We start from the raw sequence: 115,343 nt of genomic DNA, 5'->3' as shown, positions 1-115,343 counted from the left end.
CTGCTCGACCCGCTCGGCGAGGCTGGCGCGCAGCTCCTCGACGGTGTCGAACTCGCTGGCCATCTGGGCGAACTCATCGTCGACCTCGGGCAGCTCGCGCTCCTTGACCGACTGCACGGTCACCTTCACGAGGGCCTCCTCGCCCGCGTGATCGCCGGCGACGAGCTTGGTCGTGAACTCTTTGTCCTCGCCGGCCTTCAGGCCGATGAGCGCCTCGTCGAGTCCGTCGATGAGCTGGCCGGAGCCGACCTCATGGGACAGCCCCTCCGTGGTGGCCTCCTCGACGGCCTCGCCGTCGACGGTCGCGGCCAGGTCGATCGACACGAAGTCGCCGTTCTCCACGCCGCGCTCGACGCCCTTGAGGGTGCCGAAGCGGGCGCGCAGGCCTTCGAGCTGCTCGTCGACCGCCGCCTCGTCGACCTCGATCGCGTCGACCTCGACCGACAGGGTCGAGTAGTCGGGCAGGGTGATCTCGGGACGGACGTCGACCTCGGCCGTGAAGGTGACCGACTCGCCGTACTTCAGCTCGGACAGGTCGATCTCGGGCTGGCCGATGGCCTTGGTCTCGGTCTCGGCGACGGCCTCGGAGTACTTGGCCGGGATGGCGTCATTCACGACCTGCGCGAGGATCGAATCGCGGCCGACACGGGCCTCGATCAGCTTCGCGGGCGCCTTGCCCGGACGGAATCCGGGGATCCGGATCTGCTGGGCCAACGACCGGTAGGCCCGGTCGAAGTCTGCCGACAGCTCCTCGAACGGGACCTCGACGTTGAGCTTGACCCGGGTCGGGGTGAGTTGCTCGACAGTGCTCTTCACGCCTGAATACTCCTTATATCTACGGTGGTGGAAGTTCGGTCGTTCGCGGGCCGTGCACCGGGTGACCGGTCGGGCCACATCGATCAAGTCGGGATGACAGGATTTGAACCTGCGACCCTCCGCTCCCAAAGCGGATGCGCTACCAAGCTGCGCCACATCCCGGGGTCCGAACACGCGAGAGAACCCCGGAGGGCGACCGCGCATCAGGGCCAACAAGAGATAGTACGTGCCACCGCGGCCGGGCCCGCGCACGGGTGCCGCGGCGACGCCGGAACCGATGGTCGTCCGTCGGATGCCACCTCGTCGCATCCACCCCGATTTCGGTTCCGGCGCCGCTGCCGGTACAGTCACTCATCGCACGCGACGCCGGGATCTCGACGGTCACCGCGAGCAACGCGGGTGTAGCTCAATGGTAGAGCCCTAGTCTTCCAAACTAGCTACGCGGGTTCGATTCCCGTCACCCGCTCCACCGGCTCGGAGACATTGTCTCCGAGCCTTTTTCGTCGGTCCGGGCTACTCCGGGCGCCTAGTTGAGCGGCTCCGGCGGCTTGTTCCACGGCAACGGCAGGGGCGCGTACTCGTAGACGATCTCGGGAGTCGCCTTCTCCTCCGGGTGCCCGGGTGCCGACGAATCGCCGGGGCCGGTCGAGACGATCGGTGGTGGACAGGGCGCGAACTGGCCTGGCGTTTCCCTCACGTTCCTCCGCTGTCTGCGAACCACATGCGATTCGGGTCGGCGATGTCACAGATCCCCGCCCAAGTCACCCGACCGGACCACATCCCGCCGATCCGAACTCATCCTGTGATCCACGCCACACCAGGCGTACCGTTGACCCATGTCCTCCAGCCACACGAAAACCCAACGCCGGTGCGGATCCTGCGGCGCACCCCTGTACGTCCGCCGAGACGTGACCGAGTCCGAGGCCGGCATCGGTCGCGTCGACGTGATGCTCGTCTGCCGGGACGAGGCGTGTTCGCAACCTGCACAACACCTTCGCACCGAGCATCCACAACCCGCCTGAGCGGGAACACGGAGCCCCGAACGAGCAGTCCCCAGTGGGACAAACGATCCTGTTGCATACGAGGGTCCAGCGGCCACAATGAGTCCACGCCGGAACCCGCTGCGTATGCGCAACCTCGAATGTGACGACCGTCACACGCGGTGTCGACAACGACGCTACCTCGGGTTTTGCCACGTCGTACTGAGGGTTCGCGATGGCGGCGTCATTCGGCGTGACCCGCTCCTTGGACCCAAGGCAACGGTTGTGTAACGATGGTTCCGCGCTCAGGCCGATGCGCGAACGAACCATCGAACCGAAGGTACGACCTGTGTTGAACTCTCACCTGCCGACCCCGCGCGCCTCGCGCCGCCGTTCGGCTCGACGACTCGCGGCTGTCGTCTTCGGCGTCCTGGCCATGGCCCTCGCACTTCCCGGCGTCGCCAACGCCGTCCCGGTCACCGTGATCCCCGGCCTGCCGCCGGTCGAGATCCCCGCGGTCCCCGGTCTGCCGACCCCGCCGGCGCCGACCACCCCCGAAGCTCCGCAGCCGCCGCCGTCGACGACCGAGGAGAAGCCGGCCGGGCCGGTCATCCCTAACGTCAAGACCGAGACCGGTTACATCGCCCTGGCCGACGACAACACCCACACCATCACCTGGTGGCACAACGGCAAGGTCGTCCGGACGATGCCGATCTCGATGGGTTCGGACAAGAACCCCACCTCGAACGGCGTGTACTACACCAAGGAGAAGTACCGCGACATGTACATGGACTCGTCCACGTACGGCGTCCCGGTCGACTCCGCCGAGGGCTACCGCACCTACGTCGAGTACGCGACCCGGATGTCGTGGGACGGCATCTTCATCCACGGCGCCCCCTGGTCGGTCAATCAGCAGGGTCGCAGCAACGTGAGCCACGGCTGCATCAACGTCACCAACGATCACGCCAAGTGGGTCTACGACAACGTTCCCCGCAACACCCCGATCGTGGTGCGCAACACCATCGGTGGGAAGTATCAGAACACCTAGTCTCGAGCAGACTACGAGGGCCGGTCACCGTCAGGTGACCGGCCCTCTGTCGTGTGACCAGGTGGCGGCCTGGTCGGCGAACGTCGCCTGGACCTGAAGCCACTGGGCGATGACCTGACAACCGGTGGACGCCGGATCGGTGACCGAGGTCCGCCGATAGGGGTCGCTCCGATACGACGTGTGCCGGCCACCCACGGCGTTGGTCAGCCACACACCACCCACCCGGATGCGCGACGGGAGGTAGCACCTGACCTCACGCCACGCCGCCAGCATCCGCCCGGGGTCGCGCCGCCACTGCGCCGGCCGGACCGACGTCCGCCGTGCGTTCTGCAAGTCGTTGGCGCGCAACACATCCCACGCACTCCTCCCCCATCGGCCGAGCCCGGCCAGCGCCATAGAGCCGGTGAGGTCGGCGACGTCGCGGACAAGCGAGTCCGCGTCGGCGTTGCAGATCACGTCCTGGGACGCGCCCACCCAGTACACGGGCAGCCCGGTCGGCAGATCCGCTCCCGGGCCGGCGACTCCCCACCCGTCGCAACCGGGCACCACGCCCGGCGGCTGGTGCGGGTCGGCGACCAGCCCGACACCGAGTACCCGGTCCAGGTCGGATGCAGTCTCGGCGTCCCCGGTCGCCAGATCGGCGACCGCGGATCGGATGACCACGGCCCCCTGCGAGTAACCCACCAGCGCGACCGGTCCTGCCGTGGCGCGGATGGCCGCCCGCAGTCGGCCCGCACCGATCCCGACGCTCTCGACGAAACTCATCCCGCCCGGACGCGGGGCGGGACCATAGCTCGCGGGGTATCCGATCCACAGACAGTCGAAGCGGTCATCGAGTTCGTCGGCCACTCCGGTGAGGAGCCCGGACACCTCGGTCCGTGGGTCACCGGGGTACGACTCCCCCGTCCCGCCGACCACGAAGACGGTGATCGGCGGTGCCCCGCCGGGCCGTGGCGGGGTTCTGACATGCTGCACCTCACCCATGGTGGGTCCCGGACGTATGAACCGCCCGCAGAAGCGCTGAGGGCTTCCTGAGATTCCCACCTCGACCGTGTCACGGCGCCGCGGCCCGCACCTCGCAGCCGTGACCGATCAGGATGCTTGCGCGGTGGCGGTTTGGCGACGTAGTCGGCGGTCTCGATGATCGCCACGAAGAAACCGCTGCCCTCGATCACATTGGCGCTGTGCACCAGGCCGGCCGGTATGTAGATGCTCGCGGGCGCCTCGACCTCATAGACCTCGTCCCCGAGCGTGATCTCGTAGACCAGACGGTCGAGCGACAGCAGGATGTTGATCTCCGGGCAGTCGTGCACGTGCGGCTCGCAGTAGTCACGTGAAGCCGCCGAGACGGCCCGCATCTCATGTGCCACGACGCGCTTCTCCGCCTCCGGGAAAAGGTCCCCACCGGCCAGCACGCGACGGGTGATCGGCGCGTCGGCCGCGCCGTGGAAAGGTACGTCTCGGAGTGGGGACACCTCGCCCCGCGAGATCAGTCCGGCATGAGACCGGATGCTTTCGCTGATTGTCACACTGCCCCCTCTTGTCTCCCCGACCGTTCGCGTGAGTAAGAACCTCACGGCTCCGCACATGCTACTAAGGTTCGGCTATCCACACCGACCGGGCAGTAACCCGTCAGGTCTGGCAGACGGGGCACCAATACAGTTTTCGGGCCTCCAGATCGGCGATCAGGACGGGTGTCCCGCAGATCCGGCATGGCTCGCCCGCCCGCCGGTACACGTAGGTCCGCGGACGGTTCGGGGCGTAGGACGGCGCCCCGGAATCGTCTTCGGGCCGGATCACGTGAATGCGTCCACGACGCACGCCGATCTTCATGAGAATCACCAGGTCGGACCACAGAGCGTCGAATTCGTCTCGGAGAACACGCTTTCCGGGCCTCATCGGATCAATGCCGGCGCGGAAGAGGATCTCGGCGCGATACACGTTGCCGATCCCGGCGATGACCTTCTGGTCCATCAGCAGGGCGCCGACGGGCCGCGCGGACCGCGAGATCGCCGACCATGCCCGGTCGGGATCGGCGTCGCGTCGCAGCGGATCCGGACCGAGTCGGGCGACCAACGCCTCGAGATCGGCGGGGTGGTAGATCTCACACGCCGTCGGACCGCGAAGGTCCGTTCCGGCGGTCTCGGTCTCGATGCGGAGTCGAACCTGCCCGACCGGTTCCGGCACGGGCACCGCGAGTTCGGTGAACGAGCCGTACAGCCCGAGGTGGATGTGCACCATTCGTTCGGCACGCCCGTCCCGGTAACGATGGACGAGATGCTTGCCCCAGGCCTCGGCCGCGTGGAAGGTGAGTCCGTCCACCATCGCCGCACCGTCGGCGAACCGACCCTGCGGGCTGCTGACGCGAACCCGCTGCCCGCCGAACAGTCGCTGCTGCCGGCGGGCCAGTCGATGGAGAGTGTGGCCCTCGGGCACGGACTCGGCCGAGACCTACTGGGCCGGGGCCCCCGGCACCTCGGGAGCCTCGCCGGTGCGCTCGTACTCCGCGAGGATGTCGATGCGCCGCTGGTGCCGCGCCTCTTCCGACCACGGGGTGGCCAGGAACGCGTCGACGATGGCCAGCGCCTCGGCGGTGCTGTGCATCCGGCCGCCGATGCCGATGAGCTGTGCGTTGTTGTGCTGCCGGGCGAGCTGGGCGGTCTCGACGCTCCAGGCGAGTGCGCAGCGCGCGCCGGGGACCTTGTTCGCGGCGATCTGTTCGCCGTTGCCGCTGCCGCCGAGCACGATTCCCAGGCTGCCCGGGTCGGCGACGGTCTTGGCCGCGGCGGCGATGCAGAACGCCGGGTAGTCGTCGGCGGGGTCCATCTCGTGGGCACCGCAGTCCACGACCTCGTGGCCGGTGGCCTCGAGATGGTCTGCGATCTGGTTCTTGAGTTCGAATCCGGCATGGTCGGCACCGAGGTAGACACGCATGGCGTCACTATAGATTGAGGGCGTGGACACGCCCCTGCCCGTCCCCCGCGAGCCGGCCGCCGGCACACCCGCCTCCGGGGCACCGATCCCCAACGTGCCCGGCGTCGCCGACCCGCCGCCACCCGCGCCCGCCGACCCCGGTCGACGGTGGCTGCGCCCGGCGCACTACGCCGCGCGGCCGCGGCTGCACCCCTGGGAGATCCCCACCCTCGTGCTGGTGATCCTCGCGACGGTGGTCGGGTACGCGGCGATCATCGTCCTCGTCGCGCTGGGCACCCTCGACCAACTCCTGTTGGGCGCGTTGCTGTTTCCGCTCCTGCTGTTCGTGATCCGCGGCCTGACCTATGCATCACCGCGGGTCAACGGCGTACAGATGACGCCGACCCAGTTCCCCGACGGACACCGGATGGTCGTCGAAGCCGCAGCCCGCTTCGGACTGGAGTACGTGCCGGATGCCTACGTCGTCCTCGGCAACGGCGCGATCAACGCATTCGCCTCCGGGCACGGGTTCCGGCGATTCGTCGTCGTGTACTCCGACCTGTTCGAGGTGGGCGGCGCCGCCCGGGACCCGCAGGCGCTCGAGTTCATCATCGGCCACGAGGTCGGGCACATCGCCGCCGGGCACACCTCGTACTGGCGACAGCTCTCGACGATCGTCGGCATGAACATCCCCGTGCTCGGCGCCGCCCTGTCCCGCGCGCAGGAGTACAGCGCGGACAACTACGGGTACTACGCCAGACCCGGTGGGGCGCCCGGGGCGATGGGGGTCCTGGCCGCCGGCAAGTACATGCTCTCGGCGGTGGACTTCGACCAGTTCGCCGACCGGGCGACCCACGAGCGCGGGTTCTTCACCTTCCTGACCAACGCGATGTCGTCGCATCCGGTGCTGACCTGGCGGGCAGCCGCGCTTCGCGACCGGACCCGCGCGGGGGCGATGCTGCTGCGTCCCAGCCAGATCGTCCGGGGCGTCGGGAGCGGAAACGTGGTGGCGGTGCCGCCGCCTCCCCATCCGGCGACCCTCGGGCCCGACGGACTGCCCAACGGCATCGAACCGCCACCACGCTTCTGACGTACGGAACCGCAAACGCGCAACCGAACCCGATCAGTCGAACTGCGGATCCTCGTTGCGCGTGCGCTTGAGCTCGAAGAAGTGGGGGTAGGACGCGAGTGCGCGCGCACCGTCCCACACCGTCCCGGCGTCCTCACCACGCGGGATCCGCGACAACACGGGGCCGAAGAAGGCGACGTCGTTGACGTGGATGGTGGGCGTCCCGACATCGTCGCCCACCTTGTCCATCCCGGCGTGGTGGCTCTCGCGGATGACCTCGTCGAACTCGGTGCCGTCGGCGGCCTCGGCGAGCGAGGCGTCGAGGCCGACCTCCTCGAGCGCGCCCGCGATGACCTCGTCGAGATCCTTGATGCCCTGGTTGTGGATGCGGGTCCCCATCGCCGTGTACAGCGGCGCCAGGATCTCGTCACCCTTCTGCGCGGCGGCGGCGGCGATGACCCGGACCGGACGCCAGGCGTGCTTGAGGCCCTCGCGGTACTCCTCGGGGATGTCCTTGCCCTCGTTGAGGACGGCGAGGCTCATGATGTGGAAATTGACCTCGATCGGCCGGACCTTCTCGGCCTCGAGGATCCAGCGTGAGGTGATCCAGCACCACGGGCAGAGCGGGTCGAACCAGAAATCGACGCGATCGGTGGGCTGGGCCTGCTCTGACATGGAACATCCTCTCGAGAGTCGACATTGAACACGTGCCGCCGACGATCGGCCGATGGCGCCGTCGGACGGCTCAACACCCCGGCGGTTCGAACTGTTCCCGATGCGCGGAGCAGTCGCCGGCGCTGTGGATTCGCGGGGCCCGGTCCGGGCACGGTGTGAAATGGTGCAAGAACCGCCGAGGAAGAGGACCCGGGATGCCGTCGTCGCCACCGTCCGATCCGGACGAACCCGCCCGGGTGGTCGCGCGTCTCCGGCCGCTCGAACCCCGATCTCTCGGACAGCGCTCGGCACAGATCGTCCGGGCCGCCACAAGACTGTTCCAGGACGCGGGATTCCGAAACGTCAGCATCGAGCAGATCGGCGCCGCGGTCGGTCTCACCGGGCCGGCGGTGTACCGACATTTCCCCGGCAAACACGACATCCTCTCGCAAGCGCTGACGACGCAGGTGGAGCTCGTCGCGACACTCATGGCCGACGCCGAGGAGCACGGCCGCTCGCCGGTCGAGCAGCTCGCACTTCTGCTCGACGGGCTCGGTGACCTCACCGCCCATCGGGACGTGTCGACGCTGTGGCGTCGCGAGCAACGCCATCTGCAGCCGGCCGAACTCGATGTGATGAGAAGCTATTTCGGCCGGCTGAGCGAACACTTCGCCTCACTCATCGCCGCGGCGCGTCCCGACGTCGTGCCGTCGGAGGCGGCGATGCTGGGTGCCGCTGCACTCAGCGTGTACTCCAACACCTCCGAGATGCGGGGCTCGTTGTCGCCCGCCCGCCTCATGGAGGTCCAGCGCGCCGTGGCGGACTCCATCCTCGCGTGCCGGCTGCCGGGGCCACCGGAGCCGGACCCCGATGCCGAGCGCGCACCCGCGCACCGTCGCCCCGCCTCCCGTCGCGAGCGCATTCTCGACGCCGCCACCCAGTTGTTCTCCGAGCGGGGCTTCACCGACGTCCGCATCGACGAGATCGCCCGTACCGCCGATGTCTCGATCGCGACGCTCTATCAGGAGGTCTCTGGCAAATCCGATCTCCTGCGGGCGGTGCTGTGGCGCGGTGTGCAGGGCATCCTCTACGTCACCGCCCATGCGTTGAGCCGCGCCGGTTCCGACGACCCGCTCGACGTGCTCATCCGCGTCTTCGTCGAGTACGCACTCGACGTCCACGGCCGCATCATGTCCGTCTTCACCAGCGACCTCATGTATCTCCCGGACACCGAGCAGACGCAGCTCCGGAACGCGCAGCTGGATTTCCGGGCCGAATGGATCGACGCGATCCGGTCCCGTAGCCCACTGCTGACCGCGGCCGACGCGAATGCGCTCGCCCAGGCGTTGTTCGGCTACACGTGCGAGATCATCGAGTCGCCGCAGCTGCGGTCCCGGCCCGGGGTCGCCGCCGAACTCGAGGCGATCGCACGGGCGATCCTGAACCCCGCCGGACTGCGTGGAGCACCGCCGGAGTCCTGACCTGGATAAGCTGGCCTGCGTGACTGCTCCGAACCTCACCAGAGACCAGGCCCGCGACCGCGCAGCGATTCTCGACGTGTCGAACTACCAGATCGACCTCGACCTCACCGACGGTTCCGGGGCGCCCGGGACCGAGACCTTCCGCTCGACGACGACGGTGCGGTTCACCGCGACGGAGGCCAGCGAGACGTTCGTCGATCTCGTGGCACCCACCCTGATCTCGGCCACCCTCAACGGAGCCGACCTCGACGTCTCCGGTTTCGACGAATCAGTGGGTATCCCGCTGTCGGGCCTCGCCGCCGAGAACACGCTCACCGTGGTCGCCGACTGCGCGTACTCCAACACCGGCGAAGGTCTGCACCGGTTCGTCGACCAGTCCGACGATTCGGTGTACCTGTACTCACAGTTCGAGACGGCCGACGCCAAGCGGATGTTCGCCTGCTTCGATCAGCCCGATCTCAAGGCGACCTACACGGTGACCGTCACCGCTCCCGCGGACTGGAAGGTCATCTCCAACGCCGCGCACGCGGAGGCTCCTGGCGAACCGGACGGCTCCACATCCGCTGTGGTGCACCGCTTCCGGGAAACAGTACCGATGAGCACCTATCTGGTCGCGCTCATCGCGGGGCCGTATGCGGAGTGGACCGACGTCTACTCCGACGAGCACGGCGACATCCCGCTCGGCATCTACTGCCGCGCATCGCTCGCCGAGCACATGGACGCCGAGCGCCTGTTCACCGAGACCAAACAGGGCTTCGGCTTCTACCACCAGAACTTCGGGATCCCTTACGCCTTCGGCAAATACGACCAGCTGTTCGTCCCCGAGTTCAACGCCGGCGCGATGGAGAACGCCGGCGCCGTGACCTTCCTCGAGGACTACGTCTTCCGGTCCCGCGTGACCAAGTACCTCTACGAGCGCCGCGCCGAGACCGTCCTGCACGAGATGGCCCACATGTGGTTCGGCGACCTGGTCACCATGCAGTGGTGGGATGATCTGTGGCTCAACGAGTCGTTCGCGACCTTCGCGTCCGTGCTGTGCCAGGCCGAGGCGACCGAATACGCCAGCGCCTGGACGACATTCGCCAACGTCGAGAAGTCCTGGGCCTACCGGCAGGACCAGCTGCCCTCGACCCACCCGGTCGCGGCCGACATCCCCGACATCGCGGCCGTCGAGGTCAACTTCGACGGCATCACCTACGCCAAGGGCGCGTCGGTCCTCAAGCAGCTCGTCGCGTACGTGGGTCTCGAGGACTTCCTCGCCGGGTTGCGCAGCTACTTCGCCGCGCACCAGTTCGGCAACGCCACCTTCGCCGATCTCCTCGGCGCATTGGAGAAGTCGTCGGGCCGGGACCTGTCGGACTGGGGCGACCAGTGGTTGCGCACCACGGGCATCAACGTCATCCGGCCCGACTTCGAGGTCGACGACTCCGGCGCCTTCACGCGGTTCACCATCGTCCAGGACGGCGCCGCCCCGGGCGCCGGCGAGACCCGGGTACACCGGCTGCGCGTCGGTGTCTACGCCGACAACGGATCCGGTGCCATCGAGCAGACGCACAGTGTGGAACTCGACATCGAGGGCGAGCGCACCGACGTCGCCGACCTCGTCGGTGTGCATCGTGGAGATCTGGTGCTGCTCAACGACGGTGACCTCACCTACGCCTCGGTTCGGCTCGATCCGGAGTCGCTGGCGACGGCGACCGCCCGGATCGGCGACATCAGCGATCCGATGCCGCGCACCCTGGTCTGGTCGGCGGCGTGGGAGATGACCCGTCAGGCCGAGATGCGTGCCCGTGACTTCGTCGAACTCGTTCGGCAGGGCATCGCCGGAGAGTCGGAAATCGGTGTGGTGCAACGAGTTCTGCTGCAGGCGACGACCGCCATCGAATCCTACGCCGACCCGGAGTGGGCGGCCACCACGGGCCGTCCCGGATTCAGCTCGCGCATGCTCGAACTCGCCCGCGCGGCCGAGCCGGGTTCCGACCATCAGCTGGCGTTCGTCAACACCTGGCTCGGCGGCCGGATCAACGACGACCAGACCGAGGTGGCCCGGGCGCTGCTCGAGGGCGCGGATCCCGCCGACCACGGGCTCGAGGGTCTCGCCGTCGACACGGACCTGCGGTGGAAGCTGGTGACCGCGCTGGCCACCGCCGGGGCGATCGACACCGATCCGGAGTCGACCCCGGTCATCGACGCCGAGGCCGAGCGGGACAACACCGCCACCGGCACGCGTTCGGCGGCGCTGGCGCGGGCGGCGCGTCCGCTGGCAGAGGCCAAGGCGGACACCTGGACTCGCGCCATCGAGGACGACTCATTGTCGAATGTGTACACCCGCACCATGATCGGCGGATTCGCCCGTCCCGGCCAGGGCGAACTACTCGAGCCCTACGTGGAGAAGTACTTCGAGGCGGTTCCGAAGGTGTGGGCACGCCGGTCGAGCGAGGTCGCGCAGACCGTCGTCATCGGCCTGTACCCGAGTTGGGCGATGTCGCAGCATGCCCTCGACCTCGCCGAGGACTTCCTGTCCGGGGACCACCCGTCCGCGCTGAAGCGGCTGATCTCCGAGGGCCGCGACGGCGTCGCCCGCTCGCTGCGGGCGCGCGCCTACGACGCGCAGGAGAGCTGAACCCCGCGGACGCCGGGTTCAGCGCCGTCGCCACCGGTAGCGCACCTGCGGGCGGCCCGCCGAGCCGTACTCGGTATCGCGTTCGAGTACGTGGTCGTCGGCGAGCCGCTCGAGGTAGCGCCAGGCGGTGACCCGCGACGATCCGAGGGCGCGCGCCACTTCCGAGGCGGTCAGCCCGTCGGGGCTGTCACGGACCGCCCGGCTGACCGCGTCCTCGGTCTGCGGCGCCGCGCCCTTCTTCGCCGATCGACGGGTGTCGCTCGTGCGCAGCTCGGCGAGCGCCCGGTCGACGTCGCGCTGACTGACCGCGTCGGCGTCGCCGGTGAGGGCTTCGCGGTAGCGCAGGTACTGCTCGATCTTCTCCCGGAACGCGGCGAAGGTGAAGGGTTTCAGCAGGTAGAGCAGCACCCCGCGCGACATCGCGCTCCGGACGGTGGCGAGGTCGCGCTGGGCGGTGATCGCGATGACGTCGGGCGCCGGGCGGACACCCGACAGCGCCGAGGCGAGGTCTACGCCACGTGCGTCGGGCAGACCCAGGTCGAGCAGCACCAGATCCACCGGTCCGGCGGTGGCCATCCGCAGCGCCTCCTGCGCGGTGGACACGGCACCGACGACCTCGAATCCGCCCAGCCGGACGAGATAATCGCGATGCGCCTCGGCGATCACGGGTTCGTCCTCGACGATCAGGACGCGGATCATCGTCCGCGCTCCCCCGCGTCGGCGCGCACGCGTACCGAGATGACCGAGCCGTAGGTGTTCTCGGCGCTCATCGTCCCGTGCCGGCGGGCGACGACCTGGGCGACGAGGGCGAGACCGAGTCCGCGCCCGGCGGCGTCACCTCCCGGCTTCGTCGAGTAACCCCGGGTGGTCGCCAGGGCGAGCAGGTCGGCATCCATGCCGCTGCCGCTGTCGGCGACGACGATGTCGAGCACGCGGTCGTCCCCGACGACCGTCACCTCCACCCACGGGTCCGCGGGGTCGCAGGCGTCCAGGGCGTTGTCGATCAGGTTGCCCACGACCGTGATCATCTCACCGGGCGTGAGGAGCCCGGTGGCGGCGTCACTCACCTGCGATTCCTCGGTCAGGGACAGCGGAATCCCGCGTTCGGCCGCCTGCGCGGTCTTCCCCAGCAGGAGGGCGACCAGCGCGGGCTCGGCCACCGCTTGGGTCATCCGGTCGATGAGGTGCTGGGACAGCTCGAACTCGGTCGTCGCCAGCCGGATCGCCTCGTCGGGCCGGCCCATCTCCACGAGGGCGACGATCGTGTGCAACCGGTTGGCGGCCTCGTGCGCCTGCGATCGGAGGGCCTCGGCGAACCGCGTCATCGAGTCGAGCTCGCCCATAGCATCCGAGAGTTCGGTGCGGTCGCGGATGGTGACCACCGACGACGCGCGTCGACCGGCCACCGGGGAACGACTCACCAGCAGCACCCGGCCGCGGTCGGCGTAGGTCACGTCCGTCTCCTCGTCGCCGTCGGTGAGGAAGGCGGGCAGGTCCGCGGGGTCCGTGTCTGGTCCGATCTCGAGCAGGCGCTGCGCCTCGGAGTTGACGAGTGCCGGTCGCCCGTCCTCCACAACGACCAATCCTTCGCGCACGGAACGCAACACGGCGTCGTGGTGGTCGTACATCAGCCGTAACTCGTCGGGCGCGAGTCCACCGGTCTGCCGCAGCAACCGGCGCCGGATCCACCACACGCCGCCGACGGCGGTGAGCAGTGCCGCGAACGCGGCTAGGGCGATCATCGGCAGCTGGCCACGCCACGCCGACGTCAGCGAGCGCTGGGTGATCCCGGCGGCGACCATCCCCACCACCCGGCCGTCGCCATCACGGACGGGGACGATCGTCCGGATCGACGGGCCCAGCGTGCCGGTGTAGTTCTCGGTCATGGTCTGCCCGCGCAGGGCCGCGTCGATGCTCCCCAGATACGGTTCGCCGATTCGCGCCGGGTCGGTGTGGGTGTAGCGGGTCCGGTCGGGCGCCAGCACGGTGATGAACGCGATCCCGGTTGCCGCGCGCACCCGCTCGGTGACCGGCTGCAGCACCGCGCTGGGATCCGGAGATGTGAGGGCGGCGACGGTCGACGGCGACTCCGCCAGGCTGACCGCCACCGCTGTCACCTCGGCCCTCGCCGCGCGGTTCGCGTCGATGCGGGCGTCGACGGCCGCCAGAACGCTCTCGGCGACGACGACCACCGCGAAGACCGCCAATGCGAGCGCGGCGACCTGTCCGGCGAGCGTGCGCGGGTACCACCGCATCCCTGCCGACCTCGTTCCTGTCCGAAGTGATGACTCCGGACGTGCTGGGGGTGAACGTAATGAACACAATCGTGACCCGCGTCACCACATCGGCCCACAATCCTAATCACTGTTGTCCGAGGTGTACGAGGAGAGAATCACCGATGAACATTCGAGGCAGGTCCGGCGACTCACCGGCCGGGGACGGTTCCGATCCCATCGTGACCACGCCTGACGATATGGCCGACACGCCATCGAAGGCCAAGCGCGACCGCACCCATTGGCTGTACATCGGTGTCATCATCGCGGTGATCGCGGGCGTCGTGGTCGGGCTCGTCGCGCCGGGCGTCGGCAAAGACCTCGGAGTGCTGGGGACCATGTTCGTCAGCCTCATCAAGATGATGATCGCCCCGGTCATCTTCTGCACGATCGTGTTGGGCATCGGCTCGGTTCGCAAGGCGGCGACGGTCGGCAAGGTCGGCGGACTCGCGTTCGTCTACTTCCTGGCGATGTCGACGGTTGCGCTGGCGATCGGCCTGGTCGTCGGCAACATCATCCAGCCGGGCGACGGACTGAACATCGATTCGGTGTCGGGCAAGGGCCAGGAACTCGCCGAGGACGCACACGAGTCCGGCGGAACCCTCGACTTTATCCAGGGCATCATCCCGGAATCGATGTTGTCCGCGCTGACCGCGGGCAGCGTCCTGCAGGCGTTGTTCGTCGCGCTGCTCGTGGGGTTCGCGATCCAGGCGATGGGCCGCACCGGCGAACCGATCCTCACCGCGGTCTCCTACTTCCAGAAACTCGTCTTCAAGGTGCTCACCATGGTGCTCTGGGTGGCCCCGATCGGCGCGTTCGGCGCCATCGCCAGCGTCGTGGGACAGACAGGCTGGGCCGCGGTCCAGCAGCTGCTGACGCTGATGCTCGCGTTCTATCTGACCTGCCTGGTGTTCGTGTTCGGCGTGCTCGGAGTGCTGCTGCGCACCGTGTCGGGCGTCTCGATCTTCAAACTCGTCAAGTACCTCACCCGCGAGTACATCCTGATCTTCGCGACGTCGTCCTCGGAGTCCGCGCTGCCTCGCCTGATCGCGAAGATGGAGCACCTCGGCGTGGAGAAGACCACTGTCGGCGTCGTGGTGCCGACCGGGTACTCGTTCAACCTCGACGGCACCGCCATCTACCTCACGATGGCGTCGATCTTCATCGCCGACGCGATGGGCGACCCGCTGTCGATCGGTGAGCAGATCGGCCTGCTCGCGTTCATGATCATCGCGTCCAAGGGCGCCGCCGGCGTCAGCGGTGCGGGATTGGCCACCCTCGCCGGCGGACTCCAGGCCCATCGTCCCGACATGCTCGACGGCGTCGGCCTCATCGTCGGCATCGACCGGTTCATGTCGGAGGCCCGCGCGGTCACCAACTTCTCCGGCAACGCGGTCGCGACGCTGCTCGTCGGCTCGTGGACCAGCACCATCGACAAGCAGCGCGTCGACGACGTGCTGTCCGGCCGGGATCCGTTCGTCGAGAGCAACATGGTCGACGACGAGCTCGACGACGTCACCACCGCTCGCGGAGCCCACGAGAAGGTCCTCACCCACTGACGACCGGCGACGAAGGCCGCCCCACCGGAATGGTGGGGCGGCCTTCGTGTATCTGGGTGTGCGAGCGATCAGCCGCCGGCGGCGGCGGTGGCCATCACGCGCAGCGAGGCGATCAGCCCGTCGATCAGGTTGCCCTGACGGAAGCCGGTGACCGCGGCGGTGACACCGAGAGCCGCGACGCGATCGTTCACGCGGGTGGACACCTTGTTGCCGGAGACGATGACCACGTCACGCGAGTTCGGAGAGACGGCGATGAGGGTGCCGTACGCGGGCTCGGGCGATTTCGCGAGGATCGCACGGGCGCTGGTCTCCAGCTCACCGTCGAGGTCGCCGATGTAGACCGAGAAGCGCACGAGGGCCTTCTCGCTGGCGGCCTTGAGCGTCTCGTCGAGCGCGATCAGATCCTTCTTGCTGAACGGCGGCGTCGTCGGAGCGTCGGCCGGGTAGCGTGCCGCGGAAATGCGACCGCTGTTGGTGAAGACGGCGCCCAGCGGCAGTTCGGCGGCCGACCGGGCCGCGACCTCGGCGCTCACATTTGCGTGCGTAACCTCACCATTTGCCACTGGCCGAGCTCCCATCGACGTCGCCGGGTTCCGCATGCCGCGGAAGTGCCATCGGTTCGATGTCGGTGGCACTGAAGAGAAGCGGTGCGTGTTCCCACTGCTGGTCGAGGGTGTATTCCTCGACCTTCGGGTACTTGACCCCGGAGGAGAACACCATCGCGACAACACAGAGCAGAACAGCAAGCACCGTGAGAATCGTGACTGGCACTCCGATGGGGACGATCAGGCTGTCGACGTCCATGTCACCCTTTCGATGGTCGCGCCGGACCCGCCCGGTTGTCGGCGCAGGTCATCGTTGATCAATCTAACCCACTGGCCGCCGCCCGGCCCACGGGGGCCTACAGCGCGTCGTAGACGTGTGAGGCGACCCCGTGCGACCGGATCATGCCCCTCACGCGGCGCCGGCATCGAGGTACTGCAGCCACGCCGGATCGATGTCCTTGATGGTGGCCAGCACACGCCAGTGCCTGCCCTTCGGCACGGTCGGAACCGTCCGCAGCGTCCACCCCAGCTCCCCGAGCAGACGATCCGCCTTCCGGTGATTGCACGAGGCACAGCACGCCACGCAGTTCTCCCAGGTGTGCGTCCCGCCCCGACTCCGCGGGACCACGTGGTCGATCGTCGTCGCCCGTGCACCGCAGTAGCCGCACCCGTTCAGGTCACGACGCATCAGAGCGGCCCGGGTCATCGGCACGGTCGCCCGGTACGGCACGTGGACGTATCTGCGGAGGCGGATCACGGTCGGAACCGGGACCGCACCACCCACGGAGTGCACCGCCTCGCCCTGTTCGTCGGCGTGCACCAGATCGGCGCGATCACGGAGGATGAGGACGACCGCACGCCGGACCGTCACGGCCGTCAGCGGCTCGTACGTGGCGTTGAGGAGCAGCACCCGGCGGCGTGTCCAGGCCCCGGCGCCGGGAGCGGGACGGATCTGCCCGCGTCCCGTCTTCGCGTGTGATCTGTGCGTCATCTCGCCTCCCGCCACCCCGCCGAGCACAAGTCCACCACGGTGGCGGTCCCCGCGACAGCTGTTTCACGGTGTCCGGCCAGCTCACGGGGCCGACCCGGCGTCGACGTTGAGACACCGCGCCCGGGTGAGGACAATGGCGAGGGTGACTGGCGAACCCAACACATCCCCTCCGACCGCACCGGCGCCGGCAACCCCCGCGCGGACCTTCTACGACGAGGTCGGCGGTGCCGAGACGTTCCGGCGACTCACGGCTGTGTTCTATCGCGAGGTGGCGCGCGACGAGGTGCTGCGCCCGCTGTATCCCGAGGAGGACCTGGGTCCGGCCGAGCGTCGGATGCGGATGTTCCTCGAACAGTACTGGGGCGGCCCGCGAACCTACTCCGATGAGCGCGGCCACCCCCGACTCCGCATGCGTCACAACCCCTTCCGCGTCGGGCCGATCGAGCGGGACGCGTGGCTGCGCTGTATGCACACCGCGATCGCCTCCATCGACGACGACACCCTCGACGCCCCGCACCGCCAGGCGCTGATCGACTACATGGAGATGGCGGCGCAATCGATGATGAATTCACCCATCTGAGAGCGTTTTCTCTCCCGACACGCCGCCCGACTCGCCGACTGACCTGGATTTCTCCGAGAAAACTCAGGTAGGGCACAATGACCACGGTGAGCGATGAGACACCAGAGGTCGTCCCCGCCGAGCCATCCGACGGGGGTCAGCCCGACGACGGCGCGATCGAGTCCGACGTCGATGCGGTCGAGGAGCCGGCTGCCGGCGAGGCCGTCGTCGCCGCCGACACATCCGTCGCACCACCCGTTGTCTCGCAGCTGGATCCGGCCGACACCACGTGGTGGAAGTCCGCGGTGTTCTATCAGATCTATCCGCGCTCGTTCTCCGATGTCAGCGGTGACGGCGTCGGCGATCTCGCCGGTGTCATCGACAAACTCGGCTATCTCGAACTCCTCGGGATCGATGCGATCTGGCTCAGTCCGATCATGGCCTCTCCCATGGCAGATCACGGTTACGACGTCTCCGATCCCCGGGACGTCGATCCCCTCTTCGGCGACCTCGACGTCTTCGACGAGCTCATCGCCGAGGCCCACGAACGCGACATCCGGGTGACGATGGACCTCGTCCCCAACCACACGAGTGATCAGCACGAGTGGTTCCAGGCCGCGCTGGCCGCGGCCCCCGGCAGTCCCGAACGCGAGCGGTACATCTTCCGGGACGGCCTCGGTGACGACGGCGACGAGCCGCCGAACAACTGGCACAGCATCTTCGGCGGACCCGCCTGGACCCGGGTCACCGAGGCCGACGGCTCGCCGGGACAGTGGTACCTGCACATCTTCGCCAAGGAGCAGCCGGACCTGAACTGGGAGAACCCGGACGTCTTCGCCGATCTCGAGAAGACGCTGCGTTTCTGGCTCGATCGGGGTGTGGACGGCTTCCGCATCGACGTCGCGCACGGCATGGCCAAACCCGCGGACCTGCCCGACATGGACCTGTCGGAGACCAAATTGCTGCAGAACTCCGACGACGACCCGCGGTTTAACAACTATGCGGTGCACGAGATCCACCGCAAGATCCGCAAGGTCCTCGACGAGTACCCCGGGGCCGCCAACGTCGGTGAGATCTGGGTCAGCGACAACGAGCGATTCGCCGAGTACCTGCGTCCCGACGAACTGCACCTCGGGTTCAACTTCCGGCTCGCCAAGGCGCCGTTCGAATCCGGTGCGATCAGGGAGGCCATCGAGAACTCACTCGACGCGGTGTTGTCGGTGTCGGGTACTCCGACGTGGACGCTGTCCAATCACGATGTCGCCCGCGAGGTCACGCGATACGCCGTCGCCGACCCGGAGACCGGGGCACTCGACCTCGAGCGCGGCACGAGGCGCGCACGAGCGATGCTCGTCGTCGAAATGGCCCTGCCCGGAACGGTTTTCCTCTACAACGGGAGCGAACTGGGACTGCCGAACGTCGACGACCTGCCCGACGACGCACTCCAGGACCCGGTGTGGGAACGGTCCGGACGCACCGAACGCGGGCGGGACGGCTGCCGCGTCCCGATCCCCTGGGAGGGGACCGAGCCGCCCTTCGGATTCAGTGCGACGTCCGAGACCTGGCTGCCGATCCCGGATTCGTGGCGCGCGCTCACTGTCGAAGCCCAGCTCGAGGACGTGGGGTCGATGCTGTCGCTGTACCGCGCAGCCATCGACCTGAGGGTGACCCGTCCGGAGTTCACCGGCGAGCACCTCGAGTGGTACGGCGCGCCGGAGGGATGCCTGGCGTTCCGTCGTTCCGAGGGTCAGCTGGTCTGTGCGCTGAACGCCGGCGATGAGCCGGTGCCCCTTCCGCCCGGCGAATTGCTGCTCGTCAGTTCACCTCTCGTCGACGGGATGCTGGCGCCGGACGCAGCTGCCTGGCTGGTGTGACCGGCTCACACCACTAGTTCAGGACGGTCACCGCGAGATCGCGGTGCCGGCGCTGGTACACCGAGCCGAAGCGTGCATCGATCCGAATCCACGCCGCCGACATCCGGATTCGTACCGGTTCGTCGGCTGCGATCGCCCCGGTGTCGGAGGTCTCGGTGACCGCTCGTCCGTCCGCGTCGCGGATGAATCCCATGCCGGTCAGGGCGAAGACCGATCGCATGCTCACCGCGGCCCGCAGCGCACCCTCCTCCGACGTGACCTCGAGGACATCCTGATCGAGCAGACCCGTTGCGGGACCGTGCCCGCTCCCCTCCTCGCGCGCCACCCGGGCGCCTTCCCGGGACAGTTCGACCACGCTGCGGGCGGGTACGTCGTCGATGTGCCGGAACCCGACCGCAGCGGGAAGCGCTCCGCGCCAGGCACTGTCGAGTGAGAAGCCGGGATCGACCGCGGTGCCCGGGCCGGCCGATTCGACGGTCGCACGCAGTGTCGAAGCGTCGCACACGATGTCGGTCGGCGCGATTCGTCCGGTCACCGACCGGGTGGCGAGGACGTCGAACCCGGTATGTGCCCACAAGGCCACCAGACCGTCCGAACGCGCGACCACCCGGACGACGGCGGCATCGTCGAGACGTACTGCGTGCGAGAGGAACGCGAGGGCGTTCGATCGGTCCGAGGACGCGAACTCGATGAACCGCTCCATCAACTCGGCCCGCCGCGTGTGGCCGATTCCCCCACAGGGCGGCGGAATCCGGCGAGGTAGACCTTCTGTTCCGGGGTGAGCCGGGCGATGCGCTGGGCCGCCACGTCGAAGGCGACGAGCTGTGTGCTGGCGACCACGGCGGGGCGAGAGGCGGGGTCGGCACCCGCCGCGCGCACTTCGTAGCCGACGGTGAAGTCGACGGCCCGCAGGCGTTCGACGAACATGGTGACCTCGATCGGTCCCTCGGAATGACGCAGCTGCGCTTGATATCTCACGTGTAGGTCGGCGACGAGGCAGCCGTCGCGCAGGGGCGCGGTCGGTCGGCCGTCGTAGAAGAGCCAGGGAATGCGCGCCTCTTCGAGCAACGTCACCATCCGGGCGTGGTTGATGTGCGCGTAGACATCCATGTCCGACCAGCGCACCGGCACCTTGACCAGGTATCCGTCAGCGGTCGTGGTCCCGGCGTCCTCGTTGAGCACGTGCGTCATCCCCTGTCAGATCGGTGTCGGCGGGCGGCCAGCGCGGCCACCCCGGCCCAACCCTACGCACTACCCGACCCGGTCAAGCAGGCGCGATCTCCACCGGCAGACCGTTGAGGACGACGGTCCCCGAGAGCGGGTCCAGCAGGGCGCCGTCGTTCAGGTCGTTCACGTTCACACCCGGCTCGGCGGCAGCGACGCCCAGTCTGATGCCGTCGACATCATGACCCCACCCGTGCGGCAGCGACGCGACCCCGGGCCGGATGTCGGTGGTGATCTCGACGGGAACGGTCAGCGAACCGCCCGCACCACGGACCTTGGCGACGTCGGAGATGCCGAGTCGGTCGGCATCGTCGGGATGCATGAGCAGGGTGCAGCGATTGGTACCGCCGGTGAGGGCCGGGAGATTGTGCATCCAGCTGTTGTTCGACCGCAGGTGGCGGCGGCCGACCAGCAGCAGGCTGCCGTCGGCGGCCGGCGCCGGGTCGCCCCCGGCGTCCACCGCTGCGCTCAGGCGTGCGAGGTCGCCGATGAGCGGGTCGGGAGCGAGTTCGATCTTGCCGGATGCCGTGCGGAGCACCCCGGGCAGGCGCGGCCGCATCGGCCCCAGTTCGATGCCGTGCGGCGCGGCCAGCACATCCGCGAACGTGAGGCCGTTGCGCGCGCCGAAGGCGTCGCCGTACGCCCCGAGGCGGAACAGCATGTCCAGCCGACGCTGGTGCCCGGGCGCGTCGGGCAACCTCGCGACGAGCGAGGCGACGTCACGGCCGGCGACGGGCGAATAGGGGTCGGTGACCTCCTTCGACAGAGTCGCCGCGATGACCTGTTCGTCGACGAGCCCCGGGTCGGCGTCGACCCCGGCCCCGGACAGGCCCATGATCAGCCGGCACACGATCTCGATCTCGTCGGGACGGCCTGCCGGCAGCGGTAACACGGGCGGCGAGTAGCGGGCGGTGGCCCGGACCGCCAGGTTGTTCAGGATGGCATCGAAATGCGGACTCTGCGACGGGCGCGGCGGCGGCAGCACGACGTGTGCGTGCCGCGTCGTCTCGTTCAGATAGGGGTCGACGCAGACCACGAACTGTGCGTCGTCGAGTGCGCGTCCCAGTCGTGCGCCGTTCGGCGCGGACAGGACGGGGTTACCCGACACCGTCACCAGCGCCCGCAACCGCCCCTCGCCGGGCGTCTCGAACTCCTCGGCCATCGCGACGGCGGGGAGCTCACCGCCGACCTCCGCGTGACCGGAAACCCGGCTGCGCCACCGCCCGGTACGGAACCCCCGGCCCGCACGGGCCGGGCGGGGCGACGGAGCGGTCGGTGCGCGCGGGAACATCACTCCCCCGGGCCGGTCGAAGTTGCCGGTGAGGATGTTCACCACGTCGATGAGCCAACTGCCGATGGTCCCGAATTGCACTGTGGTGGTGCCCATCCGGCCGTAGACGGCGGCCGATTCCGACGCGGCGATCGACCGGGCGAGAGCCCGGATGTCGGCGGCCGCCACACCACAGAACGAGGCGACCCGTTCGGGAGTGAAACCGCTCAGCTCGTCGCGCAGCGCCTCCACGCCGGTGACATGCGCGGCGATCCCGCCGAGGTCGTCGGCGACGAGATCCTCGTCGAACAGGCACTGCACCACCGCGCACAGCAGCGCCGCATCCGTCCCGGGCCGCGGCGCGATGTGGGTGTCCGCCAGCTTCGCCGTGCGGGTGCGAGCAGGGTCGATGACGGTCAGGCGACCGCCCCGGCGGCGCAGCGCGGTCAGTTTCCCGGGGAAGTCGGCGGCGGTGGTCACACTGCCGTTGGAGACCACCGGGTTCGCTCCGATGATCACGAGATGATCGGTGCGGTCGAGGTCCGGGACGGCGAAGGTCCCCGCATGACCGACGAGGTAACCGGTGGCCGCCTGCTTCGGCATCTGGTCGAGGGTGCTGGCGCTGAACACGTTGCGGGTACCGAGTGCCCGGATGAGCAAGGGCGCGTACATCGTGCCGGCGACGGTGTGCGCGGACGGATTGCCGAGGTAGAAACCGATCGACTCGCCGCCGGAGGTCGAGATCACCTCGCGCAGCCCGTCGACCGCAGCGGTCAATGCTGTGTCCCAATCGGTTTCGACGAGCCGACCATCGCGCCGGATGAGCGGACGGTCGAGACGATCGGGATCGTTGTCGAGCTGGGCGAAACTCGCACCCTTCGGACACAGGTAGCCGGCACTGAACACGTCGTCGGCGTCACCGCGCGCGGCGGTGACGATCTCGCCGCCGGTCGTGCGGTCCCGGCCGATGGTGAGGGTCAGACCGCAGGTGGCCTCGCAGAGCGGGCAGATGCGCGGTGCGGTTCGGGTCATGTGCTCAGGCTAGGCGCTCGGCACACCTGACTGCGACGGATTCGACGACGGCAGCCGTCGCCTGCGCATCAGCGGATCACGCTCCGCAGCTGCCGGGCCGCGACGGAGAGCGTGGCCAGGTCCGCGGTCCCGGTCTCCTCGATCTCCCGGAGCACGCTACGTACCCGGCTCAGCCGGTTCGACCGCGAGGACTCCCACTCGGCGATCTTGTCGGCCGTGCTCTCCCCTGGTTCGCTGACCTCCAGGATCCGCAGGGTCAGCGCACGGAGCGCACCGTGCATGTCGTCACGCACTGCCAACCGGGCCAGCGCATGCCATCGATCGCCGAATTCGAGTCCCGACACCGCCGTGAGCAGCTGTTCGAGACCGAAGTGCTCCATCACCCCGAAGTAGAGGTCGCCGACCTCGCCGGCGTCCCGGTCGGCGATCTCGGCCGCGTCGATGATGTCGAGCAGACAGAAGCGGTGCAGGCTAGCCGCGACGGTGTGGGCGAGGTCCTCGGGAACGCCGTGCTCGATGTAGGTGTCGGCGCGCTCGGCGACATCGCGTGCCGAACTCGGCCCGTACCAGTCGTCGATGACCTCGGACAGTGCTGCCACCCGCTCGCCGTAGCGGGTGATCTCGGCGGCCATGGCCAATGGTTGCGGCCGGAAGGCGAGCAGCCACCGCGAGGCGCGGAACAGCAGACGGCGCGCGTACAGCATCATCTCGTCGACGGCCTCGACCGGAGCCGGTGCATGCCGGATGCCCTCGAACACCTCATTCATGCCGAAGACCTTGTTGGACACCACATACGCGCGGACGCCCTCCTCGGTACTGCAGCTGCTCCCCTCGCTCAACCGGAACAGGTGGGTCATCCCGGCGTGGTCGATCACGTCGTTGACGAGGGTCGTCGCCACGATCTGACGCCGCAACCGGTGTCCGCTGATCGCGTCGGAATGCTCGGTGCGCACCGCGTCCGGGAAATAGCGCGCGACGCGGGGTGCGAACACGTCGTTGTCGGGGAGGTCGGTGGCGAGCAGGTCGGATTTGGACTCGAGCTTGACGTGCGCCATGAGCGTCGCGAACTCGGGCGACGTGAGACCGCGGTGGAGCTCGCCGCCGACCCGCTTGCGCAGCTCGCGCGGCTCGGGCAGCGCCTCCAGGCGTAGGTCGACGCCCCGTTTGGCGGCGAGGTGTTCGAGCATGCGGGCGTGCACCTCCACCCGCAGCAGCTCGAATGTGCGGCAGAATCCGAGCTCGGAGTTCTGCGAGATGTTGTCGGCGAGAACGAGTTCGGCGACCTCGTCGGTCATCGACTCCAGCAGGGGGTCGCGTTCGTCGGCGTCGAGGCCGCCCGCCGAGACCGCCGCGTCGAGCAGGATCTTGATGTTCACCTCGTGGTCGGAACAGTCGACCCCGGCCGAGTTGTCGAGGGCGTCGGTGTTGATCCGGCCCCCGGCGAGGTCGAACTCGATGCGCCCGCGTTCGGTGACCCCGAGGTTGCCGCCCTCTCCGATCACCTTGGCACGCAACTCGTTTCCGTCGACTCGGATCGCGTCGTTGGACTTGTCGCCGACACTCGCATGTGATTCGGTCGACGCCTTCACGTAGGTCCCGATGCCGCCGTTCCACAGGAGGTCGACCGGAGCGAGCAGGATCGCGCGTATCAATTCGGGTGGTGAGAGTTCTGTCGTGCCGCCCTCGATGCCCAGCGCGTCCACCATCTCGGGGGTGATCGGGATCGACTTGCGGTCGCGCTCCCACACCCCGCCGCCGGCACTGATGAGGTCGGTGTCGTAGTCCGCCCACGACGACCGCGGGAGGCCGAACAACCGCTTCCGTTCGGTGAACGACGCCGCCGCCTCCGGATCGGGGTCGACGAAGATGTGCCGGTGATCGAACGCGGCGACGAGCCGGATGTGCTCGCTGAGCAGCATCCCGTTGCCGAACACGTCGCCGCTCATGTCGCCGATCCCGACGACGGTGAAGTCCTGCGACTGCGTGTCGGTCCCCATCTCGCGGAAATGCCGCTTGACCGACTCCCACGCGCCCCGGGCAGTGATACCCATGGCCTTGTGGTCGTATCCGGCCGACCCGCCGGAGGCGAAGGCGTCGCCGAGCCAGAACCCGTACGACTTCGACACGTCGTTGGCGATGTCGGAGAACGAGGCGGTGCCCTTGTCGGCCGCCACCACCAGGTAGGTGTCGTCGGAGTCGAGCCGGACGACCCCGCGGGCGGGGATGACCTCCCCGGTCGCGAGGTCGATGTTGTCGGTCACGTCGAGCAGGCCGGCGATGAACTGCCGGTAGCACGCGATCCCTTCCTCCCGCTGCGCCTCCCGGTCCCGCGCGGCGTCACCGGTCGGCGGCGGCGGCCGTTTGACCACGAAACCGCCCTTGGCGCCGAGCGGCACGATCACCGCGTTCTTCACCGCCTGCGCCTTGACCAGGCCGAGGATCTCGGTGCGGAAATCCTCCCGGCGGTCCGACCATCGCAGACCGCCACGGGCGACCGAGCCGAATCGGAGGTGCACCCCCTCCACGCGCGGTGAGTAGACGAAGATCTCGTGCAGCGGACGGGGTTCAGGGGTCTGCGGGATGTCGCGCGGACGGAGTTTGAACGAGATGACCGGACAGTGATCGGAGTCCGACGACCCGCCGTCGACGAAGTAGTTCGTGCGGTCGGTCGCCGACAGCACCGCCGCGAACGCGGAGACGATGCGGTCGGCGTCGAGGCTCAAGACGAGTCCGATCTCCTCGTCGAGCTTGTCGCGTACCCGCTTTCGGCGCTCTTCGTCGGCGGTGTCGGGATCGAACGACGCGACGAACAGGTCGACGAGGCCGCGGGTGATGGCGAGGTGTTGGCCGAGGACGCTGGCGACGTGGGCCGAACTGTACGAGAACCCGCATTGGCGCAGGTACTGCCCGTAGGCGCGCAGCATCGCCGCCGACCGCCAGTCCAGGCCCGACCTGATGACGAGTTCGTTGTAGGCGTCGACGTCCGCACCGGCGAGCCAGATCCGGCGGAACGCCTCGGTGAACCGATCGGCGAGGTCGTCGGTGTGGTCGAGGTCGACGGTCATCCCGGCCGCGAGTTGGACGCTGAATTCGTAGGCCCAGCAGACGGTGTCGTCGAGCCGATGGATCTCGTACGGGTGCTCCTCGAGGACATCGAGACCGAGACTGTGCAACACCGGCAGGACATCGGTCAGTGTCGCCGACGCACCGCAGAGGTACAGCGTGAAGATCCACCGGTCCGGCTCGCGCCCGTCGGTCGCCGTCTCGGCGGCGTCGAGGGTCACGTCGATCTCACCCGGTTCCAGACCGACGACGCGGATGAGGTCGGCGAGGGCCGCATGCGGCTCGCGGAGCTCCTTGTAGTCCTCCGACAACGAGGACAACTGGCGCAGCAGCACGTCCGGGCCGCCGTCGAGTGCCGGGATGTCTTCTGCGACAGCCAGTTCGCGCACCCGCTCGTCCCAACCGCGGATGGCGGCGACCAGCGCCGCCTGCACGCGTGCGTGGGCCGGTGATCCGGTGTCGACCGAGCCGAGTTCGGCCGCCGTCGTCGGGTCGATACAGACCAGCACCTGCAACAGTGCCAACGGCATCTCGCTGACACGCGCCGTGTACTCCAGCCCGGTCCCGTCCACCTCGGCGACGAGCGCGCGCTCGAGGGCGAGACGGGTGGACGTGTTGTAGCGGTCCCGGGGCAGGTAGATGAGGGCGACGGCGGTGCGTCCGTCGAAGTTGGTGCGCAGGAACAGCCGCAGCGACCGCGTCGCCACCGCGTCCAGCATCTCGGTCAGGCGGCGTTCGAGCTCGTCCTCGGTGGACGAGAACATCTCCACCAGCGGATAGTTCTGCAGCAGCTCGATCATGGACTGACCGGCGAAGGAATCCTCCTCGACGCCCGCCTGCGCGAGGACGTCGTGCACCTTGGCGCGCAGGACCGGGACGTCGAGCACCGCCTGATGATTGCCGGCGGAGGTGAGGGTACCCAGGAAACGATGCTCGCCGTCGTGTTCGCCATTCGCATCGAACGTCGGAACCTGCACGAGCACAGGGAAATTGGTGCGCTGGATGCCGGTCGCCACGAACACCCGGCTGACCCGCGGGACCAGCGGACGATCAGTCACCGACGGGAAGTCGCGGCTGATGGAGTCGGTTCGCCACACACCGAGACGGTCGGCGTCCCCGGCGGGCCCGTCCCCGCCCACCCGCACATGGCCCAGCGGGTGGAAGTGGTTGCCGGCGAACCACTCGAGCAGTGCGGCGTACTCACCACGGTCGGCGTCGGAGACTCCGGCCCCCGGCAGCGGCGCCTCGGCCATCCCGGCGGCGCACTCGGCCATCCGAGAGCGCATCGCCGACGCATCGGCGTCGACGTCGATGACCCGCGAGACGACCTCGCGGAGGTCGTCGCGCAGCGGTTCAGGACCGATGCCCGGGTGACGTGCGAGGCCGCAGACCGCGATCCAGGACTCCGGGGTCGTCTCGCCGGAGTCGACGGCGACGAGTGTGCCGTCGGGGTCCCGCTGAACGGGTATCACCGGGTGGTCCATGCGATCGACGGTGAGGTCGTGCGCCTCGACCGTGGCCAGGACGGCTTCGACGAGCATCGGCATGTCGTCGTTGACGACGAGGATCTCGACGGTGCCGCCCTCGCCCGCGGTCACCCCGACGAGCGCCTCTCCGCGGCGGCGGACCCGCGCGTCATCGAGATGTCTGCGCACCCGGTCGGCGGCCGACTCACCTGCCGACCCGTCGGTCCGCGACCTGAAGTAGTGGTCCACCGCGTCCGGAACGAGTGACGTCACATCTGCCGATGCTAGTCACCCGCGCCGGGCGGAACCGGGATTAATCGCGAGTCAGTTTGCGGTGCGTGACCCGGTGCGGGCGGGCGGCGTCGGCGCCGAGGCGATCGACCTTGTTGGCCTCGTAGGCCTCGAAGTTGCCCTCGAACCAGAACCACTGCCCCTCTTCGACGTTGCCCTCCCACGCCAGGATGTGGGTACAGGTGCGGTCGAGGAACCAGCGGTCGTGGCTGATGACCACGGCACACCCGGGGAACTGCTCCAGCGCGTTCTCCAGCGAGCCCAGGGTCTCGACGTCGAGGTCGTTGGTCGGCTCGTCGAGAAGGATCAGGTTGCCGCCCTCTTTCAGGGTGAGCGCGAGGTTCAGGCGGTTGCGCTCACCACCGGAGAGCACCTCCGAGCGCTTCTGCTGGTCAGGGCCCTTGAACCCGAAGGCGCTGACGTAGGCGCGCGAGGGCATCTCGTTCTGGCCGACCTCGATGTAGTCGAGCCCGTCGGAGACGACCTCCCACACCGTCTTCTTGGGGTCGATGTTGGCGCGGCTCTGGTCGACGTAACTCAGCTTGACCGTCTCGCCGACCTTCACCGTGCCCGAATCGGGCTGCTCGAGGCCGACGATCGTCTTGAACAGGGTCGTCTTGCCGACGCCGTTCGGACCGATCACACCGACGATGCCGTTGCGCGGCAGGGTGAACGACAGGTCCTTGATGAGAACCCGGCCCTCGAAGCCCTTGTCCAGGTGCGAGACCTCGACCACGACGTCGCCCAGGCGCGGCGGCGTCGGGATCTGGATCTCCTCGAAGTCGAGCTTGCGGGTCTTCTCCGCTTCGGCCGCCATCTCCTCGTAGCGTGCGAGGCGGGCCTTGTTCTTGGTCTGGCGGGCCTTGGCGCCGGAGCGGACCCAGGCGAGCTCTTCCTTGAGCCGCTTCTGCAGCTTCTGGTCCTTCTTGCCCTGGACCTCGAGACGCTCGGCCTTCTTCTCCAGGTAGGTCGAGTAGTTGCCCTCGTAGGGGTGCAGCTTGCCGCGGTCGACCTCACAGATCCACTGCGCGACGTGATCGAGGAAGTACCGGTCGTGGGTCACGGCCAGCACTGCTCCCGAGTAGTTCGCGAGGAACTGCTCCAGCCACAGCACCGACTCGGCGTCGAGGTGGTTGGTCGGCTCGTCGAGCAGCAGGAGGTCGGGCTTCTGCAGCAGCAGTTTGCACAGTGCGACGCGGCGACGTTCACCACCGGACAGGTGGGTGACCGGCGAATCGGCCGGCGGGCAGCGCAGCGCATCCATCGCCTGCTCGAGCTGGGAGTCGAGGTCCCAGGCGTCGTTGTTGTCCAGGTCCTCCTGGAGCTTGCCCATCTCTTCCATCAGCTCGTCGGAGTAGTCCGTCGCGAGCTGTTCGGCGATCTCGTTGAAGCGGTCGAGCTTGACCTTGACCTCACCCATGCCCTCCTCGACGTTCTCCTTGACCGTCTTCTCCTCGTTGAGGGGCGGCTCCTGCAGGAGGATGCCGACGGTTGCGTCGGGGTCGAGGAACGCCTCGCCGTTCGACGGCTGGTCCAGGCCAGCCATGATCTTCAGGATCGACGACTTGCCCGCGCCGTTGGGTCCCACGACGCCGATCTTGGCGCCCGGGTAGAAGGACATGGTGACGTCGTCGAGGATGACCTTGTCGCCGTGCGCCTTGCGAACCTTCTTCATCGTGTAGATGAACTCAGCCACGTGAAAACTCCTTCGGACCTGCTCGATGCCGTGTGATCTGTCTGCCGCGGACGCGGGGGTGCGCGCGGGCGCACACACAATGGGGACCAGCCTAGTCGCCGTCGCATGCCGGGCGACGGTCCGGTGCGTCTGCGCCGGCTCGGTGAACCGTCTTTCCCGGGTTGACGCGCGGGTGGGCAGGTTTGCCGAGAGAATGGCGTGGGGACAGGAACGGGGGGAATGGGTGAGCGTCGTGCCGGTGCACGGCGGCGAGGCGATGGGAGCGGTCGATGGGTGCGGTACCCAGATGGACGATCATGTCCCTGGTCCTGGGTGTCGTGGTCGGGTCGATGGGCGTCGTCGCCTGCGAGCCGGCGCCGCGCGAGTGTCCGCCGACCATCTCACCCCTGCACGGCCCGGCCGGGGACTGCCTGCGGTTCGGTGTCAGCACCCCGAGCGGCCCGCTTCGCCAGGCCGAGGTCGCCGCGGTCACCGACCTCGTCGGGGTCCGGCCGACCGTCAACCTGTTCTTCGAGGACTTCACCGCAATCCCCCCGATCGCCGCACTCGACGCCGTGGTCGCCTCGGGTGCCGAACCGGTGGTCACCTGGGAGCCGTGGCGTCACCTCGGTGGTGACGATTACGACTGGGGCGCGTTCACGATGTCGTCGATCGTGGCCGGAGCCCACGACGACTACCTGTACCGCTGGGCCGACGAACTCGTCGCCTGGGGCGGGGTCGTCTACCTCCGGTTCGCGCATGAGCCGAACGGCGACTGGTACCCGTGGAGCCCGGCGGGCGGGACCTCCCCCGAGCTGTACATCGCCGCGTGGCGCCATGTCCACGACCTCTTCGCGTCCAAGAACGCGACCAACGTGAAGTGGGTGTGGGCCCCGAATATCCCCCTTTCCGACGACGCTCCGCTGTCGCGCTGGTACCCGGGTGACACCTACGTCGATGTCCTGGGGATCGACGGCTACAACTGGGGCGCGGTGCCCGGCCACCGATGGACTCCGCCGGCGGAGCTGTTCGCCGATTCGTTTGCACAGCTTCGTAACTTGTCCTCCGAGCAACCGATACTCGTCACAGAAGTCGGGTCGACAGAAGTCGGTGGTTCCAAAGCCGACTGGATCGCTGACCTGGTGACCTACCTCGACGACGCGGACGACGTCACCGGCTTCGTCTGGTTCGACCACGACAAAGAAGCGGACTGGAGACTGGGCAGCACGGCAACAGCGGGCGCCGCGATGGCGCGCGCACTCGAGAAAGCGGGACTGAGGTGACCCTGGTGGACGCGCACATCGATGCCGACATCGAAGAGGCACGACTGCATTCGATGCAGCAGTTGAACGTACTCGACTCGCCCCCGGAGGATCGGTTCGCGCAGATCACCCGGATGGCGAAAGCCGTGTTCGGCGTACCGATGTCGACGGTGTCGCTGCTCGACCGGGACCGGCAGTGGTTCAAGGCGGTCGACGGCATCGAGCTGCAGAACCTGCCGCGGGAACAGACGGTCTGCCAGGTGACGGTCGCGCGCGCCTATGACCACCCCGACGATCCGGCGCTGATCATCCCCGACGTGTCGAAGGTCCCGGCCTTCGCCGCGATCCCGCAGATCGCCGCCGACGACGGAATCCGCTTCTACGCGGGATATCCGCTGTACGGCCCCGGCGGACATCCCGTGGGGACCTTCTGTCTCTATGACACCCGGCCGCGGGAACTCACCACCGATCAGGAGGCGGCGTTCCGCGAGCTCGCCGCATGGGCGCAGCGGGAGATCGCGAACAGCGACGACCTGGAACGCGCGGCACTGGTGCAGCGTCAATTGCTGCCGCCGCCTCTCGGAGTCGTTCCCGGCTGGTCGATCGCGGCGATGTGCCTGCCCGCCTTCGCCGTCGGCGGCGATTTCTACGATCACTACCCATGGAGCGACGGCCTGGTGTTCACCGTCGCCGACGTCATGGGAAAGGGACTCGGCGCGGCGATCCTCACGGCGACGGTCCGGTCGGCGATCCGAGCCGCATCCCGCGCACTCGACGCCGCCGGACATGCCGCGGCCGACGCCGACCTCGCGAAGGTGGTCGAGACGGTGGCCGATCAGCTCGCCGACGACTTCGCCGGCACCGAGACGTTCGCGACCGCGTTCCATGCACGCCTGCACACCGACGAGGGTCAGCTCGAATACGTGGACGCCGGCCATGGCCTGTCGATCGTCCGCCGGGCCGCCGGAGATGTGGAATCGCTCCCCGGGGGCGGTCTGCCGATCGGCATCCTGCGCGACGACACCTGGGACGCTGCCCGGGTCCACCTCGGGCCCGGCGACATGGTCGTCATCACCTCCGACGGGCTGCTGGACCTCTTGCCGTCCGGTGACGAGTCGGACTTACGGGCACTCTTCGCCGACACCTCGACCCCGTCGGAGGTGTGCTCGATGGTGAGCGAACTGGTCGCCTCACGGCCGCCGATCGACGATGTGACCGTCGTGGCCATCCGTCGAGACGACGCGGGATGAGCGAGAGCGTCGAGGAGGCCACCCTCGCACGCACGGCCCCGTCGCCATGGCTGCGGCTGGTGATCGTCGCCGCCGCGATCCTGGGGATCAACTACATCGTGTGGCGCTGGCTGGCGTCGGTGAACTGGGACGCCTGGTGGATCGCGGTTCCCCTGGTCGTCGCCGAAACGTACAGCCTGATCGACTCATTGCTGTTCGGGCTGACGATGTGGCGACTGCAGCATCGCCCCGACCCGCCTCCCCCGCCCGAGGGCGCCACGGTCGACGTCTTCATCACCACCTACAACGAACCCCTGGATCTGGTCATGAAGACCGCCGTCGCGGCGAAGGCGATCACCTACCCGCACACCACCTGGATCCTCGACGACGGTGATCGAGCCGAGCTCGCCGAGGGCGCGGCCCAGGCAGGCATCGGGTACATCACGCGGTCGTCGAACTGGCTCGACAAGCCGCGGCACGCAAAGGCCGGCAACCTGAACAACGCCCTGATGCAGACCGACGGCGAGTTCCTCCTCATCCTCGACGCCGATCAGATCCCCGAACCGCAGATCCTCGACCGCACGCTCGGCTACTTCCACGACGACAAGATGGCCCTCGTCCAGACGCCGCAGTATTTCGTGAACGTGCCGCCCGGGGACCCGCTCGGCAGCCAGGCCCCGCTGTTCTACGGGCCGATCCAGCAGGGCAAGGACGGGTGGAACGCCGCCTTCTTCTGCGGGTCCAACGCCGTGCTCCGCAGGGAGGCGCTGATGCAGCTCGGCATCACCCAGTACGTCTCCGCCGTCTCCGACGGCATCGATCGCGCCCTGCGCACCGCACGTTCTGTCCTCAAGTCGACGCGTAAGCAGGTCGGCAAGGACAACCCCACCGCCTCGGCCGCGCTCGACGCCGTCGACGAGGCCGTCAAAGACGCCCGCGCGCAGCTGAAGAAGAAAGAGCCACTGGCCGAGATCACCTATCGCTTCCAGGCGCGCGTCGACGAGGCGGCACGCGGACTCGTCGACGCCGACGTCGAGGCCATGCGCGCCGACCTCGAGGCCATCGAGGCGCTCACCGAGCTGAGCGAGCAAGAAGCCGGTGCCGGCGCCGTCGACTACGACGCGCTCGCGGTCCTCGCCGAGCGCGAGTGGTCGCCGCTCGGTGCCATCGAGTCGATCCGCGCCATGGTCGCGGCGGTCGACGTCGGGCGATCCGACGAGGCCCAGCCCATGCTGCCCCTGGCCACCATCTCGGTGACCGAGGACATGGCGACCTGTATGCGGTTGCACGCCCTCGGCTGGAACTCCGCCTATCATCACGAGAATCTTGCCTTCGGCCTGGCGCCGGAGGACCTGAAAACCATGGTGACGCAACGGCTTAGGTGGGCGCAGGGCACGATCCAGGTGATGCTGCGGGAGAACCCGCTGGTACAGAAGGGCCTCACCCTCACCCAGCGACTCATGTACTGGGCGACGATGTGGAGCTACCTCGCCGGTTTCGCGGCCATCGCCTACATCGCGGCACCGGTGGTCTACCTGGTGCTGGGCATCCTGCCGGTCGAGGCCTACAGCTGGGACTTCTTCCTGCGGCTGATCCCGTTCCTGGTGGTCAACCAGATACTGTTCCTGGTGGTGGCACGAGGCACGCCGACGTGGCGCGGCCAGCAGTACAGCCTCGCTCTGTTCCCCGTCTGGATCAAGGCGTGCACCACCGCATTTCGCAACGTCTACATGAACCGTCCGCTCGGTTTCGCGGTGACCCCGAAGACCAAGCAGTCGCAGGATGCGTTGCCCTGGCACATCGTTCGGCCACAGCTGATCGCGATGGCGTTGCTCGTGGTGGCCTCGGTCATCGGTATCGTGCAGCTGTACCGGGGCGCCGTCTCCGTTCTCGGCGTCGGCGTGAACCTGTTCTGGGTAGTGTTCGATCTGGTGATCCTGAGCGTTGTCATCACCGCGGTGCGGTACCGCGGTCCCGATGAGGAAGGGCAGTGATGGCGAATTTCGCAACACGTAGCGTCGACGGCGGCGCCGTGGCGATCCGGCCCGAGGGCCGGCTCAACATGGTTGTCGCCCCGCGACTCCGAGACCAGTTGCACGAGTTGGTCGGGTCCGGTTCGGCCCGGATCGTCGTCGACTTGTCCGGCACCGACTTCATCGATTCCTCGGGCCTGGGCGCACTCGTCTCCGGGTTGAAGGTGGCACGCCAGGCCGGCGGCGACCTCCGGATCGCGGCCCCGACGCCGCAGGTGGTCACCGTCCTGGAGTTGACCAATCTCAATCGCGTTCTGCGCGTCCACCCGTCGGCCGACGACGCCTTCGACGGGGCCTGACGGGACCCGTCCCACTCACCCAGAGATCGAGGACCCGGCGATGACCGAGAACACCGCGACCCGCACCCTCGAGGAGATCACCTCGCTCGAGACCATGGACCACATCCACGCACTCCTCGCCGATCTCCTCGCGGAGTGCCCCATCGACGACATGGACGCGATGCAGTTCGAGCTCGCCGTGGCCGAGATCGGCGCCAACATCATCGAACACGCCGGGGACGGCGCAACCGTCACCCTGTGCCTCGAGCTGGAGGTCGCACCGGACCGGATCGAAGCCCGCTACTCCGACGACGGCAGTCCCGCCCGCGTCGATCTCGACGCCGTGAGCCTGCCCGACGACTTCGCCGAGCGTGGCCGCGGCCTGGCCATCGCGATCAACGTCCTCGACGAACTCGCCTATCGTCGTGCCGACGGCAAGAACCACTGGCGACTGGTCCGGAACCGTTCGGACTGAGTCGTAATCGGCTCAACCCCACGATCGTGCGTTCACGCCGCCGACTCGCGGGTCTCGGGCGCGGTTGCGACGACCGGCGCGTCGGCCGCGCGCCCCTGGGCGGGCGTGCCCCGATAAGTGACGACGCAGCGACTGAGGTCGAGTCCGACGGCCACGGCCGTCATCTCGAGATCGGAGCGACGTGAGCCGTCCGCCGACGGGTACTCGTTGGTCTTGATCTGACCGTGCGCGATCACCGGTCGACCCTTGGCGATCGCCAGGCCGACCCCGGTCAGCAGGCGCCGCCAGCAGCTGACCGTCAGGTACAACGTGGGTCCGTCCGACCACTCGCCGGTGTTCTTGTCGATCCGCCGCGAGGTGCACGCCACGCGGAAGGAGATCACGTCCTCCCCGGTGGTCGTCTGCCGCCGACGGGGATCGGACACTACGGTTCCGATGACGGTCGTGTACGTCTCAAACATGGTCGTCTCCTACGGTTGTCGGCCACGGGAAGGTGTGGCCGCACCAGCATCACCCGCAGCGGGGCCGTCAACCGTCGAGGCCGCACGACTGTGGAGAACTCGACGGGTTACCCACAGATCGCGATGCACCTGACGCTCGCCGCCCATACACTTCGCAGGGTGCGCATCCGAAGGCTCCTGGTAGGTCTCATCGCAGCGGCAACAATGCTGGTTGCCCCGCCCCTCGCAGGCGCTGCGCCGGTCGCTTCGCCGACATTGACCGGTCTGACCGAGGCGATCGCGGGCCGGCTCGCACTGGCCGACACCGTCGCCGCGACGAAATGGGCGTCCGGCGCGGCCATCGACGACCCAGCGCGCGAACAGGTGGTCCTCGACACCGTGTCGCAGCTGGCCACCGACCGCGGTCTCGACCCCGCCTACGTACGCGGTGTGTTCCGCGATCAGATCGAGGCTAGCAAGACCGTCCAACGCGGACTGTTTGCGCTGTGGCGGCTGCCCGGGCAGACTGCTCCACCTGCGACGTCCGATCTCGGTCCGGTCCGGACCGCGATCAACGAGTTCACCGTGGCCATCGTCGATGAGCTCGCCGCCGCAGGCGAACTCGTGACGAGCTTCCGGTGTCCCCCAGAGCTGATCACTGCGACCGGCCGCACCGCTGCCGATTTCGGCTTCGATCCCCTGCACACCGGCGCCTTGATCCAGGCCGGGTCGTCGGTCTGCACGGTGTCGACGGGGTCCGGCTGAGACCTGTTGCCGCTCAACCGCGCTTGTTGAGTTCCTTCAACATCTCGTTGTAGCTGCCGAGGTCCGCGTCGTGGTCGCGGTCCGCGTTGCGGTCGAAGCGTCGCGCCAGCTTCGTATCGCTGCGCTGCCACTGCACGAACAGCGCGAGCAGGACCACCACCAGGGGGATCTCGCCTGCGGCCCAGGCTATTCCGCCCCCGACACGTTGGTCGTCGAAGAGTCCGTAGTTCCACGGGAGATTGAGCCCGCGGTAGTAGGTCTCGGCGATGACCGCGGTCGTCATCATGAGGGCGATGCCGAAGAACGCGTGGAACGGAATCGAGGCCATCACGAGGCCCAGCTTTGCCACGGGTGACACCTGACGCGGGGCCGGGTCGATGCCGATCACCAGCCAGTAGAAGAGGTAGCCGCTGATCAGGAAGTGCAGATTCATCAACAGGTGCGCCGCGTGGTACTGGACCACGGACTCGTACAGACCGCCGAGATAGAGAACGTAGAAGCTGCCGACGAACATGACCGCGGCGATCAGCGGATGCGTCAGGATCCGGGACGGCGCCGAGTGCACGCCCAGCTGAATCCACTCGCGCGGGCCCGGCGGATTGCCCCGACCGGCCGGCGGCAGTGCCCGCAGGGCGAGCGTGACCGGGCCACCGAGCACCAGCAGGACCGGCACCATCATCGACAGCAGCATGTGCGCGATCATGTGGATGCTGAACATCGCCGGGGCGTAGCGGCCCAATCCCGATGACGTCGCCAGCAACAGCAGCAGACACCCGAGGAGCCACGCGACGGTGCGACCGACCGGCCAGGCATCACCCCGGCGCCTCAGGCGGATGACTCCCCGGAGATACACGACGGCGAGCACGATCGCCGCGAGCCCGAAGATCAGGTCGAAGCGCCACTCGGTGAGAAGGCGGACGAACGTCGGCGGCCCGTCGAGGTCGTAACCGATCGCGTTCTCGGTCGCCGAGATCTGGGTGGTGTCCACGAGTGGAGGCGGCGTACGGCTCAGGCCGACGGCCAGGCCGAAGGTCGCGGCGAACACGGCGAGTTCGACCAGTCCGAAGCGGACGAACAGCGACGGCTTGTCGTCGGCGTCCAGTTGGGCGATGGTGACACGACGATGCCACGCGCCGAGTCCGCCGAGCACAACCGGGGCCACCACCTTGGCCACGACCAGACGGCCGTAGGTGTCGGTGAACAGGTCGCCGAGCGGCACCCGCACCAGGGCGTTGACGACACCGCTGGCCCCCACGACGAGGATGCACCAGAACGCGACGCGCGAGAACCGGCGCACCGCCAGGGCACGCCATCGTCCGTCGGCGAGGGCGTAGACCACGACCGCGGCGAGACCGCCGAGCCACAGGGTCGCGCCGATGATGTGCAGAATCAGGCTGTTGGTGGCGACGTCGTGGTTGCCACCCGACGAGGAGTGGCCCGCGAGCGCGGACGGCATCAGGCTGAACACGGAGAACGCGATGACCGCGATGGTCGGACCCCAGTGCAGGGTCATCCGGGCGATGATGGCCGCGACCAGTGCGAACACCGCGGTCCAGAACCAGGTGCGCACCTCCGCGACCTGGCCGTAGGCGGTCAGCAGGTTCGCCGGGCGGATCGCCTCCGCCAGCGGCGCCCCACTGACCTCCGACGCCGAGAACGGCATCAACAGCAGAGCGGAGACCGACCACGTCAGCGCGCTCGCCGCCGCGATCCGGATGGCGCGGTAACCCCCGACGTCGAGGACGCCGCTCGCCTGGGGCGGCACGAAGAACGCGGCGAACACGGCCGACCCGAGCGCGATCGCCGCGGCGAACTCGCCGATCGCGGTCAGAGCAGGTGCGCCGTAGGTGGTCAGCGGCCCCGGATCGGGCACACCGGTCAACCGGAGCGCCGACGCCGCGGAGATCGCGGTGACGGCGACGGCGACGATCGCGGCGAGCCAACCCGATGCCCACAGGATCGCGGTGACGACGCCGCGCGGTTCGTTCATCGCGTCGCGATGCTGCTCCGCGGAGGCGGGCGTCGACGTGCGGGTCATCCTCCAACTGTAGGACCGGCCACTGACGTGATCCCAATTCGACGTGGCCCGCCGTGGCGCACGGCATAGCGATGACGGTGTCGTAGACTCTCTCTGCCCGGCCGCTCGTGCGCCACGTCACGCTCGCCGGTCAGCCTCCGTAGCTCAGGTGGATAGAGCAAGGGCCTTCTAATCCCTAGGTCGCAGGTTCGAGTCCTGCCGGGGGCACGTCATGTGCCTGTCGCCGACCGCTCGAAGTGGATCGGGAACCGTTCGGGGCACGCCGTGCGTCATAGTCCTGCCCCACACCTCGGTGGGTCGCGACTCCCTGGAGGATCATGACGCTCCCCCGCTCTCTGTCCGGTTTTCCGCCCCTCTCATCTGGTCGACGAGACCAGAAGGGTTCAGAAGCATCGCTGTTCGGTGTCGATCCCGCCGAGGTCGAGGGCATCGCGCGCACCTGGCGGGCCGCCGCGATCGCGATCCACGCCGCGGATGTCGAGGCCGTCGGAGCGGCGCTCGGACCCTCGAGTCGCGTCGTGCGTGCCCTCGCCGCCACGATCGGACCCGCACGGCTGGCGGTGGACTCCATCGGTGAACGCCTGATGACGATGAGCCAGATGCTGCGAGCGTTCGACGCGACGACGGCAGACGCCGACGCGCGGTCGGGCACCCGGTTCCGCTCGCTTCGGAACCGCTGATGCGACCCACCCTCTCGCAGTTGCGCGCGTGGGATCCGCAGTCGATCGCCGCCGCCGGGTCCGCTGCCTCGACGCTCGCCGAGCGCATCGACACCGGCATCGGTCGGGCGGTGCGTGCCTTCGACGACGCCTCGGGGTGGTCGGGCGGCACGCACGATGCTGCGCACCAAGCCATCTGGGCGGAACACGATCATGCCGGCGAGGTCCGCAACGTGGTGCAGATGATCGCCGACGAGGCCACCGATGCCGCCGCCGACCTCGGCTACGCCCGCGACTTCGCACTTGGTGTCGTCCGGGGCGCCGAGGGGCTGGGCTTCACCGTCTTCGACGACGGCGAGGTGACACATCCACAGCACGAATTCGACGGTCAGGCCGCCCTTCTCGCGGAATCCATCGCCGAGGCTCTCGACACCGTCGACGCCCTCGACGAGCGCTACGGTGCACGACTCGAGACCTTCGCGGCCGACCTCGCGTCGATGACGGCGGGTCAACCCGACGTCACACTGCCCGGGGGCGCCGAGATGGACGCGGATCAGGCCGTCCGCATGCTGGAGACGCTCACGCCGACCCAGGTCCGCGACATCATCCAACAGATGGATGCCGACGACGTCCGACGCCTGATGCAGGCGAACCCACACGTCGTCGGGAACCTACCGGGCGTCCCGTTCGCGATCCGCGCCCAGGCCAACGAGATCAACATCCGCAACGCGCTTCTCGACGAGATGGCGGCCGGTCGCGGGCACGGCCGAAGAGCTCGGACCCTGCGCGGACTCCTCGAGCCCAGCCCCGACCCGATCGCCGACGAGACACCCCGCGGCGACGACGGACTCGTCGAGCGGACCTTCATCACCTTCGTCAACACCCCGCGCGGACGCCTGGTCGAGATGATCGGATCGTTGCGGCCCGGTACCCCGAACACGGCGACCTACGTGCCCGGGACCGGCACGAACCTCGACACCGTGGTCGGCCACAACCGCACGGCCGCAGCCGAACTCGCGGCACGCACCGGCGGCCCGGTGTTCCTCTACCTCGACGGCGACCTCCCGCCCGACCTCCGCTCGGCGGCGAGTCCGAGCTTTGCCGCGGCCATGGCGCACCGCCTGGAGCTGTTCGGTCGTGAACTCGACGCCGAGATCGCGCATCTCGCACCCGGCGCGACCACCACCTACATCGGCCACAGCTACGGCGGGTCGGTCGTGGGCTCGGCCGAACAACTCGGTTTGTCCCCCGACCGCGTCATCTACGCGTCGTCGGCGGGCACCGGCATCTACGACACCCCGCATCCCGACGGCGTGGATCGATACTCGCTGACCTTCCCGGGCGACCCGATCCACTACGTCCAGTCCTTTCCCGGAAACCCCCATGGCCATGACCCCGACACCGCGCCCGGCGTGATCAGGCTCGACACCGGCACAGTCGACCTCGACGAGCGCACATTCGACGCAGATCGACGCAGGGTCGACGGTGGTCTGGTCACCCACGGTGCCTATTGGAACGACCCGGAATCCACGGCCTTCCAGAACATGGTGAAGGTCATCGTCGGCGCCGAACCCGACCTCTACGTCCCTCGCAAGCCCGACGTCGCCGAACTCCCGCCACCGGTCGGCGCACCCGCTCCCCTGTGGTGGCTCTATCTGTTCAACGATCGCGCCGACGGGGACATCGACCTGCCGGGGCCGATTCCCGACATCCCGCTACGGCTGCCGTGGTGAGCCGCGACTCGAACACACGCCAGGCTTTCGAGTAGTCGTCTGTTCAATCCCGGTCCCCTCGCGACCGTCCACCTGCGAACCTCAACTCGACTCCTGGACCTCGATCGAAGTCGATCAGTCGAGTTGGGGGTCGTCGGTCGGACACCTATGCGTCGCCGTGGTGAGTGCCCGTCCGGCCGACATCCACCGTCCCCCGCCACACGCCGATGAGGCGCATGGAGTGATAGATGACCAGTGCCGCGACCGAGCCCAGCGAGATGCCGGCGAACACGAGGTCGCCGACCTGCCAGGTGTAGTCGGCGATGCCGATGATGAGCGGGATCGCCGCGGTGAACTGATTGATCGGTTTGGAGAAATCGACCTTGTTCGCCACCCAGATCTGGACGCCGATGACACCGACCAGACCGTAGAGCGCGGTCGTGACACCGCCGAGCACGCCAGGCGGGATCGCGGCGATCACGGCGCCGACCTTGGGCGACAGTCCGAGCAGGATCGCCGCGCCGCCGGCCACCCAATAGGCTGCTGTCGAGTACACCTTGGTCGCCGACATCACGCCGATGTTCTCGGCGTAGGTCGTCGTGGCCGACCCGCCGCCGCTGCCGGCCAGCATGGTGGCCACTCCGTCCGCGGCCAGCGCCCGACCCATGGTCGCGTCGTAGTCCTTCCCGGTCATCATCGCGACCGACTTCACGTGGCCGATGTTCTCGACGACGAGCACCAGCACCACGGGGAGGAACAACGGCAGGACACCCAGGTCGAACGTTGGCGTCTGGAAGTCGGGCAGTCCGATCCAGGCGGCGTCGCCGATGGCGGAGGTGTCGATGTAGTCGTTGTCGCTGTCGATCCGGTCGAGGATCAGCGCGAGGACATAGCCGGCCACGACGCTCAAGAAGATCGCCAGGCGACCGAGCAGCCCGCGGAACAGCACCGCGGATGCCACCAGCAGCACCAGCACGATCGTCGCCAGGACGGGATCGGCGACGAAGTTGTTCTTGGCCGCCGGCGCCAGATTGAGCCCGATCAACGCGACGATCGCGCCGGTCACGACGGGTGGCATCAGGGTCTCGATCCACCGAACACCCGCGAAATGGCTGATGAGCCCGATGACGACGAGCAGAGCGCCGACCGCCACGAGTCCCCCGAGCGCCGACGACGCCCCGTCGGAGGCGACGGCGGCCGTCACCGGCGCGATGATGGCGAAACTCGAACCCAGGTAACTGGGCAGGCGGTTGCGGGTGATCAGCAGGAACAGGATCGTGCCGACGCCGGAGAAGAACAGCGTCGTCGACGGTGGGAATCCGGTCAGCACGGGGACGAGGAAGGTCGCGCCGAACATGGCGACCACGTGCTGCAGGCCGATGCTGACCGTCCGCGGCCAGGTCAGCCGTTCCTCCGGTGCCACGACCGCGTTGTCGGTCAGCTTCCAGGACAGCAGATTCCGAGACCTCGTCTCCGGTTCACCCATGCCGAACAGTGTGCGGCACGGATGCTGACGACGCCTCACTTCGGGTCCTCCTCGGTCGGCGTCGCCGCCGCCCGATATGCAACTCGACTCATATACACCTTGTTGCATAGTGCGTTGTTGCAGTGGTAGCTTGCTCTCATGGCGCTCGAACACGCGATTCTGGTGTCGCTGGCCGAGCGACCGGGAACGGGCTATGAGATCGGTCAACAATTCGACCGCAGCATCGGCTACTTCTGGTCAGCCACGCACCAGCAGATCTACCGGACGCTGAAGAAGCTCCTCGACGACGAACTGGTCAGCGTCGAGTCGATCAGTCAGGACGGCCGTCCGGACAAGAAGGTCTACACGATCTCCGATGCCGGGCGCGACGCCCTGGCCGACTGGGCGATGAGTCCGACCCCACTGCAACCGCTCCGCAGCGACATCGGCGTGAAGCTGCGGGCCGCGGAGTTCGGCGACCTCGCCGCCATCATCGGCGAACTCAAGGCCCACCGCGACGAGCACCTCGCGCAACTGAAGCTCTACACCGGCTTCCAGGCCGACTACTACCCCGATCCCGACACGCTCACCGGCCGCAAGCTGCACCAGTACCTCGTCCTCCGCGGCGGCATCCGCCAGGAGCAGGGATACATCGAATGGTGCGACGAGGTCATCCACGGACTCGAACGGGAATTGACCGAGAGCTGAGTTAGCCAGTCCCGCAACACCTTCGATACCGCCAATCCGTCCACCCAGGTTCACCGAGATGAAAGGTCGCGCCATGTCAGCCCCGACGGCACAACCGAACCAGCACTATCCGCACCTGTTCACGCCCCTGCAGATCGGCGGCATGACCATCGAGAACCGACTGGTCATGGGTTCGATGCACACCGGTCTCGAGGACCGGTTCTGGGACACCGACAAGCTGGCCGCGTACTTCGCCGAACGCGCCAAAGGCGGTGCGGGACTGATCATCACCGGCGGCTTCGGCACCAGCCGGACGGGTTTGCTCGCCTTCGCCGGCGGCAAGATGACCAACGTCGTCGACATGACCCGCCACAAGCGCGTGACCAAGGCCGTGCACGACGAGGGCGGCAAGATCGCGATGCAGCTGATCCACGCCGGCCGCTACGGATACACGCCGTTCAAGGTCGCTCCCGGCACCGATCCGTCGCCGATCCACCCCTTCAAGCATCTGAAGATGACCGAGCCGATCATCCGCCACGTCATCAGGTCGTTCGGGCAGTCCGCCAAGCTGGCACGCAAGGCCGGCTACGACGCCATCGAGATCATGGGCGGCGAGGGCTACCTCATCAACCAGTTCCTCTGCCCCCACACCAACGACCGCACCGACAAATGGGGCGGCAACACCGAGAACCGCCAGCGTTTCCTGGTCGAGGTCATCAAGGAGATCCGCCGTCAGGTCCCCCGCGACTACCCGGTGATCCTGCGTCAGTCGATCGCCGACCTGATCCGCAAGGGACAGACCTGGGACGAGGTCGCGCTGATGGCTCGCAAGGCCGAGCAGTACGGCGTCGACGCCATCAACACCGATATCGGCTGGCACGAGGCCCAGGTTCCCACCATCGTCACCTCGGTGCCGCGCGGCGCGTTCGTGAAGTTCACCGAACGGCTCCGCGACGAGGTCTCGATCCCGCTGATCGCGGCCAACCGCATCAACACCCCGGAACTCGGCGAGGAGATCCTCGCGAACGGACGCGTCGACGCCATCCAGATGGCCCGGCCGTTCCTCGCCGATCCCCACCTGGCGAACAAGGCCCGCGAGGGTCGCTCCGACGAGATCAACACCTGCATCGGCTGCAACCAGGCCTGCCTCGACCACGCCTTCGTCGGCAAACACGTGTCGTGCCTGGTGAACCCGATCGCGGGACGCGAGACCACGCTCATCCTGGGTCCGACACGAAAGGCCAAGCGCCTCGCCGTGATCGGCGCGGGCCCGGCCGGCCTGTCGGCAGCCGTCGCCGGCGCCAAGCGAGGCCACAAGGTCACCCTGTTCGAGGGCGGCGACTCCATCGGCGGCCAGTTCTCCATCGCCGCACGCATTCCAGGCAAGGAGGAGTTCAGCGAGACGATCCGCTACTTCACCCGTCAGATCGAGGTGCTCGGTATCGAGGTCCGGCTGAACACCCGCGCCGACGCCGAGCAGATCATCGCCGAGAAGTTCGACGACGTGATCGTCGCGACCGGCGTCGTGCCGCGCATCCCGAGCTTCCCCGGCGTCGATCACCCGATGGCGATGTCGTACGCCGACGCCGTGCTCGGACATCGGGAGATCGGCAAGCGTGTGGCCGTGATCGGTGCCGGCGGCATCGGTTTCGACGTCAGCGAGTTCCTCACCACCGACGAGTCGCCGACGGTGAATCTCAAAGAGTGGGAACAGGAATGGGGCGTGACGGAGGATCCGGAGAAGCCCGGCTTCGTCACCAAGCCGCGGCCGCTTCCGCCGGTGCGTCAAGTCTACCTGGTCCAGCGCAAGGTCGGTAAGCAGGGCAAGTCCCTCGGCAAGACCACCGGATGGGTCCATCGCGCGACGATGAAGATGAAGGGCGTCGAGCAGATCAGCGGCGCCACCTACGACAAGATCGACGACCAGGGGCTGCATCTGAGCTTCCGCGACGACGAGGGCAACGTCACCGACACCCGCGTGCTCGAGGTCGACAACGTGGTGATCTGCGCAGGCCAGGAGTCGGTACGCGATCTGGTCGATCCGTTGACGCTGGCCGGGGTCACGACGCATGTGATCGGCGGGGCCGATTACGCCGGCGAGCTCGACGCCAAGCGCGCGATCCGGCAGGGCACCGAGGTCGCCGCCGGCATCGACTGACGCTCGGTCTCGGCGCGAGAGGCGGCGGCTACCATTGCGACATGCCGGTACCGCCGCCCTCCGCCACCGCCCGTGCCGTCGTCACCGGGGCCTCGTCCGGAATCGGACGGGAACTCGCACGCGCGCTGGCCGCCCGGGGTCATTCGGTCATCCTCGTCGCCCGCCGGGGCGACCTTCTCGAGGAACTCGCCGGCGAACTCCGCACGGCACACGAGGTCTCGGTCGAGGTCCGCGCGGTCGACCTGTCGGACCCGACGAAGGTGGAAGTGCTCGCCGCCGAGTTCGCCGGCCGCGACATCTCGATCCTCTGCAACAACGCGGGCATCGCGACCTTCGGACCGGTCGCCGACCTCGACGCCGACTACGAACGCGCGCAGGTCCGCCTCAACGTCAACGCGGTCCACGACCTCACCCTGGCGGTGCTCCCGCAGATGGTCAGGCGCGGCTCGGGCGGCATCCTGATGGTCGGGTCAGCCGCCGGAAACATGCCGATTCCCAACAACGCGACGTACGCGGCATCGAAAGCCTTCGTGAACAGCTTCAGCGAGTCCCTGCGCGGCGAGGTGTCCGGGCAGGGCGTGCACGTCACCCTGCTCGCGCCCGGCCCGGTGCGCACGCACACTCCCACCCCGGACGAGGCGTCCATCGTCGACAAGGTCGTCCCGGACTTCCTGTGGCACTCCTCGGCCAAGGTCGCCGAAATGAGTCTGGACGCGTTGGCGCACAACAAGATGCGCGTCGTGCCCGGCACCCTGTCCAAGGCGATGTCGGTGGCCGGCGGGTACACACCGCGCGGGGTGGTGGCCCCGATCGTCGGCGGCTTCTACCGCAAGTTCAGCGCAGAGTAGGAGTCGTCTAGACCGCCGTTCAGCGCCGGCGGCGACGCCCCGTGCCGAAGATCGCGCGACTGAACTCACGTCCGGCTGCGCTGGCCGCCGATCGCAGGAAACTCTGCATCGGCTTGCTCGTGAGCACCTCGGTCAGCAGCCCCGGCTCCTCCGGCATCGGCTCCGGGGCCGGCGTCGGCGGCACGGGTGCCGGTGCGTCGGCGGGCTCCCCCGGTGCGAGGGTGTTGGCGGCCAGGATCTCGTACGCCGACTCGCGGTCGATGGGCGTGCCGTACTTCGCGTACAACGGCCCGGCTTTCGCCGCCGAGGTGACGGCGTCGGCGCCGATGGCCTCCATCGCCGACCGGGGCGCACGGACCACCGTCCACGCGACCGGGGTCGGCGCACCGCGCTCGGACAGCACGGTCACGATCGCCTCGCCCGTACCGAGGGAGGTCAGCACCTGCTCGAGGTCGTAGACCTCCGACACGGGGTAGGTCTTGACCGTCGTACGCAGCGCCTTCTGGTCGTCGGGGGTGAAGGCCCGCAGCGCGTGCTGGATCCGGGCACCCAGCTGGGACAACACTTCTTTCGGGATGTCCGTCGGCAGCTGGGAGCAGAAGAACACGCCGACGCCCTTCGACCGGATCAGTTTCACCGTCTGGACGACCTGGTCCTCAAAGGCTTTCGACGCGTCGTCGAACAGCAGATGCGATTCGTCGAAGATGAAGACCAGCTTCGGTTTGTCGAGGTCGCCCACCTCCGGCAGGAACTCGAACAGATCGGCCAGAATCCACATGAGGAAGGTGGAGAAGAGCGCGGGCCGTGCCGCCTGGGTACCGAGCTCGAACAACGTGATGATGCCGCGTCCGTCGGGCGCCGTCCGGATGAGGTCGGCGGGATCGATCTCGGGTTCGCCGAAAAACGTGTCACCGCCGTCGGCCTCGAGATTCGACAGCGCACGCAGGATCACGCCGGCGGTCTGCCGCGACACCCCGCCGATCCCCTTCAGTTCGGTCTTGCCCTCATCGCTGGTGAGGAAGGCGATGACCGACCGCAGATCCTTCAGATCGAGAAGCGGCAAGGCCTTCTTGTCCGCCCAGTGGAAGATGAGGCCCAGCGTCGACTCCTGGGTCGCGTTGAGCCCCAACACCTTACTGAGCAGGATCGGCCCGAACGAGGTGATGGTCGCACGGATCGGCACCCCGATCCCCGCCGAACCCAGTGAGACGAACTCGACCGGGTGCGCCGCCGGTTGCCAGTCGTCACCGGTCTGGTGGGATCGTTCGACGATCTTGTCGTTGCTCGCGCCCGCCCGGCTCAATCCCGACAGGTCGCCTTTGATGTCGGCCATGACGACAGGAACGCCGTTGCTCGACAGTTGCTCGGCGATGAGCTGCAGCGTCTTGGTCTTTCCCGTCCCGGTCGCACCGGCGACGAGACCGTGCCGGTTCATCATCGACAGCGGGATACGGACCTTCGCCTCGGGATCCACCTGCCCCGACACCGAGACGGCACCAAGTTCGAGTGCGGCGGCGCTGAACGCGTATCCGGCGGCGATGTGCTGCGCCGGACTGGAGGCTTCGGTCACGAGCACACGATAGACCTCGGGGCCGATGTCCCGCGGATTCGCGCGCGAGGTTGGCTAAGGTTGTCGGGTGCAGGACAAATTGGTGTGGATCGACTGCGAGATGACCGGACTCCGACTCGAGTCGGACAAACTCATCGAGATCGCGGCCCTGGTGACCGACGGCGACCTCAACATCCTCGGCGACGGTGTCGACGTCGTGATCCACGCCGACGACGAGGCGCTGGCGTCGATGCCCGACGTGGTGACCAAGATGCATGCGGCGTCGGGACTCACGGAGGAGGTACGGGCGTCCACGGTCACCCTCGCCGAGGCCGAGAAGCTGGTGCTCGACTACATCCGCAAGCATGTGACCACAGCCGGCGCGGTCCCCCTCGCGGGCAACTCGATCGCCACCGACCGCGGATTCATCACGCGAGACATGCCCGAACTCGACGCTTACCTGCACTACCGCATGGTCGACGTCAGCTCGATCAAGGAGCTGTGCCGGCGCTGGTACCCCAAGGTCTATTTCGGCCAGCCAGAGAAGGGGCTCGCGCACCGGGCCCTCGCGGACATCCGCGAGTCGATCCGGGAACTCCGCTACTACCGCGCCGCGGCGTTCGTGCCCGCCCCCGGCCCCGACACCGATGCCCTCGCCGAGATCGTCAACGACCTCGGCCCCGCTTGAACACGCAGGTCGGGTAACCGATTGGAGTTCTGCGGCACCGACCCGCTAGAGTGTTGATGGCTCTGAGACCCGGCGCTGACGCCCAGGTTTCCGACGCCGATGGTGGATGTAGTTCAGTTGGTAGAGCACCAGGTTGTGATCCTGGCTGTCGCGGGTTCGAGTCCCGTCATCCACCCCGACGAAGCCCCGTCTGCGATCCGCAGGCGGGGCTTTTTGGTGCTGCGGTCTCTTCCCCGGCTTGCTGTCGATATCCGGAATCGCCGTACGTCACCATGGTGTCGGACCGATCCGGTTCGGCATCATGGCCACATCAGTCGGCCGAGACTGGAGGAACGATGAAGTACGCATTGCTGCTCATGGGACATGTCAACGATCCGGCCTGTGGTGAGGACGGTGGCGCCAGCCCCGAAGAGTTCTTCGCCTTCGACGAGGAGATCACCAAGGCCGGTGTCGTCGTCAACTCCTTCGCGCTGGAGGACGAGCGCGCGGTGGTGCACACCGACGACAGCGGCGAGCGGGTGGTCGCGTCGTCCGGGCCGTTCGCCGAGGTGCGGGAGTTCGTCGGCGGGGTGTACGTCATCGACGTCGCGAACGTCGACGAGGCGATCGAGTGGGCCCGCCGCAGCCCCGGTTCGGCGCCCGGCGGCCATGTCGAGATCCGGCCGCTCGCACCGTACTGAGCGATGACGAACAATTCACACCGTTCGGCGGCCACGGATTCCGCAGGGTCCGTGGCCCGCCGGGCGGTGTCGGCCGTCGATCGCGACGTCCGTTCTCGTGTACTCGCCACGCTCACGAAGAAGTTCGGCGATCTCGACCTCGCGGAGGACGCGTTGCAGGACGCGATCGCGCAGGCCCTGATCACCTGGTCGCGTACCGGAGTCCCGGATTCACCGGAGGCATGGCTGACGACGACGGCCAAACGCAAGGCGCTCGACGTGGTGCGGCGTGAATCCGTCCTCGCCGGGAAACTGGCCCGCCTGCACACCGAGAGCGAACGTGCCTCCACCCCTGCGGAGTTCAGAGACCCGGCCGAGGCGCCGCCACCGGGGTTGCCGGACGAACGCCTCGGCATGTTCTTCGCCTGCGCCCATCCCGTGCTACGCGCCGAGGACCGGATCGCGCTCACCCTCCGGTTCGTCGCCGGGCTGACCACCGCGGAGGTCGCGCATGCGCTGCTGATCCCGGTACCGACGACCCAGCAGCGAATCGTGCGCGCCAAGAAGCGGATCGGCGCGCTGGGTGTTCCGTTCGCGCCGCCGCGCGAGGGCGATCTCCCGAGTCGGCTCGGCGGGGTCCTGCGGGTCATCTACCTGCTGTTCTCCGAGGGGTTCGCGCGCTCGACCGGTGACGCGCACATCCGCGACGACCTCACCGACGAGGCCGTCGGCCTCGCGCGCACCCTGCGCGCACTGCTCCCCAACGCCGAGACCACCGGACTGCTCGCCCTTCTGTTGCTCACCCAGTCCCGCCGGCCGGCTCGACTCGACTCCGACGGCCGACCGGTTCCGCTGGATGACCAGGATCGCCGGCTCTGGGACCGGGCGCTCGTCGCCGAGGGCGTCGCGCTCGCGGAACACGCTGCGGCACAAGCAGACGCCGGTCTGTACACGATCCAGGCGGCGATCGCGGCCGTGCACGCCGAGGCCGCCACCGCGGACGAGACCGACTGGACCCAGATCGCCGTCCTGTACCGACTACTCGAAGTGCACGATCCCGGACCCGTGGTGCGCGTCGGTCGCGCAGTCGCCGTCGGACGCGCGTACGGCCCGGCGCGCGGTATCGCGATGCTCGATCGATTGCAGCCGGACACACAACTCGACCGGTTCCGGCCCTTTCACATCGCCCGTGCCCTCACGCTGAGCGAACTGGGCGACGACCGCAGTGCGGCCGACGCGTACCGCCGCGCACTCGACCTGCCCGGCAACGAGGCCGAGGACGACTATCTGGCCGACGCACTGGCCGGACTCCAGTCGGGCACGCAGATGTAGTGCGTCGTTGCTCCTGGCGCAACGAAGAGCTACATCTGGCCCGTCGTTTCGGGGTCGCACCCGACCGGGGACCTTCGTCCCCGAAAGTCCCCGAAGCCGGGCGCATGGGCATGCCTCGCAGTAACGTTCACCACATGCCTTCCTACTGGGTCATGCCTGCCGTTGCCCTGATCTCGTGCATCATCATCGGGATCGGGTTCATCATCGGGATCCCGGGCGGCGACGACAACGACTGAGTTCGACGTCCTGAACTGATCTCGACCACACGGCCGCGCCGTCAGGGTGTGTGCCGCGATGACACCGCACGTCTGCCGGTGTCGTCCGACGCCCGGAAGGACGGCACGTGGACCTCACGCGCAGACAGTTGATGGCCGGTGCCGCCGCGACCGCCGCCGCGGCCGGGCTCGGGTCCGGCCTGTCCGCCGCCCCGGCCGGCGCGTCGCCCCCGGGGTCGACGAGTTACCTCGTCGGCTGCGGCATCGGAGATGTCACGGGCGCGGTCGCCGGCCAGGGCATGATGGGGTATTCGAATCCAGAGCAGGTCGCGGCCGGGCTCCTGCAGCGTTGCTGGGCGCGGGCCTACATCATCGTCGATCCCGCCACCGGGCAGCGCGTCGTCTTCCTGACCGCCGACCTCGCGTGCCTGTTCCAGTCGCACCACATGGGCCTGATGGTCAAGCTGCGCAACCGATTCGGCTCCTTGTACACCGAATCGAACGTGAATCTGAATGCACAGCACACGCACGCCTCCTGCGGCGGCACGTCCTGGGACTACGCGTATTCGCTCGCCGCGTTCGGGTTCAAGAAGAACTCCTACGACGCCGAGATCGACGGCATGTTCGCCGCGATCGTTCGCGCGCACGAGAATCTCGCGCCCGGCAGCGTCACGATCGGCCGCGAGGAACTGCACGACGCCAGCCGGAATCGATCCCGGGTCGCCTTCGACGCGAACCCGTCGGCAGACAAGCGGCACTTCCCCGATGCGATCGACCCTCAGGTGACGGTGCTACGACTGCGGCGGCACGACGCCTCCGGCGGCCGGGATGTCGGTGCCATCACCTGGTTCCCGACACACGGCACGTCCCTCACCGACCGCAACGTCCTCATCGCCGGCGACAACAAGGGTTACGCGAGCCACCTGTGGGAGCGCACCCTGCCCGGGTTCGTGGCCGCCTTCCCACAGACCAACTCCGGCGACATGACGCCGAACCTCGCACTCGCGCAGTTCGATCCGCGCGGACCGACATCGGACAACAGGCGCAACTGCGAACTCATCGGCGAGCGTCAGTACGTCGCCGGACGGCGAGGCTTCGAGGCGGCCCGTCCGATGACCCGGGGCGGCGTCGACTCCATCGTGCGGTACGTCGACATGTCGGCGGTCCGGATCTCCGGTACCTACACACCCGACGGCCGACCGGCGTCGACCACCCCCGCGATGATGGGTGCCGGCGCGGTCGCGACCAGCAGCGAGGACAACTACGAGCAACCGCTGCCCTTCCTCGTGGAGGGCATGACCAATCCCCTCGTCACCGCGCTCGGCGGAGACCGCGTCCCACCGATCGCACCGTGGATGCGAGACATGCAGGCGCCCAAACTGATCGCGTTCCCGCTCGGTCTGCTGCCGCCCTCGGGCTGGATCCCGGCGGTGGTGCCGCTGCAGCTCATGCGCATCGGCGAACTCGTGCTCGTCGCCGTACCCGCCGAGGTCACCGTCGTCGCGGGTCTGCGGCTGCGTCGAGTGGTCGCCGACGAACTGCGGACCGACGTCGACAACGTCCTCGTGCAGGGGTTCGCGAACGCCTACACCCAGTACGTCACGACGCCCGAGGAATACGACCTGCAGCACTACGAAGGCGGCGAGACCCAATTCGGGCGGTACACCCTGTCCGCCTACCTGCAGGAGTTCGCCGCGCTCGCCGCGGCCATGTCGTCCGGACGCCGGATCGGCCGTGGTCCGGCGCCGGTCGACAAATCCGCACTGCAACCCGACCTGGTGCCCCCAGTCCCCGCCGACCGTCCGATACCGGGCCGACGCTACGGCGACGTCCTGCGTGAACCCGACGCCACGTACCGCCCCGGTTCGACCGTGACCGTGCAGTTCGTCGGCGCGCATCCCAACAACGACTTCCGGCACGGCCGGACCTATCTCGAGGTGCAGCGGCGTACCGGCAGCGAGTGGACGACGGTCGCCGACGACAACGACTGGTCCACGGAGTTCCGGTGGGCGCGCCCGGCAGGCAGCACCGACACGTCGCGGATCACGATCACCTGGCGGTCGCCGACGGACGCCTCCGGGATGTACCGCATCCGCTACTTCGGGGACAGCCGCGATGCGAACGGGTCGACGAGGCCCGTCTCTGGGACGAGTCGCACGTTCCGCGTCGGGTCCCGCTGACGCACGGACGCCACCGACCGCGCTGCGGTTCGGTGGCGTCCGAAGGCGTGCTGAGCGTCAGGCGTTGTCGGCGTTGCCCTTGCGCCACACCGACCATGGGATGTTCCAGTCGCCGAGACCATCGGTGCCCGACAATGTTCCGCCCGTGGTGTTCTTCACGATGACCGGGTCGCCGCGGAGGGTGTTCTCCATGACCCAGAGAGCGTTCTCCGGACTCAGGTTCAGGCAGCCGTGACTCGTATTGGTGTTGCCCTGCGCCCACACCGACCATGGTGCGGAGTGGAAGAAGATGCCGCTGTAGGACATCCGGGTCGCGTAGTCGACCGGGGTGCGGTAACCGTTCGACGAATTGACCGGCACGCCGTAGGTCGACGAGTCCATGATGATGTGGTCGTGCTTGTCCGAGACCAGGTAGATGCCGTTGTCGGTCTCGTCGCCGGCCTTGCCCATCGACGTCGGCATGGTCCGGATGACCTTGCCGTCGCGTTCGAAGACGACCTGCTTGGTGTTGTCGTCGGCCGTGACGATCATCGAGCGTCCGACGGTGAAGTTGGTCCGCACGTTCTCCTGGCCGAAGAGTCCGTCACCCAGGTCGATGCCGTAGGTGTTGACCGCGACCCGCACCTTGGTGCCCGGCTTCCAGTACTCCGCCGGCCGCCACCGGACCTCGCTCGGGCTGATCCAGTAGAAGGCCCCTTCGACCGGAGGGTCGGTGGTGATCCGGATGGCGCGCTGCGCCGCACGACGATCCGCGATCGGCTCGTCGAACTTCACCGCGACCGGCTGTCCGATACCGACGGTCTCGCCGGGGCTCGGTGTCAGATACGCCTGCGTCAGGTTGTTGGGGCTGCTCGTGGTGAAGGTGACCTTCTTGGTGACCGCACCACCGATGCCCACCGCGTCGGTCTCCAGGGTGTAGGTGCGGTTGTAGCCGAGGGCCTCGTTGCTGACCCACACCGTGTCGTTGTCGGCGAGTGTGCCCTTGACGGGGGTGCCGTCGGACTTCTTGATCAGCACCCGGCTGATGGTGCCCTCACTGGTCTTCACCTTGATGGGCGCACCCGGCTGCACGCCGACGGCGTTGTCGTTCAGGGGACGTTCGGCCCACTCGGTGATCTCGAGACCCGGCTTGAGCAGATCGTCGAAGAGACTCGAACTGCTGACGTTGTCGGAGTACGACGCCTCCTGCGTGCACGACGTCACCAGCGCGACGATTGCCAACATCACACCGCTGATGATCAGCGGCATCCGCCGAGTACGACCGATCCCCATCTCACTCCCGCCTGTCGACGCCCCGACCCCGAACCGGTCGGTCACGCTGCCCCGCAACCTTGAGAACACTGCACACCCCGAATCCGAAACGGACATTCCGAACCCCGATGTCGCGGACCAGTGTACGAGAGATCGGACCGAACGCTTCGGCCGTCATCCATTCGAGCGGCGTGTTGCGCACCCGAAACGCCGAACGTTCATCTGCCGTTCATCGACCACCGGCCGCGGTCGAAACCGTCTGAGACGCCACAAGACGCCTCGCTCGATGCGAGGCGTCTTGAGTACTCTGTGCGCCATCAGGGACTCGAACCCCGAACCCGCTGATTAAGAGTCAGCTGCTCTGCCAATTGAGCTAATGGCGCTTGGCGGTGCGAGATGGAACCTTACAGGACCCCCGCGGCAGAAGTGAAATCGCCTGGTCGGAGTGGCTTCTGCCGTTCGACGGGCCCGTGCGGACGAGGTCGCGCCGCCGATTGCTGGATCAGCGGGTCATCGCGAGGCGACCTTGCGGACGACGACGAGCAGGACCAGGGCGCCGACCCCGGCGAGTGCGTACTTCACCGCAGGCGTCTGCAGTGTCGCGAGAGCCTTCGACTTGGCGTCGTCGGCGAGCCGCTGGGGGTTGGCGCGCTCGGCCAGCGCGTCGAGCGTGCTGGCGAGGTCCTCACGGGCCTTGGCGATGTCCTGCTCGATACGTTCGGTATCTCCGGCCACGTTGCATCCTTCCGGCGCTTCTCGTTGGTCTTCTCACTTCCCGGCCGCCGCACGACCTCTCGGCGCCGGGGACGAACCGCCAGATGGCAGCGACTCGATGCTACGACATCCCGGCATCCGGGCATGTCGCCATGCACTAGCCTGGCTCTCATGGCTGAGACCACCACCCGACTGTCCGTGGGCGACACGGCGCCGTCGTTCACGCTGCCCGACGCGAACGGCGACCCGGTCTCGTTGTCGGACTACGCCGGCCGCAAGGTCGTCGTCTACTTCTATCCCGCAGCGGCCACCCCGGGGTGCACCAAGCAGGCGTGCGATTTCCGCGACAACCTCGGCGAGCTGAACGAGGCCGGGATCGCGGTCCTCGGCATCTCCCCCGACAAGCCCGCGAAGCTGGCGAAGTTCGTCGAGGCCGAGGGCCTGACGTTCCCGTTGCTCAGCGACCCGGAGAAGAAGGTGCTCACCGAGTGGGGCGCATTCGGGGAGAAGAAGATGTACGGCAAGACCGTCACCGGCGTCATCCGGTCGACGTTCCTGGTCGACGCCGACGGCACGATCGAACTCGCGCAGTACAACGTCCGGGCCACCGGACACGTCGCCAAGCTGCGCCGCGACCTGTCCGTCTGAGCCGGCCCCGATGCCCGAGTCCGCCGAACCGCTGGTGCCGCGCAAGCGGCCCACTCAGGAACGCAGCAAGCGCAAGTTCCAGGCGATGCTCGAAGCAGCACGCGAGCTGTTGATCGACGTCGGGTTCGAATCGCTGACCTGTGAGGAGATCGCGACCCGGGCCGAGGTCCCCATCGGCACGCTCTATCAGTACTTCGCGAACAAGTACGTCATCGTGTGCGAGCTGGACCGCCAGGACACCGTCGACGTCCGCGAGGAACTCACGGCGTTTTCCTCGGAGGTGCCGTCCCTGGAGTGGCCCAGCCTGCTCGAGAAGTTCCTCGATCACCTGGCGGCCCTGTGGCGCACCGACCCGTCGCGGCGGGCGGTGTGGCTGGCCGTCCAGTCGACACCGGCGACCCGCGCCACGGCGTCGCTGAACGAACGGGTGCTCGCCGAACAGGTCGCGCGGATCATCGCGCCGCTCACGCCGTCGCAGCGCGAACGCCGCGAGATGATGTCCCAGGTGCTCGTCCACACGGCCTACTCGCTCCTGAGCTTCTCCGTACAGGACGGCCACGACCACGACGAGACCGTCGCCGAACTCAAGCGGATGCTCGCCGGCTATCTGCTGCTCGAGGAGTCGACGACGGTCTGAGAGCCGCGCGGGGCTACCTGCCCTCGAGGATGGCCACCGCCGCAGCGGTGTCCCCGTCGTGGGTCAGCGACACATGCACGGTCGTGTCGCGCAGATGCTCGCCGATCTCGCCCGACAGACGGATGGCCGGACGGCCCCACGTGTCGGTCACGACCTCGATGTCGCTGTGCCGGATCAGCGGCAACAGCGGCGACCGCGAGAAGCGGCTCACCGACCACGCCTTCACGACCGCCTCCTTGGCCGCCCAGCGGGCGGCCAGATGCCGGGCGTCGTCGCCGGTCCCGGCGGCCGAGTCCCGACGCTCGCCGACCGTGAACCGGTCGGCGAACGTCGTACCCGGCTGCCGGAGCTGCTCGCCGAACTCCGGGATCGACACGATGTCGATTCCCACACCGAGAACGCTCATCCCTTGGTAGTCGCTCGCGCCATTCGCCTCACCGGGTGTCACCGACCACCCGCCACCGGCTCACCGGCGACGTAGACGTCGGCGCCGTCCAGACGGGTCTGCGGATCGAGGAGCATGCCCGCCTCGGCGTCGTGCTCGTCGACCGACTCGTCGAAGCGACGGTTCGGCGGACGCTGGTAGGCAGGCTCGCCACCGCAGATCGACTGCAGGAAGCGCTGACTACCCTGGCGGGTCCGCTCGTCGGCGCGCTGACGGTAGGCGTCGCGCTCCTCCGGGTTCAGCGAGGCGATGAACGCCTCCGGGTGCACCACCGCGATCAGTCCGGACACGTGACCGAAGCCGAGGCTGGTCAACAGGCCCGCCTTGAGCGGGAACCGCTCGCCGAGCTGAAGGGTCTCCCGCGGCCAGACCAGGTGCGGGTACTCGGCCATCTTGTCGTCGACACAGTCGAGGCTGCGGTTGGGCGGGATCACGCCGTCACGCAGGATCTGGCACAGACCGATGAGCTGGAAGGCCGCCGCGCCACCCTTGGCATGACCGGTCAGCGACTTCTGCGACACCACGAACAGCGGTGCGCCCTTGCCGCGGCCGATGGCCGCCGCGAGCCGCTCGTGCAGTTCGGACTCGTTCGGATCGTTCGCCTTGGTGGAGGTGTCGTGCTTGGACACGACCGCCACGTCGTCGGCGCTGACGCCGAGCGAACCGAGCGCACGTGCCAGCGGCGAGGACAGTGACCCGCGAGCCGCGCCCAGGGCACCGAGACCCGGAGCCGGGATCGAGGTGTGCACACCGTCGCCGAAGCTCTGCGCCCACGCGACCACACCGAGCACCGGCAGACCCATCTCGGCCGCGACATCGCCGCGGGCGAGCAGGATCGTGCCGCCGCCGGCCGACTCGACGAACCCGCCGCGTCGGCGATCGTTGGCACGCGAGAACCGGCGATCGTCGATGCCGCGCGCGGTCATCTTCGCCGAGTCGGCGGTCGCCGACATCGCGCCGAAGCCGACGATGCCCTCGATACCCAGGTCGTCGAAGCCGCCCGCCACCGCGAACAGCGCCTTGCCGAGGCGGATCTTGTCGACGCCCTCCTCGACCGACACAGCTGCGGTCGCACATGCCGCCACCGGGTGGATCATCGCGCCGTAGCTACCGACATACGACTGGACCACGTGTGCCGCAACGATGTTCGGCAGGGCCTCCTGCAGGATGTCGTTGGCGTTGGCCTCGCCCAGCAGGGTGTTGACGTACAGGTCGCGCATGGAGGTCATGCCGCCCATACCGGTGCCCTGCGTGTTGGCGACCAGACCGGGGTGCACCCAGCGCATCAGTTCGCTCGGCGTGAAGCCCGACGACAGGAAGGCGTCGACCGTGGCCACCAGGTTCCACAGGGCGACCCGGTCGATCGACTCGACCATGTCGGGGCTGACGCCCCAGCGGGTCGGGTCGAAACCGGTCGGGATCTGACCGCCCACGGTCCGGGTCAGCGCGAACTGGCGCGGAACGCGGATCTCGGTGCCCGCCAACCGGGTGACCTGCCAGTCGCCGTCGGCGTTCTGCGTGACCCGGGTCTTCTCCGGGTTGGCACTGGCGAATGCTCGCGCCTCGGCCTCGGAGTTGACCGTGAAGGTCAGGTCCTCGTCGACGAAGACCGAGGTCAGCAGCGGCGAGGTGTTGTCGACCATCGCCCCGTCGTCGGCGTAGCGGCGGATACCGCAGCGGGCGACGACCTCGTCGTGGTACCGCTCGGCGATCTCGCTCTCCGGCACCGGGTCTCCGGACGCGGTGTCGTACCAGCCCGGCTTCGGCGCCGAATCCCAGTGCACCAGTCCGGTGTTCCAGGCGAGCTCGAGAACGCCTGCGGCCGACAGCTTCTCGTCGACCTCCATCTCGAAGCGGGTGCGGGCCGAACCGAACGGGCCGAGCTCGCCGGCACCCACGATGACCACGAGGTCCTCGGGTCGGGCGTCGATCGACGGCCACTGCGGACGCATCGCCTTCGGGGCGCGCGCCGGTGCCGGCAGCGCCGCGACGGTCGTCGCCGACTCCTCGTCGGTGTCCGCGGACTCCTCGGCGGCCGCCGCCGCGGTGGCCGCGAGCGCCTTGAGGTCGGTCGAGCTGTCCAGGCCGCCGGTGAAGTCGGCCAGGATCGGCGCACTCACCGCGGCCGACCGCTGCTCGGGGCTGCACAGGGTGAGCAGGTTCGCCGCCATCTCGTCGGTGCTCCAGGTGCGCACACCCGCCGCCTCGACCGCGTCGACCATCCCGTCGTTGTGACCCATCAGCCCGGTGCCGCGCACCCAGCCGATCAGTGCGTGGGCGAGCGTCGTCTTGGAACCCCAGGACTCCTCGGCCGACCAGCGCTGTACGAGTGCGTCGAGCGAGGCCTTGCTCTCGCCGTAGGCACCGTCGCCGCCGAACATGCCGCGGTTCGGCGAACCGGGCAACACGACGTGCACGCGGGCGGCGATGTCGTGATCGGAATGGACTTCGGCGAGACCGCCGATGAGCCGCTCCACCGACCAGAGGAGCACCTTCATCTCCAGCTCGGCGCGACCGCCGGCGTCGGTGAGATCACCGGCGACCCGCGGTGCGGCGAACGGGAACAGCAGCGTCGGCTTCATCGCCGGCTTCACCACTGCCGTTGTGCCACCGAGGTTCTCCGTCTGCTCCCCCGCGAGCCAGCCGACGAGGTCGTCGACATCGGCGTACGACGCCATGTTCGCGGGAGCGATCCACAGCGCGGCACCGGCCCGGGCGTTCTCGCGGTACAGCTTCTTGTAGAAGGCGAGACGGTCGGAGTTCAGGCGCGACGTCGTGGCGATCACGGTCGCGCCGCCGGCCAGCAACCCGGCGACCACGCCGGCGGCGATCGAACCCTTGCTGGCACCGGTCACCACGGCGATCTCGCGGCTGTAGGCACCCTTCTCGGGATTCTCCGCAGCGTGCGCGATCGCGCCGAAGATGCGGCCGTGCACGGCGTTTCCGTTCGCGAGGGCCTTGCCCTGCCACCAGGTGGCGTGGTCGGCGACGGTGTCACCGGCTCCGGCGAACCCGCCGACAATGGTGTCGAAGTCGGCGTCGAGGTCCTGCTCGTCGGTCAGCCAGAGTCGGACGAGATCCTCACGGGCGGTTGCCCACCGGTCGTCGATGAGGACGACCTTGGCCGCGTCGAAGGCCGGCGCCACGGTACGGGCCCAGTCCGACCCGAGTTCGGCGCTGACCAGCTCGGCGAGCTCGGCGTTCGGGTCGGCCACGGCCTCGGCGAGATCGGCGACCTCGGCGAGTCCGAGCTTGTCCAGCAGGGTGTACGCGGCCGAGGCCAGCGCGCCGGACCGGCCGGTGATCTGCTCGGTGAACTCTCCCAGCGCCGCGGCGTCGACCGTTGCGCCACCACCGGATTCGGCGGCCGGCTTGCCGACCGGGATGCCCTTGTCCGCACCCACCGCGGACACGGCCTTGTCGATGAGGGTGTCGAGTGAATCGGTGTCCGTCAGCGGGCCGTCGAGCAGATTGCCCAGCGCCTCGCCGCGGACGGACGCGCCGTCCCTGGTGCCCAACGCCAGCGCGACGGTGGTGTGCAGACCCCACCCCGGACCCAGCTGCCAGACACCCGACACGCGGTCGGTGATGTAGTTCTGGCGCTTGCCCAGCGGGCCGAGCACCTTGCGGACCTGGTCGCTGACCGCATCGGTGAGCACCGCACCCAGCGGCCGGTAGCCACGGGCGAGGGTCTCCACGGTCGACGACAGCGCGGTCATGTCGGCTTCGGCGGCACCGTCGATGGCGCCGAGTCCGAGCTCGCCGCCGATGTCGAGGAGCAGCTGGTTACGACGCGACGACACACCGTCGCAGAGCGCCTCGATTGTGTCCGCGGACCCGATCTGGTCGACGCGCATCTTGGTCCACAGCGCAATCACGGACTTCACCGCATCCGACGGCGTGAACGCGATGTCGTCGGGACGCGGGCCGCCGGCGGGTGCCGCCGGTGCCGCGGGAGCAGCAGGCGCGGGCGCCGCCGCGGCGGCCGGAGCCGCGTCCGCCGCCGACGTCTCGGCCGCTGCGGGAACGTCGAGCTCGTCCTCGTCGGGCTCGTGCCCGGCGTCCTTGGCCAGGATCGTGTCGGTGTCGCGCTCGACGTTGAGCACCTCGGTGGTGGCCGCGGCGTAGTCGTCGAGCTTGAGGGTGTTGGTGGCCAGACCCGACAGCGTCGGGGCGCCCTTCAGACCGATCTCGACGAAGCGCTGGACTCCCAGCCCGTTCCGCTCGGGACCGCTGAACAGCAGTTCCTGGGTCTCGATCCACCGCACCGGGCTGGCGAACTGCCAGGCGAGCAGCTCGATCAGGATCACCCGGGCCAGTTCGCTCGGGGTCGCCTCCCAGGCGTCCCAGTCGGCGAGGACCTCGTTCAGCGGATCCGACGGCACCAGCGCCGCGATCTCCTCGACGAAGTCGCGTCCGAGGTTGAACAGGCGCGGCACCAGGTTGGGGATGTAGCGGCCGATCAGGATGTCGATGTCGATGTCGGCGGGCAGCAGCTCGGCGAGCTTGCCGCGGAATTCCGGGACCCCGGCGCGCAGCACGCTCGAGTGGAACGGGACGTCGATGCCCGGGATCAGGATGAACGCGCGCTTGCCCCCGAACTCCGCACGCCGCCGGTCGATCTCGGCCTCGAGCAGTTCGAGACCGCGAACCGTGCCGGCGATCGCGTACTGCGAGCCGAGGAGGTTGAGGTTGACGACCTCCAGGAACTCGCCGCCCGCGGCGCCCACGCCGGACACGAAGTCGGTGACCTCGGCGTCGGCCAGACCGAACTGGCTCGGCCGGATGGCGGCCATCCGATAGTCACTGCGCCCCTGCTCATCTCGCGGGACGAGGTGATGCATGGCCTCGCCGCGCTGGAACACGACTTCGAGGACGGCCTCGAGCGGGAGGACGCCGGCGCATGCGGCGAGCGCGTTGTACTCACCGACCGAGTGACCACACGTGATGGCACCCTCGACGAAGCCACCGGACTCCTTGAGCTCGGCGATCTGCGCGACACCGAGCGTCGCCATGGCGACCTGGGTGAACTGCGTCAGGTACAGCACGCCGTCGGGGTGGTTGTAGGTGGTCCCGTTGGCGACGAGCGTCGTCGGGTTGTCGCGGACCACGGCGAGGATCGAGAAGCCCAGCGCCGCACGGGTGTGCTTGTCGGCACGATCCCAGATCTTGCGGGCGGCCTTCGACCGCGAGCGGGCGTCGAGTCCCATGCCCTTGCTCTGGATGCCCTGGCCGGGGAACGCGTAGACGGTCCGCGGCGCGGCGAGCAGACCGGTCGCGCTCATCACGAGGTTGTCGCCGACCTTGGCGCTGACCTCGACGACCTCGTTGCCGTTGTCGAGACCCACGCGGTCGACGCGCACCGAGATGCGGTCGCCGAGCCGGACCATGCCGAGATAGCGTGCGGTCCAGCCGATCAGCGGACGAGGCGATGGCGTCGGATTCTTCGCGTCGGTCGCGGTGACGACCTGCTGCGCGGCGGCCGACAGCCACATCCCGTGGACGATCGGGTCGCCGAGACCGGCCAGCTTCGCGGCTGCGGCGTCGGTGTGGATGGGGTTGCGGTCACCGGACACGACGGCGAAACCGGTCATCCGGTTCGGCGCGGTGATGGTGGCCGTCCGGAGCAGCTTGCGGGTGGCCGACTGCTCGGCGGCGGGTGCACCGCCGGCCCGGGCCGGGTCGGTGAGCTCGGCGGCGCCCAGACGCCCACGGATCGCGAAACGCTCCTCGAGCGTCGCGATCGGGCCGGCTGGTCCGGCGATCTCCACCGTGACCTCGACGACACGACCGACGTCGGCATCCCGGACCGCGCCGGTCCGTGCGGTGACGGTCAGTTCGGCTGCGGTGGCGGGGATCTCCCCGGTCAGCGCGATCGCGTGATCGAGGTGGACCAGGTCGAGCAGACCCTCGACGACCGGGTCACCGGAATCGGTGCGGGCGGCGCCGATGACGCTGAACACGCTCGGCCAGCACGCGCCGACCAGGGTGTCGGGCACGGCGAAACCGAACGGGTCGGTCGGGGTGGTCGGGCGCAGGTGCGGCGGCAGGGAGAACCCGGTCACCGCAGCGTGATCGGCGACCGAATCCGGCTGCCAGGAGACGGTCGTGACCGACACGCCGTCGGTCACCTCGGCCAGGCTGCCGCCGGCGGCCACGGTGAGGATCTCGCGCATCGCGGTCGACGCGTCGTCGAGGCCCACCAGCGGCGAACCACCGTCGCGCAGGCTTTCGCCGGCCAGCAGCGGGATACGCACGGAAGCGCCCGAGATGGGGACGACGAGGTCGAAACGGGTGGCGTCGGAGTCGGCGGAGACCTGCTCCAGGACGGCGCCGCTGACGGCGTGTTCGGCCCGCTCGGGTCCGACCACGGTCCAGGCGTCGCGATCGCCGAGCAGCGCGATCGGGCTCGCCACGATCCGGCCGGCCCAGCTGACGTCGTCGGACTCCAGCACCGAGGTCAGCACGCCGGCCTCCTCGGCCAGCCCGGCCCGGTGCCGGGAGGCGACGGCGACCGGGCGCTCGCCGGTGGCCTGCAGATCGGACGCGACCCGGGCCTCGAACCGATCGAGCAGTTCGCCCACGGGCTCGTCGACGCGGGTGATGCCCGCGACGGCGACCGGCCCCGGGATGACGCAGACGGCGTCGGCGCCGTAGCGCGGGTCGTGGGCCTGCCACAGGGAGTCACTGCGCCACCAGCGGCGCACGTCCTTGTCGATCACCGGCACGAAGTTGACGGGCTTGCCGGGGGTGCGGCACAGCTCCAGGAAGAACGCGACGTCCGCGGGATGCAGGATGTCGGTGTCGATCTCGGGGTACACGCTGCCGAGCGCGTCGATTGCGGCATACGCATCGGCGGCAGCGGTGACCTCGGCGAACATCGTCGGGATGGGCCCGGAGTCCTGCGGGTGCATGCGCGCCTCGGTGCGCTGCAGCATCTCCACGAAGCGCTGCTGCCAGGTGATGTCGGCCCACGGGACCTGCTCGCCGCGGGCGTCACCGACGGCCAGCGCGGCGTACCGGTCGAGCCACTCGCGGTAGGTCATGGTGGCGACGTCGCCGAAGTACGGCTTCGCGGTGTCGGCCATCGCGGCGATGATCTCGTCGCGGCGGGCGGCCACGGCGTCGGCGTCACCGGCGACCTCGTCGAGCAGCCGGCCGCACCGCGACGCGGTGTTGTCGACCTCGTGGATGTCGGCGCCGAGCTGCGAACGGCCGGACGCCATTCCGGCGGTGGCGTGACCGGCGCCGATCCACTCGTCGATGCCGGCGGTGTCGACGAGGAGCTGCTTGACCTCGGGGGTGGTCGTCGCCTCCTTGGCCGCCATGGCGGCGGTGCCGATGAGGATGCCGTCGAGCGGCATCGTCGGGTAGCCGTAGCCGGCCGACCAGCTGCCGGTGAGGTATTCACTGGCGCGCTCGGGCGTGCCGATGCCACCGCCGACGCAGATCACGACGTTCGGGCGGGCGCGGAGCTCGCCGTAGGTCGCGAGCAGCAGGTCGTCGAGGTCTTCCCACGAGTGGTGGCCACCGGCGCGGCCGCCCTCGATCTGCACGATGATCGGGTGATGCGGAACCTCGGCCGCGATGCGCACGACGGACCGGATCTGCTCCACGGTGCCGGGTTTGAAGGCGACGAACCGGAGTCCGGCCTCGACGAACTCGTCGACGAGCGCGACCGCGTCCTCGAGTTCGGGTATGCCCGCCGAGACGATGACGCCGTCGAGCGGGGCTCCCTGCGCGCGGGCCTTCTGCACGATGCGCTTGCCGCCGAGCTGCAGCTTCCACAGGTAGGGGTCGAGGAACAACGCGTTGAACTGCGCCTCGCGTCCCGGCTCGAGCAGATCGGTGAGCGTGGCGATGTTGCGCGCGAAGATCTCCTCGGTGACCTGACCGCCACCGGCCAGCTCGGCCCAGTGTCCGGCGTTGGCCGCGGCGGCGACGATGGCCGGGTCGACGGTCGTCGGCGTCATGCCGGCGAGCAGCATCGGCGAACGTCCCGTGAGGCGGGTGAAGGAGGTCTCGACGACGGTACGGCCGTCGGGCAGCTCGACGAGGGTCGGCGCGAACTGCGACCACGGGGTCGCGACCTCGGGCACGCCGCCGGGGCTGAACAGGTTGCGCTGTCCGACTCGCAGCGCGGCGGGCACCAGGCCGACGCCCTGCCCGCGGACCAATGATGCGGTGAGACGGGTTGCGATGTCCCCGGGACCGAAGTCCAGGACCCACTTGGCGCCGCCGGCCACGATCGAGTCGACCGAGGCGACCCAGTCGACGTGCCCGACGAGGATGTCGTGGGCGTGGCGGGTGGCGAGGTCACGGTCGATGCCGCAGCGGTCAGCCCACTGGCCGACCAGCTCGACAGCCTCTGCCATCGCCGGGTGGTGGAAGGCCACCGACACCTGCAGGTGGTCGAACTTCGGCGCGAACGGCGCCCCGCCGGTGAGCTTGCGCTTGCGCTCGTCGGCCTCGGTCGCGGCGACCCGCTCACAGAGGGCGGCGAACGCGGCGAGGTGCCGCGGTGCCCCGGACAGCACGACGGCGGTGCGGCTGTTCTTGATGGCGACCACCGGGGCGGTCGTCAGATCGTTGTCGGACAGGCCGGCGCGGTACTGCGCCAGGATCTCGTCGACGCGAGCCGGGCTGACGTTGGTCAGTGCGAGCATCGGCGTGCCGTCGGTGGTGACACCCAGCCCGCGGCGACGCGCGGTCAACGAACCGGCGGCGCCGATGAGGTGCGCGACGGCCAGCAGCAGGCCCTGACCGGACTCGGCGATCCGGCCGTCGGCGCCCACCGCATCGGTGGCCAGCGAGCCCTGGGAATGCCCGACCACGGCCTTCGGCGGGAGCACGGCGGTGTCCAGGCCCTGCTTGCGGAGTGCCTCCACGGCGGCGAGCTGGGTGAGCAGCACACCCGGACCCGAGAGGGTGAAATCGGCGAGAGTGGCCTCGGCGGGCACGTCTTCACCTGCGTCGTGCGCGTGCACCCAGGTGAGCGGGTGGAACCCGGACACCCGTGCCACGACGAGTTCGTCGGCAACCGGCTCGACGAGCCGTTCGGCGGAATCGACGATGGTGGCGACCCGGTGTTCCAGGTCGGCGTCGACGACCAGCTCGGTCAGCGTGGGCAGCCATGCGCCGCCCTGCCCGCCGAAGCTGATCGCGTAGGGCTCGCCCTGCGTGAGCCGCTCGATGAGCGTGGTGGTGGGCCGTTCTGCGTTGGCGGCGCCCTGCGAGCCGGAGCGGAACTGGTCGACGGTCACGGATACTCCTCTGTGGTGGTCGGTCTCAGAGTGTGGACTTGCGGAGTGCGTAGGTGCGGTGCAGTAGATGTCTGTGGGTGTTGTGCGGTTGGTCTGCGAGTCGCGGCGGCGCGAGAAACGCTGTCGGCAGCGGCCTTTCCGTGCGCTGACGTGATCGGTCTCGCCGCCGTCGCGCACGACCGGCCGCGGTGGCGACACCGCCGGGTCGAACTAGCTGGTACAACAAAGGAACACGCCTGCCGCACAACAACATTGGCGCGCACCGGTTTTGTCCGGAGCCGGCGTCGGCGTGAACGTGACACCAATGATGACACACGAAAGTGAGGGAACCCTCATGTTTGTCGGTGACCGGTCGGTATACCGACCAGTAACCGCGCGGGTAACTTTCGGCACCGTGTCAACCGCCATGGGAAGCGTCGGAAAACCGCCAGGCCAGGCAACATACCCAGGGGTACGCGTGCGCCCGAACTCTCGCTCGGTCAACCGTTATCAAACCGTTATGTGATGTGGGGCACCATTGCGCGTCGCGGTCCAGCCGTGCCGCAGGCCGAGTGCCATCGAGACACCCCACTAGAGTCGGCCGCATGAGCAGTTGCATCTTCTGCGCCATCATCGCGGGCACCTCCCCGGGTCGCATCGTCTACTCCGACGACGACGTCCTCGGGTTCCTCGACATCCGGCCCGTGACCCGCGGGCACACCCTCCTCGTGCCCCGGGTCCACTCCTCCGGGCTCGGCGACCTCGACCCGACCCTCGGCGCCGCTCTCTTCCGCGCCGGCCAACGAGTCGCCACCGCGATGAAGACCGGACCGGTGTCCGCCGACGGGGTCAACCTGGCACTGAACGACGGCCGCGCGGCCTTCCAGACCGTCTTCCACACCCACCTGCACGTCGTCCCCAGACACGACGGGGACAAGCTGAGTTTCGCCAAGGGCTTCCTCGTCCGCCGCGACCCCGACCCCGACGAGACCGCCGCTGCGGTGCGCGCCGGGATCGAGTCCGTCGGATGACCTTCGCCGGCGAGCCCGACCCGGACACCGGGGCCGGGACCCGGATTCCGGACGGGGTGGCCGACCTCGTGCGCCGCGCGGAGTGGATCACGGTGTTCAGCGGCGCGGGTATGTCGGCCGAGAGCGGCATCGCCACCTTCCGGGACGCCCAGACCGGTTTGTGGGAGAAGTTCGATCCCGCCGAACTCGCCACCCCGGAAGCGTGGGCGCGCGACCCCGCACTGGTCTGGGGGTGGTACCGCTGGCGCGCCCGCGAAGTGCTTGCCGCGCAGCCCAATGCGGGCCACCGCGCGCTCGCCGAACTCGCCACGAGCCGCACCGTCATGATCGTGACGCAGAATGTCGACGATCTCCACGAGAGGGCCGGCAGCGATGTCGTCAGCCACCTGCACGGCAGCCTGTTCGCCCCCCGGTGTTCGGTCTGTGGGACCCCGTACGACGGCCCGGGCGCATTCCCCGATCCCGGCGACACCGGTACCGCGCCGGACGACCCGCGCGTCGACCCGCCCACGTGTCCGCGCTGCGGCGGGAAGGTGCGGCCCGGCATCGTGTGGTTCGGCGAAGCACTGCCCGGATCGGACTGGCAGCGAGCGGATCAGGCGTTCCGTGCGGCCGAGGTGGTGCTCGTCGTGGGCACCAGCGGGATCGTCTACCCGGCAGCCGCGCTACCCGAACGCGCGGTGCGCGCGGGCATCCCGGTCATCGAGTTCAACCCGTCGCCGTCCGCGCTGTCCGACATCGTGACCCACAGTCTGCGGATGCCCGCCGCGGTCGGTCTGCCGGCGTTGCTCGCGTCACTCGGCTGACGTGGTGCGGCGTCACTCCCCCGCGGTGAGATCGATCGGCTGCCATCTCCCGACATCATCCGTCGTCTGAACCGCGACGAGCGACCCCGGCTTGCATCCGCGCTCGTCGAGCACGGCGGCGACATGGTCGAGCACGCGGTCGGGATCGAGTTCGAACTCCGACTCGCGCACGCGGACGAATTCCCAACCGCAACGGCGCAATTCACGCTCGCGTTCCAGATCCGACCGAGCCTGCTGCCCGGTCCCGGCGAACTCGTCGGCATCACACTCGACGGCCATGCGCGCATCGGCCCCCAACACGACCAGGTCGACGATCCGGTTGTTGACCGTGACCTTCGGGGTCACGTGATAGCCGAGCGCCGCGAGACGGTTGAACACGCGCTGTTCGAGGAGGTTGTCGAACGGGCTCACGCGGCGATCATCGGGCACGTCGGACGGCATGGCCCCGATCGACGGACCCTCGTTGGCGGACACGTAGGACAGCAGCGAGGCACGAAGGTCGTTGGGGCGCAACTCGTCGAGTCCGATCGACTGGAACAGCCACAACTGGTCCATGGCCCGGGTGGCCGCCACGTTGACCCGGCGTTGGGACTCCGCGCGGGTCAGCGCGGAGATCGCACCGGCGTCCGAGACGACCATCGACAGGAAGACCACGTGCCGCTCGTCTCCCTGGAAATCCGGGGGTGAGCCGACGCGGATACGACGCGAGCGCCAGGTCTCGATGTCGATCGCGGCGCGTAGCGCCTTCTCGATCGTCTCCACCTGCTTGACGCCCTGCAACGCGATCACACCGAAGTCCAGATCGTCGTATGCCGGGTCGGCCAGACACCCCCGGAGGGCATCGACGATGGCGGCCGCCTCGGCCTCGTTGCTGATGCCGTTGCCGGTCCCGGTGGCCGTTCCGTCGACCGCGACCGTCCGCAATGGTTCGAGCCGGTCGGAACCGTACTGGCGCACCGGGATCAGCGGCGCGGACCCGTAGAATTGGCGCGACGAGAACTCGATGATCTCGGGCATGGACCGGAAGTGTTCCCGCAGTCCCACGACGTTGCCGAAACGGCTGCGCAACAACGAGAACAGGCTGGACCGCGGCGTCAACCCGTCGCGCAGGTATGTCGGGAGGTCGGGCAGCGCGGCATCGAGTTCGGCGAACGCGGAATCGAGGCTGGTGCCGCTGAGACCGACGGGCGCGCACTGCTTGTCGTCACCGACGACGATCACGCGCGGGGCCAGCCAGAGAAGGAACGCGCTGGTGATGTCGGCCTGGGACGCCTCGTCGACGATGACGACGTCGAAGGAGTTGCGGCGCGGTGGGAGGGTCTCGGCCACCTGGCTGATCGACATGATCCAGGCGGGCACGGCGTTGCGCGCCTCGGCCATGGCCTCGCGCGCCGCGCGTCGGAAACGATTGGCGTGCTTGCCCGATCCCTTGCCCAGGTTGATCATGTGGTCGCGGTAGGACTGGACGGCCTGCAACTCGCCGGCCGTGGTGCGCGCCAGCACCTCGCGGACGGCGCGCGCAGAGGCCAGCCGGGTGGTGAGGGCCGCGATGTCGACCTCGACGGCATCGAGGTCGGACTGCAGCCGGTCCTCGGCGAACGGATCGCTGCGTTCCTCCGCCCAGGTGTGGGCGAACCGCCACGCCCACGCCGCGCCCATGTCCCGGGCGCGTTCGGTCCAGATCGGGTCCTGCGCGCTCGACCACATCGTCTTCGCGAGTTCGGGTGCCCGGCTGCGCAATCGGAGCCCGAGAAGCTCCAGGGCATTCTGCTCGTCGGCCTCGGCTGCGGCGGCCGCGAACGCGCGCCGCGCGTCTCGGATCGCGACCGGGTCGGCCGTGGCGAGTGCCGAGAGCAGCGCGTCACCCTCCGGCGACGGCCCCTGTTCGAGTTCGGTCGTCAGGCCGTACACGCGGTCGGCGAGTTCCTGTTCGGCGAGGACCGCGCCGTTGGCGGCCGCCACCGATCGCGCCTGATCAGCCACCTCGGCTGCCTCGGCGACGGTGCGTGGTCTCGGGCCGCCGGGGCTGATCGCCTCGAGTTCACGGACGAGATGCTCCCGGCCGGTGAGCAGCCTCGAGATCCACGCCAGTTGGTTGTCCAGGCGGACGAGGTGGTCGAGCTGCGCCGACCGCGACCCCGACGCGTCCACCGGGACGTGCAGGTCCGCCAGGATGCGATGCACCTGATGTACCGCGTCGATGACGGTGAGGTGATCGGCGACCCGGCGCAACGAGGCCTCGTCGCGAGGAGGCCGACCGTCCACGGTGGCCCGCACCGGCGACTCCTCGACCGCGCGCTGCTCGGGCGAACGCCGCAACCGTCCCCGCCACTGACCGCCGTCTCGCAGGAAGTCGGCGGCGGCGTCGAACAACGCGGCGTCGCCGGGCCGCGCCCCGTCGACGACGACCGCATGCGCGCCCAGGTCACGGTCCCGACGAGCGGCCTCGGCGATGACCGGTGACAGCGTCGTCACCCGCGACCAGAGGTGCGCGGCGCGTCCGGCGAGCAGCCGGTCCGCCATGTCGACGATCGGCTCCGGGTACGACGCCACCTCGCCGGAGGCGACGGCGAGTTCGTCGCAGATGTCCTTGATCCGGACCAATCGGTCACTGTCGACCCCGTCGAGCACCGACAGCAGCGTCCCGGCGCCGGCCATCGGCTCGCGGGGCCGCGCGGCGATCCGGGTGCAGATGGAGTCCATCTCCGCCGGCTCGGGCAGGTGGTGGTCGAGGTCGACGAACCGTTGCGCGAGACGCGATCCGGAGCCACCGGTGCTCGCGAGCAGGTCTGCCAGCCGGACGAACTCGGCCGAGTCCAGCGGGGGCACCGCGCCGTGGACCGGCCCGGGCAGCCAGTCGAACGCGGCGGCGTCTGCCCGCACCCGGCGGACGATCTCCGCCGGGGATCCCCGATAGTCCCCCGCGACCCATTCGTGGACCTCGGTCTCTTCCGCACGGAGGTCCCAGAGTTCGCGGAGCAGCTGATCCCGTTGTCGCAGAGCGTGATCGCGGCGCGCGGCCAGGTCGGCGATCTCCGCGTCGGCGACCCCGGGCGTGAACGACGCCTTGCGTTCGGCGAGCTCGGTCACCGCATCGACGATGCCCTCGGAACTGTCCTGGGACACGTCGGCGATCGACACCGTGAGCGCCCGCAGAGCGGGCGGCAGCATGTCCCGGAGCACGTGGAGCGCATGGGCTTTCTCGCTGACGACCAGGACGCGCTGTCCTTTCGCCAGCAAGGCCGAGGTCACGTTGGCGATGGTGTGGGTCTTGCCGGTTCCGGGCGGACCCTCGACCACCACACCGGTGTCGGACCCGAGCCGGGCGAGCACATCGCGCTGTTCGGCATTGGACGGCAGCGGGAACAGCGCATCGGCGACCAGGTCCGCTGGATCGAGGACGCCGGGGGCGCGGAGGGCGGCGAGTCGGTCGGGCGCCTCGATCGGGCGGACGAGCTGGGTCAGTGCGACCGGTACCTCCGACTCCTCGTCCCGCAGGTCGTCGATGATGGCGTCGTAGAACGCGGGGGAACTCCCCACCCCGCGACGGCGGAGGACCACCGCGGGCCGGCTCTCGACCGTCAACGACACACGCTCGGCGTCGACTTCGATCGCCTCGCGCCACTCGGCCATCAGCTCGGAGGTCTTCGGCGACAGCACCGAGGTCTGCGCCGACAGCTTGCCGCGGATCCCGACCGCGCCCGCGAGATCGAGACCGTCGAGAGCAGCGAGCAGATGGGTATCGCGAACTGCGGGAGACGAGCCCGCCCCGAGCGAGAACCGGATCGTGTCGTCCGCGTCGCGGTCGGCGACCAGAACCTGACTGAGGAGATGTTCGCGGACCAATGGGTCGGCGTCAGCGTCTGTCGCGTCCCGCACCGTGACCAGTGCGGACGCGATGACGAGTTCGAGTTCTTCGGGCTCCGCGCCGAGCGCGTCGACCAACGCGGCGAATTCGGCATGGACCGCGCAGGCCCGAGCGGCGTCGGGGTCGTCCGGACCGACCTCGACCACCACCTGGCCCGGCACCGCGTTCGACCGGACGGCGACGGCGGTGGACGGACCGACCCAGACATGGCCGGGGTGGTCGGAGATGTCGTGGACGTCTCCGGAGCGAGACCGGACGAGATCGGCCAGAAACGTCATCAGCCGGGTGACCTGATCGCGCAACGTCTCGCGCGTGTCATCCTGCATACCGATGTGTTCCTCTCGTCGCCGGCGACTCCTACGCTACAAGACGCTGGTCAGAGGAACTCCGTGCCTCCGCGCGGGTCGGCCGGATTCCCGACACCGAGCCGGTCAGCCGACGGAGCTCGAACGCAGCGCGCGGTATCCGCCGTCGACATAGCGCACGTTGGTGTATCCGCACTCGGCGATCTGTTCGGCGATCCGCGGGGCCTCTGAACGGACCGACACCACGGCGATCTCGGTGTCGCGGTCGCGGATCACCGGGAAGGTGCCCGACGGAGTCGGGGTGAACCGCTTCGGCACCTCGGTCGGGTCGACCACGAGGGCACCGGGCAGACTCCCCTGATGCCGAACCACCTGGGGACGCGCGTCGACGACGACCGCGTTCCCCTCGCGGCTGTGATTCATTGCCTCGACTGCCGAAATCGAATTCACCACTGACACCGGTGACTCACCAATCCTGTTGCTCGAATTTGTCCGTGTTCATGCGTTCGCGACGGCCATCGGGTGACGGCCGTGGCGTAATGACCCCCGTCGACCAGGTTACGGAACGATCTCGAATTGACAAGTTTTCTCACACAGCTCTCAGAAGGGCGCAGTCATGCGCTCCTTCTGGTAGGCGATCCGCAGCGGAACCGTCGGGGTCAGGAATGGCGGCCGCGCCCCGCGACACGCGGGGACGGACGCTTACCCCAGTTGTCGCCACGACGACCGTCCCGACCGCCGCCGTGCCCGCCCGCCCCGCGCTTTGCGCCCCCGCGCGTGCGCGGTGCGCCCATGTCCTTGCGGATGTCGATCGGGTTCTTCCCGATCTTCGTGTGCCGCAGCGACGAGAGGGTCTCGTTGTCGAGATCATCGGGAAGCTCGACGAGGCTGAAGTCGTCGCGGATGCTGATGTTGCCGAAGTCGGCACGGGTCAGGCCGCCCTCGTTGGCGATGGCACCGACGATCGCACCGGGCGACACCTTGTGCTTGCGGCCGACGGCGATGCGGTACGTCGCGAAGCTCGCGCCCGGGCGCCGCGGAGCACGCTCACGCTCGGAGCGCTTCTCCGACTGCGGCGGGTCCGGGGTCATCAGGAAACCGCCGTCACGTGTCTCGAGCGCCAGCGCGGCCGCGATGTCGGCCATCGCGACGTCGTTGTCCCGCGCATAGTTCTCGATCAGCCCGCGGAACAGATCCAGGTTGTCCGACGACAGGTTCTGGGTGATCGAGTCGGCGAACTTCGCGACCCGCTGTGCGTTGACATCGTCCACGCTGGGCAGGCCGATCTCGGTCAGCGTCTGCCGCGTGGCGCGCTCGATCGCACGCAGCAGGTGGCGTTCGCGCGGCGAGACGAACAGCAGCGCGTTTCCCGAGCGGCCGGCGCGCCCGGTACGGCCGATGCGGTGCACGTAGGACTCGGTGTCGTGCGGGATGTCGTAGTTCACGACATGCGAGATGCGGTCGACGTCGAGCCCGCGGGCCGCGACATCGGTCGCGACGAGGATGTCGATCGAGCCGTTCTTCAGCTGGTTGATGGTCCGTTCCCGCTGCGCCTGCGCGAGGTCGCCGTTGATGGCGACCGCGGAGAACCCGCGAGAGCGCAGCTTCTCGGCGAGTTCTTCGGTCGCCTGCTTGGTGCGGACGAACACGATCATCGCGTCGAAGGTCTCGACCTCGAGGAAGCGTGTCAGCGCGTCCAGCTTGCGCTGGTGGGAAACCTGGAGATAGCGCTGCGTGATGTTCTGCGCGGTCGCGGTCTTGGACTTGACCGTGATCTCCTGCGGCGAGTTCAGGTACTTCTGCGCGAGGCGCCGGATGGCACTGGGCATGGTCGCCGAGAACAGCGCGACCTGCTTGGTGTCCGGGGTCTCGGCGAGGATGCGCTCGACGTCCTCGGCGAAGCCCATCGTCAGCATCTCGTCGGCTTCGTCGAGGACCAGGAACTCCAGACCGGAGATGTCGAGGGTCTTGCGATCGAGGTGGTCGATGACCCGACCGGGTGTGCCGACGATGACCTGCGCGCCGCGACGCAGACCCGCGAGTTGGACGCCGTAGGACTGCCCGCCGTAGATCGGCAGCACCTTCACCTCGGGCATGTGCGCCGAATACTTGCCGAAGGCCTCGGAGACCTGCAGTGCCAGCTCTCGCGTCGGCGCGAGGATCAGCGCCTGCGGGGTACGCGCGGAGGTGTCGAGGCGGGACAGGATCGGGATGGCGAACGCGGCGGTCTTGCCGGTACCGGTCTGCGCGAGGCCGACGACATCGCGTCCGTCCATGAGCGGCGGGATGGTCGCCGCCTGGATGGGCGACGGGGTTTCATAGCCGACGTCGGTGATGGCCGCGCGTACCCGCGGGTCGATCTCGAGGTCGTCGAACGAGCCGACCTGCGGGTCGGCGGGGGCGTCGTGCTCGCCGTGATTCGAGGTACTCATGCGGCGGAAGTCTCATTCATCGCCCTCAACTGTAATGGCCGTCCACCAGAAAGTCGGCATCACGCCCGGGCGGGGTCGCACCAGCCCCCTGAGCAGGGCACGAGCCACGTTCGGTCACCGGTGTGATGCATCTAACGAATACTGGTACTGTCAGTGCCACTCATCCGGCCATCGGTCCCGGTCACACGCACACCGGTGTCCGGAATGTCCATTTGTTCTCCCGTCTCAGGAGTGCCATGCAGCAGCAGTACGCCACCCCGTCCGATCTGACGATCGACGACAAGGCGACGACCGTCGACACGATCCTGCGCTACCGCGCGGAGCGCCCCACGATGCCGCTCTTCCGCAAGCGCTCGCACAACCAGTGGGTCAACGTCACCGCCAAGCACTTCACCGACGAGGTGGACGCGGTCGCGAAGGGTCTGATCGCCTCGGGTGTGCAGGCCGGTGACCGCGTCGCGATCCTGTCGTCGACGCGCTACGAGTGGACCGTGCTGGACTACGCGATCTGGCGCGCCGGGGCGTGCACCGTCGCGATCTACGAGACGTCCGCCCCCGACCAGGTCCAGTGGATTCTCGAGGACTCCGGCGCCAAGCTGCTGTTCGTCGAGAACCATGAGCACTACACCCGCCATCTCCGGGTCATCGACGAGACGCCCACCCTCAAGGAGACCCTGGTCATCGACGACCACGCGCTCCCCACGGTCACCAAGCGCGGCGCGAAGACCGCCGACGCGGACCTCGACCAGCGTCAGGCGAATGCGTTGTCGTCGGATGCCGCCACGCTGATCTACACCTCGGGCACCACCGGACGGCCGAAGGGCGTCGTCCTGACGCACGCGAATTTCCTCGCCGAGACGGCCGCGACCCGCGACGCGGTCGGCGCCGGTATGCGGGAGGGCAAGTCGACGCTGCTCTTCCTGCCGCTGGCGCACATCTTCGCCCGCGTCGTCGCCGTCGGCTGCGTCGAGAACGGCGTGATCCTCGGCCACACCAACGACCTGACGAACCTCGTCGCGGACCTGGGCGTGTTCAAGCCGAACTACGTGCTGTCGGTGCCGCGCGTGTTCGAGAAGGTGTACAACTCGGCCAAGCAGAAGGCCTACGACGGCGGCAAGGGGTCGATCTTCGACAAGGCCACCGACACGGCGATCGAATACAGCAAGGCGACGGAAGCCGGCAAGGTCGGCCTCGGCCTGAAGCTCCGGCACGCCGTCTTCGACAAGCTCGTGTACGGAAAGCTGCGCGACGCCCTCGGCGGCCAGTGCGAGGGAGCGATCTCCGGTGGCGCTCCGCTCGGTGCGCGCCTCGGCCACTTCTTCCGCGGCGTCGGCATCCCGGTGTACGAGGGCTACGGATTGTCGGAGACCACGGCCGCGGTGACGGCCAACAACGAGGAGAACCAGAAGGTCGGTTCGGTCGGACGCCCGATCCCCGGCGTCACCGTCGCCATCGCCGACGACGGCGAGGTCCTGCTCAAGGGGCCGGTCGTGTTCGGTGGGTACTGGAAGAACCAGTCCGCCACCGACGACGCGATCCGCGACGGGTGGTTCCACACCGGTGACATCGGCACCCTCGACGACGGCTACCTCTTCATCACCGGCCGCAAAAAGGAACTGATCGTCACCGCGGGCGGCAAGAACGTCTCCCCGGCGCAGCTCGAGGACACCATCCGGGCGCACCCGATGGTGAGCCAATGCCTCGTCGTCGGCGACAACAAGCCGTTCATCGCCGCGCTGATCACGATCGACCCCGAGGCCGTGCCCGGTTGGTTGGACCGTCATGGCCTGCCCGCCGACACCCCGATCTCGGACCTGGTCGAGAACGCCGATCTCAAGGCCGAGATCGACGCCGCGGTCAAGGAGGCGAACACCACGGTCTCCAACGCCGAGGCGATCAAGAAGTTCTCGATCCTGGACACCGATTTCACCATCGACACCGGTGAGCTCACCCCGACCATGAAGCTCAAGCGCAATGTCATCCACGACGCGCACAAGGAAGCGATCGCCGACCTCTACACCTGAGCGGATCTCTCACGACTCGCCGCGGCCCGGGATGCCCCCGGGCCGCGGCGCTGTCTATCGTGCAAGTCAATGAAACGAGACCTGGCCATCGATGCCACCCGCGGGGTGGCCATCTGGAGCATGATCACCGCGCACTTCGCGCATGAGTCCGTGCTGGCCACCCCGACCCACGCCTTCCCGTACGTCGACGGCATGTCCGCGTTCGTGATGCTCTCGGGCGTCGTGCTGGGTCTGGTCTATCAACGATGGGTCGCTCGCCATGGGCTGGCTTTCGCATACAAGCGTCTTGCCAAGCGGATCGTCGTCCTCTATCTGTGCCAGCTGGCGATCGCCCTCGTCGCGGTCGCGGCCGCCCTGGCCGGTCACCGATGGCTGACACTCCTGCTGCCGGTCGACGGGTGGGGTGACGGCCTGCGCCTGGCGCTGACCATGGATTACCTGCCCAGCGGGGGCAACATCCTGCTGCTGTACATGGTCTTGCTCATCTCCGCCTTCGGGCTGTTCCCCCTCCTGCGTCAGGGCTGGTGGCGCTGGGTGCTCGCCGGTTCGATCGCCCTGTACCTGATCTCGCTGGTCCACTCCCCCGACTGGTTCTATCTGAGCGCCTACCAGGCGGCACCGCACATCCAGAACGTCGCCGGCTGGCAGATCATGTTCGTCCCGGCACTGGTGATCGGCTGGAACTGGTCGCAGTGGCGTGTGACGGAGTTCGTCGACCGCTGGATCATCGCGATCGTCGCCGTCGCGCTCGCGGTGGCACTGTTCTTTCACTTCGGCATCGACTACGGGCCGTGGGCCCATCTCGAACCGGCGGTCGCCGACAAACTCGACTTCCGCCCGGCCCGCGCGATCGGCGCCTATCTGGCCATTCCGGCCGTCTACGGGATCTTCCGACTGTTGCTCAGGTGGTGGCATCACAACTGGCTGCGCCCACTCGTCATGACCGGTACCCGCAGTCTCGACTCCTACGTCATCCAGGCGATCGCCCTCGTCGTGGTGCCGATCCACATCGCACACCGCCCCTGGAACACCGTCACGATGGACGCCGTCGCGCTCCTGGTGTTCGCCGCCTGCTGGGGGTGGGCCGAGTTCCGGTACTTCGCTCACGTCGACAAACTGCACAAACTACCGCTGCGGATGGTCCGGCTCGTGCGTCCGCATCGACCCGACATCGTCCCCGGCCCCGAGCCCGGCGTCCCCACCCCGGAGAGCTCGGACGTCACCCGGGAACCCCGACCGGTCGTCGACGACCTGCCCGGCGTCGACCGGACCGGGACAGCCGAAGACGGGCCAGAACGAGACGGGCCAGTCCGGGCCGGAACAGCGCCGGCCGGGACACGTGCGACCGAGCCGATGGGAGTTCATCCGTGACGGGTGAGATGACACGCAGCGTGCACGCCGGAAACGATTCGTCGGGCCCGTCGGTGCGGACGCCCATCACGATGGCGAACTCGTATCACCTCCCGCCCGAACCCGAGGCGATGAGCTGGTCGGGCACCGAGCAACTGTTCTACACACGCAACACCGGCGCCAATCAGGTTGCGCTGCAGGACAAGCTGGCCGCACTGGAAGAGGCCGACGACGCCGTCGTCCTGGCCTCGGGCGTGGCCGCGCTGCACGCGGTGTTCTTCACGTTCCTGTCCGCCGGGGACCACGTGGTGGTGTCCGACACCACCTACGAGGCCACCTGGAAGCTCTGGTCGGAACTGCTGCCGACCAAGTACGGGATCGAGGCGACCTTCGTCGATGTCGGCGATCTCGACGCCACCCGGGCCGCCCTGCGCCCCAGCACCCGCATGCTGATCGCCGAGACGATCGCCAATCCGACGACGAAGGTCGCCGACATCGGCGCGCTGGCGCAGATCGCCGCCGACGCCGACGCCCTGCTGCTCGTCGACGCCACCTTCACGCCGCCCACTCTGTACCGTCCGCTCGCCGACGGCGCGGACCTCGTCGTCCATTCGCTGACCAAGTACATCAACGGGCACGGCGACGCCATGGGCGGTGCCGTGCTCGGCCGGTCGGAGCTCATGTCGCAGATCCGGGAACAGGCGATGGTCGACGTCGGCGGCGTCATCTCGCCGTTCAACGCATGGCTGATCGCCCGCGGCGCGATCACCCTGCCGCTCCGGTTCGCCCAGCATCAACGCAATGCCGAGCGGGTCGCGGCCTTCCTCGACGACGACCCGCGCATCACCTACGTGCGGTACCCGGGTCTGGCGTCGCATCCCGAACACGACCTCGCGGCACGACAGTTCGGCGGCCGCGGCTTCGGGGCCATGATCGCGTTCGCGGTGCGCGGCGATCCGGCCACCCAGAACCGATTCGTCGCGGCGCTGACGACGATCACCTCGGCGGTGTCGTTGGGACACGACGAGTCACTCATCGTCCATGTCGGCACCGACGGCCCACGGGTCGCGGCCTACCCCGAACCGTTCCGCGAGTGGGGACATCTGCGGTTCTCCGTCGGGCTGGAAGACGCCGACGATCTCATCGCGGATCTCGCCGCGGCGCTCGACGCGACCTTCCCGGCCACCCCCGCTGGTTGAGCCGGCACCGAGCGAAGCCGAGAGCCCACCCCCGCTGGTTGAGCCGGCACCGAGCGAAGCCGAGAGCCCACCCCCGCTGGTTGAGCCGGCACCGAGCGAAGCGAGGAGCCGTGTCGAAACCACTTCCCCCGCAACCACCCTCAGGTCGCCTCGTCCAGAATCCCCCGGCCGATCGCCTCGCGCACCACGGGCAGCGCCGCCTCGGCGAGTGCGTCGGCGTCGACGCCGTGGAAGTCGGCGAGGAGTTCGAGCAGTACGCCCAGCGGGACCTGCCCCCGACTGCCGGCAAGCAGTGCGCGCGAGACCTCGTCGACGCCGAGAACGGCGCCGGGACCCCCGGGCCGGCGGACGGCGGCCGACACCTGTTGCCAGCCCTCGTCCCCGGGGAGCGAGTGCTCCTCGAGCATGACCGGGGCCACCGACAGCCGCCGAGCGAGCAGCTGTTCGTCCGTGGTCTCCCGTAGGTAGCGCCGTCGTGCGAGGAACGCCTGGGCCTCGGGACCGGTCACCTCTTCACCGGCGCCGGTGATCTCCTCGATCACGACGTCGGGCTCGCGGTGCTCGCCCTCGAGCGGGGCGCGGGCGGTGATCGAGCCCATCCCGATGGCGACGATGCCGTTGGCCTCGAACCATTCGAGCCACTCCGCACCTCGCCGCGCGGCGGTCGCCTCGTCCTCACCGGCATCGGACAACCACAGCGACACATAGCTGATGGGGTCGGCGACCTCCCGCTGGACGACCCAGGCGTCGAGTCCGGTGCCGGCGAGCCAGGAGCGGACCCGTTCCCGCCAGTCCTCGCCCTCGCGGATGACCCAGTTGGCCAGGATCTGGGCGGTGCCACCAGGATTCAGATGGGCGGGCAACTCCCGGACGAGTTGCTCGCACAACCCGTCCCCGACGACGCCCGAGTCGCGGTAGATGTAGTCCTGCCCGCCCGCGCCGACGACGAACGGAGGGTTGGACACGATCAGGTCGAACCGCTCCCCCGCGACGGGTTCGAACATGCTCCCCGCCCGCAGATCCCACGACATCCCGTTGAGGCGGGCCGTCGCCGCAGCCAGCGCCAGCGCCCGGTCGTTCGTGTCGGTGGCCACGATCTGCTCGCAGTGCGCATCGAGATGCAGCGCCTGGATGCCACATCCGGTTCCGATGTCGAGAGCTCGGCGGACGGGTTCGCGGATGACGGCCCGGGCCAGCGAGATCGACGCGCCGCCGATCCCCAGGACGTGGTCGCGGGCAACGGGTCCGGGTCGCATTGCGGCATCCTGGTCGGCGATCACGAGGTAGTCGCGGGTGTCGTCGGCGTGCGGACGAATGTCAAGGCGGGCCCGTAGAAGCGATTCATCGACCCGGGCCAGCACGCCCTGCGTGACCAGCACATCGACGCCCGTCGTCGGAAATGCCGCCGCGACAGCGGCTTCGGGTTCGTCCGAGCCCAGCAGGAACAGTCGGACGAGGGTCGCCAGCCGGCGGTGCTGGTCGGTGACATCACGCGTCGCGGCGAGGGCCGGCCACCAGACACCGCGGACGAGGGCATCGTGAGCGCCATCGCCGAGCAGTTCGGTGACACCGTCGTTCGTGTATCCCGCCGACCGCAGATCACCACCGAGGGTCGCCACGACGGCGGGCTCGGACAGAGGATGACGATCCACGCGGTCGGCGAATGGCTGGGGTCGTCCCTGGTCCGCGGTCACGGTCCCCAAGGCTACCGACGACCGGCGCGCCCGCGGCTCGACGGGTTCAGCACGACGCGAGGACCCGACTCATCGCGTCGCGTTCGGCAGGCGTCACCCACAGCCCGTAGATCTTCTTGACCTCGATCTGCCGGCTCACGTAGGTGCATCGGTACAACTTGTTCGGCGGAAGCCAGGTCGCCGCGTCGCCGTCTCCCTTCTGCTGGTTCACGGCTCCCGAGACCGCCTGGAGATTTCGCGGGTCGTTCGCGAACTCGATGCGCTTGACCGCGGTCCACCCGGCCGCGCCCTTCTGCCAGGCGTCCGACAGCGCCACCACGTGATCGATCTGCACCAGCGCCGACGTGTCCTGTCCTCGGGTGAACGGGATGGTCGTACCGGTGTAGGGGTCGTCCAGCGTGCCGGCGAGCACGCGACATCCGTCGGCATGGAAGGTGATGCCGGTGAGATCGCGCCGCAGGATGTCCTCCCGGGTGCGGCAACCGTTGCGTCCGAACTGCACGTCGACCGCGTCGTCCCAGGCCTTGCCGAACCGTGCCCGGGCATATCCGGTTTTGGGTGCGCGGCCCTTCACCTGCAACAACGCGAGATCGGCCAGTGCACTGTCGGATGTCGGTGGCTGAGCCTGCGGCGGCGCGACAGATGCCGGCTGCGATGGCGACTCGACCGGGCTGGTGGTGGACGGAAGCCGCTCGAGGCCCGGACCGGATTCGACGTCGACGCCCGACAGAAGCACCGCACCGGCGGCCACGGCGCCCGCCACCGTGGCGAACACCCCCGACAACCATGCCGCTCGACGTCTCACCCGGAGATCGTTGCACGACGCACCGACAGCTTCTCCGGTCCACCCGGTGCGCGGACTTCCGCCCCGCACCTTAAGATTCGTTCGACTAACTTCCCCTTCGCGGACTTCTCTGGTCGCGCACGACGCCGGCGACGGCGACGTCCGCCGACACTGTCGCCGGGGTACCAACGACTATTCGGGTAGTGGGTGCATGAGTTCAGGTCGGGGCACTGCGGTACGGCGCGCGCAGCCATGGGTTCTGCGAATCATCGCCGTGTTCACGTTGACGATGTCCCTGCCGACCCTCACCGGTGCGACGAGCACGGCGGTGGTCCTCGGCAGCATGGCGCCGTTCTCCGCTCCACCTCGTGCCACGCCGGTCCACGAACTGACACCGACCGTCGACCCGGAGACCGAGACCTACCCCGAGCGACTCGAGCGCATCGAGACCATGAGCCGCCCGCTGCTGCCCACGCCGAAGTCACTCGAGGGCGCCGAGACACGCTGCGCAAGCGGCGATTTCACGACCCTCGCAGTGGTGTACGACTCTGTCTTCGACGCGGTGTACGAGGTCCTGCCGCCGTCTCTGCGTGCCGCGGCGAGGCAGAGTCGGATAGCGGCGCACCGCGATATGCGCCGTCTGCACGTGTCGACACTCGCCGTCACCGAGCACCCCCTCACCCTCGGCGCCGACGACGACCCCGCACTCGACTACCGCGACCCGATCTCGCAGCTCCTCGTGTCGAACCTGCTGAAGATCCGCGACGGCCGGCACACCGAGGCCATCCCCCTCGGGAACATCACCGTCATCCAGGCCGTGGAGACGGTGTGGCTGTACCTGTTCACCACGGTCCTGATCCCCGCGCGCGTCCTCGCCGGTTCGACCCCCGACCTCGGTAGCCCCTTCGCCGGCACGGACGCCGACTTCCTGGCGCCGTTCGTCACCTACAACTGGCTCATCTCGGCCTTCGTCTTCTCCTCCGAGTTCGCGGTGAAGGCCCTCCTGCGCGCCACGGCCAAGACAGTTCTCGACCAGTGCGTCGCGCGGGTGACCGACGAGCAGCGCGCCCAGGCCGGGCGCCCCAGCGACACCGTGCGTTTCGACATCCCGATCCCGCCGATCGTGTCCGAGATCGCCGACCACCTCGCGCTGGCCGACGTCGAGACCTGCACGCCGATCGGCTCACTCACCCTGGGACGGCTGGTGCGGTACGTGTCCGCGCAGGCACAGGAGAACAACCCGGCCGATGCGCCCGCGATCCGGGCCGAGACCACACGAATTCTCGGCGTCATGCGCGGAATCCGCATCCACCACAACCTCATTCCGCTCGACCCGGCGGAGGACCGCTCCGTCGGCGAGATGGGCGCGTCGCTGTTCGGTTCGCTGATTCCGGTCTTTGGTGGCGCTCCGCTCGACATCCTCCTCGGCATCGGACACAACCTCGGCCACGGCGCGGATCCATGGGAGACGGTGTCGCTCGACGAGCTCACCGTCAGCAAGCCGATCACCGCGGCGCATTATGCGTACAAGCTGGCGCTGCATTTGATCCGGGAAGTAGGCAATGTCATCGAGCCGTCGATCGTCGGTGACAGCCCGCTACGACCCACCAGACTGCTCGTCACGGTCCTGGGCCTGCCGATGACCTACGGACTGGTGACCGCGCACCACGTAATCCGGTCGATGTGCCTACGCGTCGACGACACGACGGGCAGCGGACTCGGCGCGGAGGCCAATCGGCGGACGACAACCGACTCGACTCCCCGCATCGAGCCGACGCGAAAGCCGGAAGCCTCCCGGTCATCGGCGTCGAGAACATCGGAACCGTCACGTCCGGAAGAATCCATTCGCCATCCCGAACCGCCCCGATTCGCCATTCCCGGCCGCAATTGACTCCGTGTTGCGCATTCGGTAATCGCGATGTCGGACGATTCGCCCGAGAATCCCGACACCGGGAAAGCGCAGGTCCATGCTTCCCGCGCGTCTATCGACTACCGTTGGGGGCGTGTCGAAAATTCAGACGGTGACCTTTGTCGACGACCTGGACGGTCGCGAACTCGATCCCCAAGACGCACAGACCGTTTCGTGGTCGTGGCTCGGCGTCGACTACGAGCTCGACGTGTCCGCGGCCAATCTCGACAAGATCGAGCAGGGCAAGGTGACAGTCGCGAAACTACTCAAGGCATCGACCCGGGTCGGCGGCCGACGACGGTCGCCATCAGCACGGACGAAGACCAATTCCGCCGGGAGTGGTGCGTCGGTGAATGCCTCGATTCGAGACTGGGCAGCGGAGAACGGATATGAGGTGTCCGCACGCGGCCGCATTCCGAACGACATCGTCGAGGCCTACAACTCCGCACACTGATATAGCCCACCGTGTTGTCACATTGATCGCCAGAGCCCGATTCTTCGGACTCTGGCGATTGTTCTTCCGCGGGGCTGATTGTCGATCCCCCGCCGATTACGTTCTGCCCTAAGGAGTTCCGCCGGCAGGGCGGAAAAACCCTGCGGCGGCGTCGAATCGAGATGCCGCGCGGATTCCGCCACCGATCAGCACCTTCCCCGTCTTCATCCTGTCAATGGACATCTTTGATAAACTGATGTCCACGCATGGTGTGCCACCGACGTGCAACGCAGTCACCGTCGGAGGCCACCCGAGGGGACAGGACAACCGGATGAGCACAACGGAGAACGAGTCGGTCGACGCCGACCACGCTGACGGCGAGGCCCCAGGGGAGGTCGCCGTGGCGGCCCGGGTCAGGGTCACGCTCGACGACGGTTCGACAAGGGAGGGCGAGGTCGTCGACGACTTCGCGGACCTGGCCGGCGACACCACCGTCGAGACCCGTATCGACGACGAGCGCACCGCACGACTACGCCGCTGGGCGATCTCGACCGACGATCACCAGATCGTCTTCGCCGACGACGACGCGGTCGAGGTCATCTCGGCCGAGCTGTGACTCAGAGCGGCGCGAGCCCGATCATTCGACGGTCCGACGAGAAAATCCACCCGTCGCCGTAGGGCTCGAGTGCTTTGCCGGTGACTAACGCATCCGCGTCGAAATCGATGGCGAGGAACGGTGCTGTCCACGCGACCTCGCCGGTGGTCACGTCGACAGCCGTGAGGGTGACGCCATCGCTGCCGGCCAACAGACGGTCGCGATAGCCGTCTGGGTTCACAATGGGCCGCCTAATGCACAGCGGTGCAGTACCGAAGCCCACACCCTGCTTATAGCGCTCATGAAGCCCCCGAGCCAACGCCCGCTCGCGCGACCTACACGAGCCATGAGCCCTCGCCGCATGGACTCTCAACCACCCTCGCACCCGAACACGCCATCACGACCCACGGGTTCCGGCTTATGATCAACGCCCCGGCCTGGTCGCCAACCACCATGAACATGTTTCTTCACTGACCTACTCGCCGCCCGCGCGATCGTATGCGAAGACGGTGACGATGCAGGGTCGCCTTCTCCGCACGGATCTACCGCCCGGTATAGGGGGTTCGCAGACTCCCGCTGCAGGTCAGCACGTGACAACAGTTCGGATTGGTCCAGCCTCGCGTGAACTCGTACCCAAACGGGCAGCGAGAACCATACGGCCAACTGATAGAGCCGACGTCGGCGTAGGTGAACCTTGCCGGCCCGTGAAACTCTAAAAAGACTGAGTATTGCTAGTGGGAGACCCAATAGCAGAAAACCGACAAATGCGCCAGAGGAGATCCCGCGCTCTACGGCTGCGACCATGGTAGTCGGCAGGGCTACGCTACCCCAAAGAATCCAGGCTGCGAATGGCTGCAACACAAAATGCAGCTCCATTCTCTTCGTGTTGAATGATGACCAGGATGTAAGAGCGCACAATCCGATCACAAACAGAAAGAATGTGACGACGGTGGGTACGAGTATCGCCGTTTGCCAGAGGTAACTCCCGGCCATCGCCTGATCTCGAAGCACCCTCACGACTGAGACATACAGTACAACGCCCACCCATAACGGGGCACTCACCGCTGCGGTCCTAACGAAGAGGGCGCCGACAAGGGAATGCCGCTGGCCGTTCGAGACACTTGGCACTCCCTTGTCTCGCAGGACTGTCCGCCACTTGTGCAGTCGGTCGAGTCGCTGCTCTAGTACTTCCTGGCGGCGGTAGCGACTCGCCGAGCTGAAGTCATCGAGCAGGATGCTGCTCATCAAGAAGATAGCGATCGTCCCAAAAGTCGCCAGCACCATCGCGCCGACGTCTGACTTGTCATGCACACCAAGCCAACCGACTGTCATTACTACAACGCACGCGCATGCTAACGCCGATGTCATCGCATCCATACACTGTCGCCATAGGGCCATTGCGGCTTGCTCAATGTAGGATTCGCTCCCCTTGTTTCGCATCGACAGTGTGATGCTTATCGACACCGAAGCAGCCAGCGCGATACCGATCCAGTTTCGCGCGGTCTCAGGTGTTACGAGGCCATCTAAGTGTGGTCGGATGTCAGGAACCCACTGATACGGCTCAAACATCTGAGCGTCCGTCTGCCCCGGGTGTCCCAAAAGCCAGACCAAATAGCCTGCGCCGTAGGTGACTACGAAGGCTCCGATCACGTCCCCGATTACGCGAGAGCGAAATCGATCGCGGACGTGGCGCCTGGCTTCCGCTGACAGTCTTCGGGCCTCGAGACGGGCTTCATCGGCGCAAGACTTTTTTCTTCGTTCTACACGCGGTCGTAGGAATCCAAAACGCAGACAAAGTAGAGCGATCATCGTCAATAGCAGAAGTTGCGCTCTTGTTCGAGTCATTCTGTACCGCTCTTCCCGTCGAGTGCGGCTTGCATCCTCAAGGCGACGCAGAAACCGCAAAGGTAAGTTGCAACTGATTGGAAAGGTGACCATATCGAAGACCCCTGACATTCATGGAGTGATCTGGCGCCGCCAGTCGAAGGCGCTAGCCGGCCGCCGAGTAGGCGTCCATTGAGAACGGGTCATGGCATCGAAAGCGGAACTCCGCGAGATGCATGCAGCGGCCACGGCGCTCCAAGGGTTCGCGACCGTCCGCCCAAGATGATCGAAGAACGGGCGACGAGCATGTTGAGCGCAATCTCGATATGCACGCCGGTCGACTGAATTCGACGACGTCATCGGCGCTGCACTCGACGACACAATTCCGTCTGTTGAGGTCGATCCAGTCCCGACAACAGACCTTGCCGGCGCCGTTCCCAGATCGGAGTTTCTTCTCTGTGCGACGGTTCGCTACCGCCAAACTATGTCCAACATCCAGACAGTCGCAGTCATTGACAATCTAGATGGGCGGAATCTGAGATGCCCAGCGGGCGTCACTGCCAACCGTTGCCGCAAGTGTTTCCGTTCTGAGAAGGCTTGAAATGTTGGCATGCCGGATGCCGACGGGTGCTCGGCGCGTCGGTAGTTCTGCTGCGCCGAGTGCGCCGCGACTTGAGCTGTTACCTAGGCAAGGCTGCACCAGGCGCGAGGAGCACTGTCACCGTCGACTCACGATGCAGGGCTTTCGAGCGCAACTGCGGGTGCGAGTTTATGGTGCGCGAGGGGGGACTTGAACCCCCACGTCCTGAGACACTGGAACCTAAATCCAGCGCGTCTGCCAATTCCGCCACTCGCGCGTGGGCGCGACTCGCCGGAGTGTGAGTCACGCAGTGTAACGGCGACCACCCTACCGCCCGCGTTCTGATCATCGCAGGCCAGGTACCGTCGTAGCCATGTCCCCCACCCGCCGCCGCACCCACCGGCCCGCGCTCACGGTGCTCGCCGTATCCGCCGCGGTGGTGTGCCTGGTGCTCGCGTGGTGGCAGTGGTCACGCTATGAGTCCGCATCCGGTTCCGGACTCAATCTCGGCTACGCCCTGCAGTGGCCGGCGTTCGCCGCGGCCGTGATCTATGCCTATCGACGTTTCGTCATCCTGGAGAGCGATCCCGAGGAAGCCCGCAAGGTCGCGGCGAAGAACTCCGTCGCCGAGATCCCGGAGGGCATCCTGCCCGAGCGCCCCACCACGCCCAGCGCGTCGTCGTTGGCATCGCCGGACCCCGCCAACGATGTCGCGCTGGTCGAGTACAACCGCTATCTCGCCGAGCTCCGCGACGCCGACGCGCACACCACCGACGCCCGACCCACCCCCTCATCGAAAGGCCCGCAGTGACCGAGACCGACCCCACCGCCCCCGCCCTCGCCGCCCCGGTGGAGAAGGTCCGCGGCGCGCTGTTGCGGTATCGCGTCCTCGCCTGGATCACCGGCGTGTGGTTGCTGCTTCTCGTCGTCGAACTCGTCCTGACCTACGGCTACGACAACCACGCTCTGGACTTCGTACCGTTCGTGCACGGCTGGGTGTACTTCGTCTACCTGATCATGGCCATCGACCTCGCTATCAAGGTCCGCTGGAGCGTCGGGAAGACCATCATCACCGCGATCGCGGGCACCATCCCCTTCCTGTCCTTCTGGTTCGAGCACAAGCGCACCAAGGAAGTGAAGGCGCAGTTCAACCTCTGATCTCCTCGTGCTGGACGGCCGTTCACCCGGGTCCGGCTGACTGGACCCCGTGCGGATCGTCCAGCTAGCGAACTTCTACGGCGGCCGCTCCGGCGGTCTTCGTACCGCCGTGGACCGCTGGGGCGCCGGCTATGTCGGGGCTGGTCACGACGTCGTCCTGATCGTCCCCGGCGCTGATCCCGGTGAGGAGACGCTCGCTTCGGGCGTCACCCGGATCACCGTTGCCGCGCCGCGGATTCCCGCCTCGGGCGGCTACCGCCTGGCGTCGGCCCGACGCGTCGCCGACGTCCTCACCCATCTCCGTCCCGACGCCCTCGAGGTGTCCGACCGCCTCACCCTGCGGGGTTTCGGCCGGTGGGCCCGCGCGCGAGACGTCCACTCGACGATGGTGTCCCATGAACGCCTCGACCGACTGCTCGGCCAGGTCATGCCCGGCCGCACGGCACGTGCACTGGCCGACCGCGCGAACGCGGCCACCGCCCGTGACTACGACACCGTCGTGTGCACCACCGACTTCGCCGCCGCGGAGTTCGATCGCGTGAGGGCGACCAACGTCGTCCGCGCCCCGCTCGGCGTCGACCTCGATGTCTTCGACCCCCGACACCTCGACCCGAACCTGGGCGCACGGTGGTCCGGCGGCACCGGAGCGCTCATCGCCCACTGCGGACGCCTCTCGGTGGAGAAGCGCGCCGACCGCAGCATCGCCGCGCTCGGCAGACTCCATCGGTCGGGAACGCCGGCGCACCTGGTGATCGCGGGCGACGGACCGATGCGAGCCCCGCTGCAGCATCTGGCCCGCGGGTTACCCGTGACCTTCCTGGGCCATCTCTCCGAGCGGAGTCAGGTCGCCGCGCTCCTCGCCAGCGCCGACATCTCCCTTTCCCCCGGTCCGCACGAGACCTTCTGCCTCTCCGCGCTGGAATCACTGGCCGCCGGCACACCGGTCATCGGGTCGCAGTCGTCGGCAGTCGCGACCCTGGTCGACGACACATGCGGCGCAGCTGCCGAGGACTCTGGCCCGGGCTTCGCGAGCGCGATCCGGCAAGTTCTCAGCCTCCCCCGCGTCGACCGCGAACGGGCGGCGCGTCATCGAGCGACCCAGTACCCCTGGCCCGACTCGGTCGCGCGGATGTTGGGAGTCCACGCGGGCTGCTGAGCGCCCCTCTGCTTCGCCCCGTGCACAGGCGATGCATTTCGACGCCCGGTCGACGGGATCGAGCGCACAATCAACGGGCCATTGAAACTGCACCGTCTGGACGGTATAGTTATAAGCGATCCGGGAAGTCCTCGGGACATCGAGCACGGAGGGTCCGATGGCACGCACGTCCGGGCGGAGTGCCGCCGACACCCGACGGTTGATCCTCGACGCCGCGGCCCGGCTAATTTCGCGACACGGTGCCGCCGTGTCCGTCTCCGAGATCGCCGCCGCGGCCGGGGTGTCGAAGGGCGGACTGCTCTACCACTTCCCCGCCAAGGACGGCCTGCTCGAAGAACTCGCGGCGGACCTGATGGCCCAGTTCCGGTCGAACGTCGAACGGACCGCCGACGAGGAGGACGACGCGCCGGGACGGCTGACCAGGGCCTACATTCGGGTGAGTTTCGCCGACGCGCGAGACTCCGCCGGCCTGCGCGACCAGATCGCGCTGGCCGCCAGCCTGATGTACGAACCGGGCCCGGCCGCGCTCGCCCAGCAGGACGCTGATCACTGGCGCGCCGCGCTGTTCGACGACGGTCTCGACCCGGCGGTCACGCGACTGATCATCGCGGCCGCCGACGGCTCGAACACCGCTCCCCTGTGGGGAGCCGTCCTCGACGACACCGAACGGGCCGCCCTCGAAGCAGACCTCATCGCTCTCACCCACACACACGCAAAGAAGGGATCATGACCGACATCACCTACCGCCCCTACCGTTCCACCGACGCCGAAGACGTCAAGAAGATCATCGACGAGGCGTTCTACATCCACCGCTACGTCCACGGACAACACGTCCTGGACGCGGCACTCGAGGTCTACCTCCGCGAGCAACTCGTCGCGAGTACCTGGAGTCGCGTCGCGGTGAAGGACGGCCGCGTGGTGGGAATCATCCTGGGACGGATCGACGGCGAGCCACATCTCGGCGAGCGGACGAAGAATCGCGCGCTGCTCTGGGCGCATACCGCCAGAGCTGCGATTCTCGGACTGCCCCAGTGGAAGTCGCTGCGGGCCCTGTTCGCTTTCGAGTCGGTGGCCCACCGGCTCGGCGCCGCGACGGGCACGTCGCTCGACGACGAACTGACCCTGTTCGCAGTCGCCTCGACGACGCGCGGACACGGCGTCGGAGCGGCGCTGTACGGCGCGTTCCTCGACCATCTCCGAAGCCGCGGCCGCTCCGACTTCCACCTGTACACAGACTCGCTGTGCACCTTCGGATTCTACGAGCGGCAGGGCATGTCACGTGCCGGCGCCGACGATATGGACATCCTGCTCGACGGCGAACCGCACACGCTGGGGGTCTACATCTACACCGGCGCCGCGAGCTGATCGGAGTCCGGACGCCGACGCAAGGGGGGTCAGCCCGCGAGCGCCCGCAGCGCCGGAACCAACTGCGCCAACGCTTTTCCGCGGTGACTGAGCCCGTCCTTCTCCGCCGGCGACAGCTCCGCCGCGGACCGGCCGTCGGCGATCTCGTCGTCGGGGGCGAACAGCGGGTCGTACCCGAACCCGTTCGGCCCGCGCTCCTCTCGCAGGACTCGTCCGCGCCACTCGCCGCGCACCACCGTCTCCGTCCCGCCCGGCAGCACGAGCGCGCAGGCCGAGACGAACGCGGCGCCGCGTCGTTCGTCCGGGGTGTCCGACAGCTGGGCGAGCAGCAGCGCGTTGTTGGCCGGGTCGTCCCCGTGCCGGCCCGACCAACGCGCCGACAGCACGCCCGGCATGCCGTTCAGGGCATCCACCGCGATACCGGAATCATCCGCGAGACATGGGATTCCGATGGCCTTCGCACCCGCGCGGGCCTTGATCAGCGCATTGTCCTCGAAGGTGGCACCGGTCTCGGGTTCCTCCGGGTACTCGGCCACGGCGTCGAGACCGATGACCTCCACCCCGGTGATTCCCGCGGCGTCGACGACGCGCTGCAATTCGGCGAGCTTCTTGCGATTACGGCTGGCCAGCAGCACCGAGGACATCAGGCCCGTCCGGGGAGTTCGCCGGGGTACGGCTCGGCGAGTACGGCTCGCTGCGCCTCGAACAGCTTCTCGGTTCCGATCGCGGCCACGTCGAGCAGCGCATCGAGCGTCGAGCGCGGGAACGTCGCACCCTCGCCGGTGCCCTGCACCTCGACGAGCGTGCCGGCGTCGGTCGCCACGACGTTCATGTCCACCTCGGCGCGCGAGTCCTCTTCGTAGGGAAGGTCGAGCCGGACGCGGCCGTCGACAACCCCCACGCTGACCGCGGCGATCGCGCACGAAAGCGGTTGCGGGTCGGACAGTTTGCCCGCGGCACGCAGGTAGGTGATTGCGTCCGCCAGCGCGACATAGGCACCGGTGATGGCTGCGGTGCGGGTACCGCCGTCAGCCTGCAGGACGTCGCAGTCCAGGGCGATGGTGTTCTCGCCCAGGGCACCGAGATCGACGCACGCACGCAGCGACCGGCCGATGAGTCGACTGATCTCGTGGGTGCGACCACCCACCCGGCCCTTGACCGATTCACGTGACGACCGGTCGTGGGTGGCGGCGGGCAACATCGCGTACTCCGCGGTCAGCCAGCCCAAGCCTGAACCACGACGCCACGGCGGGACACCCTCGGTGACACTCGCGGTGCACATCACCCGCGTCTTGCCGAATTCCACCAGGACCGAACCCGCCGGATGGCTGGTGAAACCGCGGGTGAACGTGATGGGACGGAGTTCGTCGTCGGCTCTGCCGTCAGCTCGTGTGGTCACGGGTCTCACTGTAACGACCGGCGCGGACACGACAGCTAGGTGAGGTCGAAGACCTGTCCCTGGCTGACGAGCTCCGTCGGACCGGAGAACGTGCTGCGGGCCTCGGCGAGGATCTCCGCCGAATCGGACCACGGGGCGACGTGGGTGATCGCGAGTGTTCGGACGTTCGCCTTGGTCGCGGCCTCCCCCGCCTCGATGCCCGACATGTGCAGATCCGGTGGGCGCTCCGAGGGCGCATGGGTCCACGACGCCTCGCACAGGAACAGGTCGGCGTCGGCCGCGAGGTCGATGAGTTCGTCGCACGGCGCGGTGTCTCCGCTGTAGGCGATCACCTGTCCGTCGGGACCGGTGATCCGCAGACCGAAGGTGTCGGGCGGATGATTGACGTTCATCGCCCGGATTCGCATCCCGCCCAGGGTGATCTCCTGGTCGTCGCTCCACTCGTGGACGTCGAAGGTGTCGGTGATGTCGTCGAGCTGTCCGGGGAATTCCGACGACCCGTAGCCGATCCGGAGGGCGGTGCCGGGTGGGCCGTAGAGCGGCGCCCGCCGCCGTGCCGGCTGTGGTGCGTACCGACGCCAGACGAGCATCGCGGGCAGATCGAGGCAGTGATCGGCGTGGAGATGACTGAGGACGACGGCGACATTGTTGGGGTCGGTGACGCGCTGCAGTTCGCCGAAGACACCCGGGCCGCAGTCCACGAGGACCGGTTGTTCACCGGGTACGGAGAGCAGGTAGCCGGAGCACGCGGCTCCCGGTCCGCCCACACTGCCCGAGCACCCGAGGACCGTGAGACGCATAGGCCCCACTGTGCCACGATTCCGCGCGCGGGCGGCGGCATACGGGTCACAAGTGCGCGGCGATGCGCAGTTGACCCCTCACACGTGCTGCACGGCTCCGATCACCGGCCCCAGGAATCGGTTCGACAGTTTCGCGAAGAGCTCCGGGTCACCGGTCGCCTGGAAGACGCGGGTGGCGTCGCGGCCGGTGTGCGGGTGCAGCAGGTCGGCCTCGGTGAGGACCCGGAAGAGGTCCTTCGCCGTCTCCTCCGCGCTCGACACCAGGGTGACCTCGTCGCCCATCGCCAGCTGGATGACCCCGGACAGCAGCGGGTAATGGGTGCAGCCGAGGACCACGGTGTCCACGCCGGCCTGCTGCAGTGGTTCGAGGTAACCCTGCGCGAGTCCGAGGATCTGCCGGCCGCTGGTGATACCGCGTTCGACGAAGTCGACGAACCGCGGACAGGGCACCGCGGTGATCACCGCGTCGCGTGCTGCCGCGAACGAATCCTGATATGCCCGTGAGGAAATCGTCGCCTCGGTACCCAGCACGCCGATCCGGCCCGTCTTGGTGGCGACCACCGCGCGGCGCACCGCCGGCAGCACGACTTCGATGACCGGGATGGGGGCGTATCGCTCGCGCGCGTCGCGGAGGCAGGCGGCCGAGGCGGTGTTGCAGGCGATGACGATGGCCTTGACCCCGCGCTCGGCGAGGTCGTCGCCGATAGCGAGGGCGTGGCGTCGGATCTCCGGGATCGTGAGGGGACCGTAAGGCCCGTTGGCCGTGTCGCCGATGTAGACGATGTCCTCGTCCGGCAGTAGATCGATGATGGCGCGCGCGACCGTCAGTCCCCCGACACCCGAGTCGAAGATCCCGATGGGTGCGTCCTGGCCGCCCGCCGCGATTATGGCGCGACCCCCGGTGCGGTGACCGTCGGCTTCCGTCGATCCCGGGCCGCGAGTGCCCACGCCGCGAACACGCCGGCGATCGCACCGAACAGGTGGGCCTGCCAGGACACGAACGGGTCCGAGGGCAGGACGCCCCACAGGATCGATCCGTACACGAGGAACAGCACGAGGCCACCGAGGATCTGCCACAGATCGCGGTTGAACAGGCCGCGGACGATGAGGAAGGTGAGCCAGCCGAACACGATGCCCGACGCCCCAACGGTCGGCGAGTACGGCGCTGCGAACAGCCAGACACCGACCCCCGACACCACCCAGATGATGCCGGTGACGATGAGGAATTGCCGCGTCATCAGCACGAGGAAACACAGCACCGCGCCGGGCATCAGATTCGCGAGCAGATGCTGCCAGTCGCCGTGCAGCAGCGGCGCCCACAGGATGCCGTCCAGCCCGTCCACCTGACGTGCCACGATGCCGTTCTGGTCGAGGTCGTAGTGGGTCGCCACATCGATGGCCTCGATGACGAACAGCACCGCGACGATGCACGCGGTGATGATCGCAGAACGCAGCCACAGCGGACGCGCGCGTCGCGCGGGCTGTTGCCCGACCGGCGGGGTGTACGAGCTCATGGCGGGGAAGTCCTCGGTAGCGGGGTCAGGCCCAGAGCTGGCCTTCGAGTGCCTGCTCCGCGTCGTCGAGACTACCTTCGTACGCCCCGGTCGACAGATACTTCCATCCCGCGTCGGGCACGACGAAGCCGATGTCGGCGCGGGTCCCGGCCTTCAGTGCCCGCCGGCCGATACCGCGCGCGGCCTGCAGGATCGCACCGGTGGAGATCCCCGCGAAGATGCCCTCGAGGTCGATCAGCTCCCGCACTCGCGCGACCGCGTCCACGCCGGTCACCGAGAAGCGGCGGGTCAGCACCGAGTCGTCGTACAGCTCGGGGATGAAACCCTCGTCGATGTTGCGCAGGCCGTAGACCTCGTCGCCGTACCGCGGTTCGGCGGCGACGATCTCGATCTCGGGATTGCGTTCGCGCAGGAACCGCCCGACGCCCATCAGCGTTCCGGTCGTGCCGAGCCCGGCGACGAAGTGGGTGATCTCGGGCAGGTCGGCGTACAACTCGGGGCCGGTGCCCTCATAGTGCGCCGCGACGTTCGCCGCGTTGCCGTACTGGTAGAGCATCACCCAGTCGGGATTGTCCGCGGCGAGGCCCTTGGCCACCGCGACCGCGGTGTTGGAGCCGCCCGCCGCGGGTGAGGAGATGACCTGCGCGCCGAACATCCGCAACAGCGAGCGCCGTTCCTCCGAGGTGTTCTCGGGCATCACGCAGATCAGTTGATAGCCCTTGAGTTTCGCCGCCATCGCGAGCGAGATGCCGGTGTTGCCGCTCGTGGGTTCGAGGATCGTCGAGCCCGGCCGCAGCAACCCGTCGCGTTCGGCCTGCTCGATCATCCGCAGCGCGGGGCGGTCCTTGATGGATCCGGTCGGGTTCCGGTCCTCGAGCTTGGCCCACAGGCGGACGTGCGGGCCCTCGTCGGAGTCGTCCCAGCGCGGCGAGAGCCGTTGCAGACCGATGAGCGGGGTGTTGCCGACCGAGTCGATCAGGGAGTCGTAGCGGGCCACGCTCAGCCGCCGGCGACCGCGGGCAGGATGGTCACCTCGTCACCGTCGTCGATCGGGGTGTCGAGGCCGCCGGAGAACCGCACGTCCTCGTCGTTGACGTAGATGTTGACGAACCGGTGCAGTTTGGCGGTGCCGTTCTCGTCGGGCGCGACGAGTCGTTCCTTCAGCCCGGCGTTGCCCGTCTCGAGGTCGTCGATCAGGGCGGCCAGCGTCGAACCCGACCCCTCGACGCGCTTCTCCCCGCCGGTGTGAATACGCAGGATCGTCGGGATGGATACGGTGACAGACATTCTCAGCTCCTGATCTCGATCTCTTCTTCGGTGACCGCACCGTCGACGATGCGATAGCTACGGATCTCGGCGGTCTCGGGGTCGCGCGTGGACACCAGCACGTAATGCGAGCCGGGCTCGCCGGCGTAGGAGATGTCGGTGCGGCTCGGGTACGCCTCGGTGGCGGTGTGCGAGTGGTAGATCACCACGGGTTCCTCATCACGGCGGTCCATCTCCCGCCACACCGCGAGCTGCTCGGCCGAATCGAAACGATAGAAGGTCGGCGACCGCTCGGCGTTGATCATCGCGATGAAACGCTGCGGATCGTCGGAACCCTCCGGCCCGGCGATCACCCCGCAGGCCTCGTCGGGATGGTCGGCGCGCGCGTGCGCGACCATGGCATCGACCAGCTCCTGCCCGATCTTCAGCATCGGTGTCGCATTCTCCTGTCCAGACGTGTCCACACCCGGGGACCCCGGGGTTCCCCGAGTCGCAACATCGTCGCCGCGGCACCTATTCCGTTCGCCGTTCGCGACGACCCCGGTCAGCGGAAAGCCGACGGCGCCGTCTGTGCGTAGGTGGGGATCGATGCGACCGGTTCCGCCGCGAGGACCGCGTTCACGATGGCCTGCTGGACGACGTCGGCCGCGGCCCGGCACACCTCGGCGACCACGGCGACGTCGGCATGCATACCCGCCGGCGCCGGCGCCGGTGTCGACGGCCGGACCGCACCCGTGGCGATGCCGAAGATCGTGTCCCCGTCGAGCGGCGAGTGCGCGGGCCTGATCGCCCGCCCGAGACCGTCGTGTCCGGCCATCGCCAGTCGCTTGGTCATCGGCGCGTCGAGCACGGCATCGGTGGCCACGACACCGATCGTCGTGTTGAGCACGGTGTGCTTCGCCGCGAGGTCGGCGAGCGAGTCGATGTCGGCGGCCGACGGCCGGCGCAACCCCAGGCGGCCCAGTTCGGTCTCGCCGAGGTCCCACGGCAGCCCGGTCTGCGGGTCGATGACCGCCCCGACCGGGTTGGCGACCATCACTGCACCGACGGTGATGCCGGCCGCGGGACCGGCGTCGAACGTCATCGACGCCGTCCCGACCCCGCCCTTGAGCGCGCCGGCCCGGGCGCCGACACCCGCACCCACACACCCGACGGCGAATTCCGTGTCCGCCGCGCGGACCGCGTCCATTCCGAAGTCCGCGTCTGGTCGGTGGTCCCAGGCGCCGACGGGGAGGTCGAAGATCACCGCGGCGGGAACGATCGGCACCACGTGCCCGCGGTCGTCGAGCGGGAGTCCGATCCCGTCGGCCTCGAGCGCGCGCATGACCCCGTCGGCGGTGGCCAGTCCGTAGGCACTACCTCCGCTGAGCACGATGGCGTGCGCGGTCTGGACCGTGTTCGACGGGTCGAGGAGATCGGTTTCGCGGGTACCCGGACCGCCACCGCGGACGTCGACGGCGGCGATGGCGCCCGGCGCCGACACCCGTACGACGGTGGTCCCGGTGGCCCACCCGTGACCGTCGGGGGCCTCCGGTGCACCGGCGACCCGGGCGTCGGGGTCGACGCGGTGCGCGTGCCCGACGGCGAGGCCGGCGATGTCGGTGATGCGATTGCCGGCCGGGGCCGGTCGGCCGAGTGTGCTCACGAGACCCCTGACGTCGAAGCGGACGAAGTTCCCGAACGGAACCCTAGTGGTGTGTCTCGGAATAGGTGGCCGGTATCCGGTGGAGCGATCGGTGGTCTGGCAAGGCGGAGGAGGGAGGGATAGCGGAGCTATCTCGACCGACGACAACGCAGCCAGGCGCCGATCGAGCGCCGGAGACCAGTCGCTTATTTCCGAGACACACCACTAGTCACATCAGGGCTTCGACGAGGAGGTCCTGCATCACCGTGAGCCAGTGGTAGACGTCGAGATGCGCCGCATGCGGGTGGTCGGGCGGCAACTGCTCGGGAGTGTCCTCGGAGATCCCGAGCATCGCGCCGAGTGCCAGTCGCACGTCGTTGAGCGCGGTGAGCCACGCCGCGGCCTCGTCGGGAGACAGGGCGAAATCCCCGCCGCCGGCCGGCAGGGTGTCGAGCAACACCCGGGCGGCGCCCAGCTTGGCGTCGATGATCTGTGGTTCGTGAACGCTCCGCAGCGCCGAGTTCAGTTCGCCGTTGACGACCTCGGCGGAGAGTTCGTCGTCCTGGTCGGGCCGATGAAAATCCGGGAGGAGACGGCCCAGGGTGACATCGTCGGGTGCCTGCGAGTGCCCGACGTCGATACCGGTCAGCCTCGCGAGGTCGTCGCGGGGTGCGGAATCGGCTCGTTCGGTGAGCAATTCGCACATCGACGTGACCATCGACGCGAGCAGCTCTGCTTCGTGCGCGTCGAGTTGCGATGCGATGCGCATCTGCTCGCCGCGCCCCTTGCGTTTCCAGGTGCGCACGCGTGTCAGTGTGCCTGCCGCGCCGCGAAGGCCGATCGACCGGTTGGGAGTCGTCCGCGGCCGGTCCGGGTCACGAATCCCGCTGCATCGTCGCCCACAGCCCCGCGGCGTGCAGCTTCGCGACGTCGGCCTCGACCTTTTCCCGGTCCCCGGAGGACACCACCGCCCTGCCCTCGGTGTGGACCTGCATCATCAGTTCGTTGGCGCGGGACTCGGAGTAGCCGAAGATCTTCTGGAAGACGAAGGTGACGTACCGCATCAGATTGACCGGGTCGTCCCACACGATCGTCATCCAGGGCTTGTCGAGTCCCGCCGCGCCGTCGGCGACCTCTGGTTCGGCAACCGCCGTACCGCCGGGGGTAGCCTCGTGCGCACGAGTTTCGTCAGGCGCCATGAGGACAGGGTAGGCGATTGTGACCAACGACAACACCGCGCTGCTGACCGATCAGTACGAACTGACGATGGTCGCAGCGGCACTTAGCCACCCGGTTGCGCACCGCCAGTGCGCATTCGAGGTCTTCGCCCGCCGCCTCCCCGACGGCCGGCGCTATGGCGTGGTGGCCGGAACCGGCCGCGTTCTCGACGAACTCGCGGCGTTCCGGTTCCGCGACGAGGAGATCGCCGTGGTCGAGCGATTCCTCGACGCGGACACGGTGGCCTGGCTGCGGGACTATCGGTTCTCCGGTGACATCGACGGTTACCGGGAGGGCGAACTCTACTTCCCCGGTTCGCCGATCCTCACCGTCCGCGCGCCCTTCGCGGAGGGGGTCCTGCTCGAGACCCTGATCCTCTCGATCCTCAACCACGACAGCGCGATCGCGTCGGCCGCGGCTCGAATGGTCAGCGCGGCGGGGTCGCGCCCGATCATCGAGATGGGCTCGCGGCGCACCCATGAGCGCGCCGCCGTCGCCAGTGCGCGCGCCGCCTACATCGCCGGCGTCGCCGCCACCTCGAACCTCGAGGCGGCCCGGAGCTTCGGCGTGCCCAGCGCCGGCACCGCCGCCCACGCCTTCACCCTCGGTTTCACCGGACCGGACGGGCCCGACGAGAAGGCCGCGTTCGCCGCGCAGATCGAGGTCCTCGGGATCGGTACCACGCTGCTGGTCGACACCTACGACATCACCCAGGGCGTGCGCAACGCCATCGAGGTGGCCGGCCCCGGACTCGGTGCCGTGCGCATCGACTCCGGCGACCTCGGTGTGCTGGCGCGCCAGGTCCGCGCGCAGCTCGACGACCTGGGCGCGACGGAGACGAAGATCGTCGTGTCCGGTGATCTCGACGAGTACGCGATCGCCTCGCTGCGCGCCGAGCCGGTCGACACCTACGGGGTCGGGACATCCCTGGTCACCGGGAGCGGGGCGCCGACGGCGGGGATGGTGTACAAACTCGTCGAGGTCGACGGCCTGCCGGTGGCCAAACGTGCGAGTCACAAGGAGTCGCGCGGCGGCGCCAAGTCGGCCGTGCGGGCGGCCCGGTCGAGCGGCACGATCGTCGAGGAGATCGTGTATCGCGCCGACGGCACCCGCCCCGCGCCGGACGGGCTCGGCATCCGGGACCTGCAGATCCCGCTCGTCCGCGGTGGGACGCCCGTGGCGTCGCTGCCCACTCTCACCGATGCCCGCGCCCACCTCGCGGCCGGCCTGGTGAGCTTGCCCTGGGAGGGTCTCGGCCTGTCCCATGGAGATCCCGCGGTGCCGACCCGCTACGAGCTCGGCTGACCGCACCCCGACGCCCGGAACCGATGTCCCCCGACGACAGGAGAATTGGATGAGCGCCGAACGCAGCGACGGCACCCGTCCCGCCGACGCGCTGATCGTCGTCGACGTGCAGAACGACTTCTGCGAGGGCGGCGCCCTCGGGGTGAACGGCGGCGCCGCGGTCGCGCGGGCGGTCACGTCGATCCTCGACGAATACCGGACCGTCGTCGCGACCCGCGATTATCACATCGACCCCGGTGCGCACTTCTCCGACGACCCCGATTACGTCGACACCTGGCCACCGCACTGCCGCGTCGGCACCGACGGCGTCGCGTTCCACCGGGAATTCGACGCCGCGGCGGCGCACGAGGTGTTCTCCAAGGGCGAGTACAGCGCCGCGTACTCCGGCTTCGAGGGCGCGGCCGCCGACGGCTCCACCCTCGCCGTGTGGTTGCGGGAACGGAAGGTGAAGTCGGTCGACATCGTCGGCATCGCCACCGACCACTGCGTGCGGGCGACCGCGCTCGACGCCGTGGAGGCCGGTTTCAGCACCCGCGTCCTCCTGAACTTCACCGCCGGTGTCGCGCCCGAGACGACGTCGAAGGCTCTCTCGGCGCTGCGGCAGGCGGGTGTCGAACTCGTGGGCGACCTGCTCTACGACGGGTCGAGTCGGACCGGGTAGCAGCGCCGCGGTCCCGACCACGATCCCGATCTCGACAGCGGGAACCGACCGGGCCCGCGATACGTCTGAAAGAACACCGTTCCCGCGCACGGCGAACCCAGCAAGGACAACCGGAACACACCTCATGCCCAACACACCCCCGGTGACCGACCTGCTCGACGCGGCGGTCACCGCACTCGGCGGCCGCCGCCGCGACGGTCAGGTCGCGATGGCCTCCGCGGTCGCGCACGCCATCGACACCGGTGAACATCTCGCGGTCCAGGCCGGCACCGGCACCGGCAAGTCGCTGGCCTACCTCGTGCCGGCCATCCGGCACGCCGTCGAGAGCGGCCGCACCGTCGTGGTGTCCACCGCGACGATCGCGTTGCAGCGCCAGCTCATCGAGCGCGATCTCCCCCGCCTGGCCAAGGCGCTGAAGAAGCCGATCGGCCGCGAGCCCACCTTCGCGATTCTCAAAGGGCGCGGAAACTATCTGTGCCTGAACAAGATCCACTCCGGTACCGCCGACGAGCCGGACACCGAGCTGTTCGACCCGTTCGAGCTGTCGCGCACCGGCCGGGAGGTCACGCGTCTGCGGGAGTGGAGCAGCGAGACCGAGACCGGCGACCGGGACGACCTCGTCCCCGGCGTCTCCGACCGGTCGTGGCGACAGGTCAGCGTCACCGCCCGCGAGTGCCTGGGCGCGGCCAACTGCTCCTACGGCGAGGACTGCTTCGCCGAGCAGTCCCGCCGTCGGTCCGGGAAGGTCGACGTGGTGGTGACCAACCACGCGCTGCTGGCCATCAACGCCACGAGCCCGGCCAACGTCTTGCCCGAGCACGACGTCGTCGTCATCGACGAGGCCCACGAGCTCGTCGACCGGATGACGTCGGTGGCCACCGACGAACTGTCGGCGGCCTCGGTGGCGCTCGTCGCACGCCGGTGCGGGAAGCTCGTCGACGAGGAGACCGCCGACGCCCTCCTGGGCGCCGGTGAACAGCTGGGCGAATTGCTCGACAACGCGCCGATGCGCCAGTGGACCGGCCTGCCGTCCGACGCCACCGCTGTCCTCGTGATGCTGCGGGACCGGCTGTGGCAGGCGCGCACCGCGATCGGACCGGTACGGATGGCCGGCGCCGACGACGGCGCGGCGGCCGCCCGCTCGGCGGCCCTGACCTCACTCGAGGACATGCACGACACCGTCGTCCGCGTACTCGGTGCGTTCGACGAACCCGACGAGGCGAAGCGGCGCGACGTCGTGTGGGCGTCACTGGACACCTCACGCCGCGGGGCCGAGCCCCGGCCCATCCTGCACATCGCACCCCTGTCGGTCGGCGGCCTGCTCCGGGCCTCCCTGTTCGCCGACGCCACGGTCATCCTGACCTCGGCGACCCTCACGATCGGCGGCTCCTTCGACGCCCTCGCCGCGACCTGGGGACTCCCGGCGTCGGGGCGCGGGACCGACCGTCCGGTGACGGACGAGACGAGCCCGGCAGCGGGGTCGAGCACAGCCGACGTCACCGCCAGCGGGAAGGCGGTCCCGTCCGATTCGGGTTCGGCACGCTGGACCGGCCTCGATGCCGGCTCGCCCTTCGACTATCCGCGGTCGGCGATTCTCTACGTCGCACGTCACCTCCCCCGACCCGACCGCTCGGGCATCTCGTCGCGGACGATGGACGAGATCGCCGAGCTCGTGAACTCCGCCGGCGGACGCACGCTCGGTCTGTTCTCCTCGATGCGCGCGGCGCGCGAAGCCGCCGACGCGATCCGCGACCGCACCGACCACCCGGTGCTGTGCCAGGGTGACGACACGACGTCCACCCTGGTCCGGCGGTTCGCCGACGACCCGGCGACCTGCCTGTTCGGCACCTTGTCCCTGTGGCAGGGGGTCGACGTGCCGGGCCCGTCGTTGAGCCTCGTGCTCATCGACCGCATCCCCTTCCCTCGTCCCGACGATCCGCTGCTGACCGCCCGGCAGCGTGCGGTCGATGCGCGCGGCGGCAACGGATTCCTGTCGGTGGCGGCCAACCACGCCGCGCTGCTGCTCGCCCAGGGCGCCGGCCGCCTGCTGCGTTCGGTCGACGACCGCGGGGTCGTCGCGGTCCTCGACTCCCGACTGGCCACGGCCGGGTACGGCGGTTATCTGCTCGCGTCGCTGCCCCCGATGTGGCGTACCACCGACCCCGCGGTCGTCCGTTCGGCACTGACCCGATTGACCGATCCCGCCCGTTCGGTGGGCTGACCTCGACCGACCCCGCCGCGCCCGGCCCGCCCGACACGGCGGGCGATCCATGACAAGACAATCCCGTCCGCGGGGCACTAGGTTGGGTACCGGTGATACCAACGAAGGCGAGACCGACAGCGCACCCCGGCCACTCACGGGAGCTGACGACAGGAGGCTCCACGTGATCGGGCGCATGGGTATCGACGACATCGCACCCCTTGTGTCAGCGGGTCAGCAACCTGCCAAAGCCGTTGTGGGAGAATACTTCCCGGTCAGCACCACGGCCTGGCGTGAAGGACATGACGCGCTCGGCGTCACACTGCACGTCGAGGCTCCGCGACGCGGACCGTTCGATGTCCGGATGGTTCCCGCGCCGGAACCGGACACCTTCAACGCAGCCTTCGTCCCCGACGCCGTCGGATTCTGGTCGTACCGGATCGAGGCCTGGAGCGACCCCTACGCCACGTGGCGTTCGGCCGTTCTGAAGAAGCTCGACGCCGGGCAGGGCGCCGCCGACCTCGCCAACGACATCGAGACCGGCGCGCGGGTACTGGACACCGCAGCCGACCTGGTCGCCGGTGATGACCGAGAACTCCTGCTCGACGCCGCGCGCCAACTCCGGGCACGTCGTCGCCGTGTCGAGAACCGGGTGGGTCTGGCGGTCTCCGACGAGGTCGTCGAACTGCTGACCGCCCATCCCGTCCGCGAGCTCGTCACCAAGAGCCGTACCTACCGGGTGTGGGTCGATCGCAAGCGCGCACTGTTCGGCTCGTGGTACGAACTGTTCCCGCGCTCGACCGGCGGCTGGGACGGTGAGGGCAATCCCGTCCACGGCACGTTCCTCACCGCCGCCCAGGATCTGCCGCGCATCGCGGACATGGGGTTCGACGTCGTCTACCTGCCACCGATCCACCCGATCGGTGAGATCAACCGCAAGGGCCCCAACAACACCCTCGTCGCGGGACCCGAGGATGTCGGTTCGCCGTGGGCCATCGGATCTTCCGACGGCGGGCACGACGCCATCCATCCCCTCCTCGGCACCGAGGAGGACTTCGAGTACTTCGTCGGCCGGGCTCGCGAACTCGGCCTCGAGGTCGCGCTCGATCTGGCCCTGCAGTGCGCACCGGATCATCCGTGGGCGCTCGAGCATCCGGAGTGGTTCACCACCCAGCCCGACGGCACCATCGCCTTCGCGGAGAACCCGCCGAAGAAGTACCAGGACATCTACCCGCTGAACTTCGACAACGACCGCAACGGCATCTACCGAGCGGTCCTCAAGGTCGTCCTGCACTGGGTCGGGCTCGGAGTCGACATCTTCCGCGTCGACAATCCGCACACCAAGCCGCCGAACTTCTGGGAGTGGCTGATCAGTGAGGTGAAGAAGCGCCACCCCGACGTGCTCTTCCTCTCCGAGTCCTTCACCCGGCCGGCGCGGCTCTACGGCCTCGCCCGGCTCGGCTTCAGCCAGAGCTACACCTACTTCACCTGGAAGACGCTGAAGTGGGAGCTCGAGCAGTTCGGCCGGGAGATCGCCGACCACGCCGACGAGGCCCGCCCCAACCTCTTCGTCAACACCCCCGACATCCTGCACGAGAGTCTTCAGCACGGCGGTCCGGGCATGTTCGCACTGCGCGCCGCGCTCGCCGCGACCCTGGCCCCGACATGGGGTGTCTACAGCGGATACGAGCTGTACGAGCACGTCGCCGTGACCGAGGGCAGCGAGGAGTACCTCAACTCGGAGAAGTACGAGCTGCGGCCCCGTGACTACAAGGCGGCAGCGAGCCGCGGCGAGTCGCTCGAGCCGTGGATCACCTCGCTGAACGAGATCCGGCGCCGGCACCCCGCACTGCAGCAGCTGCGCAACATCCATTTCCACCATGTCGACAACCCGTCGCTGATCGCCTACTCGAAGATCGACCCGGTGTCGGGCGACCGGGTCATCGTCGTGATCAACCTGAACCCGTTCGGTCCCGAGGACTCCACGGTCTGGCTCGACCTGCCGAAGCTCGGCTTCGAGTGGTACGACCGCTTCCCCGTCCGCGACGAGGTCTCCGGCGAGGAGTACTGGTGGGGCCAGGACAACTACGTCCGGCTCGAGCCATGGCGGGCGGTGGCGCACATCCTCGCCTTGCCGCCCCTCGAACCTGTTGCCGCACAACAGCTCGCCTATCGGATCCAGTGAGGTATCAGTGACCGATCGCACCGATCCGCCAGACCTGCCCGACCCCTACGCGACCGACCACGACCTGCGTCGGCTCGCGGCGCAGACCCATCCCGATCCACACGCCTTCCTCGGCGCCCACGACGCGCCCGGCGGCGCGACGATCCTGCGCACCCTGCGCCCGAACGCGATCTCGGTGTCGGCGGTCATCGGCGGAGTCGATCATCCGATGACCCGTCAGACCGACGACCTGTGGGTGGTCACCGTGCCGATGGCCGACCTGATGGACTACCGGTACCGCGTCGTCTACCCCGATTCCACCGGGGGCACGTCGGAATTCGTCGTGGCCGACGGTTACCGGTTCCTGCCGAGCCTCGGCGACGTCGACATCCATCTCTTCAGCGAGGGCCGCCACGAGGAACTGTGGAACGCCCTCGGTGCGCGGGTGACGTCGTACACGACCACCGACGGCGACGTGCACGGCACCGCCTTCTCCGTGTGGGCACCGAATGCCCACGGCGTCACCGTGATCGGCGACTTCGACGACTGGACCGGGCGCGTTGCGCCGATGCGCAAGGTCGGGGTCAGCGGGGTGTGGGAGGTCTTCATCCCCGACGTCGGCGACGGGACCCACTACAAGTTCCGCGTCCATGGCGCCGACGGCGTCATCCGCGACAAGGCCGACCCCATGGCCTTCCGCACCAGCACGCCCCCGGCAACCGCGTCCCGGGTCACCGTGTCCGAACATGTCTGGACCGACGACGCGTGGATCGCGCGCCGGGAACGGTCCGCGCCCGAGCGTGAGCCGATGAGCGTCTACGAGGTCCACCTCGCGTCCTGGCGTCAGGGCCTTGGCTACCGCGAACTCGCGCACGAGCTGGCCGATTACGCCGTCGAGAAGGGCTTCACCCACGTCGAGTTCCTGCCCGTCGCCGAGCACCCGTTCGGCGGTTCCTGGGGTTACCAGGTCACGTCGTACTACGCGCCGACGGCGCGCTTCGGAACGCCCGACGACTTCCGCTACCTCGTCGATCACCTCCACTCCCGTGACATCGCCGTGATCGTCGACTGGGTGCCGGCCCACTTCCCCAAAGACGACTGGGCGCTCGCCCGATTCGACGGCACCCCGCTGTACGAGCACGCCGATCCGATGCGCGGCGAGCAGCTCGACTGGGGCACCTACGTCTTCGACTTCGGCCGGCACGAGGTCCGCAACTTCCTCGTGGCGAACGCCCTGTTCTGGTTCAGCGAGTTCCACATCGACGGTCTCCGCGTCGACGCGGTGGCCTCGATGCTCTACCTGGACTACTCACGACCGGCCGGGCAATGGCGCCCCAATGTGCACGGCGGTCGCGAGAACCTGGAGGCGGTGCAGTTCCTCCAGGAGACCAACGCGACTGTGCACAAACATTTCCCGGGCGTGATCACGGTGGCCGAGGAGTCGACCGCATGGCCGGGCGTGACCCGCATGACCGATCTCGGCGGGCTGGGGTTCAGCTTCAAGTGGAACATGGGCTGGATGCACGACACCCTCGACTACCTGTCCCGCGATCAGATCCACCGCAGCTTCCACCACCACGAGATCACCTTCTCGCTGGTGTACGCGTGGAGCGAGAATTTCGTGCTGCCGCTCTCCCACGACGAGGTCGTGCACGGCAAGGGCACGCTGTGGACGCGGATGCCGGGCGATTCGTTCACCAAGGCCGCGGGAGTGCGCGTCTACCTCGCCTACATGTGGTCCCACCCCGGCAAGCAACTGTTGTTCATGGGACAGGAGTTCGGGCAGACCGGCGAATGGGCCGACAACCGTAGCCTGGACTGGCATCAGCTCGAGGGCTGGGAGGGCGAACTGCACTCCGGCATCTCGGCCCTCGTCACCGACCTGAACCGGATCTACCGGTCCCGACCGGCGCTGTACACCCAGGACATCGATCCCCTGGGTTACGAGTGGATCGACGCCAACGACACCGCCAACAACGTCATCAGTTTCCTCCGGTACGGCACCGACGGATCGGTCGTCGCGTGCCTGTTCAACCTGAGCGGCTCCGACCGCGCCGACTATCAGGTCGGGTTGCCCTCGGCCGGTGTCTGGGACGAGATCCTCAACACCGATGCCGACGCCTACAGCGGTGCCGGGCGGGGCAACATGGGGTCGGTCACGGCGGATGGGCCGTCGTACCACGGACGTCCCGTGTCGGCTCGGGTCATGCTGCCCGCCAACTCGGCGATCTGGCTGGTGCCGCGGGAGTAGTGGTGTGTTTCGGAATCAGTCGCCTGGTTCCGAAACACACCACTCAAACTCCCGCGGCAGTGGCCTCAACCCGTCAGTAGAGGGCGCTGGCGAGCTTGCGCCGGGCGCTCACGACGAACTGCTCGGCGGGATCGAAGAGTTCGAACAGCTCGAGCAGCCGGGTGCGCGCCCGGGTGCGCTCCTCCCCCGCGGTCACGCGCACGACGTCGATGATGCGGTCGAACGCGGCTTCGGGCTGTTGGTTGAGCAACAGGACGTCCGCGGCCGCGAGCTGCGCATCGACGTCACGCGGGGACGCCGTCTCCACGATGGCGGGATCGTGCGCCTGCGCCCGCAGGATGAACTCGAGGTTCCGCGCGGCGGACACCGCTTCGAGGTTCTCCGGCTCGGCCTCGGCGATCGCCCGGTAGTCGGCGAGTGCGCCGTCGAAGTCGCCGTCGTTCAGCTTCGTCTCGGCGGCGACCAGCCTCGGGTCCTCGGGCTCCGGCTCGGGTGCGGGCCCGTCGGGCACGCCCGGGAGGATGTCGCCGATCTGGGCGAAGATGTCGTCGATCCACTGGGTGATCTCGGCCTCGGAACGCACCCCGTTGAAGGCGGTCACCGGCTGTCCCTGCACGATCGCGACGACCATCGGGATCGACTGCACCCGGAAGGCCTGTGCGATACGGGGATTGGCGTCGACGTCGACCTTCGCCAGCACCCAGCGCCCGCCCGACTGCGCGGCGAGGCGTTCGAGGACCGGCGACAACTGCTTACACGGCCCGCACCATTCCGCCCACAGGTCGATGACCACGAGCTGCTGCATCGACCGGTTGAGCACCTCGGCCTCGAACGTCTCCTCGGTGACGTCGAGGACCGCGGCCGCCGCGGTTCCCGCACCGGCGGCCGGCGACTGCCCGCCCTCGGCGGGCGGCTCACCGGGCGCGGCAGGTCGTGCTGCGGCCTGCGACTGGGTCCGTTGCGCTTGTGCGCGTTCGGCTTCGGCCCGCTCCTTGAGTACGCCGAGATCCACCGCGCCGGACATGGCCATGGCTGCTGCCGCCTGCTGTCGGGCCGCGGCGGCGGCCTGCTGACGATTGGTTGGTCGCGTCACCCCTCCAGTGTGTCACGACCGCCCACGCGGAATCAGATGACGTCGGGCGAACGCGTTCGGTCCGGCGCGGCGGTGCGCGTGCGGTCCGGGCGAACGACCGGCGCGAGCACGACGGCGAGGACGAGCGCCGCCACGGCCGCCAGCAACCCGGTGTTCAGCGAGGTCCGGCTGCTGATGAAGCCTACGACCGCGGGGCCGGCGAGCATGCCGAGGTACCCGCATCCGACGACGGCGGAGATCGTCCGGCCGCTCGACTCCCCCGACAGATTGCCCGCCGCGGTGAAGATCTGCGGGATCAGCCCCGCCAGACCCAGTCCGAACACACCCCATCCCACGATGGCGAGCGCGGGTACGGGCGAGAGCACCGCGATCAGGATTCCGGCGGTGCCGAGCAGGCCGCCGTAGCGGACGACCGCCACCGGTCCCACCGACCCGACGACCGGATCGATGACGAATCGCGCGACGGTCATCGTCGCGCTGAATGCGCCGAAAGCGATGGCGCCGACGGCTTCGGCGGAACCGAAGGTCTCGACCACGTGCAGTGCACTCCAGTCGTAGGCGGTGCCCTCGGCGAGCATGAGTGCGAACGCGACCACCGCCAGCAGCACCAGGCGGCGCCGGTCCACGGTGTGCCACCACTTCCCGGACGCGGGACCGTCGGCGTCTGCACCGCGTGCACTCGCATCGTCGGTCCCCACCTCGCGACCGGCCAGACCGCGCGCGTTCCACGCCACGACGCCGATGCCGGCCGCCGCGGCGCAGGCCACGGTGAGGACGACACCGACGTCGGCCCACAGGGTTGCCGCGATTACTCCCGAACCCACGAGACTGCCCGCCGAGAAGAACCCGTGGAACGACGACATGATCGGTCGGCCGTAGGCCCGTTCGACCACGACCGCCTGCGCGTTCATCGACACATCCAGGCAACCGTTGGCGAATCCGAAGGCGACGAGCGCGGCGGCGAGCGTCAGGGCGTCGGCGGCGAGCACCGGGGCGACGATGACCGCCGACAGCAGCAGCGCGGCACCGATCGTCACCGGCCGGGACCCCCGACGGTCGATCAGACGGCCGCAGACCTGCATGCCGACGAACGCCGACGCGCCGAGCAACAGCAACAGTCCGCCGAGTTGGTCGTGATCGACTCCGGTGCGCGCACTGATGACCGGGATGTGGGCCACCCACATCGCGGCGAGAAACCCGTTGAGCGCGAAGATCGCCCCGACGCTGCGGCGGGAGCGCCGGAGCGTCGGGGCGATCGAAGGCGGGATCGGGGCGGTCAGGCCGTGGCCTGCCTGGGCGCGCGGTCGGCGGACAGTTCGGCGAGATGGCCGTTACGGCGCGCCCACCACTCGAACACGATCGTGCCGAACGGCGGGAGGCTCGAGACCAGCGCCAGCAGGGTGACGATCGGGATTCCGATCCGCCGCGAACCCACCGGCAGCTCCCACTTCACCGCGTTCCACTTGAGCTGGATCGCCGTGATCAGGGCGACGACCACGAAGATCACGAAGACGATCCCGTGGATCATGCCCGGCTTGGCGATGGCCTCGTCGTCGTCGTTGACCCGCTTGACGACCATGGCGACCAGCAGGACCGCCCAGGTGATCGCCTCGGCGACGGCGACGAACCGGAAGCGCTTGGCGGGAGTGGTCAGGTCGAAGAATGACAGCATGGCCCTCATTGTGCCGAATCGGACAGCAAACTACTACAAGATGTCGTAGACATCTCCTTCGTTCAGGACTTCGGAACCCGGATGATCAGCGCGTCACCCTGGCCGCCGGCTCCACAGAGCGCGGCTGCACCGACGCCACCGCCCCGTCGCTTCAGCTCGAGCGCGACATGCAGCGCGACGCGCGCCCCGGAGGTCCCGATCGGATGTCCGACGGCGATCGCACCACCGTTGACATTGACGATCTCGGGATCGACGCCGAGCTGCTTGGTCGAGGACAGCCCGACCGCCGCGAAGGCCTCGTTGATCTCGATGAGGTCCAGGTCCGCGGGTGCGATGCCCTCGCGGTCACAGGCCTTGACGATCGCATTGGCCGGCTGCGCCTGCAGGCTGGAGTCCGGGCCGGCGACGACGCCGTGGGCGCCGATCTCGGCCAGCCACGTGACGCCCAGTTCCTCGGCCTTGGCCTTGCTCATCACCACGACGGCCGCCGCGCCGTCGGAGATCTGCGACGAGTTGCCCGCGGTGATCGTGCCGTCCTTGCGGAAGGCCGGCCGCAGCCCCGACAGCGACTCCACGGTGGTGTTGGCGCGAATCCCCTCGTCCTCGGCGAACTCGATCGGGTCGCCCTTACGCTGCGGGATGGCCACCGGCACGACCTCGTCGTCGAAGACGCCGTTCTTCCACGCGGCTGCGGCGAGCCAGTGGCTTCGTGCCGCGAACTCGTCCTGTTGCTCACGGGTGAACCCGTCGGCGTCGTTGCCCTGCTCGGTCAGCGCCCCCATCGGCTGATCGGTGAAGGCGTCGAAGAGCCCGTCGAACGCCATGTGGTCGACGAGTTCGGTGTTGCCGTACTTGAAGCCGCCGCGGCTGTTGGGCAGGAGATGGGGCGCCTGAGTCATCGACTCCTGGCCGCCGGCGACGACGACGTCGAACTCGCCGGCCCGGATGAGCTGATCGGCCAGCGCGATCGCGTCGATCCCCGACAGACACATCTTGTTGATGGTCAGGGTCGGGACGTCCCAGCCGATGCCGGCCTTGATCGCGGCCTGGCGGGCGGGCATCTGACCGGCCCCCGCGGTCAGCACCTGGCCCATGATCACGTACTCGACCTCGGATGCCGGAACGCCGGCCCGCTCGAGTGCGCCCTTGATGGCGACCGCGCCGAGATCGACCCCGCTGAAGTCCTTCAGGGAGCCCAGCAGGCGGCCGAAGGGGGTGCGTGCGCCGGCGACGATGACCGTGGTCTTGTCGGCAGTCGAAGTCATGAGGGAACCTCCGGGAAGTGTCTAGATAGGGGGCCAACCGAGCGCCCGCTCTGTGCGCTCAACACCTCAACGCTACCGTTGTCCCATGTCTTCCTCAGCAACGGACCCCAGCGCCACCGCACTCATCTCCGACCTGATCGTCGCCATCGATCACGTCGGCATCGCCGTCCCCGATCTCGACGCCGCCAAGGAGTGGTACGCCACCCACCTCGGGTTCGAGACGCTGCATCAGGAGACGAACGCCGAGCAGGGCGTCGAGGAGGCCATGGTCGGCCCGGCCGGCGGCACCGGTGCGGTCATCCAGTTGCTCGCCCCGCTCGACGAGTCGTCGACGATCGCCAAGTTCATCGACCGCAACGGTCCTGGGCTCCAGCAGCTCGCCGTGCGGGTGACCGACGTCGACGCGGTCACGGCACGACTCACCGAAGCCGGCGTCCGGGTCCTCTATCCTGCCGCGAAGCGGGGCACCGCGGACTCCCGCATCAACTTCGTCCACCCCAAGGACGCGGGCGGCGTGCTGCTCGAACTCGTGGAACCCGCCGCCACCGCACACTGATCCGCCGCAACGGCCGAAAACCGTTGCGCCGCTAGCTGACTCGACATGCCGAGCCGGCCGCTCCCATCCGTGGACCGGCCGGCTCGGCACCTCCACGCACGGCGTCGCCGACGTCGAGGAGATCCCGCACTCTCTCCGATACACTGGCCGCCATGCCAGGTCCCGCACGGCAATTGCCCTTCGCGATCGTGATGCGCGGTTATGACCGTGAGCAGGTCGCCGATCACCTCCAGCGCCTCGACGCCGATCTGCGCGTCCTCGCCGCCGATCGCGACGCCGCCACCGCCAACGCACACGAACTCGCCGCGCATCTCGAGGACGCGCGCGACGAGATAGCCGAACTGCGCCGGGAGGTCGACAAGCTCTCGGTCCCGCCGACCACCGCGCAAGGGATGAGCGAGCGACTGTCGCGGATGCTGCAGCTGGCGTCCGACGAAGCGTCGGAGATGCGCGCCGAAGCGGCCGCCGAAGCCGCCGAGACGCTGTCCATCGCGCGCCAGGAGGCCGCCGACATGCGGTCGTCGGCCGCGACCGACGCCGAGCGCGTCCGGGGCGAGGCACGCACGGCCGCGAAGAAGCTGGTCGACGAGGCCGCCGCCCGGGCACGGCAGGTCAAGGAGACCGCGGCCGCCAACGAGTCGGAGTCCGCCCGCCTCATCGCCGAGCGCACCGCCGCGATGGAGGCCGAACACACCAAGACCATGCAGGCCGCCAAGGACGAGGCCCGCCGAGTGGTGGAGAAGGCGAAAGCCGAGGTCGCCGAACTCGAGGCGGTCAGCGCCGCCGAACGCCGGGCCGAGCGGGAACGCCATGATGCCGAACTCGCCGATCAGCGCGAACGCGCACTCGACGAGGCGGCACACATCCGTCAGACCGCGCTCGACATCGCGACCGAACGACTCGATCGATCACGCGAACTCGCGCAGGCGGCTGATCGCACGCGTCAGGACATCGCCGCCAACCTCGGGCGGCTACGCGAGGAGCTGGCCGAGTTGCCGGAACTGCTCGCCCAGCCCGACGACTCCGAGTACTCCGTGCTGTCCGACGCCGACGATCTCGACCTCCTCAACCGCAAGCTCTCGCCCGAGGCGCGGTCGCCGGAGGTCCGCTCCGCCTGATCCGAAAGAACCACACAACCTCAGGTCCCAGCCCCTGCTCCCTGAGGTGCGAGGAGCGCGAGCGACGAGCCACGAAGGGCCTGGCAAGACGAGGGCGAGGGCCCTTCGTGGCTCGCTGCGCTCGCACCTCAGGGAGCAGGGGGTGGGCCACGCCGCTTGCTCCGCAGGGTGGGCCTAGAACAGCCGGAACTCCGTGCTCTCCGCGCCGCGAAGCTCGTCGTAATCGAGCACCACGCAACGGATTCCGCGGTCCTCGGCCAGCGTGCGGGCCTGCGGCTTGATCTGCTGGGCGGCGAATACGCCGGCCACCGGGGCGAGTGTGGTGTCGCGGTTGAGCAGCTCGAGGTACCGGGTGAGCTGCTCGACACCGTCGATCTCCCCGCGCCGTTTGATCTCGACCGCCACCGTGGCACCCGATGCGTCCCGGCACAGCAGGTCCACCGGCCCGATCGCGGTCATGTACTCGCGGCGGATGAGCGTGTGACCCGGACCCAACGTCTCGACATGCTCGGCGAGCAGCTCCTGCAGGTGCGCCTCGACGCCGTCCTTGACGAGTCCGGGGTCGATGCCGAGGTCGTGCTGGGAGTCGTGCTCGATCGACGCGATGGTGATGCGGAGTTCCTCGCCCGCCTTGTTGGTGACGACCCAGTACGCCTCCGCCTGCGTACCGTCGGGAACCTGCGCCTCGGTGAGCCAGCACGGCGGACTCATCCAGTTCAACGGCTTGTAGGCCCTGTCGTCGGCGTGCACGCTCACCGATCCGTCCGATTTGATCAGCAGCAACCGCCGGGCCATGGGCAGATGGGCGGTCAGCCGCCCGACGTAGTCGACCTGACACTCCGCGATGACGAGACGCACGTGCCCACCCTAGTGGTGTGTCCCGGAACCGGGCGGCGCGGCCCGCTCACTCGTCGTAGTAGTGCTTCAGCAGAAACGTCTCGGCATCGACGACCGCGTCGTCCATCGTCGAGTGCACGTGCGGAAGCGCCGGGTCGAATCCCCGGAGTTCCGGCGGCGCATCGAGATCGGGCACCGCCGCGTCGTCACGGTGCCGATCGACGCTGGCGCGGACGACGCCGTCCGGGTCGACGAGCGCGGCCCGCCGGCCGCTGTCGTCCAGCAGCCGTTTGATGCTCAGCACCATCGTGCGTGCGACCGCGTCGATCACCCCGATGCGGGAGATCTCGACGATGACGACGGTGTATGCGTCGATGTCGGCCATGAGGCGCCGCTGGACACTCTCGGCGCCGGCGAAGGTCAGGTCTCCCTGCAGTTCGTACACGCGGATGCGGTCGCGACAGGTCCGCAGATAGCTGCGCTCCTGCTCGCCCCATTCCGCGCTGACGGGGGTGTCGGCGAGGTCGTAGACCGACCGGATCGTCACCCGACTCTCCCGTGTCACGTTGAACATGTGCAGACCCAGGTCGGTGGACAGATGCCGACACACGTCGACGCCGCGGACGCTGTTGCCGTGACCGTCGAGCCGTGGCGAGTACACGCCGATGCCGAGTTGCCCCGGCAGCACCGCGAGGATCCCGCCACCGACGCCGCTCTTCGCTGGCAGGCCGACGGAGGTGACCCAGTCCCCCGCGCCGTCGTACATCCCGCACGTCGTCATGACACTCAGCAACCGCTGCGCGGTCTCGTTGGAGAAGACCGTCCGACCCGTGCGGGGATTCATCCCGCCGTTCGCGATCGTCGCGCCGATCCCGGCCAGGTCGTCGGTCGTCACCCGAATCGAGCACTGTCGGTAGTAGAGGTCGAGAGCGGCGTCCGGGCTGGTCTCTAGAGCCCCGAAGCTGTCTAGCATGTAGGCGATCGCGCGGTTGCGCGAACCCGTCGCGGCCTCGGAGGCATAGACCCCCTCGTCCATCGTGAGGCGCCGTCCGGCACATCCGGAGTAGAACTCGAGCACCTCCCGGAAAGCGGCGTCGACCGCCGCCTCGGCCACGTCCCGGGTCGGCGGCAACAGCATGGATGCGGCAAAGATGGCCCCCGCATTGATCATCGGGTTCTTCGGGCGTCGGCGCTCGTCCACGCTGATCTCGTTGAATGCCTCGCCGGACGGCTCGACGCCGATCTTCGCGTCGACCGCCGCGGTGCCGTGCTTCTTCAGGACCATCGCATAGGTGAGGGGCTTGGAGACCGACTGGATGGTGAACGCCGTCGCGGAGTCACCATGTGAGTAGGTGTGGCCGTCGTGCACGCACATCGACAGGCCGTAACCCTCGGGGTCGACGGCGGCCAGTTCCGGGATGTAGTCGGCGACATGACCGGATCGGTCCGAATGGCATTCGTCCATGATGTGGCTGAGGTAACCGTCGACGAGGGAGTCCATGACCCCATCTAAGCGTGTCCCCCGGCACCCCGTCGGAGATGACTAGGCTGGCGATGACCGGGGACCGAGACACCGACGCTGGGAGTACCGATGAAGCTGCTCGTCGCATACATCGCCACCTCGGGAGGCGACGACGCGGTCGCCCTCGGCGCATGCCTCGCGCGGACCTTCGACGCCGAACTCGAGCTCTGCATCGTCATCCCACCCGAGCCGGACAGCGCCGACCCGTCCGAACAGGTCTCGGTCGAACGCCTCTCCGACGCCCTGGACAATGCGGCCCGCCGATGGCTCGACGCCGCTGCCGCCAGACTCCCCGACGACATCCAGACCACCACGACGATCGCCGAACACGCCAACCCCGGGGAGGGTCTCATCGTGCAGGCCCGGCGCACATCGGCGGACATGCTGGTCATCGGCGGCGCGGGTGGCGGTATCCGCGGCCGGCACACACTCGGGACCGTGGTCAACGACATCTTGCATTCCGCACCGGTCCCGGTGGCGGTGGCGCCACCGGGGTTCGCGCATCTCGGCGCCGACGAGGTGCGAGAGATCTCGGTCGCGATCGGTAGCAGGCCAGGCACCCAGCTGTTGTTCCAGACGGCGTTGCGCAGCGGTGTCCGTGCACATCGGCCCATCCGGCTGATCTCGCTGGTCGCCGTCGACGACGTCCAACCCTGGCGCACCGAGCCGGAAGAACGGGCCCTCGACCACGCTCGCGAACACGCGCGACGCAGTCTCGAGGCGGCCAGAGAACAACTGCCACCGGACTTCCCGGTCAGCTCGGCGATCGCCCAGGGGTCGACCATCGAGGAGGCAGTCGGCTCCCTGGACTGGCAGGACGGCGATGTGGTCATGGTCGGCTCCAGCCGGCTGGCGGCGCCCAACACGCTCTTCCTCGGCACAACCGCAGCGAAAATCCTTCGCGCGGTGTCGGTTCCGATGATCGTCGTTCCGAAGGGCACCGACTGATCACGTCTCGACCCAGAAAAGCATTGTGGCCCCTCACGAATCGCGAGGGGCCACAATGGGATGTTGTGTTCGGCGGTGTCCTACTCTCCCACACTGATTAGGGTGCAGTACCATTGGCGCTGGAGGGCTTAGCTTCCGGGTTCGGAATGGGGCCGGGCGTTTCCCCTCCGCTATAGCCGCCGTAACTTTGTGAAACAACACGCTCATGTAGTGTGCGTGTGTTTGTTTGTCACCTCTCACCACCCCGTCACACCGTGGTGTTGTTGGGGGGTGTCCGGGGGGCGAAGCCACCCGGAGGAGTGTGTTGTTTCAGAAGTACATAGTGGATGCGAACACCAACCGAACCTGAGGTTTGGTGATGTTGTGGGTGTTGTTGGTAAGTCCTCGGCCGATTAGTACCAG

93 protein-coding genes, 6 tRNA genes, 1 rRNA gene and 1 pseudogene (1 of these 101 running past the window's edge) are annotated in these 115,343 nt (G+C 68.4%); 49 read left to right on the top strand and 52 right to left on the bottom strand.

From position 1 onward, the window contains the following. Both tig and AS181_RS02555 read right to left on the bottom strand, forming a co-directional pair. On the bottom strand, window positions 1-816 hold the 5' portion of the coding sequence (gene tig / locus AS181_RS02560; RefSeq protein ID WP_058250049.1) for a trigger factor. 552 nt of this gene lie to the left of the window's left edge; only the first 816 of its 1,368 coding nucleotides appear in the window; it begins with the start codon at window positions 814-816; its stop codon lies beyond the left edge, outside the window. Window positions 817-904: 88 nt separating this feature from the next. Beyond that, a tRNA-Pro gene (locus AS181_RS02555) sits at window positions 905-978 on the bottom strand. A 233-nt stretch (window positions 979-1,211) separates the two neighbouring features. On the opposite strand from AS181_RS02555, the gene AS181_RS02550 reads away from it, so the two are divergent. After that, window positions 1,212-1,285 (top strand) — tRNA-Gly (locus tag AS181_RS02550). A gap of 57 nt (window positions 1,286-1,342) precedes the next feature. Here the strand turns inward: AS181_RS02550 and AS181_RS24450 are convergent. Next, window positions 1,343-1,513, bottom strand: a complete 171-nt coding sequence (locus AS181_RS24450; protein WP_156422429.1) for a hypothetical protein — start codon at window positions 1,511-1,513, stop codon at window positions 1,343-1,345. Between the two features lie 139 nt (window positions 1,514-1,652). Here AS181_RS24450 and AS181_RS02545 point away from each other — a divergent pair, with 139 nt between their 5' ends. Together AS181_RS02545 and AS181_RS02540 are read left to right on the top strand one after the other, a co-directional pair. Next, the gene (locus tag AS181_RS02545; RefSeq protein ID WP_058250048.1) at window positions 1,653-1,838 is read left to right on the top strand and encodes a hypothetical protein; all 186 of its coding nucleotides are present in this window, start codon (window positions 1,653-1,655) and stop codon (window positions 1,836-1,838) included. 271 nt (window positions 1,839-2,109) lie between these two features. Beyond that, on the top strand, window positions 2,110-2,844 hold the full coding sequence (locus AS181_RS02540; RefSeq protein WP_416259039.1) for a L,D-transpeptidase: 735 nt from the start codon (window positions 2,110-2,112) through the stop codon (window positions 2,842-2,844). A gap of 30 nt (window positions 2,845-2,874) precedes the next feature. Here the strand turns inward: AS181_RS02540 and AS181_RS02535 are convergent, their stop codons facing one another. From AS181_RS02535 to AS181_RS02520, 4 genes and pseudogenes are all read right to left on the bottom strand, one after another. Continuing rightward, window positions 2,875-3,828: a PE-PPE domain-containing protein gene (locus tag AS181_RS02535; protein ID WP_058250047.1), complete on the bottom strand. Its 954-nt coding sequence runs from the start codon at window positions 3,826-3,828 to the stop codon at window positions 2,875-2,877. A 122-nt stretch (window positions 3,829-3,950) separates the two neighbouring features. After that, a pseudogene (locus AS181_RS25690) lies at window positions 3,951-4,373 on the bottom strand (homocitrate synthase); the annotation flags it as partial. A 103-nt stretch (window positions 4,374-4,476) separates the two neighbouring features. Then, window positions 4,477-5,280: an Fpg/Nei family DNA glycosylase gene (locus AS181_RS02525; RefSeq protein WP_058250045.1), complete on the bottom strand. Its 804-nt coding sequence runs from the start codon at window positions 5,278-5,280 to the stop codon at window positions 4,477-4,479. Window positions 5,281-5,295: 15 nt separating this feature from the next. After that, window positions 5,296-5,778, bottom strand: coding sequence for a ribose-5-phosphate isomerase (locus tag AS181_RS02520; protein WP_058250044.1), 483 nt, complete (start codon window positions 5,776-5,778; stop codon window positions 5,296-5,298). A 22-nt stretch (window positions 5,779-5,800) separates the two neighbouring features. Here AS181_RS02520 and AS181_RS02515 point away from each other — a divergent pair, with 22 nt between their 5' ends. Then, the gene (locus AS181_RS02515) at window positions 5,801-6,847 is read left to right on the top strand and encodes a M48 family metallopeptidase (protein WP_058250043.1); all 1,047 of its coding nucleotides are present in this window, start codon (window positions 5,801-5,803) and stop codon (window positions 6,845-6,847) included. 33 nt (window positions 6,848-6,880) lie between these two features. Here the strand turns inward: AS181_RS02515 and AS181_RS02510 are convergent, their stop codons facing one another. After that, window positions 6,881-7,501, bottom strand: coding sequence for a mycothiol-dependent nitroreductase Rv2466c family protein (locus tag AS181_RS02510; RefSeq protein WP_058250042.1), 621 nt, complete (start codon window positions 7,499-7,501; stop codon window positions 6,881-6,883). Window positions 7,502-7,695: 194 nt separating this feature from the next. On the opposite strand from AS181_RS02510, the gene AS181_RS02505 reads away from it, so the two are divergent. Both AS181_RS02505 and pepN read left to right on the top strand, forming a co-directional pair. Continuing rightward, window positions 7,696-8,961 carry a TetR/AcrR family transcriptional regulator gene (locus AS181_RS02505; protein WP_082652840.1) on the top strand — a complete coding sequence of 422 codons (1,266 nt, stop codon included), beginning with the start codon at window positions 7,696-7,698 and terminating at the stop codon, window positions 8,959-8,961. A gap of 19 nt (window positions 8,962-8,980) precedes the next feature. Next, window positions 8,981-11,584 (top strand): aminopeptidase N, encoded by a 2,604-nt coding sequence (gene pepN / locus AS181_RS02500; RefSeq protein WP_058250041.1) that lies wholly within the window; start codon window positions 8,981-8,983, stop codon window positions 11,582-11,584. Window positions 11,585-11,602: 18 nt separating this feature from the next. Here pepN and AS181_RS02495 read toward each other — a convergent pair whose 3' ends face one another. Continuing rightward, window positions 11,603-12,283: a response regulator gene (locus AS181_RS02495; protein WP_058250040.1), complete on the bottom strand. Its 681-nt coding sequence runs from the start codon at window positions 12,281-12,283 to the stop codon at window positions 11,603-11,605. Beyond that, window positions 12,280-13,839, bottom strand: a complete 1,560-nt coding sequence (locus AS181_RS02490; RefSeq protein WP_058250039.1) for a sensor histidine kinase — start codon at window positions 13,837-13,839, stop codon at window positions 12,280-12,282. Before AS181_RS02490 ends, AS181_RS02495 begins: the two co-directional genes overlap by 4 nt. A 143-nt stretch (window positions 13,840-13,982) precedes the next feature. Between AS181_RS02490 and AS181_RS02485 the strand changes: the two genes are divergently transcribed. Continuing rightward, window positions 13,983-15,416: a cation:dicarboxylate symporter family transporter gene (locus tag AS181_RS02485; RefSeq protein WP_058250038.1), complete on the top strand. Its 1,434-nt coding sequence runs from the start codon at window positions 13,983-13,985 to the stop codon at window positions 15,414-15,416. Between the two features lie 68 nt (window positions 15,417-15,484). Here AS181_RS02485 and AS181_RS02480 read toward each other — a convergent pair whose 3' ends face one another. The 3 genes from AS181_RS02480 to AS181_RS02470 all read right to left on the bottom strand — a co-directional run bounded on the left by AS181_RS02480 (window position 15,485) and on the right by AS181_RS02470 (window position 16,952). After that, window positions 15,485-15,979, bottom strand: coding sequence for a DUF5130 family protein (locus AS181_RS02480; protein WP_171011575.1), 495 nt, complete (start codon window positions 15,977-15,979; stop codon window positions 15,485-15,487). After that, window positions 15,966-16,220, bottom strand: a complete 255-nt coding sequence (ctaJ, locus tag AS181_RS02475; RefSeq protein WP_058250036.1) for an aa3-type cytochrome oxidase subunit CtaJ — start codon at window positions 16,218-16,220, stop codon at window positions 15,966-15,968. Before ctaJ ends, AS181_RS02480 begins: the two co-directional genes overlap by 14 nt. 150 nt (window positions 16,221-16,370) lie before the next feature. Beyond that, window positions 16,371-16,952: an HNH endonuclease gene (locus tag AS181_RS02470; protein ID WP_058250289.1), complete on the bottom strand. Its 582-nt coding sequence runs from the start codon at window positions 16,950-16,952 to the stop codon at window positions 16,371-16,373. A gap of 133 nt (window positions 16,953-17,085) precedes the next feature. Here AS181_RS02470 and AS181_RS02465 point away from each other — a divergent pair, with 133 nt between their 5' ends. Both AS181_RS02465 and AS181_RS02460 read left to right on the top strand, forming a co-directional pair. Next, window positions 17,086-17,532 (top strand): globin, encoded by a 447-nt coding sequence (locus AS181_RS02465; protein ID WP_223259061.1) that lies wholly within the window; start codon window positions 17,086-17,088, stop codon window positions 17,530-17,532. A 77-nt stretch (window positions 17,533-17,609) separates the two neighbouring features. Next, window positions 17,610-19,385, top strand: coding sequence for a glycoside hydrolase family 13 protein (locus tag AS181_RS02460; RefSeq protein WP_082652839.1), 1,776 nt, complete (start codon window positions 17,610-17,612; stop codon window positions 19,383-19,385). A 13-nt stretch (window positions 19,386-19,398) separates the two neighbouring features. Here AS181_RS02460 and AS181_RS02455 read toward each other — a convergent pair whose 3' ends face one another. The 5 genes from AS181_RS02455 to ettA form a co-directional block, all read right to left on the bottom strand. Further along, window positions 19,399-20,088, bottom strand: a complete 690-nt coding sequence (locus tag AS181_RS02455) for a hypothetical protein (RefSeq protein ID WP_058250035.1) — start codon at window positions 20,086-20,088, stop codon at window positions 19,399-19,401. Beyond that, window positions 20,088-20,576, bottom strand: a complete 489-nt coding sequence (locus AS181_RS02450) for an acyl-CoA thioesterase (protein ID WP_058250034.1) — start codon at window positions 20,574-20,576, stop codon at window positions 20,088-20,090. Before AS181_RS02450 ends, AS181_RS02455 begins: the two co-directional genes overlap by 1 nt. A gap of 73 nt (window positions 20,577-20,649) precedes the next feature. Further along, the gene (locus AS181_RS02445) at window positions 20,650-22,911 is read right to left on the bottom strand and encodes a molybdopterin-dependent oxidoreductase (RefSeq protein ID WP_058250033.1); all 2,262 of its coding nucleotides are present in this window, start codon (window positions 22,909-22,911) and stop codon (window positions 20,650-20,652) included. Between the two features lie 68 nt (window positions 22,912-22,979). Next, window positions 22,980-27,713 (bottom strand): NAD-glutamate dehydrogenase, encoded by a 4,734-nt coding sequence (locus AS181_RS02440; RefSeq protein ID WP_058250032.1) that lies wholly within the window; start codon window positions 27,711-27,713, stop codon window positions 22,980-22,982. Between the two features lie 40 nt (window positions 27,714-27,753). Further along, the gene (gene ettA / locus AS181_RS02435) at window positions 27,754-29,427 is read right to left on the bottom strand and encodes an energy-dependent translational throttle protein EttA (protein ID WP_058250031.1); all 1,674 of its coding nucleotides are present in this window, start codon (window positions 29,425-29,427) and stop codon (window positions 27,754-27,756) included. Window positions 29,428-29,696: 269 nt separating this feature from the next. Here ettA and AS181_RS02430 point away from each other — a divergent pair, with 269 nt between their 5' ends. The 5 genes from AS181_RS02430 to AS181_RS02410 are packed head-to-tail and all read left to right on the top strand — an operon-like array spanning window position 29,697 to window position 34,683. After that, window positions 29,697-30,689, top strand: coding sequence for a glycoside hydrolase family 26 protein (locus tag AS181_RS02430; protein WP_058250030.1), 993 nt, complete (start codon window positions 29,697-29,699; stop codon window positions 30,687-30,689). Beyond that, the gene (locus AS181_RS02425; RefSeq protein ID WP_058250029.1) at window positions 30,686-31,918 is read left to right on the top strand and encodes a PP2C family protein-serine/threonine phosphatase; all 1,233 of its coding nucleotides are present in this window, start codon (window positions 30,686-30,688) and stop codon (window positions 31,916-31,918) included. The genes AS181_RS02430 and AS181_RS02425 overlap by 4 nt, the downstream gene beginning before the upstream one ends. Next, window positions 31,915-33,891 (top strand): glycosyltransferase family 2 protein, encoded by a 1,977-nt coding sequence (locus tag AS181_RS02420; protein ID WP_058250028.1) that lies wholly within the window; start codon window positions 31,915-31,917, stop codon window positions 33,889-33,891. The genes AS181_RS02425 and AS181_RS02420 overlap by 4 nt, the downstream gene beginning before the upstream one ends. Further along, complete coding sequence (locus AS181_RS02415; protein WP_058250027.1) at window positions 33,891-34,229, top strand: STAS domain-containing protein; 339 nt, start codon at window positions 33,891-33,893, stop codon at window positions 34,227-34,229. Before AS181_RS02420 ends, AS181_RS02415 begins: the two co-directional genes overlap by 1 nt. 40 nt (window positions 34,230-34,269) lie before the next feature. After that, window positions 34,270-34,683: an ATP-binding protein gene (locus tag AS181_RS02410; RefSeq protein ID WP_058250026.1), complete on the top strand. Its 414-nt coding sequence runs from the start codon at window positions 34,270-34,272 to the stop codon at window positions 34,681-34,683. A 32-nt stretch (window positions 34,684-34,715) separates the two neighbouring features. Here AS181_RS02410 and AS181_RS02405 read toward each other — a convergent pair whose 3' ends face one another. Next, window positions 34,716-35,144 (bottom strand): single-stranded DNA-binding protein, encoded by a 429-nt coding sequence (locus AS181_RS02405; RefSeq protein WP_058250025.1) that lies wholly within the window; start codon window positions 35,142-35,144, stop codon window positions 34,716-34,718. 159 nt (window positions 35,145-35,303) lie between these two features. Between AS181_RS02405 and AS181_RS02400 the strand changes: the two genes are divergently transcribed. After that, window positions 35,304-35,888: a chorismate mutase gene (locus AS181_RS02400; RefSeq protein ID WP_058250286.1), complete on the top strand. Its 585-nt coding sequence runs from the start codon at window positions 35,304-35,306 to the stop codon at window positions 35,886-35,888. 13 nt (window positions 35,889-35,901) lie between these two features. Here AS181_RS02400 and AS181_RS02395 read toward each other — a convergent pair whose 3' ends face one another. Further along, window positions 35,902-37,926 carry a cytochrome c oxidase assembly protein gene (locus AS181_RS02395; RefSeq protein WP_058250024.1) on the bottom strand — a complete coding sequence of 675 codons (2,025 nt, stop codon included), beginning with the start codon at window positions 37,924-37,926 and terminating at the stop codon, window positions 35,902-35,904. A 133-nt stretch (window positions 37,927-38,059) separates the two neighbouring features. Here AS181_RS02395 and AS181_RS02390 point away from each other — a divergent pair. From AS181_RS02390 to AS181_RS02380, 3 genes are all read left to right on the top strand, one after another. Continuing rightward, a tRNA-Arg gene (locus tag AS181_RS02390) sits at window positions 38,060-38,133 on the top strand. Between the two features lie 110 nt (window positions 38,134-38,243). Further along, complete coding sequence (locus AS181_RS02385; protein WP_058250023.1) at window positions 38,244-38,606, top strand: hypothetical protein; 363 nt, start codon at window positions 38,244-38,246, stop codon at window positions 38,604-38,606. Next, window positions 38,606-40,318: an alpha/beta hydrolase gene (locus tag AS181_RS02380; protein WP_058250022.1), complete on the top strand. Its 1,713-nt coding sequence runs from the start codon at window positions 38,606-38,608 to the stop codon at window positions 40,316-40,318. The genes AS181_RS02385 and AS181_RS02380 overlap by 1 nt, the downstream gene beginning before the upstream one ends. A 145-nt stretch (window positions 40,319-40,463) precedes the next feature. On the opposite strand, the gene AS181_RS02375 is transcribed toward AS181_RS02380, so the two are convergent. Beyond that, a complete protein-coding gene (locus AS181_RS02375; protein WP_058250021.1) occupies window positions 40,464-41,783 on the bottom strand; it encodes a uracil-xanthine permease family protein in 1,320 nt (439 codons plus the stop codon). 138 nt (window positions 41,784-41,921) lie between these two features. Here AS181_RS02375 and AS181_RS02370 point away from each other — a divergent pair, with 138 nt between their 5' ends. From AS181_RS02370 to cmrA, 3 genes are all read left to right on the top strand, one after another. Continuing rightward, window positions 41,922-42,470, top strand: coding sequence for a PadR family transcriptional regulator (locus AS181_RS02370; protein WP_058250020.1), 549 nt, complete (start codon window positions 41,922-41,924; stop codon window positions 42,468-42,470). A gap of 73 nt (window positions 42,471-42,543) precedes the next feature. Beyond that, the gene (locus AS181_RS02365) at window positions 42,544-44,607 is read left to right on the top strand and encodes an NADPH-dependent 2,4-dienoyl-CoA reductase (RefSeq protein WP_058250285.1); all 2,064 of its coding nucleotides are present in this window, start codon (window positions 42,544-42,546) and stop codon (window positions 44,605-44,607) included. A 41-nt stretch (window positions 44,608-44,648) separates the two neighbouring features. Then, window positions 44,649-45,455: a mycolate reductase gene (gene cmrA, locus AS181_RS02360; protein ID WP_058250019.1), complete on the top strand. Its 807-nt coding sequence runs from the start codon at window positions 44,649-44,651 to the stop codon at window positions 45,453-45,455. Window positions 45,456-45,474: 19 nt separating this feature from the next. Here cmrA and AS181_RS02355 read toward each other — a convergent pair whose 3' ends face one another. Beyond that, the gene (locus AS181_RS02355) at window positions 45,475-47,031 is read right to left on the bottom strand and encodes a helicase HerA-like domain-containing protein (protein WP_442902763.1); all 1,557 of its coding nucleotides are present in this window, start codon (window positions 47,029-47,031) and stop codon (window positions 45,475-45,477) included. A gap of 61 nt (window positions 47,032-47,092) precedes the next feature. On the opposite strand from AS181_RS02355, the gene orn reads away from it, so the two are divergent. The 5 genes from orn (at window position 47,093) to AS181_RS02330 (ending at window position 52,078) form a co-directional block, all read left to right on the top strand. Continuing rightward, window positions 47,093-47,692, top strand: coding sequence for an oligoribonuclease (gene orn, locus AS181_RS02350; protein WP_058250018.1), 600 nt, complete (start codon window positions 47,093-47,095; stop codon window positions 47,690-47,692). A 102-nt stretch (window positions 47,693-47,794) separates the two neighbouring features. Then, window positions 47,795-47,867 (top strand) — tRNA-His (locus AS181_RS02345). 160 nt (window positions 47,868-48,027) lie between these two features. Beyond that, window positions 48,028-48,372, top strand: coding sequence for a YciI family protein (locus AS181_RS02340; protein WP_010841666.1), 345 nt, complete (start codon window positions 48,028-48,030; stop codon window positions 48,370-48,372). A 3-nt stretch (window positions 48,373-48,375) separates the two neighbouring features. Next, window positions 48,376-49,683, top strand: coding sequence for an RNA polymerase sigma factor (locus AS181_RS02335; RefSeq protein WP_058250017.1), 1,308 nt, complete (start codon window positions 48,376-48,378; stop codon window positions 49,681-49,683). Window positions 49,684-50,026: 343 nt separating this feature from the next. After that, the gene (locus AS181_RS02330) at window positions 50,027-52,078 is read left to right on the top strand and encodes a neutral/alkaline ceramidase (protein ID WP_058250016.1); all 2,052 of its coding nucleotides are present in this window, start codon (window positions 50,027-50,029) and stop codon (window positions 52,076-52,078) included. Between the two features lie 57 nt (window positions 52,079-52,135). On the opposite strand, the gene AS181_RS02325 is transcribed toward AS181_RS02330, so the two are convergent. The 3 genes from AS181_RS02325 to AS181_RS02310 form a co-directional block, all read right to left on the bottom strand. Further along, window positions 52,136-53,326, bottom strand: coding sequence for a L,D-transpeptidase (locus AS181_RS02325; protein ID WP_058250283.1), 1,191 nt, complete (start codon window positions 53,324-53,326; stop codon window positions 52,136-52,138). A 313-nt stretch (window positions 53,327-53,639) separates the two neighbouring features. Then, a tRNA-Lys gene (locus tag AS181_RS02315) sits at window positions 53,640-53,712 on the bottom strand. 127 nt (window positions 53,713-53,839) lie between these two features. Continuing rightward, window positions 53,840-54,064 carry a DUF3618 domain-containing protein gene (locus AS181_RS02310; protein ID WP_058250014.1) on the bottom strand — a complete coding sequence of 75 codons (225 nt, stop codon included), beginning with the start codon at window positions 54,062-54,064 and terminating at the stop codon, window positions 53,840-53,842. A gap of 150 nt (window positions 54,065-54,214) precedes the next feature. Between AS181_RS02310 and bcp the strand changes: the two genes are divergently transcribed. Next, on the top strand, window positions 54,215-54,691 hold the full coding sequence (bcp, locus tag AS181_RS02305; RefSeq protein ID WP_055474734.1) for a thioredoxin-dependent thiol peroxidase: 477 nt from the start codon (window positions 54,215-54,217) through the stop codon (window positions 54,689-54,691). Between the two features lie 10 nt (window positions 54,692-54,701). Continuing rightward, a complete protein-coding gene (locus AS181_RS02300) occupies window positions 54,702-55,328 on the top strand; it encodes a TetR family transcriptional regulator (RefSeq protein ID WP_055474733.1) in 627 nt (208 codons plus the stop codon). A gap of 13 nt (window positions 55,329-55,341) precedes the next feature. On the opposite strand, the gene acpS is transcribed toward AS181_RS02300, so the two are convergent. Both acpS and AS181_RS02290 read right to left on the bottom strand, forming a co-directional pair. Continuing rightward, window positions 55,342-55,734: a holo-ACP synthase AcpS gene (gene acpS, locus AS181_RS02295; RefSeq protein ID WP_055474732.1), complete on the bottom strand. Its 393-nt coding sequence runs from the start codon at window positions 55,732-55,734 to the stop codon at window positions 55,342-55,344. A gap of 38 nt (window positions 55,735-55,772) precedes the next feature. After that, window positions 55,773-65,036, bottom strand: coding sequence for a type I polyketide synthase (locus AS181_RS02290; protein WP_058250013.1), 9,264 nt, complete (start codon window positions 65,034-65,036; stop codon window positions 55,773-55,775). 584 nt (window positions 65,037-65,620) lie between these two features. On the opposite strand from AS181_RS02290, the gene AS181_RS02285 reads away from it, so the two are divergent. Both AS181_RS02285 and AS181_RS02280 read left to right on the top strand, forming a co-directional pair. Beyond that, the gene (locus AS181_RS02285) at window positions 65,621-66,046 is read left to right on the top strand and encodes an HIT family protein (RefSeq protein WP_058250012.1); all 426 of its coding nucleotides are present in this window, start codon (window positions 65,621-65,623) and stop codon (window positions 66,044-66,046) included. After that, window positions 66,043-66,852 carry an SIR2 family NAD-dependent protein deacylase gene (locus tag AS181_RS02280; RefSeq protein WP_058250011.1) on the top strand — a complete coding sequence of 270 codons (810 nt, stop codon included), beginning with the start codon at window positions 66,043-66,045 and terminating at the stop codon, window positions 66,850-66,852. The genes AS181_RS02285 and AS181_RS02280 overlap by 4 nt, the downstream gene beginning before the upstream one ends. Window positions 66,853-66,864: 12 nt before the next feature. Here AS181_RS02280 and AS181_RS02275 read toward each other — a convergent pair whose 3' ends face one another. The 3 genes from AS181_RS02275 to AS181_RS02265 all read right to left on the bottom strand — a co-directional run bounded on the left by AS181_RS02275 (window position 66,865) and on the right by AS181_RS02265 (window position 73,457). Then, window positions 66,865-71,046 (bottom strand): AAA domain-containing protein, encoded by a 4,182-nt coding sequence (locus tag AS181_RS02275; protein WP_058250010.1) that lies wholly within the window; start codon window positions 71,044-71,046, stop codon window positions 66,865-66,867. A gap of 105 nt (window positions 71,047-71,151) precedes the next feature. Further along, entirely contained in the window at window positions 71,152-71,484 is a 333-nt protein-coding gene (locus AS181_RS02270; protein WP_058250009.1) for a rhodanese-like domain-containing protein, read from the bottom strand. Between the two features lie 200 nt (window positions 71,485-71,684). Further along, window positions 71,685-73,457: a DEAD/DEAH box helicase gene (locus tag AS181_RS02265; RefSeq protein ID WP_058250008.1), complete on the bottom strand. Its 1,773-nt coding sequence runs from the start codon at window positions 73,455-73,457 to the stop codon at window positions 71,685-71,687. Window positions 73,458-73,693: 236 nt separating this feature from the next. Between AS181_RS02265 and AS181_RS02260 the strand changes: the two genes are divergently transcribed. The 3 genes from AS181_RS02260 to AS181_RS02250 all read left to right on the top strand — a co-directional run bounded on the left by AS181_RS02260 (window position 73,694) and on the right by AS181_RS02250 (window position 78,030). Beyond that, window positions 73,694-75,481 (top strand): AMP-dependent synthetase/ligase, encoded by a 1,788-nt coding sequence (locus tag AS181_RS02260; RefSeq protein WP_058250007.1) that lies wholly within the window; start codon window positions 73,694-73,696, stop codon window positions 75,479-75,481. A 69-nt stretch (window positions 75,482-75,550) separates the two neighbouring features. Then, window positions 75,551-76,852: an OpgC domain-containing protein gene (gene opgC, locus AS181_RS02255; protein ID WP_058250006.1), complete on the top strand. Its 1,302-nt coding sequence runs from the start codon at window positions 75,551-75,553 to the stop codon at window positions 76,850-76,852. A gap of 8 nt (window positions 76,853-76,860) precedes the next feature. Beyond that, window positions 76,861-78,030 (top strand): trans-sulfuration enzyme family protein, encoded by a 1,170-nt coding sequence (locus AS181_RS02250; RefSeq protein ID WP_058250282.1) that lies wholly within the window; start codon window positions 76,861-76,863, stop codon window positions 78,028-78,030. Between the two features lie 140 nt (window positions 78,031-78,170). On the opposite strand, the gene AS181_RS02245 is transcribed toward AS181_RS02250, so the two are convergent. Together AS181_RS02245 and AS181_RS02240 are read right to left on the bottom strand one after the other, a co-directional pair. Then, window positions 78,171-79,724, bottom strand: a complete 1,554-nt coding sequence (locus AS181_RS02245; RefSeq protein ID WP_058250005.1) for a DUF7782 domain-containing protein — start codon at window positions 79,722-79,724, stop codon at window positions 78,171-78,173. A gap of 46 nt (window positions 79,725-79,770) precedes the next feature. Further along, window positions 79,771-80,529, bottom strand: coding sequence for an HNH endonuclease family protein (locus tag AS181_RS02240; protein WP_231742226.1), 759 nt, complete (start codon window positions 80,527-80,529; stop codon window positions 79,771-79,773). A gap of 190 nt (window positions 80,530-80,719) precedes the next feature. Here AS181_RS02240 and AS181_RS02235 point away from each other — a divergent pair, with 190 nt between their 5' ends. From AS181_RS02235 to AS181_RS02225, 3 genes are all read left to right on the top strand, one after another. Continuing rightward, window positions 80,720-82,399, top strand: coding sequence for a hypothetical protein (locus AS181_RS02235; RefSeq protein ID WP_231742225.1), 1,680 nt, complete (start codon window positions 80,720-80,722; stop codon window positions 82,397-82,399). A gap of 112 nt (window positions 82,400-82,511) precedes the next feature. Next, a complete protein-coding gene (locus AS181_RS02230; protein ID WP_226513021.1) occupies window positions 82,512-82,871 on the top strand; it encodes a histone-like nucleoid-structuring protein Lsr2 in 360 nt (119 codons plus the stop codon). A gap of 310 nt (window positions 82,872-83,181) precedes the next feature. Further along, entirely contained in the window at window positions 83,182-83,466 is a 285-nt protein-coding gene (locus AS181_RS02225; RefSeq protein ID WP_058250002.1) for a hypothetical protein, read from the top strand. A 1-nt stretch (window position 83,467) separates the two neighbouring features. Here AS181_RS02225 and AS181_RS02220 read toward each other — a convergent pair whose 3' ends face one another. Together AS181_RS02220 and AS181_RS02215 are read right to left on the bottom strand one after the other, a co-directional pair. Then, on the bottom strand, window positions 83,468-83,728 hold the full coding sequence (locus AS181_RS02220; RefSeq protein WP_223258945.1) for a hypothetical protein: 261 nt from the start codon (window positions 83,726-83,728) through the stop codon (window positions 83,468-83,470). 2,313 nt (window positions 83,729-86,041) lie between these two features. Beyond that, a tRNA-Leu gene (locus AS181_RS02215) sits at window positions 86,042-86,126 on the bottom strand. Window positions 86,127-86,222: 96 nt separating this feature from the next. Here AS181_RS02215 and AS181_RS02210 point away from each other — a divergent pair. The 5 genes from AS181_RS02210 (at window position 86,223) to AS181_RS02190 (ending at window position 89,528) form a co-directional block, all read left to right on the top strand. Then, complete coding sequence (locus AS181_RS02210) at window positions 86,223-86,660, top strand: hypothetical protein (protein ID WP_058250000.1); 438 nt, start codon at window positions 86,223-86,225, stop codon at window positions 86,658-86,660. Then, a complete protein-coding gene (locus tag AS181_RS02205; RefSeq protein WP_058249999.1) occupies window positions 86,657-87,007 on the top strand; it encodes a DUF3817 domain-containing protein in 351 nt (116 codons plus the stop codon). Before AS181_RS02210 ends, AS181_RS02205 begins: the two co-directional genes overlap by 4 nt. Window positions 87,008-87,056: 49 nt before the next feature. Next, window positions 87,057-88,163, top strand: coding sequence for a glycosyltransferase (locus tag AS181_RS02200; protein ID WP_058249998.1), 1,107 nt, complete (start codon window positions 87,057-87,059; stop codon window positions 88,161-88,163). 157 nt (window positions 88,164-88,320) lie between these two features. Continuing rightward, window positions 88,321-88,893: a TetR/AcrR family transcriptional regulator gene (locus tag AS181_RS02195; RefSeq protein WP_058249997.1), complete on the top strand. Its 573-nt coding sequence runs from the start codon at window positions 88,321-88,323 to the stop codon at window positions 88,891-88,893. Continuing rightward, complete coding sequence (locus tag AS181_RS02190) at window positions 88,890-89,528, top strand: GNAT family N-acetyltransferase (RefSeq protein WP_058249996.1); 639 nt, start codon at window positions 88,890-88,892, stop codon at window positions 89,526-89,528. The genes AS181_RS02195 and AS181_RS02190 overlap by 4 nt, the downstream gene beginning before the upstream one ends. Window positions 89,529-89,557: 29 nt before the next feature. Here AS181_RS02190 and rdgB read toward each other — a convergent pair whose 3' ends face one another. The 11 genes from rdgB to clpS form a co-directional block, all read right to left on the bottom strand. After that, window positions 89,558-90,172: an RdgB/HAM1 family non-canonical purine NTP pyrophosphatase gene (gene rdgB / locus AS181_RS02185; RefSeq protein WP_058249995.1), complete on the bottom strand. Its 615-nt coding sequence runs from the start codon at window positions 90,170-90,172 to the stop codon at window positions 89,558-89,560. Next, on the bottom strand, window positions 90,172-90,927 hold the full coding sequence (gene rph / locus AS181_RS02180; protein ID WP_058249994.1) for a ribonuclease PH: 756 nt from the start codon (window positions 90,925-90,927) through the stop codon (window positions 90,172-90,174). The genes rdgB and rph overlap by 1 nt, the downstream gene beginning before the upstream one ends. Window positions 90,928-90,962: 35 nt before the next feature. Beyond that, on the bottom strand, window positions 90,963-91,727 hold the full coding sequence (locus AS181_RS02175; protein ID WP_058249993.1) for a cyclic nucleotide-degrading phosphodiesterase: 765 nt from the start codon (window positions 91,725-91,727) through the stop codon (window positions 90,963-90,965). Between the two features lie 78 nt (window positions 91,728-91,805). Then, the gene (gene murI / locus AS181_RS02170) at window positions 91,806-92,612 is read right to left on the bottom strand and encodes a glutamate racemase (RefSeq protein ID WP_175401051.1); all 807 of its coding nucleotides are present in this window, start codon (window positions 92,610-92,612) and stop codon (window positions 91,806-91,808) included. Then, entirely contained in the window at window positions 92,612-93,241 is a 630-nt protein-coding gene (locus AS181_RS02165) for a rhomboid family intramembrane serine protease (protein WP_058249992.1), read from the bottom strand. The genes murI and AS181_RS02165 overlap by 1 nt, the downstream gene beginning before the upstream one ends. A 25-nt stretch (window positions 93,242-93,266) precedes the next feature. After that, window positions 93,267-94,238 (bottom strand): PLP-dependent cysteine synthase family protein, encoded by a 972-nt coding sequence (locus AS181_RS02160; protein WP_058249991.1) that lies wholly within the window; start codon window positions 94,236-94,238, stop codon window positions 93,267-93,269. Window positions 94,239-94,240: 2 nt separating this feature from the next. Continuing rightward, window positions 94,241-94,528 (bottom strand): MoaD/ThiS family protein, encoded by a 288-nt coding sequence (locus AS181_RS02155; protein ID WP_058249990.1) that lies wholly within the window; start codon window positions 94,526-94,528, stop codon window positions 94,241-94,243. Window positions 94,529-94,530: 2 nt separating this feature from the next. Further along, window positions 94,531-94,938: a Mov34/MPN/PAD-1 family protein gene (locus AS181_RS02150; RefSeq protein ID WP_058250279.1), complete on the bottom strand. Its 408-nt coding sequence runs from the start codon at window positions 94,936-94,938 to the stop codon at window positions 94,531-94,533. A 113-nt stretch (window positions 94,939-95,051) separates the two neighbouring features. Further along, on the bottom strand, window positions 95,052-96,152 hold the full coding sequence (locus AS181_RS02145) for a P1 family peptidase (protein WP_058249989.1): 1,101 nt from the start codon (window positions 96,150-96,152) through the stop codon (window positions 95,052-95,054). A 208-nt stretch (window positions 96,153-96,360) separates the two neighbouring features. Continuing rightward, window positions 96,361-96,936 (bottom strand): oxidative stress transcriptional regulator AosR, encoded by a 576-nt coding sequence (aosR, locus tag AS181_RS02140; protein WP_058249988.1) that lies wholly within the window; start codon window positions 96,934-96,936, stop codon window positions 96,361-96,363. A 70-nt stretch (window positions 96,937-97,006) separates the two neighbouring features. Then, complete coding sequence (gene clpS, locus AS181_RS02135; RefSeq protein WP_058249987.1) at window positions 97,007-97,330, bottom strand: ATP-dependent Clp protease adapter ClpS; 324 nt, start codon at window positions 97,328-97,330, stop codon at window positions 97,007-97,009. A 19-nt stretch (window positions 97,331-97,349) separates the two neighbouring features. Between clpS and AS181_RS02130 the strand changes: the two genes are divergently transcribed. The 5 genes from AS181_RS02130 (at window position 97,350) to glgB (ending at window position 105,930) form a co-directional block, all read left to right on the top strand. Continuing rightward, window positions 97,350-98,654 (top strand): nicotinate phosphoribosyltransferase, encoded by a 1,305-nt coding sequence (locus AS181_RS02130; RefSeq protein WP_058249986.1) that lies wholly within the window; start codon window positions 97,350-97,352, stop codon window positions 98,652-98,654. Between the two features lie 49 nt (window positions 98,655-98,703). Beyond that, the gene (locus tag AS181_RS02125) at window positions 98,704-99,315 is read left to right on the top strand and encodes an isochorismatase family protein (protein ID WP_058249985.1); all 612 of its coding nucleotides are present in this window, start codon (window positions 98,704-98,706) and stop codon (window positions 99,313-99,315) included. Window positions 99,316-99,439: 124 nt separating this feature from the next. Then, on the top strand, window positions 99,440-101,536 hold the full coding sequence (locus tag AS181_RS02120) for an ATP-dependent DNA helicase (protein WP_058249984.1): 2,097 nt from the start codon (window positions 99,440-99,442) through the stop codon (window positions 101,534-101,536). 163 nt (window positions 101,537-101,699) lie between these two features. After that, window positions 101,700-103,700 (top strand): maltotransferase domain-containing protein, encoded by a 2,001-nt coding sequence (locus AS181_RS02115; protein WP_058249983.1) that lies wholly within the window; start codon window positions 101,700-101,702, stop codon window positions 103,698-103,700. A gap of 7 nt (window positions 103,701-103,707) precedes the next feature. Beyond that, window positions 103,708-105,930: a 1,4-alpha-glucan branching protein GlgB gene (gene glgB / locus AS181_RS02110; protein WP_058249982.1), complete on the top strand. Its 2,223-nt coding sequence runs from the start codon at window positions 103,708-103,710 to the stop codon at window positions 105,928-105,930. 73 nt (window positions 105,931-106,003) lie between these two features. Here the strand turns inward: glgB and AS181_RS02105 are convergent, their stop codons facing one another. The 4 genes from AS181_RS02105 to AS181_RS02090 all read right to left on the bottom strand — a co-directional run bounded on the left by AS181_RS02105 (window position 106,004) and on the right by AS181_RS02090 (window position 109,960). Further along, window positions 106,004-106,960: a tetratricopeptide repeat protein gene (locus AS181_RS02105; protein ID WP_175404261.1), complete on the bottom strand. Its 957-nt coding sequence runs from the start codon at window positions 106,958-106,960 to the stop codon at window positions 106,004-106,006. A gap of 95 nt (window positions 106,961-107,055) precedes the next feature. After that, entirely contained in the window at window positions 107,056-108,207 is a 1,152-nt protein-coding gene (locus AS181_RS02100) for an MFS transporter (RefSeq protein WP_175404250.1), read from the bottom strand. Between the two features lie 92 nt (window positions 108,208-108,299). Further along, window positions 108,300-108,695 carry a DUF3817 domain-containing protein gene (locus tag AS181_RS02095; protein WP_058249980.1) on the bottom strand — a complete coding sequence of 132 codons (396 nt, stop codon included), beginning with the start codon at window positions 108,693-108,695 and terminating at the stop codon, window positions 108,300-108,302. 62 nt (window positions 108,696-108,757) lie between these two features. Then, entirely contained in the window at window positions 108,758-109,960 is a 1,203-nt protein-coding gene (locus AS181_RS02090; RefSeq protein ID WP_058249979.1) for an acetyl-CoA C-acetyltransferase, read from the bottom strand. Between the two features lie 85 nt (window positions 109,961-110,045). Between AS181_RS02090 and mce the strand changes: the two genes are divergently transcribed. Then, window positions 110,046-110,516, top strand: a complete 471-nt coding sequence (mce, locus tag AS181_RS02085; RefSeq protein ID WP_058249978.1) for a methylmalonyl-CoA epimerase — start codon at window positions 110,046-110,048, stop codon at window positions 110,514-110,516. A gap of 152 nt (window positions 110,517-110,668) precedes the next feature. Then, window positions 110,669-111,634 (top strand): hypothetical protein, encoded by a 966-nt coding sequence (locus AS181_RS02080; RefSeq protein WP_058249977.1) that lies wholly within the window; start codon window positions 110,669-110,671, stop codon window positions 111,632-111,634. A gap of 174 nt (window positions 111,635-111,808) precedes the next feature. Here AS181_RS02080 and nucS read toward each other — a convergent pair whose 3' ends face one another. Continuing rightward, complete coding sequence (gene nucS / locus AS181_RS02075) at window positions 111,809-112,492, bottom strand: endonuclease NucS (protein WP_058249976.1); 684 nt, start codon at window positions 112,490-112,492, stop codon at window positions 111,809-111,811. Window positions 112,493-112,538: 46 nt separating this feature from the next. Then, window positions 112,539-113,972, bottom strand: a complete 1,434-nt coding sequence (glsA, locus tag AS181_RS02070; RefSeq protein ID WP_058249975.1) for a glutaminase A — start codon at window positions 113,970-113,972, stop codon at window positions 112,539-112,541. Window positions 113,973-114,062: 90 nt separating this feature from the next. Here glsA and AS181_RS02065 point away from each other — a divergent pair, with 90 nt between their 5' ends. After that, on the top strand, window positions 114,063-114,941 hold the full coding sequence (locus tag AS181_RS02065) for a universal stress protein (protein ID WP_058249974.1): 879 nt from the start codon (window positions 114,063-114,065) through the stop codon (window positions 114,939-114,941). A 67-nt stretch (window positions 114,942-115,008) separates the two neighbouring features. On the opposite strand, the gene rrf is transcribed toward AS181_RS02065, so the two are convergent. Next, window positions 115,009-115,125: ribosomal RNA gene (rrf, locus tag AS181_RS02060) — 5S ribosomal RNA — on the bottom strand. Window positions 115,126-115,343: the final 218 nt, after the last annotated feature.

This window comes from Gordonia sp. SGD-V-85 (assembly GCF_001456905.1).
Lineage (GTDB): Bacteria > Actinomycetota > Actinomycetes > Mycobacteriales > Mycobacteriaceae > Gordonia > Gordonia hongkongensis.
This window is presented reverse-complemented; position numbering and strand designations above follow the sequence as displayed.

Bases quoted from the DNA above. Each gene is read 5' to 3' on its own strand.
- AS181_RS02405 (WP_058250025.1), bottom strand. From the start codon at position 35,144: ATGTTTGAGACGTACACGACCGTCATCGGAACCGTAGTGTCCGATCCC.
- AS181_RS02520 (WP_058250044.1), bottom strand. From the start codon at position 5,778: ATGCGTGTCTACCTCGGTGCCGACCATGCCGGATTCGAACTCAAGAAC.
- AS181_RS02105 (WP_175404261.1), bottom strand. From the start codon at position 106,960: ATGGCCATGTCCGGCGCGGTGGATCTCGGCGTACTCAAGGAGCGGGCC.
- AS181_RS02265 (WP_058250008.1), bottom strand. From the start codon at position 73,457: ATGAGTACCTCGAATCACGGCGAGCACGACGCCCCCGCCGACCCGCAG.
- clpS (WP_058249987.1), bottom strand. From the start codon at position 97,330: ATGGCGCCTGACGAAACTCGTGCGCACGAGGCTACCCCCGGCGGTACG.
- AS181_RS02090 (WP_058249979.1), bottom strand. From the start codon at position 109,960: ATGACTTCGACTGCCGACAAGACCACGGTCATCGTCGCCGGCGCACGC.
- AS181_RS02280 (WP_058250011.1), top strand. From the start codon at position 66,043: ATGACCTTCGCCGGCGAGCCCGACCCGGACACCGGGGCCGGGACCCGG.
- AS181_RS02100 (WP_175404250.1), bottom strand. From the start codon at position 108,207: ATGTGGGTGGCCCACATCCCGGTCATCAGTGCGCGCACCGGAGTCGAT.
- AS181_RS02410 (WP_058250026.1), top strand. From the start codon at position 34,270: ATGACCGAGAACACCGCGACCCGCACCCTCGAGGAGATCACCTCGCTC.
- glsA (WP_058249975.1), bottom strand. From the start codon at position 113,972: ATGGACTCCCTCGTCGACGGTTACCTCAGCCACATCATGGACGAATGC.
- AS181_RS02260 (WP_058250007.1), top strand. From the start codon at position 73,694: ATGCAGCAGCAGTACGCCACCCCGTCCGATCTGACGATCGACGACAAG.
- AS181_RS02535 (WP_058250047.1), bottom strand. From the start codon at position 3,828: ATGGGTGAGGTGCAGCATGTCAGAACCCCGCCACGGCCCGGCGGGGCA.
- AS181_RS02495 (WP_058250040.1), bottom strand. From the start codon at position 12,283: ATGATCCGCGTCCTGATCGTCGAGGACGAACCCGTGATCGCCGAGGCG.
- AS181_RS02080 (WP_058249977.1), top strand. From the start codon at position 110,669: ATGCCAGGTCCCGCACGGCAATTGCCCTTCGCGATCGTGATGCGCGGT.
- AS181_RS02065 (WP_058249974.1), top strand. From the start codon at position 114,063: ATGAAGCTGCTCGTCGCATACATCGCCACCTCGGGAGGCGACGACGCG.
- rdgB (WP_058249995.1), bottom strand. From the start codon at position 90,172: ATGTCCTCGGTGCTGCTGGCCAGCCGTAATCGCAAGAAGCTCGCCGAA.
- AS181_RS02395 (WP_058250024.1), bottom strand. From the start codon at position 37,926: ATGACCCGCACGTCGACGCCCGCCTCCGCGGAGCAGCATCGCGACGCG.
- AS181_RS02460 (WP_082652839.1), top strand. From the start codon at position 17,610: ATGACCACGGTGAGCGATGAGACACCAGAGGTCGTCCCCGCCGAGCCA.
- AS181_RS02490 (WP_058250039.1), bottom strand. From the start codon at position 13,839: ATGCGGTGGTACCCGCGCACGCTCGCCGGACAGGTCGCCGCGCTCGCA.
- cmrA (WP_058250019.1), top strand. From the start codon at position 44,649: ATGCCGGTACCGCCGCCCTCCGCCACCGCCCGTGCCGTCGTCACCGGG.
- AS181_RS02325 (WP_058250283.1), bottom strand. From the start codon at position 53,326: ATGCCGCTGATCATCAGCGGTGTGATGTTGGCAATCGTCGCGCTGGTG.
- AS181_RS02335 (WP_058250017.1), top strand. From the start codon at position 48,376: ATGACGAACAATTCACACCGTTCGGCGGCCACGGATTCCGCAGGGTCC.
- AS181_RS02150 (WP_058250279.1), bottom strand. From the start codon at position 94,938: ATGCTGAAGATCGGGCAGGAGCTGGTCGATGCCATGGTCGCGCACGCG.
- AS181_RS02095 (WP_058249980.1), bottom strand. From the start codon at position 108,695: ATGCTGTCATTCTTCGACCTGACCACTCCCGCCAAGCGCTTCCGGTTC.
- AS181_RS02455 (WP_058250035.1), bottom strand. From the start codon at position 20,088: ATGGAGCGGTTCATCGAGTTCGCGTCCTCGGACCGATCGAACGCCCTC.
- AS181_RS02385 (WP_058250023.1), top strand. From the start codon at position 38,244: ATGACGCTCCCCCGCTCTCTGTCCGGTTTTCCGCCCCTCTCATCTGGT.
- AS181_RS02165 (WP_058249992.1), bottom strand. From the start codon at position 93,241: ATGAGCTCGTACACCCCGCCGGTCGGGCAACAGCCCGCGCGACGCGCG.
- opgC (WP_058250006.1), top strand. From the start codon at position 75,551: ATGAAACGAGACCTGGCCATCGATGCCACCCGCGGGGTGGCCATCTGG.
- AS181_RS02175 (WP_058249993.1), bottom strand. From the start codon at position 91,727: ATGCGTCTCACGGTCCTCGGGTGCTCGGGCAGTGTGGGCGGACCGGGA.
- AS181_RS02120 (WP_058249984.1), top strand. From the start codon at position 99,440: ATGCCCAACACACCCCCGGTGACCGACCTGCTCGACGCGGCGGTCACC.
- AS181_RS02545 (WP_058250048.1), top strand. From the start codon at position 1,653: ATGTCCTCCAGCCACACGAAAACCCAACGCCGGTGCGGATCCTGCGGC.
- AS181_RS02445 (WP_058250033.1), bottom strand. From the start codon at position 22,911: ATGACCCGAACCGCACCGCGCATCTGCCCGCTCTGCGAGGCCACCTGC.
- AS181_RS02190 (WP_058249996.1), top strand. From the start codon at position 88,890: ATGACCGACATCACCTACCGCCCCTACCGTTCCACCGACGCCGAAGAC.
- AS181_RS02210 (WP_058250000.1), top strand. From the start codon at position 86,223: ATGTCCCCCACCCGCCGCCGCACCCACCGGCCCGCGCTCACGGTGCTC.
- AS181_RS02250 (WP_058250282.1), top strand. From the start codon at position 76,861: ATGACACGCAGCGTGCACGCCGGAAACGATTCGTCGGGCCCGTCGGTG.
- AS181_RS02415 (WP_058250027.1), top strand. From the start codon at position 33,891: ATGGCGAATTTCGCAACACGTAGCGTCGACGGCGGCGCCGTGGCGATC.
- AS181_RS02470 (WP_058250289.1), bottom strand. From the start codon at position 16,952: ATGACGCACAGATCACACGCGAAGACGGGACGCGGGCAGATCCGTCCC.
- AS181_RS02125 (WP_058249985.1), top strand. From the start codon at position 98,704: ATGAGCGCCGAACGCAGCGACGGCACCCGTCCCGCCGACGCGCTGATC.
- acpS (WP_055474732.1), bottom strand. From the start codon at position 55,734: ATGAGCGTTCTCGGTGTGGGAATCGACATCGTGTCGATCCCGGAGTTC.
- AS181_RS02275 (WP_058250010.1), bottom strand. From the start codon at position 71,046: ATGCAGGATGACACGCGCGAGACGTTGCGCGATCAGGTCACCCGGCTG.
- AS181_RS02195 (WP_058249997.1), top strand. From the start codon at position 88,321: ATGGCACGCACGTCCGGGCGGAGTGCCGCCGACACCCGACGGTTGATC.
- AS181_RS02375 (WP_058250021.1), bottom strand. From the start codon at position 41,783: ATGGGTGAACCGGAGACGAGGTCTCGGAATCTGCTGTCCTGGAAGCTG.
- AS181_RS02540 (WP_416259039.1), top strand. From the start codon at position 2,110: ATGCGCGAACGAACCATCGAACCGAAGGTACGACCTGTGTTGAACTCT.
- AS181_RS02505 (WP_082652840.1), top strand. From the start codon at position 7,696: ATGCCGTCGTCGCCACCGTCCGATCCGGACGAACCCGCCCGGGTGGTC.
- AS181_RS02235 (WP_231742225.1), top strand. From the start codon at position 80,720: ATGAGTTCAGGTCGGGGCACTGCGGTACGGCGCGCGCAGCCATGGGTT.
- AS181_RS02300 (WP_055474733.1), top strand. From the start codon at position 54,702: ATGCCCGAGTCCGCCGAACCGCTGGTGCCGCGCAAGCGGCCCACTCAG.
- AS181_RS02285 (WP_058250012.1), top strand. From the start codon at position 65,621: ATGAGCAGTTGCATCTTCTGCGCCATCATCGCGGGCACCTCCCCGGGT.
- AS181_RS02450 (WP_058250034.1), bottom strand. From the start codon at position 20,576: ATGACGCACGTGCTCAACGAGGACGCCGGGACCACGACCGCTGACGGA.
- AS181_RS02155 (WP_058249990.1), bottom strand. From the start codon at position 94,528: ATGTCTGTCACCGTATCCATCCCGACGATCCTGCGTATTCACACCGGC.
- AS181_RS02420 (WP_058250028.1), top strand. From the start codon at position 31,915: ATGAGCGAGAGCGTCGAGGAGGCCACCCTCGCACGCACGGCCCCGTCG.
- AS181_RS02365 (WP_058250285.1), top strand. From the start codon at position 42,544: ATGTCAGCCCCGACGGCACAACCGAACCAGCACTATCCGCACCTGTTC.
- AS181_RS02225 (WP_058250002.1), top strand. From the start codon at position 83,182: ATGAGCACAACGGAGAACGAGTCGGTCGACGCCGACCACGCTGACGGC.
- AS181_RS02510 (WP_058250042.1), bottom strand. From the start codon at position 7,501: ATGTCAGAGCAGGCCCAGCCCACCGATCGCGTCGATTTCTGGTTCGAC.
- AS181_RS02485 (WP_058250038.1), top strand. From the start codon at position 13,983: ATGAACATTCGAGGCAGGTCCGGCGACTCACCGGCCGGGGACGGTTCC.
- AS181_RS02380 (WP_058250022.1), top strand. From the start codon at position 38,606: ATGCGACCCACCCTCTCGCAGTTGCGCGCGTGGGATCCGCAGTCGATC.
- AS181_RS02340 (WP_010841666.1), top strand. From the start codon at position 48,028: ATGAAGTACGCATTGCTGCTCATGGGACATGTCAACGATCCGGCCTGT.
- AS181_RS02465 (WP_223259061.1), top strand. From the start codon at position 17,086: ATGGCGAGGGTGACTGGCGAACCCAACACATCCCCTCCGACCGCACCG.
- AS181_RS02430 (WP_058250030.1), top strand. From the start codon at position 29,697: ATGGGTGCGGTACCCAGATGGACGATCATGTCCCTGGTCCTGGGTGTC.
- AS181_RS02370 (WP_058250020.1), top strand. From the start codon at position 41,922: ATGGCGCTCGAACACGCGATTCTGGTGTCGCTGGCCGAGCGACCGGGA.
- bcp (WP_055474734.1), top strand. From the start codon at position 54,215: ATGGCTGAGACCACCACCCGACTGTCCGTGGGCGACACGGCGCCGTCG.
- ctaJ (WP_058250036.1), bottom strand. From the start codon at position 16,220: ATGGACGTCGACAGCCTGATCGTCCCCATCGGAGTGCCAGTCACGATT.
- mce (WP_058249978.1), top strand. From the start codon at position 110,046: ATGTCTTCCTCAGCAACGGACCCCAGCGCCACCGCACTCATCTCCGAC.